The 115,343-nt window shown below is 44.8% G+C and carries 104 protein-coding genes, 1 tRNA gene and 1 pseudogene (1 of these 106 running past the window's edge); 43 read left to right on the forward strand and 63 right to left on the reverse strand.

What is annotated here, in order from left to right; genetic code table 11:
* Positions 1-408 precede the first annotated feature (408 nt).
* Positions 409-1,281, reverse strand: coding sequence for a Tim44 domain-containing protein (locus tag MTF70_RS17720; RefSeq protein ID WP_005384268.1), 873 nt, complete (start codon positions 1,279-1,281; stop codon positions 409-411).
* 392 nt (positions 1,282-1,673) lie between these two features.
* On the opposite strand from MTF70_RS17720, the gene MTF70_RS17725 reads away from it, so the two are divergent.
* The 3 genes from MTF70_RS17725 (at position 1,674) to MTF70_RS17735 (ending at position 5,196) form a co-directional block, all read left to right on the forward strand.
* Positions 1,674-2,264: a TetR-like C-terminal domain-containing protein gene (locus MTF70_RS17725; protein WP_005382308.1), complete on the forward strand. Its 591-nt coding sequence runs from the start codon at positions 1,674-1,676 to the stop codon at positions 2,262-2,264.
* A 13-nt stretch (positions 2,265-2,277) separates the two neighbouring features.
* The gene (locus MTF70_RS17730) at positions 2,278-4,152 is read left to right on the forward strand and encodes an MFS transporter (protein WP_025766947.1); all 1,875 of its coding nucleotides are present in this window, start codon (positions 2,278-2,280) and stop codon (positions 4,150-4,152) included.
* Positions 4,153-4,266: 114 nt separating this feature from the next.
* The gene (locus MTF70_RS17735) at positions 4,267-5,196 is read left to right on the forward strand and encodes a putative sulfate exporter family transporter (RefSeq protein WP_104975977.1); all 930 of its coding nucleotides are present in this window, start codon (positions 4,267-4,269) and stop codon (positions 5,194-5,196) included.
* Here MTF70_RS17735 and MTF70_RS17740 read toward each other — a convergent pair.
* From MTF70_RS17740 to MTF70_RS17770, 7 genes are all read right to left on the reverse strand, one after another.
* Complete coding sequence (locus MTF70_RS17740) at positions 5,193-5,381, reverse strand: hypothetical protein (protein WP_005382314.1); 189 nt, start codon at positions 5,379-5,381, stop codon at positions 5,193-5,195. The two genes, MTF70_RS17735 and MTF70_RS17740, sit on opposite strands and share 4 nt — an antisense overlap.
* 100 nt (positions 5,382-5,481) lie before the next feature.
* The gene (gene menE, locus MTF70_RS17745; RefSeq protein ID WP_205460874.1) at positions 5,482-6,909 is read right to left on the reverse strand and encodes an o-succinylbenzoate--CoA ligase; all 1,428 of its coding nucleotides are present in this window, start codon (positions 6,907-6,909) and stop codon (positions 5,482-5,484) included.
* Entirely contained in the window at positions 6,894-7,883 is a 990-nt protein-coding gene (menC, locus tag MTF70_RS17750; protein ID WP_064367948.1) for an o-succinylbenzoate synthase, read from the reverse strand. The genes menE and menC overlap by 16 nt, the downstream gene beginning before the upstream one ends.
* 125 nt (positions 7,884-8,008) lie before the next feature.
* Complete coding sequence (gene menB, locus MTF70_RS17755; protein WP_104975975.1) at positions 8,009-8,875, reverse strand: 1,4-dihydroxy-2-naphthoyl-CoA synthase; 867 nt, start codon at positions 8,873-8,875, stop codon at positions 8,009-8,011.
* On the reverse strand, positions 8,868-9,695 hold the full coding sequence (menH, locus tag MTF70_RS17760) for a 2-succinyl-6-hydroxy-2,4-cyclohexadiene-1-carboxylate synthase (RefSeq protein ID WP_042524030.1): 828 nt from the start codon (positions 9,693-9,695) through the stop codon (positions 8,868-8,870). Before menH ends, menB begins: the two co-directional genes overlap by 8 nt.
* A complete protein-coding gene (menD, locus tag MTF70_RS17765; RefSeq protein WP_053303261.1) occupies positions 9,682-11,400 on the reverse strand; it encodes a 2-succinyl-5-enolpyruvyl-6-hydroxy-3-cyclohexene-1-carboxylic-acid synthase in 1,719 nt (572 codons plus the stop codon). Before menD ends, menH begins: the two co-directional genes overlap by 14 nt.
* Complete coding sequence (locus tag MTF70_RS17770; RefSeq protein ID WP_053303262.1) at positions 11,397-12,704, reverse strand: isochorismate synthase; 1,308 nt, start codon at positions 12,702-12,704, stop codon at positions 11,397-11,399. Before MTF70_RS17770 ends, menD begins: the two co-directional genes overlap by 4 nt.
* Positions 12,705-12,921: 217 nt before the next feature.
* Between MTF70_RS17770 and MTF70_RS17775 the strand changes: the two genes are divergently transcribed.
* The 3 genes from MTF70_RS17775 to MTF70_RS17785 all read left to right on the forward strand — a co-directional run bounded on the left by MTF70_RS17775 (position 12,922) and on the right by MTF70_RS17785 (position 16,149).
* A complete protein-coding gene (locus MTF70_RS17775; protein ID WP_053303263.1) occupies positions 12,922-14,136 on the forward strand; it encodes a pyridoxal phosphate-dependent aminotransferase in 1,215 nt (404 codons plus the stop codon).
* A gap of 90 nt (positions 14,137-14,226) precedes the next feature.
* On the forward strand, positions 14,227-14,811 hold the full coding sequence (gene yfbR / locus MTF70_RS17780) for a 5'-deoxynucleotidase (protein WP_062730721.1): 585 nt from the start codon (positions 14,227-14,229) through the stop codon (positions 14,809-14,811).
* 15 nt (positions 14,812-14,826) lie between these two features.
* On the forward strand, positions 14,827-16,149 hold the full coding sequence (locus MTF70_RS17785) for an anti-phage deoxyguanosine triphosphatase (RefSeq protein WP_085569942.1): 1,323 nt from the start codon (positions 14,827-14,829) through the stop codon (positions 16,147-16,149).
* Between the two features lie 6 nt (positions 16,150-16,155).
* On the opposite strand, the gene MTF70_RS17790 is transcribed toward MTF70_RS17785, so the two are convergent.
* Complete coding sequence (locus MTF70_RS17790; RefSeq protein WP_025766956.1) at positions 16,156-16,770, reverse strand: DTW domain-containing protein; 615 nt, start codon at positions 16,768-16,770, stop codon at positions 16,156-16,158.
* A gap of 3 nt (positions 16,771-16,773) precedes the next feature.
* On the opposite strand from MTF70_RS17790, the gene rrtA reads away from it, so the two are divergent.
* Complete coding sequence (rrtA, locus tag MTF70_RS17795) at positions 16,774-17,325, forward strand: rhombosortase (RefSeq protein WP_005382331.1); 552 nt, start codon at positions 16,774-16,776, stop codon at positions 17,323-17,325.
* A 98-nt stretch (positions 17,326-17,423) separates the two neighbouring features.
* Here the strand turns inward: rrtA and MTF70_RS17800 are convergent, their stop codons facing one another.
* From MTF70_RS17800 to MTF70_RS17835, 8 genes and pseudogenes are all read right to left on the reverse strand, one after another.
* Entirely contained in the window at positions 17,424-17,708 is a 285-nt protein-coding gene (locus MTF70_RS17800; RefSeq protein WP_031777211.1) for a helix-hairpin-helix domain-containing protein, read from the reverse strand.
* 255 nt (positions 17,709-17,963) lie between these two features.
* Positions 17,964-19,823, reverse strand: coding sequence for a peptidylprolyl isomerase (ppiD, locus tag MTF70_RS17805; protein WP_005382334.1), 1,860 nt, complete (start codon positions 19,821-19,823; stop codon positions 17,964-17,966).
* A gap of 201 nt (positions 19,824-20,024) precedes the next feature.
* A complete protein-coding gene (locus tag MTF70_RS17810; protein WP_005382341.1) occupies positions 20,025-20,297 on the reverse strand; it encodes an HU family DNA-binding protein in 273 nt (90 codons plus the stop codon).
* Between the two features lie 191 nt (positions 20,298-20,488).
* Entirely contained in the window at positions 20,489-22,840 is a 2,352-nt protein-coding gene (gene lon, locus MTF70_RS17815) for an endopeptidase La (protein WP_205460873.1), read from the reverse strand.
* Positions 22,841-22,970: 130 nt separating this feature from the next.
* On the reverse strand, positions 22,971-24,251 hold the full coding sequence (clpX, locus tag MTF70_RS17820; protein WP_005382345.1) for an ATP-dependent protease ATP-binding subunit ClpX: 1,281 nt from the start codon (positions 24,249-24,251) through the stop codon (positions 22,971-22,973).
* Positions 24,252-24,321: 70 nt separating this feature from the next.
* Positions 24,322-24,948, reverse strand: a complete 627-nt coding sequence (gene clpP, locus MTF70_RS17825; RefSeq protein WP_005382347.1) for an ATP-dependent Clp endopeptidase proteolytic subunit ClpP — start codon at positions 24,946-24,948, stop codon at positions 24,322-24,324.
* A gap of 105 nt (positions 24,949-25,053) precedes the next feature.
* On the reverse strand, positions 25,054-26,361 hold the full coding sequence (gene tig / locus MTF70_RS17830) for a trigger factor (RefSeq protein WP_005382251.1): 1,308 nt from the start codon (positions 26,359-26,361) through the stop codon (positions 25,054-25,056).
* Between the two features lie 274 nt (positions 26,362-26,635).
* Positions 26,636-26,848, reverse strand: a pseudogene (locus MTF70_RS17835) (hypothetical protein).
* 39 nt (positions 26,849-26,887) lie between these two features.
* Here MTF70_RS17835 and MTF70_RS17840 point away from each other — a divergent pair.
* The 3 genes from MTF70_RS17840 to MTF70_RS17850 all read left to right on the forward strand — a co-directional run bounded on the left by MTF70_RS17840 (position 26,888) and on the right by MTF70_RS17850 (position 30,296).
* Complete coding sequence (locus tag MTF70_RS17840; RefSeq protein WP_025766957.1) at positions 26,888-28,693, forward strand: ATP-binding protein; 1,806 nt, start codon at positions 26,888-26,890, stop codon at positions 28,691-28,693.
* Positions 28,694-28,697: 4 nt separating this feature from the next.
* Positions 28,698-30,035 (forward strand): sigma-54 dependent transcriptional regulator, encoded by a 1,338-nt coding sequence (locus MTF70_RS17845; RefSeq protein WP_017819922.1) that lies wholly within the window; start codon positions 28,698-28,700, stop codon positions 30,033-30,035.
* 78 nt (positions 30,036-30,113) lie between these two features.
* Complete coding sequence (locus tag MTF70_RS17850) at positions 30,114-30,296, forward strand: hypothetical protein (protein WP_080276915.1); 183 nt, start codon at positions 30,114-30,116, stop codon at positions 30,294-30,296.
* A gap of 33 nt (positions 30,297-30,329) precedes the next feature.
* Here the strand turns inward: MTF70_RS17850 and MTF70_RS17855 are convergent, their stop codons facing one another.
* The 13 genes from MTF70_RS17855 to MTF70_RS17915 form a co-directional block, all read right to left on the reverse strand.
* Complete coding sequence (locus MTF70_RS17855) at positions 30,330-31,691, reverse strand: TRAP transporter large permease (RefSeq protein WP_005382255.1); 1,362 nt, start codon at positions 31,689-31,691, stop codon at positions 30,330-30,332.
* A 3-nt stretch (positions 31,692-31,694) separates the two neighbouring features.
* A complete protein-coding gene (locus MTF70_RS17860; protein ID WP_005384308.1) occupies positions 31,695-32,369 on the reverse strand; it encodes a TRAP transporter small permease in 675 nt (224 codons plus the stop codon).
* 70 nt (positions 32,370-32,439) lie between these two features.
* Positions 32,440-33,438 carry a TRAP transporter substrate-binding protein gene (locus MTF70_RS17865; protein WP_017634784.1) on the reverse strand — a complete coding sequence of 333 codons (999 nt, stop codon included), beginning with the start codon at positions 33,436-33,438 and terminating at the stop codon, positions 32,440-32,442.
* Between the two features lie 212 nt (positions 33,439-33,650).
* Positions 33,651-35,120 carry a protein adenylyltransferase SelO gene (locus MTF70_RS17870; RefSeq protein WP_171344883.1) on the reverse strand — a complete coding sequence of 490 codons (1,470 nt, stop codon included), beginning with the start codon at positions 35,118-35,120 and terminating at the stop codon, positions 33,651-33,653.
* Between the two features lie 176 nt (positions 35,121-35,296).
* Positions 35,297-36,109: a sugar transporter gene (locus MTF70_RS17875; RefSeq protein ID WP_205460871.1), complete on the reverse strand. Its 813-nt coding sequence runs from the start codon at positions 36,107-36,109 to the stop codon at positions 35,297-35,299.
* Between the two features lie 172 nt (positions 36,110-36,281).
* Complete coding sequence (locus tag MTF70_RS17880; protein WP_248394186.1) at positions 36,282-39,266, reverse strand: M6 family metalloprotease domain-containing protein; 2,985 nt, start codon at positions 39,264-39,266, stop codon at positions 36,282-36,284.
* Positions 39,267-39,626: 360 nt separating this feature from the next.
* Positions 39,627-40,994 carry a TrkH family potassium uptake protein gene (locus MTF70_RS17885; RefSeq protein ID WP_025766961.1) on the reverse strand — a complete coding sequence of 456 codons (1,368 nt, stop codon included), beginning with the start codon at positions 40,992-40,994 and terminating at the stop codon, positions 39,627-39,629.
* Positions 40,991-41,653 (reverse strand): TrkA family potassium uptake protein, encoded by a 663-nt coding sequence (locus MTF70_RS17890; protein WP_064353720.1) that lies wholly within the window; start codon positions 41,651-41,653, stop codon positions 40,991-40,993. The genes MTF70_RS17885 and MTF70_RS17890 overlap by 4 nt, the downstream gene beginning before the upstream one ends.
* A 250-nt stretch (positions 41,654-41,903) precedes the next feature.
* A complete protein-coding gene (locus MTF70_RS17895) occupies positions 41,904-43,112 on the reverse strand; it encodes a DEAD/DEAH box helicase (protein ID WP_205460869.1) in 1,209 nt (402 codons plus the stop codon).
* 99 nt (positions 43,113-43,211) lie between these two features.
* The gene (locus MTF70_RS17900) at positions 43,212-43,952 is read right to left on the reverse strand and encodes a transglycosylase SLT domain-containing protein (RefSeq protein ID WP_205460868.1); all 741 of its coding nucleotides are present in this window, start codon (positions 43,950-43,952) and stop codon (positions 43,212-43,214) included.
* A gap of 210 nt (positions 43,953-44,162) precedes the next feature.
* Positions 44,163-45,407: an NAD(P)/FAD-dependent oxidoreductase gene (locus MTF70_RS17905; protein ID WP_205460867.1), complete on the reverse strand. Its 1,245-nt coding sequence runs from the start codon at positions 45,405-45,407 to the stop codon at positions 44,163-44,165.
* A 7-nt stretch (positions 45,408-45,414) separates the two neighbouring features.
* A complete protein-coding gene (locus tag MTF70_RS17910; RefSeq protein ID WP_005388297.1) occupies positions 45,415-46,482 on the reverse strand; it encodes a class I SAM-dependent methyltransferase in 1,068 nt (355 codons plus the stop codon).
* A 27-nt stretch (positions 46,483-46,509) separates the two neighbouring features.
* Positions 46,510-46,908: a hypothetical protein gene (locus MTF70_RS17915; RefSeq protein WP_205460866.1), complete on the reverse strand. Its 399-nt coding sequence runs from the start codon at positions 46,906-46,908 to the stop codon at positions 46,510-46,512.
* Positions 46,909-46,984: 76 nt separating this feature from the next.
* Between MTF70_RS17915 and MTF70_RS17920 the strand changes: the two genes are divergently transcribed.
* Genes MTF70_RS17920 through MTF70_RS18000 form a run of 17 tightly spaced genes read left to right on the forward strand, consistent with a single transcriptional unit; the run spans position 46,985 to position 62,199 of the window.
* The gene (locus tag MTF70_RS17920; RefSeq protein WP_017819930.1) at positions 46,985-47,713 is read left to right on the forward strand and encodes a beta-ketoacyl synthase chain length factor; all 729 of its coding nucleotides are present in this window, start codon (positions 46,985-46,987) and stop codon (positions 47,711-47,713) included.
* Positions 47,710-48,477 (forward strand): lysophospholipid acyltransferase family protein, encoded by a 768-nt coding sequence (locus tag MTF70_RS17925; protein ID WP_005388305.1) that lies wholly within the window; start codon positions 47,710-47,712, stop codon positions 48,475-48,477. The genes MTF70_RS17920 and MTF70_RS17925 overlap by 4 nt, the downstream gene beginning before the upstream one ends.
* Before the next feature lie 13 nt (positions 48,478-48,490).
* On the forward strand, positions 48,491-48,751 hold the full coding sequence (locus MTF70_RS17930) for a phosphopantetheine-binding protein (protein WP_005382278.1): 261 nt from the start codon (positions 48,491-48,493) through the stop codon (positions 48,749-48,751).
* A gap of 15 nt (positions 48,752-48,766) precedes the next feature.
* Positions 48,767-49,024 (forward strand): acyl carrier protein, encoded by a 258-nt coding sequence (locus MTF70_RS17935; RefSeq protein WP_005382279.1) that lies wholly within the window; start codon positions 48,767-48,769, stop codon positions 49,022-49,024.
* The gene (locus MTF70_RS17940; protein WP_205460865.1) at positions 49,024-49,584 is read left to right on the forward strand and encodes a hypothetical protein; all 561 of its coding nucleotides are present in this window, start codon (positions 49,024-49,026) and stop codon (positions 49,582-49,584) included. The genes MTF70_RS17935 and MTF70_RS17940 overlap by 1 nt, the downstream gene beginning before the upstream one ends.
* Before the next feature lie 4 nt (positions 49,585-49,588).
* Complete coding sequence (locus tag MTF70_RS17945) at positions 49,589-50,989, forward strand: AMP-binding protein (protein ID WP_205460864.1); 1,401 nt, start codon at positions 49,589-49,591, stop codon at positions 50,987-50,989.
* A 10-nt stretch (positions 50,990-50,999) separates the two neighbouring features.
* Positions 51,000-51,368 (forward strand): 3-hydroxyacyl-ACP dehydratase, encoded by a 369-nt coding sequence (locus MTF70_RS17950; protein WP_205460863.1) that lies wholly within the window; start codon positions 51,000-51,002, stop codon positions 51,366-51,368.
* On the forward strand, positions 51,361-53,067 hold the full coding sequence (locus MTF70_RS17955; RefSeq protein ID WP_205460862.1) for a glycosyltransferase family 2 protein: 1,707 nt from the start codon (positions 51,361-51,363) through the stop codon (positions 53,065-53,067). Before MTF70_RS17950 ends, MTF70_RS17955 begins: the two co-directional genes overlap by 8 nt.
* Entirely contained in the window at positions 53,051-54,604 is a 1,554-nt protein-coding gene (locus MTF70_RS17960; protein ID WP_205460861.1) for an aromatic amino acid ammonia-lyase, read from the forward strand. The genes MTF70_RS17955 and MTF70_RS17960 overlap by 17 nt, the downstream gene beginning before the upstream one ends.
* Complete coding sequence (locus MTF70_RS17965) at positions 54,604-55,050, forward strand: acyl-CoA thioesterase (protein ID WP_005388315.1); 447 nt, start codon at positions 54,604-54,606, stop codon at positions 55,048-55,050. The genes MTF70_RS17960 and MTF70_RS17965 overlap by 1 nt, the downstream gene beginning before the upstream one ends.
* On the forward strand, positions 55,050-55,670 hold the full coding sequence (locus MTF70_RS17970) for an outer membrane lipoprotein carrier protein LolA (RefSeq protein WP_017634795.1): 621 nt from the start codon (positions 55,050-55,052) through the stop codon (positions 55,668-55,670). The genes MTF70_RS17965 and MTF70_RS17970 overlap by 1 nt, the downstream gene beginning before the upstream one ends.
* Positions 55,642-57,984 carry an MMPL family transporter gene (locus MTF70_RS17975; RefSeq protein ID WP_205460860.1) on the forward strand — a complete coding sequence of 781 codons (2,343 nt, stop codon included), beginning with the start codon at positions 55,642-55,644 and terminating at the stop codon, positions 57,982-57,984. The genes MTF70_RS17970 and MTF70_RS17975 overlap by 29 nt, the downstream gene beginning before the upstream one ends.
* Positions 57,981-58,592 (forward strand): DUF3261 domain-containing protein, encoded by a 612-nt coding sequence (locus tag MTF70_RS17980; protein ID WP_054575211.1) that lies wholly within the window; start codon positions 57,981-57,983, stop codon positions 58,590-58,592. The genes MTF70_RS17975 and MTF70_RS17980 overlap by 4 nt, the downstream gene beginning before the upstream one ends.
* A 20-nt stretch (positions 58,593-58,612) precedes the next feature.
* A complete protein-coding gene (locus tag MTF70_RS17985; RefSeq protein ID WP_005388320.1) occupies positions 58,613-59,800 on the forward strand; it encodes a beta-ketoacyl-[acyl-carrier-protein] synthase family protein in 1,188 nt (395 codons plus the stop codon).
* Positions 59,793-60,257, forward strand: coding sequence for a hotdog family protein (locus MTF70_RS17990; protein WP_005388322.1), 465 nt, complete (start codon positions 59,793-59,795; stop codon positions 60,255-60,257). Before MTF70_RS17985 ends, MTF70_RS17990 begins: the two co-directional genes overlap by 8 nt.
* Positions 60,254-60,979, forward strand: coding sequence for a 3-oxoacyl-ACP reductase FabG (gene fabG, locus MTF70_RS17995; RefSeq protein WP_005388326.1), 726 nt, complete (start codon positions 60,254-60,256; stop codon positions 60,977-60,979). Before MTF70_RS17990 ends, fabG begins: the two co-directional genes overlap by 4 nt.
* Entirely contained in the window at positions 60,976-62,199 is a 1,224-nt protein-coding gene (locus MTF70_RS18000) for a beta-ketoacyl-ACP synthase (protein ID WP_205460859.1), read from the forward strand. The genes fabG and MTF70_RS18000 overlap by 4 nt, the downstream gene beginning before the upstream one ends.
* A gap of 93 nt (positions 62,200-62,292) precedes the next feature.
* Here MTF70_RS18000 and MTF70_RS18005 read toward each other — a convergent pair whose 3' ends face one another.
* The gene (locus tag MTF70_RS18005) at positions 62,293-63,984 is read right to left on the reverse strand and encodes a class I SAM-dependent methyltransferase (protein WP_005382296.1); all 1,692 of its coding nucleotides are present in this window, start codon (positions 63,982-63,984) and stop codon (positions 62,293-62,295) included.
* A 163-nt stretch (positions 63,985-64,147) separates the two neighbouring features.
* Positions 64,148-64,224: transfer RNA gene (locus MTF70_RS18010), tRNA-Arg, on the reverse strand.
* 203 nt (positions 64,225-64,427) lie between these two features.
* On the opposite strand from MTF70_RS18010, the gene folD reads away from it, so the two are divergent.
* Positions 64,428-65,288, forward strand: coding sequence for a bifunctional methylenetetrahydrofolate dehydrogenase/methenyltetrahydrofolate cyclohydrolase FolD (gene folD, locus MTF70_RS18015; protein WP_005382297.1), 861 nt, complete (start codon positions 64,428-64,430; stop codon positions 65,286-65,288).
* A 68-nt stretch (positions 65,289-65,356) separates the two neighbouring features.
* Here folD and MTF70_RS18020 read toward each other — a convergent pair whose 3' ends face one another.
* The 4 genes from MTF70_RS18020 to MTF70_RS18035 form a co-directional block, all read right to left on the reverse strand.
* On the reverse strand, positions 65,357-66,556 hold the full coding sequence (locus MTF70_RS18020; RefSeq protein WP_005382298.1) for a NupC/NupG family nucleoside CNT transporter: 1,200 nt from the start codon (positions 66,554-66,556) through the stop codon (positions 65,357-65,359).
* A 257-nt stretch (positions 66,557-66,813) separates the two neighbouring features.
* Positions 66,814-67,758 carry a LysR family transcriptional regulator gene (locus tag MTF70_RS18025; RefSeq protein ID WP_017634801.1) on the reverse strand — a complete coding sequence of 315 codons (945 nt, stop codon included), beginning with the start codon at positions 67,756-67,758 and terminating at the stop codon, positions 66,814-66,816.
* A gap of 88 nt (positions 67,759-67,846) precedes the next feature.
* On the reverse strand, positions 67,847-68,818 hold the full coding sequence (locus MTF70_RS18030) for a lytic murein transglycosylase (protein WP_005388330.1): 972 nt from the start codon (positions 68,816-68,818) through the stop codon (positions 67,847-67,849).
* A gap of 48 nt (positions 68,819-68,866) precedes the next feature.
* Positions 68,867-69,148, reverse strand: coding sequence for a YcgL domain-containing protein (locus tag MTF70_RS18035; RefSeq protein ID WP_005382303.1), 282 nt, complete (start codon positions 69,146-69,148; stop codon positions 68,867-68,869).
* A 197-nt stretch (positions 69,149-69,345) separates the two neighbouring features.
* Here MTF70_RS18035 and minC point away from each other — a divergent pair, with 197 nt between their 5' ends.
* Genes minC through minE form a run of 3 tightly spaced genes read left to right on the forward strand, consistent with a single transcriptional unit; the run spans position 69,346 to position 71,104 of the window.
* Positions 69,346-70,008 (forward strand): septum site-determining protein MinC, encoded by a 663-nt coding sequence (gene minC, locus MTF70_RS18040; protein ID WP_005382304.1) that lies wholly within the window; start codon positions 69,346-69,348, stop codon positions 70,006-70,008.
* Positions 70,009-70,025: 17 nt separating this feature from the next.
* A complete protein-coding gene (minD, locus tag MTF70_RS18045; protein WP_005388331.1) occupies positions 70,026-70,838 on the forward strand; it encodes a septum site-determining protein MinD in 813 nt (270 codons plus the stop codon).
* 2 nt (positions 70,839-70,840) lie between these two features.
* Entirely contained in the window at positions 70,841-71,104 is a 264-nt protein-coding gene (gene minE, locus MTF70_RS18050) for a cell division topological specificity factor MinE (protein WP_005388332.1), read from the forward strand.
* A gap of 77 nt (positions 71,105-71,181) precedes the next feature.
* Here the strand turns inward: minE and rnd are convergent, their stop codons facing one another.
* The 7 genes from rnd to MTF70_RS18085 form a co-directional block, all read right to left on the reverse strand.
* On the reverse strand, positions 71,182-72,300 hold the full coding sequence (gene rnd / locus MTF70_RS18055) for a ribonuclease D (protein WP_031777213.1): 1,119 nt from the start codon (positions 72,298-72,300) through the stop codon (positions 71,182-71,184).
* Positions 72,301-72,378: 78 nt separating this feature from the next.
* Positions 72,379-74,070 (reverse strand): long-chain-fatty-acid--CoA ligase FadD, encoded by a 1,692-nt coding sequence (gene fadD / locus MTF70_RS18060; RefSeq protein ID WP_005382216.1) that lies wholly within the window; start codon positions 74,068-74,070, stop codon positions 72,379-72,381.
* A gap of 106 nt (positions 74,071-74,176) precedes the next feature.
* Positions 74,177-75,031: an alpha/beta hydrolase gene (locus tag MTF70_RS18065; protein ID WP_005382215.1), complete on the reverse strand. Its 855-nt coding sequence runs from the start codon at positions 75,029-75,031 to the stop codon at positions 74,177-74,179.
* A gap of 6 nt (positions 75,032-75,037) precedes the next feature.
* Positions 75,038-75,595: a Slp family lipoprotein gene (locus MTF70_RS18070; protein WP_205460858.1), complete on the reverse strand. Its 558-nt coding sequence runs from the start codon at positions 75,593-75,595 to the stop codon at positions 75,038-75,040.
* Positions 75,596-75,636: 41 nt separating this feature from the next.
* Entirely contained in the window at positions 75,637-75,942 is a 306-nt protein-coding gene (locus MTF70_RS18075; RefSeq protein WP_047102883.1) for a hypothetical protein, read from the reverse strand.
* A 60-nt stretch (positions 75,943-76,002) separates the two neighbouring features.
* On the reverse strand, positions 76,003-76,704 hold the full coding sequence (tsaB, locus tag MTF70_RS18080) for a tRNA (adenosine(37)-N6)-threonylcarbamoyltransferase complex dimerization subunit type 1 TsaB (RefSeq protein WP_017819943.1): 702 nt from the start codon (positions 76,702-76,704) through the stop codon (positions 76,003-76,005).
* Between the two features lie 29 nt (positions 76,705-76,733).
* On the reverse strand, positions 76,734-78,674 hold the full coding sequence (locus MTF70_RS18085; RefSeq protein WP_005382210.1) for an ATP-dependent DNA helicase: 1,941 nt from the start codon (positions 78,672-78,674) through the stop codon (positions 76,734-76,736).
* 218 nt (positions 78,675-78,892) lie between these two features.
* Between MTF70_RS18085 and purU the strand changes: the two genes are divergently transcribed.
* Positions 78,893-79,726 carry a formyltetrahydrofolate deformylase gene (gene purU / locus MTF70_RS18090; protein WP_005382206.1) on the forward strand — a complete coding sequence of 278 codons (834 nt, stop codon included), beginning with the start codon at positions 78,893-78,895 and terminating at the stop codon, positions 79,724-79,726.
* A 74-nt stretch (positions 79,727-79,800) separates the two neighbouring features.
* Here purU and MTF70_RS18095 read toward each other — a convergent pair whose 3' ends face one another.
* The gene (locus tag MTF70_RS18095) at positions 79,801-80,400 is read right to left on the reverse strand and encodes a VOC family protein (RefSeq protein ID WP_248394197.1); all 600 of its coding nucleotides are present in this window, start codon (positions 80,398-80,400) and stop codon (positions 79,801-79,803) included.
* A gap of 220 nt (positions 80,401-80,620) precedes the next feature.
* Here MTF70_RS18095 and argS point away from each other — a divergent pair, with 220 nt between their 5' ends.
* The 3 genes from argS to MTF70_RS18110 all read left to right on the forward strand — a co-directional run bounded on the left by argS (position 80,621) and on the right by MTF70_RS18110 (position 83,579).
* Positions 80,621-82,354 (forward strand): arginine--tRNA ligase, encoded by a 1,734-nt coding sequence (gene argS / locus MTF70_RS18100; RefSeq protein WP_248394199.1) that lies wholly within the window; start codon positions 80,621-80,623, stop codon positions 82,352-82,354.
* A gap of 124 nt (positions 82,355-82,478) precedes the next feature.
* On the forward strand, positions 82,479-82,907 hold the full coding sequence (locus MTF70_RS18105) for an HIT domain-containing protein (protein ID WP_005382194.1): 429 nt from the start codon (positions 82,479-82,481) through the stop codon (positions 82,905-82,907).
* 150 nt (positions 82,908-83,057) lie between these two features.
* Complete coding sequence (locus MTF70_RS18110; RefSeq protein WP_005382193.1) at positions 83,058-83,579, forward strand: YqhA family protein; 522 nt, start codon at positions 83,058-83,060, stop codon at positions 83,577-83,579.
* A gap of 108 nt (positions 83,580-83,687) precedes the next feature.
* Here MTF70_RS18110 and MTF70_RS18115 read toward each other — a convergent pair whose 3' ends face one another.
* The 5 genes from MTF70_RS18115 to znuA all read right to left on the reverse strand — a co-directional run bounded on the left by MTF70_RS18115 (position 83,688) and on the right by znuA (position 91,719).
* Positions 83,688-83,918, reverse strand: a complete 231-nt coding sequence (locus tag MTF70_RS18115) for a FeoC-like transcriptional regulator (protein WP_005382192.1) — start codon at positions 83,916-83,918, stop codon at positions 83,688-83,690.
* Positions 83,915-86,191 (reverse strand): Fe(2+) transporter permease subunit FeoB, encoded by a 2,277-nt coding sequence (gene feoB, locus MTF70_RS18120; RefSeq protein ID WP_025766981.1) that lies wholly within the window; start codon positions 86,189-86,191, stop codon positions 83,915-83,917. Before feoB ends, MTF70_RS18115 begins: the two co-directional genes overlap by 4 nt.
* Positions 86,191-86,418 carry a FeoA family protein gene (locus MTF70_RS18125; RefSeq protein ID WP_005382190.1) on the reverse strand — a complete coding sequence of 76 codons (228 nt, stop codon included), beginning with the start codon at positions 86,416-86,418 and terminating at the stop codon, positions 86,191-86,193. The genes feoB and MTF70_RS18125 overlap by 1 nt, the downstream gene beginning before the upstream one ends.
* Positions 86,419-87,251: 833 nt before the next feature.
* On the reverse strand, positions 87,252-90,629 hold the full coding sequence (locus MTF70_RS18130) for an AraC family transcriptional regulator (RefSeq protein WP_205460856.1): 3,378 nt from the start codon (positions 90,627-90,629) through the stop codon (positions 87,252-87,254).
* Between the two features lie 202 nt (positions 90,630-90,831).
* On the reverse strand, positions 90,832-91,719 hold the full coding sequence (gene znuA / locus MTF70_RS18135) for a zinc ABC transporter substrate-binding protein ZnuA (protein WP_033906913.1): 888 nt from the start codon (positions 91,717-91,719) through the stop codon (positions 90,832-90,834).
* A gap of 78 nt (positions 91,720-91,797) precedes the next feature.
* On the opposite strand from znuA, the gene znuC reads away from it, so the two are divergent.
* The gene (znuC, locus tag MTF70_RS18140) at positions 91,798-92,586 is read left to right on the forward strand and encodes a zinc ABC transporter ATP-binding protein ZnuC (RefSeq protein ID WP_005382185.1); all 789 of its coding nucleotides are present in this window, start codon (positions 91,798-91,800) and stop codon (positions 92,584-92,586) included.
* A complete protein-coding gene (gene znuB, locus MTF70_RS18145; RefSeq protein ID WP_005382183.1) occupies positions 92,579-93,364 on the forward strand; it encodes a zinc ABC transporter permease subunit ZnuB in 786 nt (261 codons plus the stop codon). Before znuC ends, znuB begins: the two co-directional genes overlap by 8 nt.
* 119 nt (positions 93,365-93,483) lie before the next feature.
* On the opposite strand, the gene sucD is transcribed toward znuB, so the two are convergent.
* The 8 genes from sucD to sdhC form a co-directional block, all read right to left on the reverse strand.
* The gene (gene sucD / locus MTF70_RS18150) at positions 93,484-94,356 is read right to left on the reverse strand and encodes a succinate--CoA ligase subunit alpha (RefSeq protein ID WP_005382181.1); all 873 of its coding nucleotides are present in this window, start codon (positions 94,354-94,356) and stop codon (positions 93,484-93,486) included.
* Positions 94,356-95,522 (reverse strand): ADP-forming succinate--CoA ligase subunit beta, encoded by a 1,167-nt coding sequence (gene sucC / locus MTF70_RS18155; RefSeq protein ID WP_005382179.1) that lies wholly within the window; start codon positions 95,520-95,522, stop codon positions 94,356-94,358. Before sucC ends, sucD begins: the two co-directional genes overlap by 1 nt.
* Before the next feature lie 213 nt (positions 95,523-95,735).
* Positions 95,736-96,944, reverse strand: a complete 1,209-nt coding sequence (gene odhB / locus MTF70_RS18160) for a 2-oxoglutarate dehydrogenase complex dihydrolipoyllysine-residue succinyltransferase (protein WP_005382177.1) — start codon at positions 96,942-96,944, stop codon at positions 95,736-95,738.
* Between the two features lie 28 nt (positions 96,945-96,972).
* Complete coding sequence (gene sucA, locus MTF70_RS18165; protein WP_248394201.1) at positions 96,973-99,798, reverse strand: 2-oxoglutarate dehydrogenase E1 component; 2,826 nt, start codon at positions 99,796-99,798, stop codon at positions 96,973-96,975.
* Positions 99,799-99,969: 171 nt separating this feature from the next.
* Complete coding sequence (locus tag MTF70_RS18170) at positions 99,970-100,680, reverse strand: succinate dehydrogenase iron-sulfur subunit (protein WP_005382174.1); 711 nt, start codon at positions 100,678-100,680, stop codon at positions 99,970-99,972.
* Positions 100,681-100,695: 15 nt separating this feature from the next.
* Positions 100,696-102,462: a succinate dehydrogenase flavoprotein subunit gene (sdhA, locus tag MTF70_RS18175; protein ID WP_005382172.1), complete on the reverse strand. Its 1,767-nt coding sequence runs from the start codon at positions 102,460-102,462 to the stop codon at positions 100,696-100,698.
* The gene (gene sdhD, locus MTF70_RS18180) at positions 102,463-102,807 is read right to left on the reverse strand and encodes a succinate dehydrogenase, hydrophobic membrane anchor protein (protein WP_005382169.1); all 345 of its coding nucleotides are present in this window, start codon (positions 102,805-102,807) and stop codon (positions 102,463-102,465) included. It abuts the gene before it with no gap.
* The gene (gene sdhC, locus MTF70_RS18185) at positions 102,801-103,193 is read right to left on the reverse strand and encodes a succinate dehydrogenase cytochrome b556 subunit (protein ID WP_017634811.1); all 393 of its coding nucleotides are present in this window, start codon (positions 103,191-103,193) and stop codon (positions 102,801-102,803) included. The genes sdhD and sdhC overlap by 7 nt, the downstream gene beginning before the upstream one ends.
* A 396-nt stretch (positions 103,194-103,589) precedes the next feature.
* Here sdhC and MTF70_RS18190 point away from each other — a divergent pair, with 396 nt between their 5' ends.
* Positions 103,590-104,879 (forward strand): citrate synthase, encoded by a 1,290-nt coding sequence (locus tag MTF70_RS18190; RefSeq protein WP_005382163.1) that lies wholly within the window; start codon positions 103,590-103,592, stop codon positions 104,877-104,879.
* A gap of 92 nt (positions 104,880-104,971) precedes the next feature.
* Here MTF70_RS18190 and MTF70_RS18195 read toward each other — a convergent pair whose 3' ends face one another.
* Positions 104,972-105,730: a Nif3-like dinuclear metal center hexameric protein gene (locus tag MTF70_RS18195; protein WP_025766984.1), complete on the reverse strand. Its 759-nt coding sequence runs from the start codon at positions 105,728-105,730 to the stop codon at positions 104,972-104,974.
* Between the two features lie 232 nt (positions 105,731-105,962).
* Here MTF70_RS18195 and MTF70_RS18200 point away from each other — a divergent pair, with 232 nt between their 5' ends.
* A complete protein-coding gene (locus MTF70_RS18200) occupies positions 105,963-106,736 on the forward strand; it encodes a DUF1853 family protein (protein ID WP_205460855.1) in 774 nt (257 codons plus the stop codon).
* A 61-nt stretch (positions 106,737-106,797) separates the two neighbouring features.
* On the opposite strand, the gene pgm is transcribed toward MTF70_RS18200, so the two are convergent.
* The gene (gene pgm / locus MTF70_RS18205; RefSeq protein ID WP_025766986.1) at positions 106,798-108,444 is read right to left on the reverse strand and encodes a phosphoglucomutase (alpha-D-glucose-1,6-bisphosphate-dependent); all 1,647 of its coding nucleotides are present in this window, start codon (positions 108,442-108,444) and stop codon (positions 106,798-106,800) included.
* 92 nt (positions 108,445-108,536) lie between these two features.
* The gene (gene seqA / locus MTF70_RS18210) at positions 108,537-109,079 is read right to left on the reverse strand and encodes a replication initiation negative regulator SeqA (RefSeq protein WP_005382149.1); all 543 of its coding nucleotides are present in this window, start codon (positions 109,077-109,079) and stop codon (positions 108,537-108,539) included.
* A gap of 92 nt (positions 109,080-109,171) precedes the next feature.
* On the opposite strand from seqA, the gene MTF70_RS18215 reads away from it, so the two are divergent.
* The 3 genes from MTF70_RS18215 to fldA all read left to right on the forward strand — a co-directional run bounded on the left by MTF70_RS18215 (position 109,172) and on the right by fldA (position 110,855).
* Complete coding sequence (locus MTF70_RS18215) at positions 109,172-109,939, forward strand: alpha/beta fold hydrolase (RefSeq protein ID WP_017819953.1); 768 nt, start codon at positions 109,172-109,174, stop codon at positions 109,937-109,939.
* Positions 109,940-110,051: 112 nt separating this feature from the next.
* Positions 110,052-110,273 (forward strand): DUF2788 domain-containing protein, encoded by a 222-nt coding sequence (locus MTF70_RS18220; RefSeq protein ID WP_005393038.1) that lies wholly within the window; start codon positions 110,052-110,054, stop codon positions 110,271-110,273.
* Between the two features lie 48 nt (positions 110,274-110,321).
* A complete protein-coding gene (gene fldA / locus MTF70_RS18225) occupies positions 110,322-110,855 on the forward strand; it encodes a flavodoxin FldA (protein ID WP_005382146.1) in 534 nt (177 codons plus the stop codon).
* Positions 110,856-110,907: 52 nt separating this feature from the next.
* Here the strand turns inward: fldA and MTF70_RS18230 are convergent, their stop codons facing one another.
* Positions 110,908-111,411, reverse strand: a complete 504-nt coding sequence (locus MTF70_RS18230; protein WP_005382144.1) for a DUF4442 domain-containing protein — start codon at positions 111,409-111,411, stop codon at positions 110,908-110,910.
* 200 nt (positions 111,412-111,611) lie between these two features.
* On the opposite strand from MTF70_RS18230, the gene fcrX reads away from it, so the two are divergent.
* Positions 111,612-112,061 (forward strand): ferric iron uptake transcriptional regulator FcrX, encoded by a 450-nt coding sequence (fcrX, locus tag MTF70_RS18235; RefSeq protein ID WP_005382141.1) that lies wholly within the window; start codon positions 111,612-111,614, stop codon positions 112,059-112,061.
* A 222-nt stretch (positions 112,062-112,283) separates the two neighbouring features.
* Here the strand turns inward: fcrX and glnS are convergent, their stop codons facing one another.
* A complete protein-coding gene (gene glnS, locus MTF70_RS18240; RefSeq protein WP_005382124.1) occupies positions 112,284-113,954 on the reverse strand; it encodes a glutamine--tRNA ligase in 1,671 nt (556 codons plus the stop codon).
* Positions 113,955-114,230: 276 nt separating this feature from the next.
* A protein-coding gene (gene nagE / locus MTF70_RS18245) for an N-acetylglucosamine-specific PTS transporter subunit IIBC (protein ID WP_005384985.1) crosses the window boundary here: on the reverse strand, positions 114,231-115,343 show its 3' portion. Its footprint extends 381 nt past the window's final position; the window shows 1,113 of its 1,494 coding nt (coding positions 382-1,494); its start codon lies off the right edge, out of view — the gene reads right to left on this strand; its stop codon occupies positions 114,231-114,233.

Here is a 115,343-nt window from a genome sequence, read left to right on the forward strand (position 1 = left end):
CTACAATCAAAAATTGCAACGCAGTTATCGAGTATTTTAACAAGCTAGAATGACCAGTTATTTACTACGATTGGTATAACCTATACTCAATCTCACTAAAGCAACCAACCCCATGTGAAACTCCACAAACAAAAGGCTGAGGAGCAGATCTTTACCCTACAAACAATGTACTAGCTATTTTGATTTTGTTAGTTCGTATGGCCTTAATATGAATGTTCAATATAAATAGGAAAACACTTTAGGACTTACTAGAAAAAGTGGGCTCGCAAAATTAGAGCAAAAGTTATCAAGCGGACTCAATTAGTGATGTTTGTATAAAAACACGTACAAGAAATATAAATGATAGATACAAAAAATCCCGCAGGGGATGCGGGATTTTTACTAGTGACTAAATTGGTTTAAAGGTGACTAGCCTTGAATGCCAACGATTAACCATGGCGCATTAGGCGCAGTCAAGTCACGCTCTAGGTGCCAGATATCTTCGATTTCTTCTTCAACACCTTCTACTGTGTCACGGTAACGACCGCTAAACTGCAGACTAAGCTGTGCTTTATTTGCATCGTAATCAGCACGGACGATCTCCGCATCAACGTACATTACGTCAGTATGCTGCTCACCGTCGAGCTTCGCGCGCTCTGCTTTTAGGTCTTCAAACAAGCTTGGAGAAACATATTCTTCAATAGTTTCTAACTGGTTGTGATTCCACGCACCTTGCAGGATTCGATAGTGTTCACGAGAACCATTAATGAACGCTGCTTGGTCAAAACCCGGTGGGTAGTTATGTGGTACGTCTGTTTGAGCGCCAAAACCACCAAAGCCACCATTATTTGTGTTTGGTTGTTGCTCAAAGTTTTGCATGTTTGGTTGCTCAAACTTAGATGCGTTGCCACCAAATGCAGGCTGTTGACGATGCTGGTTCATACTGCCCTGCTTCGCACCTAGCATACCACGCATTAGTTTAAAGATGACAAAGGCAATCAAACCAATAATTAGGATATCCATAAACTGGATACCTTCAAAAGCACCGCCAAAGAATGCAGCAAGTAGACCACCAGCAAGAAGTCCGCCTAGCAGACCACCCATAAGGCCTTTCTTACTTGAAGACTTTGTCGTCTGATCTTTGCCGACCGTATTGGTGTTTTGTTGCTGTTGTTTCGGTGCTGGTGCAGTTTTGTAGCTCTTACCGAAAGACTTACTGCCACCAAACTTCTTCGCTTCCGCGATAGGCGTTACAGCAACAGTAAACATCAATAAAGCAACAATAGAAAATAAACGTTTCATCGTTATCCTTAAAGTTAGCTATCTAAGATAGTGCCCCATTTTCAAGACGAAACAATCGTTGTTTCAAACAGTAGCACGCCAAAGATGATTTTTAAGTCATCATACTCTGTATACCGATTGATGAAAATAGCTTATAGAAGCTGACATGTATCAGAATATTGCCAAAAATGCAGACTGCTCACACTGCTTACAATTCAGCTGAAGGCGCTTGATCAATGTAAAAAAAGTATGGAATAAGTTCACTAATACTCCAGATTGTTTTACTTGAATTAGAATCAGTGACACAGCTCAGAATCCTACACCTTGAGGGCACTTGGACACATTGCCTTGTTGACGGTTAATAGGTAGCTGACTATCATATTGAACGATGTTCAATAAAGTAGTTTGAGAGTATGGCGCGCAGAAACGATCACACCCGAGAAGAGTTAGTGAATTTGACGTTAACAACGGTCAAAAACTTTTTAGATGAGAATTCTTACCACGAACTCAGTCTTCGTAAAATCGCTAACATGATTGGTTACGTGCCAAGCACATTGGTAAATGTTTTTGGTAATTATAATTTGTTGTTGCTTCATGTTGTCGCTCAAACTTTAGATGAGTTATCTCAAGAAGCACGCAAAGCGACTAATGACAGCAAAGACTCCCATCAAGCGCTTTTTGAACTCGCTTATTGCTACCACGATTTTGCTCAAAAACACCCATACCGTTGGCAGTTAGTGTTCGAACACAACATGAATGGAGCAGAACTTCCGGAATGGCATGCCAAACGTATCGATGGTATGACGGGAATGCTAGAGTCACTATTGGCTCAAATCGCACCACATCGTACTGAATCCGAAGTGATTCAAGCGAGTCGAGTCCTTTGGTCTGGCGTACATGGCATTACTTTACTCAGTGTTGATGATAAGTTTTTCTCTAGTGAGCCGATTGATGGCAAAGAATTGATCAGTAATCTTCTTTCTAACTACCTCACGAACTGGTAACAAAGGATTATCCATGTCATCCGACAGACAGCCGTCCTTACTTACGCAGAGAAAGTTCCTGCCCTATTTCATTACTCAGTTTTTTGGCGCTTTCAACGACAATATTTTTAAAAACGTTTTGCTGTTGTTTGTCGCATTCGCTGGCTCCAGTGCACTACCTATTTCGAGCAATTTGTTCATCAACCTTGCGGCAGGCTTGTTCATTCTACCGTTCTTTCTGTTCTCTGCTTCCGCTGGCGTATTAGCCGACAAATATGAAAAGTCATGGTTTATTCGTAAGGTTAAACTATTTGAAATAGCCATCATGCTCTTGGGTGCCATCGGATTCATAACCGAAAGTTATGGTGTGCTTTTATTGCTACTGTTTTTAATGGGCACACAGTCAGCATTTTTTGGCCCAGTTAAATATGCCCTTTTGCCTCAAAAGTTAAATGCTAAAGAGTTAGTGCCCGGCAACGCTCTTGTTGAAGCTGGTACCTTTATCGCCATCCTTATTGGCACCTTAGGCGCTGGGATTATAGCCTCTGCAGACAACGCAAAATACCTTGCCGCATTTTGTGTCGTGATCTTCGCATTGTTAGGCTACTTGTCGAGCCGCTCAATCCCCTTTGCTGCAGCCAGCGCGCCCAATCTCTCTTTTCGTTGGCAACCATACAAGCAAACCAAACACACGCTCTCTATCGCCAAATCCGATCGAGTTGTTTTTCAATGCATAATGGCAATAAGCTGGTTTTGGTTTTTAGGCGCCGCATATCTAACACAATTCCCGAATTTCACTAAGATTTACCTAAATGGCACCGAGAGTGCGGTGTCTTTCTTGCTCGCTCTATTTTCCATTGGTATCGCGCTAGGGTCGCTACTTTGCAATTGGATCTCAAACCATCGTATCGAAGTCGGTATTGTGCCAATTGGTGCCTTTGGCATTACGGTATTTGGGTACCTAATGGCCACTTCCATTCCCAATGATCTACCTGTTTTCCATAACTTTGTAGACTTCTTTAGATATGAGCCTTTTTGGCCATTATTTTTCTACCTATTGATGATTGGCGCTTCGGGCGGTTTGTTTATCGTGCCTCTTTACGCATTAATGCAGCATCGAGCAAAGGAAACCGAACGTGCTCAAGTCATCGCAGGGCTCAATATCTTTAACTCTCTGTTTATGGTCGGCAGCGCTGTCTTAGGTATTGTGTGCTTAAGTGTAATCAAGATGACAATTCCTCAGCTGTTTGCATTGTTAGCCATTTTAAATTTCTTAGTCGCAGCTTACATCTTTTTGCAAATTCCTATTTTTGTAGTTCGCTTTGTCATGTGGATGCTTACGCACACCATCTATCGAGTTAAGCATAAGAATCTACACAACCTACCCGAGCATGGTGGGGCATTAATTGTATGTAATCATGTAAGCTACATGGATGCATTGCTACTTAGTGCAGTATGCCCAAGGTTGATTCGTTTTGTGATGGAGGAAGATTACGCCAACCTACCTCCATTAAGGCGCTTTTTACGTCGAACTGGGGTAATTCCAATTTCAGCGAGTAACAGAAGCTCTATCAGACGTGCATTTAACGATGTGGAAGCCGCGCTAAGCGAAGGTCATATCGTCTGTATTTTCCCTGAAGGAAGATTAACTTCAGATGGTGAAATGAATGAATTCATGCGCGGTATTGATATCATTCTACGTCGTAGCCCAGTACCCGTCATACCTGTTGCACTTAAAGGCTTATGGGGAAGCTATTTCAGCCGCGCAAAAGGTCGCGCATGCTGTGGCTTACCGACTCGATTTTGGTCAAAGCTAGAAATAGAGGCAGGACAACCGGTGCCACCAAATGAAGCAACGGCAAAAACAATGTTCGATAAAGTGCATCAACTCAGAGGCGACTGGCGATAAATACACTTGAACACATGTTTAGGATAACTGAACATGTGTTCAAATCATTAAGACAAACTGACCACACCCAGTGCGATATACTCTCCCTTTCATTCACAACAGCGAATAAAAACCTTGAATAGAAACTACCTCCTGTTTGGATTGGCGTTACTTTTTTGTTTAACCCCCCTTGCCTCCTCTCCCATTGCTCTAGTTATCGGTGTTCTACTCGCAAGTTTTGGTTTTGTGCCTTCCGAGCTGCCCATCGCTTCTTTTACTAAAAAGCTGCTGTCTTATTCGATTATTGGCTTAGGCTTTGGCATCAACTTCGAGCAAGCGCTTGCAGTCACATCGGATGGTATCGGCCTGATCATCGCCACTATTACAGGCACACTGCTCATGGGCACTCTCATTGCCAGGGTAATTAAATTGGAGCGAGTAACCGCTTACTTAATCTCATCAGGTACTGCAATTTGTGGTGGTAGCGCAATTGCTGCTGTGGCACCGGCGATTAAAGCGAAAGACGAGCAGATTGGATTAGCACTGGCAACGGTATTTGTCCTGAACTCCATTGCACTCTTTGTGTTTCCTGTGATTGGACATGCTTTAGGGCTAGATCAACACACGTTTGGCACATGGGCTGCGATTGCCATTCATGACACATCTTCTGTTGTCGGGGCTGCCTCGGCCTATGGGGAAGAAGCGCTAACTACGGCAACAACATTGAAACTCGCGCGCGCTTTATGGATCATTCCTGTTGCTTTGATCAGTGCCGTCATCTTTTCAAGAGGCCAAAAAGAGAATGGAAAGAAAAAACTAGCTATCCCTTATTTCATTTTTTGGTACTGTGCAGCTATCGCGTTTAGCGACTTCTTTCCTCAATTTGAAATGGTCTATCACGGCATTTTCATTGGAGCAAAGCAAGCATTGGTTGTATGTCTGTTCTTGATAGGTTGCAGCATTTCAATTTCAAAACTAAAGTCTGCTGGAGCTAAGCCACTGTTGTTTGGTGTGACTCTGTGGGTGCTAATTTCGACCACTTCTCTAAGTTGGTTACTGTTTTAGATATTGGTGGTCTGCTTATCGCGTTGAGGGGACGGCATTTCCCGTTTACTATTTTTGTATATAACGACCAACGCAATAGCGATCAAAAATGCCGTTAGCTCTGCAAGAGAGCGGGCTAGCCCTTCACTACTTATCGCGATACCAATTTGTAGTGCTACTGCCGCAATTAAAACTAGCTTTGCCATCCTGAACCTTATGCATTTTATCTCCACGAAGAAGCATAATTATGATTCAGAGTTATAAGGATACGAAATTCTCTTTATGACTAATACATAGCAAAATTGACTAATGCTGAAGTGATGACAGCAGCCACTCTTTCACGGCCTTACGTGAAATTTTGATCCCACCTTCTAGTAGAGTTAGTGGCATTACATGGTATTCCACTGGCCATTTAAACTTCTCTAACTTTGATTGCAAGTGCTGGTCATACTCCGACTTGCTGCGCAATCCATTGGTCTGAATCACAGCTACTGGTCTATGACCAAACTCCGCGTCTTCGACTGGAACCACTATACTCTGCACTACACCATCAATTTGGTTCAAAGCGGCTTCAATCTCTTCACAATGGATATTCTCACCACCAGAGATAAACTGATTGTCGGCACGGCCGATTATCTTTAATTCATCACCTTGCCACTCGCCAAGATCTTTGCTGTCAAACCAGCCTTTCTCATCCAGAAATGGGGTAACATGTCCTTGATGGAAATACCCTGCCGCTAATGTCTTACCGCCAACAAAAATGCGTTGGTCAACTAATTTTATCTTACGGTGCTTCAATACATGTCCAGCATTACTGGTGCTGTCAATTCTCTTTGCGGTAACGGTAGAGGCCGCCTCCGTCATCCCATAACCTAACCACGTCTCAATGCCTTGCCCTGATGCTCGTAGTGCCAACTCATGATCAACGTGACTGCCGCCCAGTAGCACATATGTCAATGACAAATGTGCATCATCATCCAATAACCGTTTGAGCTGAGTCGCAACCAAAGAAGCGTGTGATACGCCCTGAACATCATCAACAAGTTTCCCTGAACCGACTTTTAGTGTTGCTCCGACATATAGCCAACGATAGACAATCGCTAATCCAGAGACGTGATACAGCGGAAGCGATAACAGCCAAGCATCTTGCTGAGTGAAAATGAACTCCTGCAACAAGCCCTCTGCAGACGCAAGATGCTGTCGATGTGTATGAACCACAGCTTTAGGCTCCCCTGTAGAGCCAGAAGTAAATACTACTGAAGCGAGCCGGTCATGATGATAGCTATCTTCAGTCAACGAATCACTCTCTTGCTGTGATACTACAGGCGATGAAAGCAATGTTGCCTTGAGTTTTTGTATATCATGTTCAGAAAAGGTCGAAGCGCACTCCTGAGAAAACCAGATAAACCGAGTTTGATCAGGCCTGTAAAGTGTAGCAAGCTTACCCTGCAACTTATCTAGTGGTTGTTCCATGGTCAGCGCAGCGAGCGCACCTAACTGTTTGGAGGCAAGATAAAACAACAGTGTTTCTACTTGGTTCTTGCCAACCAAAGTCAGCACATCCCCCCGAGTTACACCCAAGTCATTCAAATAGTGAGTGTATTGGTCAATACGCTTCGAGAGTTGTTGCCAGTTTAATACTTCTGTTGATGTCTTGAGTGCAATAGAAAAAGGGCTCGTTTGAGCCCAATATTTCCATGGTGCCTTCGCAATATTGTCTACGCAGAATGCCACACAATCTCCTGGTCTTTTAGAGGAAGAACGGGAAGTTCACACTTAGGCCAGCCCTGCTCTAGCTGAGCTTTGAGTAAGCCAATCGTATCCAAACCTGGAACTTCATCAGGCAGCTGCCATTGGGCAAAGCGCGCTAATTGAGTTAAACCGAGACTGGATTCAATGCTCGAGCTAATCACTGCTTTCATCCCCAGTGACTTCGCTTTCTCTATCAGTGTAATACAAAAATCCACTGAACCAATGAGTGTGGGTTTGATGATGATCGTTTTCACACCAGTTAGATCTTCAAGACGGAAATCTTCACGACGAACCGCATCTTGCAATGTTTCATCCCAAGCGATAGCAATACCAGTATTAATCGCAAAAGAGAGACTATCGCCAGGAGAGCGGCACGGCTCTTCTAGAAACGTGATTCGTTGACGCAGAGACGGAGCAATGTACTTAGCGAACTGCTGCGCTTTTTCTGGTGTCCAAGCGCGATTGGCATCGAGTCGAAGCGTTAATTGAGGGATTGATTCAAGAAAAAGGTTCACAAGCATGCCATCGCGAATTGGCTCATAAAGTCCAACTTTCACCTTAGCGACTTTCTCACCTTCCATTTCGTTCAGCTTTGGAATGAGCTCATCTGGGTCGCCAGTGCATAGTGGCGCTGTTTGGTATTTACCTTGTTGTGGTAAGCCACCAGCTAATTCAAGCTGTGCCATCGATAAACCAAACGCAACCGACGGGTACATCTTGGCATAATCCACATCCAACTCTGCTACCCAACGCTCCGCCTGTTCTTGTAGCTGAACACCCGCATCTTCGGTGCTCTCTAAGCTAAAACCAGGAAGAGGAGCGACTTCTCCAAGCCCTGTTTTACCATCTTCGGAAAGCGCAACAACATAACCAACACGTTCGGTTAGCTTGTTGTCACGTAGGATGACACCACTATCCATGGGCAAGCTATAACGATAAATTTTCGCTTCACGCATAATTCAAGTCCTATGTAATGCCGTATATTTGAGCGTTCTGACGAGCAATCCCACCAGCCTCCCAGAGGGCGAGGCGCTCAGGAAAAAAGGAACAGAGGAGCTAACACGCTCCTCATTTAGACGGATTATGGGTTGCGAGGGAATTTATCGAAGTCTGGGCGACGCTTCTCGTTAAAGGCATTACGACCTTCTTGGCCTTCATCAGTCATGTAGAACATCATCGTTGCGTTACCCGCTAGCTCTTGCAGACCCGCTTGACCATCACAATCTGCGTTTAATGCAGCTTTCAGGCAGCGCAATGCCATTGGGCTGTGCTGTAGTACTTCACGACACCAACGAACGGTTTCTTTCTCTAGATCCGCTAGTGGTACAACTGTGTTTACTAGGCCCATGTCTACCGCTTCTTGAGCATTGTAGAAACGACATAGGAACCAAATTTCGCGAGCTTTCTTTTGGCCTACGATACGAGCCATATAAGATGCGCCCCAACCGCCGTCAAATGAACCCACTTTAGGGCCTGTTTGACCAAATTGAGCGTTGTCAGCTGCAATTGTTAGATCACACATCATATGCAGTACATGACCACCGCCAACAGCCCAACCAGATACCGATGCGATCACTGGTTTTGGACAAGTACGAATATCGCGTTGGAAGTCCAATACGTTGAGGTGATGTGTGCCTTGGTCGTCTTTATAGCCGCCGTAGTCGCCACGGATCTTCTGGTCGCCGCCAGAACAGAATGCGTCTTCACCTAGACCTGTCAGAATGATCACGCCAACACCAGAGTCGTAACGCGCATCTGCCAACGCATCAATCATCTCTTTTACCGTTTGAGGACGAAACGCGTTACGCACTTGAGGACGCGCAATGGTGATTTTCGCGATACCATCTTCAGACTTATGGTAATGAATGTCCTCGTATTTCTCGCCGCAATCTTTCCATTGAACCGGAGCGTAAAGTTCTTCTTCAGAAATGCCTACTGTTTTAGCCATGGTGATTCCCATTGTTCTCGTTACTCTCACCAAAGTGAGACTGAATTATTTGCTTGGTATGTATCGCAAACTGTTTGGGCTGCTCTTGATGGACGTTATGACCAGCGCCTTCAACTTGTCGATACGCCAACCCGCTACGTTGTGCCAGTTGGCTAAATTTTTGGTCTTTCTCACCACACAAGTAATACACTGGTATGTTCTGCTTTTGCAGTGAGGGCAACAAATATGCCTGTTTGGCTAACGATGTCGCCATCAACATATTCGCCACCGCTGAGCCAAGATTATCACTTCGCTTCGCAATGAATGTTTGTCTTTGCTCATGGTTTAGTGAAGAAAACACCGCTTGTTGGTACCAATCGTTCAAAACACGTTCAAGTGGTTCAGTTTTGAAACGCATTGCCCAGCGAGCATCATTCTCTAATCTCACCTGTTTCTCTGACTCAGTTTGAAGCCCGAAGTTTCCCCCTTCAATAATCGCGCCTGCAATATTGAGCTCTGGAAAGCATTGATGGGCAATACCATGCATCGCAATGCGGCCGCCCATAGAGTATCCAATCAAAATAAGTGGTTGTTGTGAGGGAAATAATAAAGATAGTGTGGAACCAAGAAGTTTGCAGCAATCATTTAAATCGCAGCAAAAAATAGATTGGCTGCGTCCGTGACCAGGAAGGTCAACCGTAACACGCTCATATTCGGGTAATGCATTTAAACACGCGAGCCAATCGGCACCGCTACCGAGTAAGCCATGCAAAAACACCAAAGTGGGCAACGTTCTACTTTGGTGTTTTTCTAATACAGGGAAACGTTCAAAGTAAAGCATTCAGACTCTTATTAAATGCCTTGAGTGTCTCAGCTGCTTGGTTAGATGGGGTTTGAACCTCGACCAGCAACGTTCCTTGGCCGTGACATAAATGCTCTTTTACAGATGATTGGAATTGCTCCAGTGTAGAAACATGCAAATACGCCAAACCAAACTGCTTTGCCGCGTGTTCAAACTGATAACCATGAGGCATTTGATAATATGTCGTCCTGCGCTCTGGTGGTACTGGCAACATATCAAAAATCGCACCGCCGTCATTATTGGTAACAACAAGTACCGCCGGCAGTTTATTGTGAGAAAATAGCGCCAGAGAATTGAGATCATAAAGTGCTGCTGTGTCACCGATATACATCAGTAACGGATTACCTCTTGCCCGTTGCACGCCTGATGCTGCAGCAAACAAACCGTCAATCCCTGACGCGCCTCGATTAGTGAAAACCTCTACACCATCCAATTTTCCGTACATATCGACAAGCCGAACAAACAAGCTATTACCCAAGAAAACATCTACGTTCTTTGTGCGCTCGTTGATGTCTGCTGCCAACGCAATTTCGTCAATGGCAGACGCTGAATCAGATAGGAAGGCTTCTTCGATACGTTGATGAACTCGCTTAACGTCATTCGCTAACCTATCAGCCCACCCAGCAAATATTGACTTCTCAAAACTAATGCGAGAAACCCACGTTTTAGGAGGCTCAACCCAGTGCATTTGCGCCAGATGATTTTGGTTATTCCGGTCCATACAAGGTGAGACATACCAATACTGAACGTCTTTACTTTGTTGATTTTTCGATACTTGTTTATCAATCCATTGGTTCAAACGTTTGGAGATGATTCGGCTACCAAATTGGATAATAAGTTCACAAGATTCAAGCTCGTTTGCAAACTCGGGAAGTTGAAGCCATACATCGTAATACGCCCAATCCGAACTGAGGCCACTTTGCGGGTCTGCAAGTACTGGCCATCCCATCTTTTGTGCAAATGCCTGCGCCGAACGCGCTTGTTCAAGCGGTAAGCTGCCAATCACAACCAAGCCTTTTTTGTCCGAAAAAGGCGGGATGTTCGCCTGTGACAAATGGCTAAAACGCTGAGTATAAGTGCCGCTTCCTTTTCGCCATCCGGCGACCGAATCTAAGTAGGTTTGATAATCCGCTTTTGCGCCGTTGGAATACAAAGGCTCTGGAAATGCACAATTAATATGAACAGCACTACCCTGCAATTGCTGAGTAAACATCACTTCGTCAACAGAGGTCAGCAACCAGTTAAGCGACGTTGCTAAATTTGGGCTTGGTAAATTCAAACTGGCCGAAACATGATGTGAAAAAATACCCAATTGATTTATCGCTTGGTTTGCACCACAGCCGACAAGTTCTACTGGACGATCTGCTGTCAGCAGCACCAGTTTTTCACCAGTAAGTTTGGCTTCGGCAACCGACGGTAATAGGTTCGCCACTGCCGTACCAGAGGTAACGATAATTGCCACTGGCTCCTGAGTAGCTTTCGCTAAACCAAGAGCCATAAAGCCCAGTCCACGCTCATCAAAATGAGTATGAATGGAAAAGTCGGACTGTTCTGCCGCTTCTAAAGTTAAAGGAGTAGAACGAGATCCGGGAGCGATACAAACATGCTTAACGCCAAATCGCTGAAGCTCAATCAATATGGTTTCTGACCAAACTCGATTGAGCACCGCTTGGTCATGACTCATGATGCGACTCCCAATGGCGGATGATCAGAAATCAGCGTAAGTAACGTCGACATTTTCTTATCAAGTTCTGCCCACTCATGTTCTGCCACAGAACCAGGCACAATCCCTGCGCCCGCAAACAGTTGTACTTGATCACCGAGCACAAGCGCGCTTCTGATTGCGACACAAAACTCTGCTCGTTCATGGCTTATATAACCCATTGACCCCGCGTACCAGCCGCGTGCAAAGGGCTCATTATCAAGAATAAACTGCATGGACTCTTGTCGGGGTAAGCCAGCAACCGCCGCTGTTGGCTGAAGCGCCGATAACAACTGAACACCATTTATCCCCGCTCTTAGACTAGCGTGAATATTTCGCTTAAGGTGCTGCACTTTTCGTAGTCTGACCAAACTCGGTTCAGCTTCCACTTCAACCATTTCAGAATGCGGTAATAGACGATCAATGATGTCGTCCACCACATACTGGTTTTCGTTGAGGTTCTTTTGGTCTTGGGATAACCAATTCGCCAACTCCATATCTTGAGTGGCATTGTCTCCCCGACCAATCGTACCTGCTAACGCTTCGGTATGTAGCTCATGCCCTACGCGAGAATACAAACGTTCTGGCGTAGACCCCATAAAACTGTGCTTACTGTCTAAGCTCAGCATGAAATGGAAGCTATGATGGTTATTTAAGTAACTTGCTTTAAGTAGCTGTGCAGCACTTAATGTGTTATCAAGCTGCACGGTAGAGCGACGCGCTAAAACCACTTTCTTAAAATCATCATTCTCTATACCAGTCAGAACCTTATGAACTAACTCATTCCATTGAGGCTGACTTGGCGTGTGAACAATAGAGCGGATGTGAGACGAAATTGGAGCTAAGGCCGCGACCTCACAAACCAGTTTATTCAACCCAGCTAGAGTTCGCGCTTTGTCTTCTGAAATATTAACTGCGAGAGACCACTGTTGGTCAAAACGAATTAACTCAATTTGAGGCAAAAAGAAAAAAGAAGGCATACAGCGACGATTCTTCTCATGCTGTCCATCAAAAGAGCGCCCGCCCCAGACTCTTTGCCCTTCACCTAGAATGGTATAAGCAGGACCTGGCTCAACAAAAGCGTGCAATTGCCCTAGTGCAACGACCTCTTCACGTGTATCGCGGGACTGCCAATAAAACTTAGGGAAAAGTGGTTGTGCATCAAGCCAATCAATAAATGAGAAATTAGGTTTCTCGCTAAGGGGCTCGACCAGACGTGTTTGATTGCCTTCCGATTGCTGAACTCGCTCGATAATTCTCTTTACGGCTTGATGGAACTGTGACAAATCAACCTCGTTGTATGTGAGGATAAATGGTAACTGACGGCTACTCTAAGTTTAGACCCAAAGCAAATCAAGGTCGTATGCGATCTTTTGCGAAATCCTGTGATAGCAAGCGAGCAAAACTTAACCAGCAGACAGATTATTTACAGATATATATTCTAATAAAAAACAAATTATTGTATTTTAATAAAGAAATTAACGAATTTTTAGGAATTAAACAATGCAAAATATCGGGATGTCGTCAAAACTCGACAATGTCTGCTACGACATTAGGGGTCCTGTACTCAAACATGCTAAGCGCATGGAGGAAGAAGGGCATAAAATCCTAAAGCTAAACATTGGTAACCCTGCCCCATTTGGTTTTGACGCCCCTGATGAGATTTTAGTCGACGTGATTCGTAATCTGCCGACTTCTCAAGGCTATTGTGATTCCAAAGGTATTTACTCTGCTCGTAAAGCTGTGGTCCAACACTATCAGCGTAAAGGTATACGCTCGCTAGATGTCGAAGATGTGTATGTAGGTAACGGCGTGTCTGAGTTGATCGTAATGGCCATGCAAGCGCTATTAAACAATGGCGACGAAATGCTGATCCCAGCACCAGACTATCCGTTATGGACAGCTTCAGTTGCACTATCTGGTGGTAAGCCGGTTCATTATCTATGTGATGAAGAGGCTGACTGGTACCCAGACCTTGAAGACATCAAAAAGAAAATCACACCAAAGACACGTGGCATTGTTCTGATCAACCCGAACAACCCGACAGGTGCGGTATACAGCCGTGACTTCCTACTTGAAGTGATTGAGATAGCACGCAAGCACAAACTGATCATTTTCGCAGATGAGATCTACGACAAAGTGTTGTACGACGGTGCAACACATACCTCAGTCGCCACACTCACTGAAGACGTGCTAGTCATGACATTCAATGGCCTTTCAAAAGCCTACCGTGTTTGTGGTTTCCGTGGTGGCTGGATGTTCCTAACGGGGCCTAAACATCTGGCTCAAGGGTACGTGAATGGCTTGGAGCTGCTTTCATCAATGCGTTTATGTGCAAACGTACCAATGCAACATGCCATTCAAACCGCGTTAGGTGGATACCAGAGTATCAATGAACTGATTTTACCTGGCGGACGCTTATTAGAGCAGCGCAACCGAGCGTATGAATTGATCAATCAGATTCCTGGTGTTTCTTGTGTCAAACCTAAGGGTGCGATGTACCTCTTCCCGAAAATCGACACTAAAATGTACAACATCAAGAACGATCAGCAGATGGTTTTAGATTTCTTAAAACAAGAGAAGGTCTTACTGGTGCAAGGTTCCGGTTTTAACTGGCCAAAACCAGACCACTTCCGCATCGTGACACTACCGCACGTTGAAGATCTAGAAATCGCCATTGGACGTTTTGAAAGATTCCTATCAACCTACAGCCAGTAATGAATCACTGGTAGTAATTAGTGCTGATCTCTCATATGCTTAGAGGAACTCCTAGTGAGTTCCTTTTTTACACCAGAAACGGAGAAAGCCATGAAAGAAAGCCATTTTTTCGCCCACCTGGCTCGAATGAAGCTGATCCAACGCTGGCCTTTAATGCGGTCCGTCTCACCAGAAAACGTTTCAGAGCATAGCTTACAAGTTGCTTTTGTCGCTCATGCCCTTGCCCTCATTAAAAACAAAAAGTTCGGCGGCAACCTTAATCCAGAACGCATCGCTATTCTTGCCATGTACCATGACTCCAGCGAAGTATTAACGGGTGATCTTCCAACTCCAGTGAAGTATTACAATCCTGAAATTGCCAAAGAATATAAGAAGATAGAATCGGCAGCGGAACAAAAATTACTCTCCATGTTACCGGAAGAGTTCCAAGATGATTTTGCCCCCTATCTTCTTTCTCACTCTGCACACGAAGAGGACGCAAAAATCGTTAAGCAAGCCGATTCCATCTGTGCCTATTTAAAATGTCTTGAAGAACTAAGCGCCGGTAACCATGAGTTCGCTCTGGCAAAAAAACGCTTAGACGTCACTTTGCAAGAACGCAAAACGCCTGAAATGGATTACTTTCTCAATACCTTTGCCCCAAGTTTCGAATTATCGTTAGATGAAATCAGTTAGCTTACGGAGATAATCGTGTCGTTTGAATTACACCCGCAATGGCAAGAGCGCCATGATGATGAGCATAAAATCCGTCGAGACGACCATCGGAGCCCGTACCAACGAGACCGAGCACGCATTCTTCACTCGGCTGCATTTCGACGCCTACAAGCAAAAACCCAAGTACACGGCAATAGCTTGGAAGACTTTCACCGCAGTCGGTTAACACACTCCTTAGAAGCGTCGCAACTCGGGACCGGTATCGTCGCCCAGTTAAAGAAAAAACAACCAGAGTTCCGTGAACTATTACCATCAGACAGCTTAATTGATTCATTATGTTTGGCTCACGACATCGGGCATCCTCCATACGGTCATGGGGGAGAAGTCGCTCTAAACTACGTAATGCGCGAACATGGCGGCTTCGAGGGGAACGCCCAAACCTTTCGTATCGTCACTAAGTTAGAGCCTTATACCGAGCATTTCGGAATGAATTTATCACGCCGCACGCTGTTTGGTTTGATTAAGTACCCTGCCCTCATTAGTCAAACACGCTCCGTCAAGTTGCCTCAACCAGCCGAGCATCAACGTAAACTAAAAGCAAAAGATTGGAGCCCAGCTAAAGGCATTTATGATTGTGATAAAGACTTATTTGATTGGGTAATTGCACCGCTTTCTGACAACGACAAGGCATTGCTTAGTCTGATGCGTTCAACGCCAGAATCGGAGTTTGAGCACAGTAAAACGCGTTTTAAATCAATCGACTGCTCAATCATGGAGCTAGCAGATGATATCGCCTACGGTGTTCATGATTTAGAAGATGCAATCGTACTTGGTATGGTGACACGTCAGCAATGGCAAGAAGGCGCAGCAAGTCAATTAGCGGACTGTGGCGACCCGTGGTTTGAAGCTCATATCGATTCCATCGGACAGATGCTATTTAGCGGTAAGCACCATGAGCGGAAAGATGCTATCGGTGGTATGGTTAACGCGCTACTGACCAGCATTTCAATCAAAACGGTGGATGAGCCGTTTAATAACCCTTTACTGTCTTGGAATGCGTGTTTAGAACCACAGATGGCACGTGCACTTGACGTACTCAAGCACTTTGTCAGCACCTTCGTTATCCAAGTCCCGCAGGTCCAGATCGTTGAGTATAAGGGTCAGCAAATTATTATGGATATTTTTGAAGCGTTAACAGCAGACCCAGAGCGATTACTACCCGTTCATACAAGAGATCTGTGGTGTCAGGCGAAGAGCGAGAGCAATAAAATGAGGGTCATCGCCGATTATATTTCTGCAATGACCGATGGTCACGCGCAAAAGCTACACCGCCAACTTTTCTCTTCCATCGTTCTTTAGTAACACTCAACCTTTCAAGTAATTCTTTTCAAAAACGCCCGGAGGCATCTGGGCGATTTGGAATTCGATCATCTTTTCAAACGCACGCATCAGCGGTGTAAAGTCTCGCTCGGGTTCAAGCAAGCGAAGCGAATGATAACCAGCCTCGACTGTCGATAAGCTATTCTCAGAGGGCGCCTTACGAATGGTGTAGTGCCCTTGTAGTTGCTTAGGCAACTGCACGGTTGGGAGTGGATGTAAGTTGCTTGAGAGTTGCCACATTTTGTACGCTTTTTTCCACGTACCATCGAGCAAAATCAAACGTATTTTCTTAGATACACTATGACTCGCTTGAGTGATTTCAGAAATGCATCGTGACTCTTCTGATGGGTAAAGAACAAAATGTTGATATGACTCATCCGCTAATAAGTGATTTAAGGCATCATCACAAGAAAAGTCCTCTCCTATCAAACAAATACAGTTATCTAAACTCAAATTGAGAATCCGTGCCGTACCAAGCGGACGATGTTCTTCACTCGTGTGCTGAAGAATGATAAGTTCTACCTCGCTTGCCAGCGGTACAATCCATTGGCAAATACACGCTTTTTGCGATTTTCCACAACGAGAACAATAACGAGACATAGAGTGAACCTTTATACCTTGCTGAGTATTATCAGCGTGATCTGTTTGATACTTCAATTTGAACCAATGGCAAGCCTAACCGAGTGGCACAGCTACAATATACGCCATGGTGAATGGTGGCGAATCGTAACAGGAAATCTCACACATACCAACTTTGCGCACTTAGGAATGAACCTCGCCGGATTGTGGATCATTACTTTTATTTTTCGCCCAAGCACTCGTAACTTCCTTATCGTTTTTTCAATCTTATGTGCATGTGTTGGTGCGCTGAATTTGTTTACCAACATGTCGGTATACGTGGGTTTATCCGGCGTATTACACGGATTGTTTGGATTTTGGGCGCTCAGAGAAGTCTTTGAAAGCAGAAGAAGCAGTGTGTTGTTAGTTGGAGGACTAATCGCCAAAGTAGCATGGGAGCAGGTCTATGGCCCATCCAGCAGTACTGCTGAGCTTATCGGTGCAAACGTTGCTATTGATGCTCATATGTTTGGCGCACTCGGTGGGTTAGTAATGGCTTTACTGGAAAAAGGCCTTCGCCGTCGTTTATTCGGATAAAAAATCCCGAACCACGAAAGAGGGGCTGGTTCGGGAAAGCAGTAATAGGGAAACAGATATTGTTCTGAATTCAGACTCAATATCTGCAATACATCAAGCTACAGTAAAATGCGGTCTTCGTTTTTCTTAACTGTCGCTTCACCTATGCCTTTTACGCTCTTCAAATCTGCTGCCGTTTTAAAAGGGCCATGTTCCTCGCGGTAGTCCACTATACTCTGCGCTTTCTTCTCACCTATACCTTTCAACATGGTCGCAATTTCTTCAGCAGTGGCCGTGTTGATATTTACAGTAATTTCAATTCCTTCATATTTGTCAGTGGCTGAATCCGCAGCCATGCTAAAAGGTGCAAAAACAAATAAGCACAATGTCAAAATCCATTTCATATTGAACATACAATCTCCAAAATAGTAGGCTAAAAACAGTCGTCGAGAGCGAGTCACTATCAAGTTTGCAATGGAAAGCAATATGGTTATGCATTTAACAAACTGAGATGACCCGAAATTCACAACGGCCGCTATCACTTAAACGCGCACTAATTTAAGTAATGCCTATTGATGATTGAAGTTCATAAAGACAAAAATAAAACGGACCGCTTATGCGGTCCGTTTTATTCAACATACAAATTACACTAATTGTGCTTAGTTGCTCACAACAAAGTACTCAATGTCAGTATTTGCACGCAGTACGGCTAGTACAGATGATAAATCTTGCTGAGAAGATGCACGCTGCATTTGCATCGCAACTTGATCTTCTAACTCACTATCTAGCTCTGCGTTTACAGCATCAAGCTCGATGATAATGATGTTACCTTCAAGATCTTTAGACTGACCGTATACTGGTTTACCATCGACTGGTTTTGCCATCGCGAATACCGTTGTTGCTAACGGAGAACGACGATCTACTGTCTCTTGTTCACCAAAGGCAAGATTGTTTTCAGCAAGCACGTTCGTCTTACCTTCTTTCAATGCCGCAACGACTTGTGTTCCAAGTTCCATCGCTTCTTGCTCACCTTTAACACGAGATAGCTCTGCAACAACCTGATCTTTCACTTCTTCTAGTGGAAGAACTGTCTCGTCACGTGCATCTTCAACACGAACAACGATAATATGCTCAGGCGCAACTTCGATAGCTTCAGAGTTTAGGCCATCTTCTTTAACTTCAGGACTTAGGATAGCTTGCATTACCGCAGGGCTACGAAGCACTTCAGGTGCATCAACCTGAGAAATAAAGTCCGTTGTCTTCACTTCTTGGTTAACCGCTTGAGAAGCATCATACAATGAGTCTGGGTATTCAAACGCTACGCGCTCAAGCTCATTTTGCAACTCGTAGAATTGATCGATCGCTTGTTGGTCGACCATCTCTTGTTTGATTTCAGCAGCGACTTCTTCAAATGGCTTCGCCACAGAATCTTTTAGCTCTTCAAGCTTGATAATGTGATAGCCAAAGTCCGACTTTACTAGACCCGACGTATCGCCAGGATTCTTCAGTGCGAATGCCGCTTCTTCAAAAGCAGGGTCCATCACATCACGCTCAATCCAACCTAGGTCACCACCGTTTTCAGCGCTGCCAAAATCGTCAGATTTCTCTTGAGCAAGCGTCGCAAAATCTGCACCCGCGTTTAGCTCATCTAGGATAGCTTGCGCTTTTGCTTCATCGTCCCCTTCTACAAGAATGTGAGCGACACGTCGTTGCTCTTCTGAAGAGTATTTGTTTAAGTGCTCGTCGTAGTACTTTTTCACCTCAGCATCAGAAACATTAACTTGTTCCTTTAGCGCTTCAGCTGACAGTTCGATGTAAGAGACTTTAACCTGCTCTGGGCGTGTAAAGTTGTCTGGGTTTGCTTTGTAGTACTCTTGAATTTCTTCGTCGGTCAATTCAATATTTTTCGCAAACTCCGCTAAGTCGATCTGAATCGTGCGAATATCACGAGTTTGAGTGAACAGCTTGCCTTCTGCTTGTACTTCACCCGGCAGAATAAATTCACTGTTTTGTAGCGCATTCAGCAGTTGCTCACGAACCAATTCACGACGCATGTACTCAGCAAAAGAGTCTGGCGAAAAGCCTGCACGACGCAAAGAAGCTTGATAGATCTCTTGATCAAACTGACCATTAGATTGGAACTGAGGCATGTCTAGAATCATGCTACGCACTTGAGTGTCGCTGATTCGCAGACCCAAAGCTTCAGCTTGTTGGTCAAGCAACACGTCATTGATCATTCGATCTAAAACGGATTTGCGGAAAGATTCAACATATGCAGGGTCAGCCAGCATTTGAGAGAAGTAGTCACCCAACTGAGCTTGCATACGGTTACGCTCATTTTGGTATGCCATCTCGAACTCACCACGAGGAATCTCAGTGTTACCGACTTTCGCTGCAGAGTTGTTGCTACCACCAACGATGTAGCTACCTACACCTGCAAATACGAAAGACAGGATGATAAGTCCAAGGATAATTTTGACCGCGATGCTATTCACGCCTTCGCGTAGTCGATCCATCATAATTTAACTGCTCTCCACAATTGAAGCCTACTGCTTCTATCTAATAGAAATAATGGCGCAATAATATCAGAAAAAGAAATGCGCATCAGTATGATGCGCATAATTTAAGAAAGTTCGGCTCGAAGTTTGTAAATTTTTGTTCGAAACTTATTGTTTGAGCAAAAGTTAAGCAAATGGCCGGTTACAGAAATAACGCCGTGATTAGTTACAAGCGTCTTTCAGTGCTTTACCAGCTTTGAAAGCTGGTACTTTTGCTTCTGCGATTTGGATTTCTTCACCAGTTTTTGGGTTACGACCAGTACGTGCAGCACGAGTACGAACGCTGAATGTACCAAAGCCAACTAGAGCGACTTGATCACCAGATTGAAGAGTTCCGCTTACTGCTTCGATGAATGCATCTAGAGCACGACCCGCTGACGCTTTAGAAATATCTGCATTTTCTGCGATTTGTTCTACTAACTGAGTTTTATTCACTGTAATTTCCCCTTTGTGTCATCTGTGATTATTTTTGTGATGACTTTCGTTCCATTGTTAAGAAAATATGCTCCACCCCTTATTCATCAAGGGCTGGCAGCTATCGAAACTAACTTAGCGCCCAAAAAAAACGCTGACAAGCCTTTTTGGGCTTATCAGCGTAAACTTTTACTTATTTTTGCTGCACATCACTATTTTTGAGACTCAAACTCAACGCCCGTCGGGTCTCGCTCTAGTGCGACTTTCAGTACTTCATCAATCCACTGTACAGGGATAACTTCCAGATCCGCGATAACATTATCAGGAATCTCTTCCAAATCACGCTCGTTATCTTTTGGAATTAGCACTGTCTTAATGCCACCACGGTGTGCCGCAAGTAACTTCTCTTTTAGGCCGCCGATAGGTAGAACCTCACCACGCAGTGTGATTTCACCCGTCATCGCTACTTCTGCTTTCACAGGGTTGCCTGTTAGAGAAGAAACCAATGCTGTACACATTGCTGTACCCGCACTTGGGCCATCTTTTGGTGTCGCGCCTTCCGGGACGTGTACGTGAATATCTTTCTTCTCGTAGAAGTCAGTATTGATACCTAGCTTTTCTGCACGAGAGCGAACCACTGTCATTGCTGCTTGGATAGACTCTTGCATCACATCACCAAGAGAACCCGTTTGTGTCAGCTTACCTTTACCTGGCATTGATTGAGTTTCAATCGTTAATAGATCGCCACCCACTTCGGTCCAAGCTAGGCCAGTTACTTGACCAATTCGGTTACTTTCATCCACTTTACCGTAATCGAAACGTTGAACACCTAAGTACTCTTTTAGGTTGTCCATCGTTACCGTTACTGACTTGATGTCCTTATCCAGCAAGATGTTCTTCACCGCTTTACGGCAGATCTTAGAAATCTCACGCTCTAAGTTACGGACACCCGCTTCACGCGTGTAGTAACGAATGATGCCAATAATCGCAGAATCTTCAATGACTATCTCATCCGCTTTCAAGCCATTACGCTTCACTTGTTTATCAACAAGGTGACGTTTTGCAATGTTCAGCTTCTCGTCTTCGGTGTAACCAGATAAACGAATAACTTCCATACGGTCTAACAATGGACCCGGGATGTTCATCGAGTTCGATGTCGCAACAAACATAACGTCAGAGAGATCGTAATCCACTTCTAGGTAGTGATCGTTGAACGAGTTATTCTGTTCAGGATCAAGTACTTCTAGTAGAGCCGATGCCGGATCACCACGCATATCGGAAGACATTTTGTCGATTTCGTCCAATAAGAACAGCGGGTTCTTCACACCAACCTTCGACATCTTCTGGATCAATTTGCCTGGTAATGAGCCGATATAAGTACGACGATGACCACGAATTTCCGCTTCATCACGCACACCACCCAACGCCATACGAACATACTTACGGCCTGTAGCTGAAGCAATTGAACGACCAAGAGACGTTTTACCTACACCAGGAGGACCAACAAGACAAAGGATAGGACCTTTTAGCTTGTTGATACGGTTTTGAACCGCTAGGTATTCAAGGATACGTTCTTTGACGCGTTCTAGACCGTAGTGATCTTCATTAAGAACCTCTTCTGCTTTCGCTAAGTTTTTCTTAACTTTTGAGCGCTTAGCCCAAGGAACGCTGACCATCCAATCGATGTAGCTACGAACCACTGTTGCTTCAGCAGACATTGGAGACATCATCTTAAGCTTTTGCAGCTCTTGCTCTGTCTTTTCACGTGCTTCTTGAGGCATTTTTGATTCGTCAATCTTCTTCTGTAGCGTTTCGAACTCGTCTGGTGCGTCTTCCATCTCACCAAGTTCTTTCTGAATCGCTTTCATTTGCTCATTCAGATAGTACTCACGCTGAGATTTTTCCATTTGCTTTTTAACGCGACCACGAATTCGTTTTTCAACTTGCAGCAAGTCGATCTCTGATTCCATCTGGCCCATCAGGAATTCCAGACGCTCAGTGACATCAACAATTTCAAGCACTTGCTGCTTATCCACCAACTTTAACGGCATATGAGCCGCAATGGTATCCGCTAAGCGTGCAGCTTCGTCGATACCATTAAGTGACGTTAGCACTTCTGGTGGAATCTTCTTGTTTAGCTTAATGAACCCTTCAAACTGATTAATCGCGCTGCGCACAATCACTTCTTGCTCACGCTCATCCAATTCTGGCGTAGCAACAAATTCAGCTTCCGCTAGGAAGAAGTCACTCTCTTTAAAGTGATTGATTTTTGCTCGCTGCTGGCCTTCGACCAATACTTTTACTGTGCCATCCGGAAGCTTCAAGAGCTGGAGAATGGTGGCTACCGTACCTACGTCAAATAGGTCGTCAACCGTAGGCTCGTCAGTATCCGCTTGCTTTTGTGCCACAAGAAGAACTTGTTTGTTGGTTTCCATCGCCGTTTCTAGACAGCTAATCGATTTCTCACGACCAACAAACAATGGAATAACCATGTGTGGGTAGACCACTACGTCACGTAGAGGTAGTACCGGGATCTCGATACGCTCGGAACGTTCCAAGTTCATATAATTCTCTCTTCCGCTTTCACGTTTAACGTATTACTTAAGGCAGTATATGGGGGCTAATTGTTTGGATTCAATAAGAGAAATAAAAAAAGGAGGTAATTACTTACCTCCTTTTTCATTATGGCTGAATTTACTCTGCTCCAGCTGCCTGATTGTCTGCGTTACTGTAAATAAGCAGTGGCTCTGACTCGCCATTAATGACGGACTCATCAATCACGACTTTACTAACGTCTGTTGCAGATGGTAATTCGTACATAGTTTCAAGTAGCACGCCTTCAAGAATCGAGCGTAAGCCACGAGCACCTGTTTTACGCTCCATTGCTTTTTTCGCGATAGCGCGCAGCGCATCTTCACGGAATTCAAGTTCGGCGTTTTCTAGCTCAAACAATGCTGCATATTGCTTGGTCAGTGCGTTCTTCGGTTCACATAGGATCTGAATCAACGCTTCTTCATCAAGCTCAGTCAGTGTTGTTGTTACAGGTAGACGACCAATGAATTCTGGAATGAGGCCGTACTTCACTAAGTCTTCAGGTTCAACTTGAGTAAATAGCTCACCAACTGTCTTCGATTCATTCTTCGAACGAACTTCAGCACCAAAGCCAATACCTGTACCTGTTGCAACACGCTGCTCAATCACTTTGTCTAAGCCAGCAAAAGCACCACCACAGATGAACAGAATCTTAGATGTGTCCACTTGTAGGAATTCTTGCTGAGGATGCTTACGACCACCTTGAGGTGGAACCGATGCAACCGTACCTTCGATAAGTTTTAGTAGCGCCTGCTGAACACCTTCACCAGATACGTCACGCGTAATAGATGGGTTTTCAGCTTTGCGTGAAATCTTATCAATTTCATCAATGTAAACGATGCCGCGTTCCGCTTTAGCTACATCGTAATCACATTTTTGCAGAAGCTTTTGGATGATGTTTTCAACGTCTTCACCTACGTAACCGGCTTCGGTTAGTGTCGTCGCGTCTGCCATTGTAAATGGCACATCCAAGAATCGAGCTAATGTCTCCGCAAGTAGTGTTTTACCACTACCTGTAGGACCAATTAGAAGGATGTTACTCTTACCAAGCTCCACACCTTCGCTCGTTGTATCACCATTGCGTAAACGCTTGTAGTGGTTATATACCGCAACTGCGAGCACTTTTTTCGCGTAATCTTGCCCGATCACATAGTCATCAAGGTGTTCACGGATCTGTTTTGGCGTTGGTAACGCTTCAGATTCTTTCTTAGGGAGAACATCCTTGATTTCTTCGCGAATAATATCGTTACATAAGTCGACACACTCGTCGCAAATGTACACTGACGGACCTGCGATTAGCTTGCGAACTTCGTGCTGACTTTTGCCGCAGAAAGAACAGTACAGCAATTTACCGCTGCCACTTTCTTTGCTTTTATCTGTCATTCGCTAACCTCTTAGCCTTTACTCTTCATGAATGAGTGTATATCAATTTTTGCCAAAATGCGCTGGCTAATTACTCGCCACGGTGGCTTAACACTGCATCCACGATACCGTATTCCACAGCCTGCTCTGATGACATGAAGTTATCACGATCAGTATCGCGCTCAATGACTTCAAGAGGTTGGCCTGTATGTTCTGCTAACAACTTGTTTAGCTTCTGTTTAATCGTCAGGATTTCCTGAGCATGGATTTGGATATCAGAAGCTTGACCCTGGAAACCACCCAATGGTTGGTGGATCATTACACGAGAGTTAGGCAGTACGTAACGCTTACCTGGCGCACCACCTGCAAGCAGGAAGGCACCCATTGAACATGCTTGACCCATACACACAGTGCTGACATTTGGCTTAATGAACTGCATGGTATCGTAAATAGACATACCAGCTGTTACGCTGCCGCCTGGCGAGTTGATGTATAGGAAAATATCTTTATCTGGATTTTCAGATTCTAGGAAAAGTAGCTGAGCCACGACAAGGTTTGCCATGTGGTCTTCCACTTGACCCGTTAAAAAAATCACGCGCTCTTTCAGCAGACGTGAGTAGATGTCGTAAGAGCGTTCGCCTCGGGAAGTTTGTTCAACCACCATTGGTACTAGCGCGTCCATAATTGGCGACATTGCATTTTTTTCTTGGTAGCTCATATTCTTATGTCCCTAAAATAAATGGCCCGGATGATGACTATCATACGGACCATTGTTAGCAGAATAGTTAACGTTAAGTCAACCTTCTACGCAAGATATTGCTTATTAAGCAGCAGGTTGTTGTTGGTTAAGTAGCTCGTTGAAGCCTACTTCTTTCTCAGAAACCTGTGCTTTAGCGATGATCGCGTCGATTGCTTGCTCTTCTAGAGCTACGTTGCGCATGTTGTTCATCATTTCTTCGTTTTGCTCGTAGTAAGCAATAACTTCTGATGGATCTTCGTATGCAGTAGCCATTTCTTCGATTAGAGCTTTAACTTTCTCATCGTCCGCTTTTAGCTCTTCAGATTTGATTACTTCACCTAGTAGAAGACCAACAACTACGCGACGTTTAGCTTGTTCTTCGAACAGTTCACGTGGAAGCTGAGCAGCAGCTTCTGGGTTACCACCGAAGCGTTGTGCAGCTTGTTGACGTAGAACTTGGATTTCTTGCTCGATAAGCGCTGATGGTACGTTGATGTCGTTTTGCTCAACTAGACCGTCAATCGCTTGCTCTTTGATGCGGTTCTTAACAGCTTGCTTAAGTTCGCGTTCCATGTTCTTACGAACTTCAGCTTTAAGTGCTTCAACACCACCTTCAACAACACCGAACTTAGCAACGAACTCGTCGTTTAGTTCTGGAAGTTCACGAGCTTCAACTTTGTTCACTTTGATTGCGAACTTAGCTGCTTTACCTTTTAGGTTTTCAGCGTGGTAATCTTCTGGGAAAGTCACGTCGATGTCGAATTCCATACCAGCAGTTTTACCTGCGATACCGTCTTCGAAACCAGGGATCATGCGACCAGCACCCATTTCTAGAGGGAAGTTCTCAGCTTTACCGCCTTCGAACTCTTCACCGTCGATAGAACCAACGAAGTCGATGCTTACGCGTTTGCCATCTTCAGCTGCTTCTTCAACTTCAACCCAAGTTGCTTGTTGCTTACGTAGAGTATCGATCATCTCTTCTACGTCTGCATCTTTAACTTCTGTTAGTGGTTTTTCAACAGTGATGCTCTCTAGGCCTTTAAGCTCAACTTCTGGGTAAACTTCAAAAGTTGCAGTGAAAACTAGGTCTGAACCTTCTTTGTTCTCTACAGGAGCGAAAGTTGGAGCGCCAGCTGGGTTGATTTTCTCTTTAACGATAGCTTCGATGAAGTGGCGTTGCATTACTTCACCAAGAACGTCTTGACGTACTGCTTTTCCGTACATCTTAGCAACCATTTTTAGAGGCACTTTACCCTTACGGAAACCATCGAAACGACGGTTTTTAGCGATGTTGCGTAGTTCAGCTGTTACAGCGTCTTCGATGTTTGCAGCTGGAACAGTAATGTTTAGACGGCGCTCTAGGCCCTCTAGCGTTTCAACAGTAACTTGCATTATATATAAACCTCTAAAGTGGCTCGGTTTTCCGAGCGTATGAGCGAAACTCAGAGGAGCTTACGCTTCATCCTTGTGTAGTGTTCTGTCCGAACACCTAATTTAAAATCGAGTATCGATACTGGTTGTCAGTACCGGACTAATCAGTGATATCTTCGATAAAATAACCAAAGGTATCTCCTATTAGCCTCAGGACAGAATTTTTAGACGCGACATTCTAGCGATCTGTCGCAACCCTGTCGAGCCAATAGCCACTATGTGGACATTGTCTGCGCTAAATTCTCGAATGCTGACCCATTTTTTCTTCAAAAATGCGATTCAGACACCGTCTAAGCATCGCCAGCATATCTAGAATGGGGACAATAGCGACTTTTTCAAGAGAATCGACCGGTTTTTTTATCGAAAAGCCTAAAAAGAGATCTTGCTCTTGTTTTACTCCACAGAGTTGAAAACTAAATCCCTAATCCTTCCTACAAACTATTAACATTTTCTTACGTGACCAAAGGAAGTTGTAAGGAGTGTAAGGATGTCGCAAAAAAAACGGATTCTGCTGACATTTTTTGCTTTCTATTTCCTGTCCGCAATTATCGGTGGCCATTGGGTTTGGCAGACCAGTTATCAATCTCTACTTGATAAACACCAATCACAGCTGGAGCAGTTTTCTGGCCATATAAAAAATAAACTCGATAAGTACGCCCATATCCCAAATCTTCTCGCTAAAGATGATCCTCTTTATCAAGCGCTTCTGCACCCCAACAACAGTGCGCAACTGGAAATCACTAATCGGTATTTAGAATCCGTTAATGGCGTGATTGAAGCAGCGGATACGTACTTAATCGATCAATGGGGTACAACGATCGCGGCCAGCAACTGGCGTAAAGAGCGCTCCTTTATCGGTCGAAATTTTGCATTTCGACCTTATTTCAAACAAGCCATTGTAGGTAAACGAAGCCAATACTACGCACTGGGCTCAACATCTGGTAAACGTGGCTACTACTATTCTTATCCCATCGTATACGCTGGCGGTGTACTTGGTGTCGTCGTGGTGAAGATGGACCTAAGTAAGATAGAGGACAACTGGCAGCAACCTAACAGTGTTTTTGTCGCCAGCGACCCATACGGAATTGTTTTCATGAGTAGCCGAAGTGAATGGCTACTCAAAAGCTTACAACCACTGACAAAAAAAGAGAAAAAGCAAGTTTGGGCAAGCCAACAATATCTTGATGCGCCAATTGAAACGCTTGGATTAGTAGGTAGTTTGGACGAGGTGCATTCTGAGCTTAAACAGGGTTACCCATACAATAAAGGAACCTTGGTGGTCTCTTCGCTGCCCCTTCCCGGACTCAAACTGACAATTCGTGTGCTGTCTCCTAAACAGTCGATCGTTTGGTTCACCATGGGTTACATCTTTGTACTCACTCTAGCATTCATGGTTTTGTTTTTAATTGGTCAGCTTATCTATCACCGTCAACAGCGTCACTTGCAAATTGAACGAATTCAACAAGAAGCCAATCAAAAGTTGGAATATCAAGTCATGGCACGGACTGCCGAGTTGCAAGCTGAGATCGCACAGCGTATCGATACCGAGCAAACTTTACGCGTTACTCAAGATGAATTGGTGCAAGCAGCGAAACTCGCGGTGTTAGGACAAATGTCAGCCAGTATCAGCCATGAACTGAATAATCCACTTGCGGCAATTCGTAGCTTTGCGGAGAACGGCAAGCTGTTTCTAAAAAAAGAAAAATATGAGCGAGTGGAAGATAATCTCACTCGCATTTCTGCTCTCACTGACCGTATGGCAAATATCAGTCAGCAACTTCGCTCTTTCGCCAAAAAAACCAGTGGTGACGAGTTGGCTCAATCTCGATTGTTCCCTGTGATTGCCTCTGTAAAAGAACTGATGAAGCCCGCATTTAAATCAGGGCGCGTCACGTTAGAAACAAATTTGCCAAAGCATGATGTTGAAGTGCAGATCAATATTATTCAACTGGAGCAAGTGTTGGTCAATTTACTGACTAATGCGATAGAAGCACTCAAAGAACAACAAGACAAACAGGTAGAATTATCTGTAGAACACGATGAGCACACTGATTTGGTTTGGATTCATGTTGATGATAATGGCCCAGGGCTTGGCTCTTTCTCACTTTCTGATTTATGTGAACCGTTTCTAACTACTAAACTGAACGGTTTAGGTTTGGGTCTCTCTATCTCGCAACAAATCTTAGCCAGTATGAATGGAAAATTATGTGCCCATAATCGAGAACAAGGCGGCGCTCGATTCTCATTGTGTTTACCTATCACTTCTTACAACACTGAACCATCAAAAGGATAAGATCATGTGTCAGGTGTTTTTTATTGATGATGAGGCCGATCTCAGACTCGCTATAGAACAGACCTTTGAACTGGCGGATATCGACGCCAAGTTTTTTGTGGATGCAGAATCGGCTTTAATAGCGATGCAGCAAGGAGAAGAAGCTGGCGTCGTGGTCACTGATATCTGTTTGCCGGGCATTTCTGGTATGGATATGCTGACAACTTTGACTCAACGCGATGCAAACTTACCCGTCATCATGATCACGGGACACGGTGATATTTCCATGGCTGTGCAAGCCCTTCATCAAGGCGCTTACGACTTTATTGAGAAACCTTTTGCGCCAGAACATTTGGTTGAAACGGTTAAGCGGGCGATTGAGAAGCGCAAACTAACCAATGAAAATGAAAAACTGCGCCTGTCACTTAAAGCCAGTAAAACCCTTGGTCCACGAGTTATTGGTGAAACCTCTAGCATCCAAATATTACGAGAGACCATCACCCAAATCGCCGATACCGACGCCGATATTTTATTGTTTGGTGAGACCGGTACAGGGAAAGAGTTAATCGCTCGCTCTTTACATGAGCAAAGCTCTCGCCGGAACCAAAACTTTGTCGCCGTAAATTGTGGAGCGGTTCCAGAGAACTTAATTGAGAGTGAACTCTACGGCCATGAAAAAGGCGCATTCACTGGCGCCGAAAGCCGTCGTATCGGTAAATTTGAGTTTGCACAAGGCGGCACACTTTTCTTGGATGAGATCGAGTCGATGCCTATCCAAGCCCAAATTCGTTTATTGAGGGTATTACAAGAGCGCGTGATTGAGCGTGTCGGTTCCAATGAATTATTGCCTTTAGATATTCGAGTGATTGCCGCAACAAAGGTCGATTTAAAACACGCAGCTGAAGAAGGTACTTTCCGTCAGGACCTCTATTATCGGCTCAATGTCGTGACCTTGGATCTCCCGCCACTACGCGAACGAAAAGAAGACATTCCCGCCCTCTTTCACCACTTTCTGTTGGTAGCAGCTTCACGTTATGGCAAAAGCTCACCTAGTTTGTCACCCCAAGATCTAGCGCAACTGATGAGCCATGACTGGCCTGGTAATGTTCGAGAACTCAGAAATGCTGCAGAACGTTTTGTACTATTGGGTAAGTTAATTCAGTTGGGAGAGTCGAACCCAGTTGCTAAGTCTTCCTCAAGCCTTGCAGAGCAAGTGGCGGAGTTTGAGAGAGCAGCCATTGAAGGCGCTTTATTAGAAAACAACGGTAGTATTAAACAGACAATGTGCCAATTAAATGTGCCAAGAAAAACCCTTTACGACAAGATGCAGCGTTACCAAATAAATAAAGACCTTTACAAATAAAACACGTTCAGATAATTGGCATTATATTCAACTTGAATCATAATTTTTAACAACAGGTTTATCATGGTTGTTACAGATATGAACGAAAAAGTGAGAATACCGATTGTTACAGATACCGTGCTCGTAGACGGTTGCTATCAAGAAGAGAGAAGACTCGGTGAAGAGCGTCGTAAAAATAAAAAGAGGTGGCGACACTATGAACGTCGAATTAATTCAGACCCGCGCAAAACTTGTTACAAATCAATAGATGAAGAGGTGTGAATTCTCACACCTCTTTCTACTTTCTGGCTTCCATTACTTGGTAATGATCTCCGGCCCCATCAAGGTAGTAGGCAACCAAGTCGATACCCATGGTACATATGTGACGATAATTAGGAATAAGAACATCACTCCAACCCAAGGTAATGCTGCCTTCACTACGTTCATCATCGACATTTTGGCAACACCAGCGGTCACAAATAAGTTAAGACCCACGGGCGGCGTTATCATTCCTATCTCCATATTCACCACCATCATTATGCCCAAATGAATTGGGTCTATGCCTAATGCAATCGCAATTGGGAACACGAGCGGCGCAACAATGATCAACAAGCCTGATGGCTCCATGAACTGACCACCAATCAACAACAAGACGTTCACCACAATCAAGAAAGTGATGGGTCCGAGACCAGCCGAGAGCATCGACTCGGTGATCATTTGCGGGATGCGTTCTTCCGTTAAAACATGCTTCAAAATTAAGGCATTAGCAATGATGAACAGCAGCATGATGGTGAGTTTGCCCGCTTCATACAGGGTGTGTTTCGTGTCTTTATGAACAAAGGTTTGGAAGATTTTAACGAGCGCAGGTTTAGTGTTTTTCTTGTCTGCAAATGGCCCCATGTCTTTGTATACAAAGTTAGCAATAAAGAATGAGTACACAGCAGCAACCGCAGCGGCTTCTGTCGGCGTAAAGATACCGCCATAGATACCACCAAGAATGATGACGACCAACAACAAGCCCCAGCTTGCATCCTTGGCGGCATCAAAGGTTTCTTTCCAACCGACAAAAGGCTGTTTTGGAAGGTTCTTGATTCTCGCGGCAATGTAAATCGCGATCATCAACATGACACCCGCCAGCAAACCGGGAATCACACCACCAAGGAACATACGTCCAACTGACACATCTGTTGCGGCTGCATACACCACCATCACAATCGAAGGTGGGATCAAAATCCCTAGCGTACCTGCGTTACAAATTACCCCAGAGGCAAACTCTTTTGAGTAACCGTTTTTGATCATACCTGCGATAACAATACTACCTATGGCAACAACCGTTGCAGGTGAGGAACCTGACAACGCGGCAAACATCATACACGCGACAACCGAAGCCATCGCCAAACCGCCGCGGAACCAGCCTACAATGGCAATGGCGAAACGAATGATCCGCTTTGCTACGCCACCCGTCGACATAAAGCTTGAAGCCAATATAAAGAATGGAATAGCCAATAGCGTGTAGTGGCCCGCGAATGCATTAAACAGCGTTTGAGCAACTGACGCTAAAGAGGCATCCGAATGCATTAAAAGAAAAAGAACACTGGAAAGGCCCAGCGAAATAGCAATTGGCACGCCAACCAGCATAAAGCCAATTACCATCAAAAATAGAAATAAGATATCCATGGCTTATTGCTCCTTGTTTTTAGCGTCTTGCGAGGCCTTTGGAGCCATTACGTCTTCAGCGTCACTCATCTCAGCTTTAAGAGATTCGAGCTCTTCCTCCGCTTCATGTCCTGCAATCAAGCGATCGAGCTTACCAGTAGCGATTTGCCACGTGACTTGAACAAATCTAAACGTTAGTAGCGCCATTCCAAGTGGCAAAGCGAAGTAAGGAATAAAACGTGGCAGCTTTTCATAACGCTCTCCCTCATTTAACCAGTCGGCCATGAACTGGAGTATTTCAGGCATCGGAATATCGTCCGTTTCATACCACGCTCGGTCAGTAGCGAACGGATACCAGTAGTTCCAAGCGCCAATTAACAGCAAAATAGAGAAGGCTAAGCAACACATTGCAGCAAAAAGCGCCAGGGCTTTTCGTTTACCTTCCGGAACGATGTTAATAATGACATCGACACCAATGTGAAAGTGTTTTTTCACACCATAAGATGCGCCAACCAACACCATCCATGCGAACATGAAAACGGTGAGCTCAAGCGCCCAAAGAATATTGTCGTTAAAGACATAACGAAAGATGACATTGGCAAAGGTCAGCAAGGTCATGGCACCCAAGAAGAAAGCAATCAAAGTCTCTTCAATGGCATCGGTGATTCGTCCAGCCTTGGCAAAAAAAGTCTGTTCCATAATTACATCACGTCGTCTGTAGGGGGAAAGAGCCCCCTCAGTTTGAGAGGGCTAAATGTGCTAGGGGTTATTATTTTTGGTTAGACGCCAAAGCGGCTTCGATTAGGTCAGAACCAATGTCTTTTTCGAACTTCTTCCATACTGGTTGAAGTGCAGTGACCCATTCTTGGCGCTGTTCTGGCGTTAGAGTACGAACCACACCACCGGCTTCGATGATATTGTTCTTATTCGCAAGGTTTACTTTGGTTGACTCAGCATTACGCTGCGCAGTTACCTCTTGAATAATGGTGTTTAACTGCTCGCGCTGATCATCTGGTAAGTTTTTCCAGAAGTCGTTTGACGTCACAACTAAGTAATCCAGAATTCCGTGGTTCGTTTCCGTAATGCCATCTTGAACTTCGAAGAATTTTTTGCCGTAAATGTTTGACCAAGTATTTTCTTGACCATCAATAACCTTAGTTTGCAAGCCGCCGTAAACTTCTTTGAACGACATTTTTTGTGGGTTAGCACCTAGCTGCTCAAACTGAGCAACGAGTACATCAGACGCTTGAACACGGAACTTAAGTCCTTCAGCATCAGTTGGAGAAATGAGCGGCTTGTTGGCTGACATTTGCTTCATGCCGTTATGCCAAAACGCAATGCCTTGTAGGCCACGACGTTTCATTGAGTTTTTCAGCTTTTCACCCGCTTCCGAGTTTTGGAAACGGTCAACCGCGTCGACATCATCGAACAAGAAAGGGAGATCGAAAAGGCGGTACTTCTTGGTGAATTTCTCAAACTTAGAAAGAGAAGGAGCAGCGAGTTGAACATCACCATTCAGTAGCGCTTCCAACACTTTGTCATCATCATAAAGTGTTGAGTTAGGAAACACCTGCATACAGACTTTACCGTTCATCTCTTCGTTGACGCGCTTTTCAAGTAACGAAGCCGCGATGCCTTTAGGGTGTTTGTCCGCATTCGTTACATGGCTAAACTTGATGACCGTTTCACCCGGGTCACAATTTGCGGCAGCATTAAAACTGGTAACAGCAAGTGCAGAGACAGATAGTAGAGTTAGAGGCTTAAACATTATTATTCTCCTTGTTGAATCACATCCCATCCCGTCCATGAGTAACTAGGTGCTAGGCGATGGGTACGGATGTTCAACAAAGAGCAATTAATGGACCATGTTAAAATTTATATGTATTTCAATAAACTAACATAGCCCATTAACATGAATCCGAAGTGTAACGAGTGAATTCCACCCAAGAAAAAGATACAAATGGGTGGAAAATGACCCATTTATGAAGAACAGCTTATCTCCATTTTCTTCCCCCATTCCGGTGGCAATTTCGCGTAATCATCAAACTCGGGTTGATCATCAAATGGGCGTTTTAACAGTTCGGCCAATCGGTGTAATTCGCTAAAGTCCCCTTCTTCCGCTTTATCAATCGCCAACTGAGCCAAGTAGTTACGCAAGATGTATTTGGGATTGGCTTGACGCATCTGTTTGCAACGCTGTTCGGTTGAAATCAGGCCCCCTAGTTCATCAACCTCTAGCTCACACCGAGCTAAGTACAGATCAAGCCAAGCTCGCGCAGCTTCTCGGTCGAGAAATAAATCGATTACGGCTTGGGAAGGCGCATTATCAAGGTTTGAAAGTGTTCTGAAGAAGCGAGTGTAGTCCGTTTTGTTCTGGTGAAGAAGCTCAAACATAGCTTCAAACAAACGCCCGTCTTCCGCTATCTTGGTTTTTAAGCCCAACTTCTCACGCATGAGGCGGCTGAACTGCTGGCTTAAATGAACTTCAAATTGACTCAACGACGATTCTAAATCTTCTCGTTCAACGAGTGGCGATAGCGCATGCGCCAGTGCTGACAGGTTCCAAAGCGCAATTCTAGGCTGTTGATCAAATGCGTAACGACCCTGGTAGTCTGAATGATTACAAATGTATCCCGGCTCATAATCATCAAGAAAGCCAAACGGACCATAATCAAAAGTTTGCCCAAGAATTGACATGTTATCGGTATTCATCACACCATGCGCAAAACCAAAAGCTTGCCAATATGCGATCATCTCGGCTGTTTTAGTCACGATGGCGTCAAACATCGCGGCATATGGTTTCTCCGCCGATGCACAATCAGCAAAGTGCCACTCAATCACCTTATCCGCCAACAGCTTCTGCTCTGCTAACTGGTTGGTGTAAAAGAAATGCTCAAAGTGACCGAATCGAACATGGGTTTCAGCCATTCGAAGTAACAAAGCGCCCGATTCCGTTTTTTCTCGATAAACAGGTGTATCACTGACCATCATACCGAGAGCACGTGTCGTGGGAACCCCAAGGCCCGCCATGGCTTCACTGCACAAGTACTCACGGATAGTTGAGCGTAATACCGCTCGCCCATCTCCCATTCGCGAGTAAGGCGTTAGCCCTGCACCTTTGAGGTGAAGATCAAACCAAGTACCATCCTGATGCTCAATTTCTGCCAACAGTAATCCACGTCCATCGCCCAAATCTGGGTTGTAAACGCCAAACTGATGGCCTGCATATTTCATCGCAAGAGGACGAAATTGTTCGAATTCACTTAGCCCAGAAAAAACCGCCAATAACTCATCGTTTTGCTCTGCTGGTAAACCAAACTGCTGTGCAAACTCACCATTCCAAGCGACCCAGCGAGTGTTGTCCAAGGGTTGTGGCTCGACCAACGTATAGAACGCTGACGGTAATTGACTAAAGCGATGGGTGAAATTGACCCGTTGCCAAATGGACATGTAGGGTTCCTTAATAAAAAGAAGTACTGTTGTGAGTATACGTGTGAATGTCCCTGTCATTCAGCCATGAAATGGGCATGGGTATTTTGCGTGAATAACGCGAAGGCGGCAGGAAGGTATCAACCTGCCGCAGACCGTCTCCTAAACGGAGGTAGCATGTAAAAACGATCAAAGGGTTAAGCGGAAAATTCTTCACCCGTTTTTGGTGGCTGTGATGTCGTATCAAAACGAGCGCGTTCGATATCCACTACCGTTTTATAGCTCAACGATAACAATGCCAGCTGGTACGCGCCAAAAATACCATAGGCCACACCGACGAGGCTCAACATAAAGAGATTCGTAAAGTGGCTAAAGATCAGCTGACTGAGCAAGCCCGCACCCAATGGAATTAGTCCCATCAAAATGAATACTTGTTTGTTGTATGGTCTGCTCTGGTTCCACGAACGACGCAAACTGCGCGGCTGATGATCCATTGCAGTCGCTGGCAACACAAATGACCATCGCGCCATTACCCAATAGCCAGGAATGCTTGCAATCGTTGTGATAATAGCCATAGCAACAAAGTCAGCTTCACCACTTTCTGCAATGTAGATAAACGACAACACAAAGATCGGGATACCAATAACGAGCATCATCATCAGTCCAAACAGTATCCACCAGCCTATGAAACGGAATTCTCGAGCTGACAAACGAAATACATCCAACGCAGAGTGCATGTAATCACCGACTAAATAAATTCGATGCATACGCACAGCCGCCATAGCGGCAACAAGTGGGTACAAAATAATTGTGACGAAATAAAACCCTGCGACATTGCCTTCTTGAACGTTCGCTTGATCTTGCCCCGTCATTTCAGGATACATAAAAGCAAAAATTGAGTGCACGATAATCAACGGAATACAAGCAATAACAATTGCGAGTAGATTCCTTCTGACCATCACTGCCGCTTCTCGGCATATTTCCGAAACAGAAAAGCCCTCGGTAGACATATAACATCCTTAGTTCATAAAAATCGGCCCCTAGGGTAACCGCAGAGTAGAAAAATCGCTTTAAAAATAATGAGAAACACATCTCATAAGACAATGAGAACGAAACCAAAATAGATCAGATAAAAAATAAGCCACTCAATGTGAGTGGCTTATACCGCAATTCAATACCGTTTTAGACCCGACGTCGCCAGCCTAATGTTGCAAGCAACATCAAAGCCCAATAAGAAACACTGCCGCTACCTTCAGAGTTCTTGAATGTCGTTGTCTTCAAAGAAGCAACAACCGTCACGATAACTTCCCCCGTAGCAGTGGCACCATGACCATCTGAAACCGTATATTGCAGCTTGATGCCGTCAGTAGGGCTATCCGGTGCTTGAAAACGGATTTTACCATTCTCTACACTCGCACTTCCCACACCCGTTACGTTCTGTACGCTTTCTACAACCAGTTTATCGCCGTTCACATCCGAATCATTGCTCGCTGCATCAATCAGAATACTTTCACCAACGGCAACGGTCGCCGTATCTGGAAGCGTAAGTGGCGCTGCGTTTTTCATGGTTAAATCGACGGTAGCACTGGACGTTTCATTACTAGGATCAGTCACGGTTAAACGGAATGTCAGAACCTCACCCGCTTTTGCACCTTGAGGCACCGTAAAGCTTGTGCTAACACTGGTTGCATTGCCAAGAGAAACTGAAGTGCCAGCCAACTGCTCCCATTTATAACTCAACACATCACCATCAGCATCCGTACTATTTAACGCAGACAACGTGACTCGCTGCCCAACCGTCATGTCTTTATTATCAACATCAATCACGGCCACTGGCGCTTCGTTGCTGCCAAGCACTTCCACCTGCACATTCACGATTGAAGATGAGTACGCACCATCAACCGACAACAAACGATATTGGAAAGTGTCCAGACCAACGAAGTTAGCTTCAGGTTGGTACTGGTTGCCAGAGATGGTGCCGTGCTCAGGCTTCTGCACAATGTCCACATTGAACTGATACCCTACCGCCATGAAATCATTGTCCATCAGGTTCAGTTTGATTGGCGTATTTTTATTGGTTTGTAACGAATCAGATTTCGCTTCAACCAAGTTGCTCGCATCCACATTTAATAATGCTGCAAACGGAATATAAGAGAACCCGGCTTTTTCTAGACCAAACGTGCCAATCTCACTGTAATCACCAGTCCACATTACAGGTAGGGAGGCTTTTTCAGTTTTTAGCAAGCGGCCGAAGTCAAAGTTTGCATCAAATTGACCGCCTTCCAATTCAACGACCAATAAGTGCTGACCCGCACTCAATTGGCTTGATTGGGGGAATAAAATTCGAGATGACTTTTGGAAGTTACCTTGTTGTAAAAGCTCAGCGTTGTTTTGATTCAATATTAATCGATAGCCAATGTTTCCAGAAAATGGGAATCGCCAAACTCGATAAGTCATGTCACTTTGAGCGCTATCTCTTTGCGCGTAAAGTTGAAGGCCATCAAGCTCTGTATCACTATTCAAGTCCAGTGACACCGCCAGAGTGTTACTCCCACTCGCGTACACATAACCTTGATGAAGAGAGTTCAGCCATGCTGATTTATTTGGTTCGTTTGTATGCTCAAGAGAAAAGCTACCACCGTTGGTGTTGCTGGCAATGTTGGAAATACGAACCCCAGTATCAAACCCTGTGATCGTTCTCAGACCCGGGGTCGATGTATCTGAAATGACATTGCCACCATTAGGGTATAAATCGTCAGCGTCACTCCTACCATCATTTTCTAACTCATTCAGACCATCAGCCTGCATGATTTGAACCTGCATCGCGCCAACATCATTAAAGCGGTTCTGGACATTAACCGACGTCGCTAGAATACCTTCAGCCGCCAATGCTCGGTCGTAACCGCTAAAGGTGCGATTTTCCAAGTAAATACGTGGACCAAACTCTTTCAAGTACGGGTCGAGATACACCAGCTTGACATCGTCGTTGTTCACAGAAATAGGCGCTGGACTTTCATGAGTTACCGTTGGTACAACAAAACCAGCAGCGTGTTTGCTCCATGCACTCATGTTCACCGGAGTGTCGCCAGCGTATGAATCTCCCGGTTTCTGCGCCCATGAACCGCCACCCATCACGCCCCAAGAGCCGATCGAGGCATCACTGTTCCTTGCGTACAAATCCGGTAAGCCAAGCATTAAGTGGCCAAGCTCGTGTACGATCACGCCCAAGGTCGCTTGATGATCAACTTGATAGTCAGCGAACACACAATAGTCTGTGATCTTTTTACCATCTAGTGTGACATCATCGTGAGAGAATTTGTGCGGCCAAATAGTAGGACGGTTGAGAACCCCTGTTGAACGATCGCCCCCCGCAAAAATAAACATGACAGAGAGTTCTGACGGTTCTACGGTACCATTTTGATTGCTGTCGTAGGCCGAAAGATTAAAGTATGGATCCAGTTTTTGATAAGCCTCGGTGAAAACCGCATTCAACTTGGCGGTGCATGTCTTATCAGTCGAACTAGAGTGACAGTTAGGGTGGCTTTGTGCCACAGTCACATCTATCACACCGTCATTGGCGGTGCCGTAACTCTCAAGTGCAGGAACAACTTTGAATTTACCTTGAGAGTTTTTATCAAAGTAATCCACAACGCTTTGACCATTGGTATTAAATACGCGTTGCTCAAAATCATGCACCATTGCTTGGTCATCAAACGAAACTTGCACAACCAATAGGGGCTGCTGCTTCACCGTTGAACTGCTCATCGCCTGGTAACCTTGCGCCGAACGCAGTAGGTTTTTTCGTGCCATCGGTTCAATGGTTTTTAGAGAAGATAATTGCGGTTTAACTTGTAAATCCGAGCGAAACCTCGCCGACTCAGGTGGCTCACTCGACTGCGTTTTCACCACACCTGTCGAGATCAATATTGGCGTGTCTGACTCGCGCTGAATCTGCGCGAAAAACCAAACGCCGTCTTCCTGAAGTAAGGCATTGCCCTGCTTATCTTCAAACCAGTGGAAATCTGCCGTTCCACGTAGAATTGCCTCACTGGAGCTACCATCGCTCAACGCAATAGTATGCCAAACCGGTGATGGCGGAGTAGTTGCCATGCTCTTCCCTGCAAGAAGCGCAGTTAACATAGCCATGGCGAGTGTGTTGAATTTCAAAGTACGACTCCATCTTTTCGATTCGTTAATTAATACCAAGCACAACAAACACAAAGTAACCCTATGGGCATAGAGTAAAGCTGAGTGACTATTGACGAAGGCTGGTATCAATTCGCTCAGATAACACGACGTAGTTTGGTGTCACACTACAAAAGCGTCGGATTCCAAAACGCTGTTATGAGCGTAGCTTCTGAGAATATAAATTGAGTGAATGAATAGTATCGAAACGAAAGGAAGAAGAAATGAACTTCTACGAATTTGTAGGTAAAATTGGGCAACATTCCACATATTCTATAAATGTACGAGCACTGCTATTAATCAATGCTCGTAATGGTCGCGCAGCCATTGTTTAACGCTATATTAACCTGTAAGAACGGCGTCTTCTGGGTATTTGACCAAGGTAGGTTCAGGACGTGCCAACATGTAGGCAAGCGTGAGCGGCCCAATACGACCAATGATCATCACCACGATCATAATGTATTTACCTGGTTCAGAAAGTTCCGCAGTCAAACCGGCGGTGAGCCCCACTGTGGCAAATGCGGAAATGGTTTCAAACATAACTTTATCAAAGCTGGCCTTCTCGGTAAGCATCAATAAAAACATTGCGCTTGTCAGGATGGCTCCGCTCACAACGATAATTGCCAATGACTTAGTCACAGTTTGCCAATTTATGGTTCGCTTAAACATAACCACATGTTTCTTTTGGCGTAAAAAGGTCCACGTAGCCATAAACGCAACAGCAAATGTGGAAACTTTAATACCGCCCCCCGTTGAGGTGGAACCCGCTCCAATTAACATCAGAACAATCATGACCAGTAAGGCCGGCTGGGTAAACAACGCCAAGTCAACACTATTAAACCCTGCCGTTCGCGCACTCGCAGATTGAAAGAATGCCGCCAACCATTGCCCTGTTGCAGGTAAAGACGCCATTGTGTTTGGGTTGCTTCGCTCAAGTAACCAAAACATCATCGTTCCGACTAAGAGCAATATCGGTGTCGCAATCAGCATGATTTTGGTGTGAAGATGCAAAAAGTGGAAACCTTTGCGCCAGTTTAGCCAGATGTCACCCACAACAGTAAAACCAAGCCCGCCAAAAATGAATAGCCCCGCCAGTGTAAAGATAACCAACGGATCATTCACAAAGCTCATCATACTGTCAGAAAACAGCGCGAACCCAGCGTTGTTAAATGCAGAAATTGCATGAAACAAGGCGTAAAACATACCAGTCTGCCAGCCCATTTCAGGGACCCAGCGGATAGAGAGAAAAATAAACCCGACCGTTTCTGCAACAAGCGCGAAAACAACAATCCGCTTTACTAGTCGGTTTAGATTGACTTGCCGATCTTGCCCTAATGCTTCTTTCGCCAGCGCTTGTTGACGCAAACTCAAACGCACGCCGAACATATAGAGTAAGACCGCCGACAAAGTCATCTGCCCCAACCCACCGATTTGCATTAAAAACATCAGCAAGATTTTACCCGCAAGCGTAAAGTGTTGCCCAGTATCGACAACACCAAGCCCTGTCACACTAATAGCGGACGTTGCGGTAAACAAAGCATCCGTTATCGACAGGCCCGTAACAGAAAATACTGGCAAGGTTAGCAATACCGCAGAAGGCAGTAAAACACCGAGAAAACTGAGCAATATAATTCGCGGTTCATTGCCTTTCGCTTTCTCTTGTTTACCATCTGGTGCGTAAAAAACACCTTTCTGATGAAAATACGTCATAGCGATTTTAATTTATTTGCGAGCGCATCTTGAGGGCCGACCACAATAATTAGGTCACCAATTTCTAGTGCGGTATTAAGGTCAGGTGCCTTGGTAATTTCTGGGCCCCGTTTAAACCCTAGCACTTGCACGCCATCGACTTTGCACAGAGCCAAATCACTTAGTGTCTTACCCATCCAACGAGAGCCAATCACAAACTCCGTCATAGCTAAGCCACTGCCTAATGGGTGGAACTCAAGAACCCGTTTATCGAGCATTTTACGCGCGACACGTATCCCCATGTCACGCTCAGGCATGATAATGTGGTCTGCGCCAATTTTTTGCAGAACACGAGCTTGGAAGCGGTCGTTGGCTTTAACCCATACTGACTTTACTCCCGCCTCTTTAGCAATCAATGTCGCAAGAATACTGGCATTGACATCCGCTCCGATGGCAATCATCACCATGTCGTAATCATCAAGTTTGAGCTCAGCAACCGTCTCTTCGTGAGTACAGTTAGCCACAACCGCCTGACTAACAAAACTGGCGGCTTCTTTAACTCTGTCTTCGTTGATGTCAACGGCTAAAACTTGAGCGCCTGAATCTTGTAACTCTTTACACACTGCCAAACCAAATCGGCCAAGACCAATAACGGCGAATTGCTTATCACCTGTTTTCATTTGTGCCCCATCTTATGCATTCATTAGCAAGCAAAAAAGTTTGCGCCCATTCCTTACCTTGTGCAAACCTGCGGACAGATAATTGACAAAAGCTTAACGCACCTTGATTCACTTTACGTGTTAAGCGTATGATACTGATTAACTTTTTTCCTCATTACCGAATAGAAACCGTCGCGATGGCTACATAATTGGATGCCTTAAAACGCAAAAAGCCGCAAGAATGCGGCTTTTAGATCATGGGATAAACTGGCTATTTTGATTCGCGCTTATCGTGCGGTTTACGTTTATTCTTAGGCACGTAATTTAAAATTGAAATTGGTACTGGCTTTCTTGGCGCAAAACCTTCAATTTCCACTCGCTCTAGCAAGTGCCCTAAACGACTTTCAATCATGCAGAGGTTCTTAAAGTCGTCTTTTGAAACCAGTGATATCGCCTCACCTTTCGCGCCGGCACGACCTGTACGACCAATACGATGTACATACTCATCCGCTGGGTAAGGTAAATCGTAGTTGATGACAACTGGCAGATTATCAATATCAATACCGCGCGCAGCAACGCCGGTTGCGACTAAGTACTGGATTTCACCCGCTTTAAACTTTTCTATTAATTCCTGGCGAACACGCTGATTACGGCCACTGTGGAATGCTTCTGCCACAATGCCACGTTTCTCAAGTTGGCTTACCAGTTTGGCTGCGCCGTGTTTAGTTTCAATAAATACCAGTACTTGCGACCAGTCATTTTCTTTAAGCAAGTGACTTAACAGCGACGACTTCATGTCTTTATCGACGGTCGTGATCCACTGTTTAATATTTGATTTTGAGGCACTGTGCTTTGCAATCGTGATCTCTTCAGGAGCAATAATCGCATTTTTCGCCAAGTCACGAACAGGGTTAGATAACGTCGCTGAGAACAGCAAACTTTGCACATGTTCTGGCATACAGTCGACGATTTTGTCGATCGCATCGATGAATCCCATATCCAACATTTTGTCGGCTTCATCAAGCACTAGCATTTCCACTTCATCAAAGTGAATCGCGCGTTGACCGTACAGATCAATCAAGCGCCCAGGCGTGCTTACCACAATATCGACACCCTCGATCAAGGCTTGTTTTTGTGGTGCATAATCCACACCACCAAACATCGCCATTGAGCGTAATGGTAAGTTTTTACCATAAGCTTCAATACTTTGATGAACCTGAAGCGCAAGTTCGCGTGTTGGCGTTAGGATAATCGCACGAGCGCGTTTTTTACGTTGCGTTTCGCCTCGACTAAGCTTTTCTAAGATTGGCAGAACAAAACTGGCCGTTTTACCTGTGCCCGTTTGCGCTGCTGCAATTAAATTGCGGCCACGCAATACGATTGGAATGGCTTTTTGTTGGATAGAAGTGGGTTTTTCATAACCTAGCGCTTTTACTGCATCAGCAATCGATGCGCTTAAACCAAGCTTAGAAAATGGCATAGAAAGGTCTCAACAGAGGAAATGGGCGCGTAGTGTATCAGAATCCCCGTGAAGTAACAGAAGGATTCATGCGCGAAAAACTAGGAACATGACACAATCTTAGCCCATGAAATTGGGCTGCAAACCTTTTTCTAATTTTTTCCTCACTTTGTAGGAAACATCATTAAGCGTGATTTTCCCCGTTTTGTGGCGGTCGATACCTGCATTCTGTCGATAGGCAATTGAGCCTTGTCTGAACAAAACGAAAGACGGCGGTTTACCAATCGCAGCAGGGTAGAGAATGGCCATGTAAGCATCTTCTAAGCTATTAATTTTATTTCGATAGGGCCAATAGTACGCTTTCACATAGTCAAGTTGTTCAAGCGCGCTCATTCTCGCAAGAGTCTTTGTGTTCACTCCTAATGACTCTGCGGTAGAGGGCATAAATTGAATTAACCCTGTAGCCCCGCTTCCGGAACCATTTTTGATGCTTGGACTGAAAGTTTCAGCAGTTTCAAATGCCATGCACGCCATAAGATGATTAGGATTGATCTTTAGCTCTTTACTAATACGGATGACTTTAGATTTGAACTCTGGAGAAACTTTACCTCCCCACGCTACCGCGTTCTCGGGATCTGCAATCGAAGAGACCGTTGATGCGTCATGTTCTTCGACAATTTTAGAAAGTAGAGGAAGCGTTTGGCGTAGTCGTTGGCTCGAACTCACCAAGCGAATTGATTTGGTAAGAAACTTGTCTTTTTTTTGGTGTAGTTTTTGGAACTTTACTAACTTATACAGTTGCTTATAAACCGTTTTCACAACGAAGCCGGATGTAGGGAACACTCCCAGAATGTAATCCATTTCCTACAAATTTAATATAAATATCAGCAACAGGAATTCTAGATGTGATCAATGTCACCATAAAAATTCTCAAATTCGATACACACCGATGTAAGTGGTCAATGTGTCTCCAACACGCTAGAAGTAAAAGTAAAGAGGCATTAAAAAGGTCTTACTAATTTTTTGGTAAGACCTAGGTTTACTGATTCTCGGATAAGCGAATGTATATTCTTACAGTTCAGCTTCCCGAACCAGTTCTGCAAGCGTCGACAAACGCTGCTCACTTTGTTTTACGTAAGGATTATTCGTATCCCAAGCATATCCAGCCAAAATCGCACTAATCATCTGTTTAATACGTGGGTTCGGGTTTTGATAGAAAATCACATCTTGCAACGTGCCGTTGTACCAGCCTTCCACATAAGTGCGGAATGTGTTCACTCCCACCATTAAGCGTTGCGAGTACTCTTCTTGCCAATCAACCTTTTCACCATTCAGCTGACGAACCACGCAGTCCGCTGCAAACTCTGCCGATTTCATGGCGATAGTGACACCCGATGAAAATACAGGATCAAGAAACTCACCAGCATTACCAAGCAACGCGTAGTGCTCTGTCGCTAAACGTTTGACGTTAGCAGAATAGCCACCCAACTCGCCTGCTGGATTCGGGTAATTCGCATTTCGCAATAAAGCAGCCAAACCCGGCTCTTCATTGGCTAACTGCTGCAACGCTGCAATCTTATCTTCTGGGTATTGTTCGAAAAATTCTGGCTCACCCACCACACCAAACGAACAAGTACCATTAGAGAATGGGATTAGCCAGTACCATACGTCGTGATTTTCAGGATGAACTGAAATTAAAATTTTGTTGCGATCGTATTCCGGCTCTTGGGGAGAGATATGATCTTCGATATGGGTAAAGATCGCTTTTCTAGGCGGAAGACAAGAAGGTTCTTCTAGCTCCAACAAGCGTGGCAAAACACGCCCAAAGCCACTTGCATCCAACACAAAATCTGCTTCGATTTGATAAGCCTTCTTATTTGAGTCGAGCACTTCTAATCGAGACTTTTTCCCTTCAAACACTAGATTGAGCAGTTCATGCTGATAGCGAATCTCTACGCCTTGCTCTTCAGCGCTATCTGCCAATACTTTATCAAAGCTGGCACGTTGAACCTGAAACGTCGTGCCCGGTCCTGGCGTGTATTTGTTTGTAAAGTCGAACTGGGTGTATACGCCATTACGACGAAATGCAGCACCATCTTTATACTGGAAGCCAAACTGCTTTACTGCATTGGTCATTCCTGCTTGTTCAACAACTTCCATACATGCAGGGAGTAGGCTTTCTCCTATGGAAAAACGTGGAAAAGTCGCTTTTTCTAAGACAACAACATCTATGCCACGCGATTTTAATAACGCAGAAACGGTTGAACCTGATGGCCCCGCTCCTACGACAACAACTTGCTTGAGCTCTGTTTTCATTCTGAATTTAGTTTGCTTGTAGTTTTAATAAGGTATGACCAAGGCCAATATTGTCGGTTCTTTCAACGACAGATAAACCTGCCGCTTCGACAATTTCTAAGAAATCATCACTGCGATAAAAGCGACTATTACCGTTAGCTAAACAGGTAAAATAAAGAGAAGTGGCATTAAGACTATAGGAAGCTCCCGCGTATTTTTGAGCATCCCAAAACAGCTCCAATACGTAAATAGTATCTCCCTTCGTTAACTGGGCTTTAACTTTTTTAAGGATATTGAGGATCTCAATTGGGGAAAAGCAATCCAAGAACTGGCTCATCCACCATACGTCAGCGTGTCCAGGCAATGTTTGTGCTTTATCCAGCATGTTTGCAGGGTATGGACGTACACGCTCGACGAACTGGTTTTCTGAAACATTCTTCATCGCTACTTCTAATTGCTGTGGTAAATCAACAATCGTCACTTGAACGTCAGGGTCATGTTTACAACACTGAATCGCCCATTTTCCCGTATTTCCGCCAATATCCACAAGATGCTTTGGCTTGCTTGCAAATACTTCTTTAAGCAGAAGTGGGAACGAGCGATCCGAATAGAAATGATCGAACTTAAACCAGCTCTGTTTGGCTTGTTCTGGTAACGTCGATAGACCTTGATAAATGGTCTCCCAATTGCCCAACTCTTTCAAACCAGACGGTTTACCTTCTTGAATTGCTTCCGTCAAATGCATCATCGCGGCGTAACAAACATCTGCCGTAAAATCCATGTTTGCATTCGTCATACCATCATGAAGAAGGTAAAAACCAAGGTTTGCAAGCGAATAGTTAGGTCGTTCCCATAAAACAATATGCGCACTAATCGCCATATCCAACAGTACTTTAACACCATATTCTGATACTCCCGTTTTCTCGGCAATATCTGTGGCACTCATGCCTTGAGCGCCAGCGCTGTCTAAAGCGGCTAAAATACCTAAATCTCGAAGCGTTTTGGCGGTCTGGAACACGATTGGTGCAAAAGATAACTTCTGAGCTTCTGTCTTCGCTTCAAAAGCATTAAAAGGGTCATTATTTTGATTTAACACGGAAAAACCTAACTGCAATTAATAGTTTTATTGTTGAGAGTGATTGCCCAACAATGCAATAGCTCGCTGAATATCAACATTCAAGTTGTTTACCCAACGATTGTAATTGCGGTGGATTTTGCCATCACTTGCTTTGAGATTTACTGAGTTGAGATAAATAATTGAGTAATATTTATTATTGTATGGGATTTTTACTTCTGCAGAGTGGTTACGAACGTGGATTTTTGCAATAAGAACACCAGGGCTTACTTCTTCGATCGTCCAGCCTCGGTTAGTTGCTGATTGCACTATGGCCATTTTTACTTGTTTATTTTGAAGATCATAAGCAACTGGAGTATCCTCCACATTCATTACAGGTTGTACTCGTCCACAACCAACAAGAAGCAAAGTTAATAATAACGAGACATACAGCTTAAAACGCGACATGATAATTTCCTTTTTATTGTGAATTTGGGTCAACCCCAATTTGTATCGAGCTGTAAAATAAACAATTTAACCCAATATGCCAAACTCGAAGATCAACATTTCGTTCAATATTGATGCGTGGACAGCGAATTCATTCGGTTTATCCGAATCCAATGAATGGAAACAATGGGCAACAGAGATAAAATGGCCAGAAGATGGCAAAATCAATGTTGCAAATATTCCTGCGATGATGCGCAGAAGAATGAGCCCACTCAGTAAACTGGCGGTACAAACTGCAATCGAAATGCTTAATCAACATCAAGTTGATTACCTTGTATTTTCAAGCCGTCATGGTGAACTGCATCGCAGCGTCGCACTAGTTGAAGATATAATTAATGGAGAAGAGGCGTCTCCGATGGCTTTTTCTCAATCGGTGCACAATACCGCCGCAGGGCTTGCCACTATCGCAACTAAACAACCCATTCCCCTAACTTCTATCGCTGCGGCAGAAAACACATTCCAAAGCGCAATATTAGAAGCATGGCTGTTTTTGTCCGACAATCCTGACAAAAAAGTACTGCTTGTTGATTTTGATGAGCCTATGCCTGACTCTTATTTAGAATATGAAAACCAACAATACCAAGGGTTTGGACTTGGCTTAATACTTTCTCATGGAGACAAGTTCGCGATACAAAGCTCCATAAACGCAGAACGTTCCGGTCATCCTCTTCCTCAAGGTTTAGTATTTTTGCAACAATACTTGTTAGATAAAAGCCAGTGGACTATTTTCGCTCCGCAACAAGCTTGGGAATGGCACAAAAAATGACTCGCTTAAATCAGTATTGGCGTGTGCTAGCAACAGGATTTTGTTTTTCAGTATTTGGGTTAGGTGGTTTAGTACTGAGTTTCATTGTTATTCCGACCATTCGTATTTTTGTTTCAGACCAAACGGAACGCGAATATAAAGTTCAGGGTGCGATTCGATATTCATTCAACACATTTTGTAAATTGATGAAGCTAAGTGGCGCAATCGATTATCAAATTATTGGTGCCGATATTCTTCAACAAGATCGTAATTGTTTAATTGTTGCCAACCACCCTAGTTTAATCGATTACGTTCTCATTGCTTCACAATTAAATCGCTGCGACTGTTTAGTAAAATCGGCAATATGGTCGAATCCTTTTATGAAGCACATCGTAAAAGCAGCCGGATATATTCCCAATGAAGCACCGGATGATTTATTAGCACTTTGTGATGAACGATTTAACAAAGGCAACGTGTTGCTTATATTTCCTGAAGGAACAAGAACAACACCAGGTGTAGAGCCGAAATTACAACGCGGTGCAGCACAAATTGCGGTAAGAACAGAACGAGATTTAAGAGTTGTCCATATTACGGTAACGCCAAGTTTCCTCACAAAAGAGAAAAAATGGTATCAAGTACCGGCAACAAAGCCCTTTTTCAGGGTTGAAGTTAAGGATAAAGTTGAGATTACCCCCTTTATAAAGCAAACTACGTCGCCGACAATAGCGGCGCGACGCTTACAACAGCACCTAGCTGAAAACATTTTTCCAGAAAACTTTTATTAATAAGCAGGTCCCAGTGGAACAGTTACACAACGACATTAAGCAACTTATTATTGATGCTTTAAACCTTGAAGATTTAACCGTAGATGATATTGAAACGGATGCACCACTTTTTGGTGATGGACTTGGCTTAGATTCTATCGACGCGCTTGAGCTTGGACTCGCAATAAAAAAACAATACAACATCGTTATTGATGCCGACGACTCAAATACGCGCGAACACTTTGCGTCTGTAGCAAATCTAGCGAAATACGTTTCTTCTCAAACTAATGAATAAGTTGTAGGTATATTCATGACTGATGTAAATAAAGATCAAGTATTTGAACAAGTTAAAGATGCGCTTGTTGAGCTGTTCGAAATTGACGCAGCCGACATTCAATCAGATGCGCACTTATACCAAGATCTCGATCTTGATAGCATTGACGCCGTTGATTTGGTCGTACACCTACAGAATGTCACTGGCAAAAAAATCAAGCCAGCAGAGTTTAGTGCAGTAAGAACCGTTGACGATGTGGTTAACGCTGTCACTGAGTTATTGAAGGAAAGTTAATGCGCCAATTGCTGACTGGTCTGTCTGCAATTGTACTGTTTGCCTACCCCTTCGCCGTCTATTTCGGTATAGATAAATTTGGCTTGAACTTAGTTGGGGGCTTGTTAATTGCTGCGTTACTTTTGCGTGTTTTCGTCGCAAATAAGACCCCACTAAAAGAGTTTAAATTCTTGGCGCTCGCTACGGGCGCTGTTGGCATTGTTCTAATTACACTTGGCATGGTGTTTAAACAACACGGGTGGCTTCAGTTTTACCCTGTCGTTGTCAATTTATGTATGCTGTGTGTATTTGGACTGAGCTTAAAACAGCCGCAATCGATCATAGAGAGGCTTGCTCGCTTGCAAGAACCCGACCTTCCGGCTAGTGGCGTGGCTTACACTCGCAAAGTGACGGTGGTTTGGTGCGCCTTTTTTACGCTCAACGCTGCCGTTGCACTCTATACCTGTTTCCTACCAGTAAAAATATGGACGCTTTATAACGGCCTCATCAGCTACTTACTTGCTGGTGGCTTGTTCGCTGGAGAATGGATCGTGCGTCAATTTGTTCGAAAGGAACACTAATCGTATGAATACAACGTATTCGAGCTTTACCTCCCTTGCGACCTTGTTCATCGCAGAGAGGTCTGAGCAATCCCCAGTCTCTTACGATCGCGACACGGTTATCACGTGGGGTGATTTCCAGCAGCACGTCGCAACACTTGCTCAGCAGTTAGAAACCCAACCAACGCAAAACATTGCGTTGTGTTTTGGCAACAGCTACCTGTTTGCCGTTGGCTTTTTTGCTTGTTGTTATACAGGAAAATCCATTGTATTACCTGGTAATTACCAACTAGAAGCACTCAAAGAGCTCAGTGAGCACTACGATTTGTTGCTGCATGATGCTGATGTCTCGGTTCCAGAATTGGTGAGCTCGCTTTTGATCGAAGCTCAATCATTGCTAGAAACCACCGTGATTAACGAGCCAGAGGCCAAACAACCTTATTTTTGGCGTGAATTAAACCTGGCGGAAATACCGGTAACGCTATTCACTTCGGGTTCAAGCGGCACACCAAAAGCCATTGCAAAAACGCTGAAACAGCTCGATATCGAAGTTTCTATTCTAGGTAACCTATGGGGCGACACAGTTGCCAACACACGCGTTGAAAGCACCGTTTCTCATCAACACATTTACGGCTTGCTGTTCCGCGTATTGTGGCCTTTGTGCTCTGCACGTCCATTTTCAGCACACAACCTTGAGTTCCCAGAGCAAATTGTCCATCACGCCGATGCTGACACCACGCTAGTAAGCAGCCCTGCGTTACTAAAACGACTCAGTGAAGAGCATAATCCGGTTGTGATTCGGTGCGTATTTTCTTCTGGTGGTCCCTTGCCAAACCAAGCCGCGCAGCACAGCCAGTTGTTGTTTGGGTCACTTCCTATTGAGGTTTTTGGCAGCACAGAAACCGGCGGCATTGCTTACCGTCAGCAGCACGAAGCCAGTACTCCCTGGACGTTATTCCCTGGTGTTGAAGCCGAGCTTAACCATGAAAATTGTTTAAAGCTCCGCTCGCCACACATTGATGAAAACACTTGGTACCAAACTGCGGATGAATGCTATTTCCATGATAGTATTTCTTTTGAATTGCGTGGACGCACTGACCGAATCGTCAAAGTCGAAGAAAAGCGTATTTCCCTTGTCGAAGTGGAAAAACGTTTAGAGCAATTGCCGTGGATTCAAGAAAGCGTGGTGATCCCAATGGAAGAATCTGGTCGCCTCACGTTAGTCTCGATCATCGTACTTAACGATCAAGGCAGCGATGTGCTTAATGAACTTGGTAAAGGCAAATTTTGGCTTGAGCTTCGCAAGGCACTGCGCAATTGGCTAGAACCGATCGCTATCCCGAGAAAATTCCGAGTGGTCGACGAAATTCCATTGAACAGCCAAGGCAAACGCCAAGTTGCTGAAATTGAAAAACTATTCCAATAAAGCTAGTAACATGGATAAAAGAAAACCAACTTTTCAGAATATTGAAGTGAGTGACCATACCGCGGAGCTGTCGCTGCGAGTGGATGCTGACATCTTAGATTTCCAAGGTCATTTCAATCACTTCCCTCTTTTACCCGGCGTCACTCAAATTGATTGGGCGCTGTTCTACGCCGTTCAATATTTGAATACTCCCAAGGTATTTAAAGGAATGGAAGTCATCAAATTTCAAGAGCCGATTCTGCCAAACGCCGACGTTTGCCTCTCACTCTCTTGGGACAATGAGCGTGAGAAATTGACCTTTAAGTACACATCGAAAAACGGTGAAACCTTGGTGACTCACTCGTCAGGAAAAATGAAACTGGGTGAGTCACGTGAGTGATTATCGCCCCTGCTTTTTAATTCCTTGCTACAACCACGGCAGCACAATTGCAGACGTGGTTGCGTCGTTATCCTCTTTCGCTTTGCCAGTGCTGGTCGTGGACGACGGCAGCAATGAAGACACCAAACAAGCGCTTTCTGCTTTGAGTGAACAAGGGCTGATAAAACTGATTAGTTTGAGCGAAAACCAAGGCAAAGGTGGCGCGGTGATGGCAGGCCTACATCAAGCTCACCAACTTGGTTTTACGCACACCATTCAAATCGACGCAGATGGTCAGCACGACCTAGAAGCATTGCCGAAATTGCTCAGCGCCAGCGAAACAAAACCAGATAACCTGATTTCGGGCCAACCGATATACGACGAGAGCGTACCTAAAGCCCGTCTGTATGGTCGCTACGCTACGCACATTTGGGTGTGGATAGAAACCTTGTCACTGTCTATCAAAGACAGCATGTGTGGTTTTCGCGCCTACCCAGTGGCGAAAACGGTCGCCGTGTTGAACAAGTACAACATCGGCAAACGCATGGATTTTGATATCGAAATTCTGGTGCGAATGTACTGGGAAGGCGTCGATATTGATTTTGTTCCAACGCGCGTGATCTACCCTGAAGGTGGCATTTCCCACTTCGACGCATTGTGGGATAACGTCAAGATAAGCTGGATGCACACTCGCCTATTTTTTGGCATGTTGCCGCGCATTCCTTCGCTACTCGCCAGAAAGCACAGTCACACAGACGACAGCAATGCCCACTGGTCGAAACGAAAAGAACAAGGCACGATTTTAGGCATCAAAACCTTGCTCGCGGTTTACCGCTTGTTCGGTAGAAAAGCGTTCGACCTGATTTTAAAGCTAGTCATGCGCTACTACCACTTCACGGGTAAATCTGCCCGTGAAGCGTCTGAGGTTTACCTGAACAACTTACAGCACTACGCAGCGCAGCAGAACATCGCACTGCCAAAGCAGTTGGACAGCTATCATCATCTGCTTTCCTTTGGGCGTACCATGCTCGACAAACTGGCAGCATGGCAAGGTGACTTTAACGTCGACAACCTAACCATTCACGGCCAGCATCATTTCGAAGAGATGGCGCAGAAAAAACAAGGCGTGCTCATTTTAGGCTCGCATCTTGGCAATATCGAACTCTGCCGCGCGCTTGGTCGTCGACACTCTCATGTCAAAATCAACGCCTTGGTATTTACCCAACACGCTGAACAATTTAATGCGGTAATGAAGGCGGTAAACCCAAACTCGGAACTGAATTTGATTCAAGTCAGCTCAATGGGACCAGACACCGCGATTCTGCTTCAACAAAAAATCGAGCAAGGCGAATGGGTGGTGATCGTTGGCGATCGCACTTCTACCAGCAAAGAAAATCGTGTCGTTTGGGCAGATTTTCTTGGTAAACCAGCGCCATTTCCGCAAGGCCCATTCATGCTGGCCTCGGTATTAAAAGCGCCGGTTTATCTACTCTTCGGCCTACGCGACGATGAAGCAAACACTCCGCATTTTAATGTGTACTTTGAACACTTTAGTGACCAAATCACGCTACCGCGCAAGGAGCGTCAGCAGGCACTAGAACACGTTGTTCAACAGTACGCACACAGATTAGAACACCACACACTGCAAGCGCCGTTACAGTGGTACAACTTTTTTAACTTCTGGACTTTAAGTAATCAGCCACATGACAAACAACAATAATCACAACATCACTTTTGGTGCCCAATCTTTAACCATCGAAGATGTCGTTGCCATTGCTCAAGGTGCAAAGGCAAACATGAACACCTCGCCAGAATTTACCGCGAAAATTGATCGTGGCGTGGCGTTTCTGGAACGGTTACTGAAAGAAGAAGGCGTTATTTACGGCGTGACCACGGGTTACGGCGATTCATGTACTGTGGCGATTCCACCCGCTCTTGTGGATGAACTTCCGTTGCACCTTACACGCTTCCATGGTTGTGGCTTAGGTCAAATCCTTTCTCATGAGCAAGCTCGCGCGGTGTTGGCAACACGTTTATGTTCATTGTCGCAAGGCGTATCTGGCGTGTCTCACGATCTGTTAAACCAAATCGTTACGCTTATCAATCACGACATTGCGCCGCGTATTCCACAAGAAGGCTCGGTGGGCGCAAGCGGCGATTTAACGCCTCTTTCTTACCTAGCGGCGACCTTGATTGGCGAGCGTGAAGTGCTTTACAAAAGCGATGTGCGACCAACACAAGAAGTGTTCGCAGAGCTGGGCATTGAGCCAATTTGCCTAAAACCAAAAGAAGGTTTGGCGTTAATGAACGGTACATCCGTGATGACGGCCCTCGCCTGTCTTGCCTACAAACGTGCAGAATACCTAGCGCAGCTTTGCACCAAGATTACCGCAATGGTCTCTGTAGGTATGCAAGGTAACGATTTCCACTTTGATGAAGCGTTGTTTGCGGTAAAACCTCACCCTGGTCAACAGCAAGTTGCAGCTTGGCTGCGTGATGATCTCAATGCTGAGCGTCCGCCACGCAATAGCGACCGACTGCAAGATCGTTACTCGCTGCGTTGTGCGCCACACGTAATTGGCATGGTGCAAGACTCACTGCCTTGGCTACGTCAATTGATTGAGAATGAACTAAATAGTGCCAACGACAATCCAATTATCGATGGCGACAACGAGCGCGTTCTCCACGGCGGTCACTTCTACGGTGGTCATATCGCAATGGCGATGGATACGTTGAAAGTGAACATTGCCAACTTAGCTGATTTGCTGGATCGTCAGATGGCGCAATTGATGGATTACAAGTTCAATAACGGCCTGCCGTTTAACTTAACCGGTGCAGAAGGCGAGCGTAAACCGATCAACCACGGCTTTAAAGCGGTTCAGATTGGTATCTCAGCTTGGACGGCAGAAGCGTTGAAAAACACCATGCCAGCAAGCGTTTTTTCTCGCTCAACCGAATGTCACAACCAAGACAAAGTGAGCATGGGCACCATCGCAGCTCGTGATTGCTTACGCGTACTTGAGTTAACAGAGCAAGTTGCTGCGGCTTCACTCCTAGCAAGCGTTCAAGCGGTTGAGATTCGTCGCCGTCATAACGAATTGGACGAACACCACATGAGTCAGAGTTTGCGAGTAATTCGTGACGCCGTACTGAGCGAGTTTGAATTTGTGATTGAAGATCGCCCATTGGAACAAGATTTGCGTCATTTCATTGAACGCATTCAGCAACGTCATTGGCCACTCTACGCGGAGGTATAATGCAAGAGCAGGTTCTCTACCCATTAGAAGCGGAGGTGACAATGGTCACCTCATTCCAAGATGCTGACCCGATGGGCGTGATTTATCACGGCAACTTCTTTCGGTATTTTGAAGAAGCGCGTCGTGTGCTGATGGAGAAGATTCAATACAGCTATCGCGATATGCAAGACTCTGGGTACATGTGGCCGATCATCGATACGCGCGTTAAATACGTGAAGGCGATTCCGTTTAATCACACCATTCGTATTACCGCGCAACTCACTGAGTGGGAAAACCGCTTGCGTGTGGATTACGTGATTTACGACGCCGAAACGAATCAACGTATGTGCAAAGCGCATACAACGCAAGTCGCCGTATCCATTGAAAAGCAAGAGATGTGCTTTGTTTCTCCAGCAGTCTTTTTAGATAAAGTAGAGCAATGGCACAACCATGGGAGCCTGAACTAATGCAAAAGTGGTTACTCTCTTTTTTGTTGATATTTTCTGTTCCAGCACTGGCCACACCGACAGCAAACGTAACGGATTTGGCATCGCTTCAACAGCAGTTGTCTCAGCATGAAATCGTACGCGGAGATTTTACGCAGCAGCGTCATCTGGAAATGTTTAGTCAACCTTTAACCTCTAAAGGTCAGTTCACACTGAGCAAAACACATGGCTTGTTGTGGCAACAAACTGAACCTTTCGCAGTCAATTTGGTATTGACGGAAAACAAACTTCGTCAGACTTTTGCCGACCAAGCTCCGAAAACGATTTCTGCTGAAGAAAACCCAATGGCGTTCTACTTTAGCCATGTGTTTTTATCCGTGTTCCACGGGGATACTTCTGCACTGCAAGAACAATTCACACTCGATTTTTCAGTTGAGAACAATCAATGGCAGCTCGTTTTAGTGCCAAAACAGTCGCCATTAAATGCGGTGTTTCAATCCATCACTCTTTCCGGTAAAACGCACATTGATCGCCTAACCCTACAAGAGCTGCGTGGCGATAAGACCGAAATCACGTTTACGAACCAGACCTCTCTACCTCAGGAACTCACGGATGCCGAAGACGCTCAATTCCGTTTCTAAACTCAGTCTTGGCACTCATACCTTTGCTCTGGTTTGGCTCAATCTCGTTGTTTTAGCGGGCGCGTTGCTACTCAAACAATGGGTTTGGAGCGCAGAATCTCCGATTGAGACCAACATTTTAAAACTGTTGCCGAAGAACCAACAAAACCCAGTGGCTGAGCAAGCCTTTGAGTCGGTCTCGGCAAGTATGAGCGACAAAGTCATTTTCGTGATCACAGCGCCGGACAAAAATGCCCTTTTTGCAGCGGCCACTGAATTTGATAAGGGGTTACGACAAAGTAATCATTTTCGCGATGTGGTGGGAAAAATCTCACCTCAAGAGCAGCAAGCTTGGGCGAGTTACTACTTTAAGCACCGTTTCCAATTGCTGACGCCTGAACAACGAGAGCGTTTAAGCAAAAATCCAGAACAGCAAGTGCAGCATGTGATTCAGTCTCTGTACAACCCGTTTTCTGGAGTGACTGGGCAAGAGTTACAAAATGATCCTTTCTTGCTATTTCGTGATTATTTAAGCCAAGTTACCCAGCAATCGTCCTCTTTCCGATTGGATAACGGCTATCTGTCCGTCGAAAAAGACGGTGCTCAATACTTGCTTATTACTGCTGAGCTAAAAGACTCGCCTTATAGCCTAACTGGGCAGCTTGCCGTCCCTGACATTCAAGCGCTAGAGCAAAGCGTCGCGCAGAAATATGGCGCTAAAGTGGCACATACTGGCGTTCTATTTTACGCCGACTTTGGTACGCAAAGTGCCAAATCGGAGATCAGTACCATCGGTGTGTTCTCTCTGCTCGGTATCATTGCATTGCTCGTGTTGGTCTTTCGTAGTGTGATGCCACTGTCTCTGGCACTGCTTTCCATCACCATTGGTTTGCTCGTTGCTTTGTCCGTTACGACGTGGATTTTTGGAAAAGTCCATCTGTTCAGTTTAGTGTTTGGCGCAAGTTTAATCGGCGTGTCTATCGACTACGCATTCCACTACCTAACCGAACGTCTTGCGGCGGGAAATGAATGGGATAGCGAGCAAGGATTAAAGCATATTTTCATAGCTATCACACTTGGCTTAATCACCAGTTTGATCGGCTATTTGGGCATGTTAGTGGCACCGTTTCCAGGTTTGCAGCAGCTTGCGCTGTTTTCATCCCTTGGTCTGATTGCTGCTTACATCACCGTGGTGGCTTGGTATCCGATACTGGCTCGTAACCCATCGCGATCCATTTCGAACTTACCAGGACAATCACTGTTGGCGAAATGGTTAACGCTTTGGAATCAACCTCGAATTAAAGTCGGATTACCGATGTTATGTGTGGTTGCGAGTGGCTTTTTCTTGCTGCAATTGAACTACGATGACGACATTCGTCTGCTGCAAACGATGCCGAAAGATCTCAAGCAGCAAGAAACCTTGATTACGACGCTCAGTGGCATGCAATCTTCGCAGCAAATGTTGGTCGTTACCGCCGACGATGACGAAAGCCTAATGAAAAAGCTGGAGTCTTTGACACCAACTTTAGAAGCGTGGAAAGCGGAAAGCACCATCGAAAGCTACCAGAGCCTGAGCCGCTACTTGAGCTCAGTGGAACGTCAGCAACAAGACTATCAATTGATTCGCGATCTTTACGCGACACAATCCAGCCCACTTACTTCCGGGTTGGGCTTAAGTAAAAAGCCCAAAATGGACGCCGACTTTATCCCTGTTACGGTTGAACAGTACTTGCAAAACCCGGTATCAGCGCCTGTACGTTTTCTTCATTTGGGTAAAATTAAAGAAAAATCGGCAACGGTTGTGGTGTTAAACCAATTGCAAGACTCCGCTGTTGTTAAGGCATTTGCCAAATCACAGTCTGATGTTGTTTACCTAAACAAAGCTGAAGAAATATCCGCCCTATTTGGTGAATACCGAATCAAAATCATGGAGCTATTGGCAGCCGCCAGTGCTGTGATCTTTCTGGTATTAATCAAGCGGTACGGTCTGCAACACAGTTGGCGAGTTTTACTGCCATCATTGATTGCTTGCGCCTGCGGTCTTGCAACTGCTGTCGCGATGGGAACAACATTAAACCTGTTCAACTTGCTTGGCTTGGTGCTCATTCTTGGTATCGGGATCGATTACACTCTGTTCTTTGCCGAGAAAGCCCGCAGTGTGAGCACACTATTAGCGATCACCCTTTCGGCAATGACCACTGTGTTGTCATTTGGGTTGCTGTCACTCAGCCAAACTCACGCGATTCACAGTTTCGGCATTACGGTGTTAAGTGGTATTTTTGTCGCTTGGCTGCTCTCTCCGATTGCAATTAAAACAGAGGAAACGACGTCATGATTTTCAATCACGCCTTTCGCTGCGCGACGTTATTCGCACTGAGCCTGTTTTTAAGTGCATGCAGCTTGGTCCCTCACCAATCGACGCCTCAGGTCGACATTGCCGAGCACACCCAAGTTAGCTTACCCACTCCCGCAAGCTTGGGCTATCAGTTGTCTGCCAGTCAGTTAATTACGGCTTCTTGGGCAATAGATGGTAAAACCACATCTGAGCAACTTCCGGTACAACTGCAAGTGACCAACAACGAAGTGGTGCTGGCAGGCTTCTCATCCTGGGGGACAAGAGTACTCTCACTGTCTTACGATGGAGAACAAATTCAAACCGAAGTGCTCAATGGTTTACAAGGTTCGCTACCGCAGCCAGAACAGGTATTATTTAACCTGATGATCACGCTCTGGCCGAGTTCCGCTTGGGAAGGATCGTTAAATGAGGTAAGGTGGCGAATTATTGATAAAAATAATTCTCGCGCCATCTTTGATAGCGACGGTGAAAAGATCATTGAGATTCAATACAGCTCTTCTAACAAGTTAGAGGGTAAGATTGATTTTCATCACCTCAAACATCAGTTTTCAATTTCTATTCAAACACTGCAACATCAGATTAACTAAGAACAATTTAGAATAACAATATGCCTATTCGCTCTTCTCAACCTTTGTATATTCAGGCCTGTGGCTTTCACTCTGCCATGGGACAAGATGACGCGCTCATCCACCAGTGTTTATCGGGAGCGAAGCCATCCAACATGGTGGTTGACCAAGATATTTTAAATTCAGGCCGCCAAACAGTAATCGGTCGAATTGCACAGACGTTACCGCAATTACCGACCGCACTCAGCCAGTTTGATACGAGAAACAACCGCCTCGCACTTTCGGCTTTGCTGCAAATCGAAGGCGACGTGCGTGACGCCATGGCTAAATATGGTCGTGACCGTATCGCAGTCGTGATCGGCACCAGCACATCTGGCATTTCAGATGGCGAAATCGCATTTGGTGAAAAGCTGGCAAAGGGTAATTTTCCTGCCGACTACCATTACACCAAACAAGAGCTTGGCAACTGCAGCGATTTTATTGCCGCCTACTTTGATTTGAGCGGCCCACATTACTCAGTTTCAACCGCCTGTTCTTCTAGTGGCCGTGTCTTTTTAACCGCACAACGCCTGATTCGCTCTGGCATTGTTGATGCGGTTATTGTGGGTGGTGTGGATACCATTTGTCGCCTCACACTAAACGGCTTTAACGGTTTAGAAGCTCTATCCGATACCCTTTGTAAGCCGTTTGACCAACATCGCAACGGCATCAATATCGGTGAAGCCGCAGCATTAATGTTGCTAAGCAAAACACCTGCGCCCGTTGCTCTTCTCGGAGCTGGCGACAGCTCAGACGCACACCATATTTCCGCACCACATCCAGAAGGGTTAGGCGCAGAAGAAGCGATGAGAAAAGCGTTGGCCAATGCAGGACTTACAGTGCAAGACATTGGTTACATCAACGCGCATGGCACAGCAACGCCGTTAAACGATGCGATGGAAAGCAAAGCCATTCATCGCTGCTTTGGAGACTCCGTTCCCGTAAGCTCGACAAAGCCACTTACCGGACACACATTAGGCGCAGCAAGTGCAACGGAAGCCGCGATCGCTTGGCATATTCTCAAGTACAACCTTGATTTGCCAATACAACACTGCGAAACCAAAGCAGACGATATCCATATATCGTTAGTTGAGACGCCAACCAAACTGGGTAACAAAGCGATTCTCAGCAACTCTTTTGCTTTTGGTGGCAATAATATTAGTCTTATTTTTGGTTACGCTCATGACTAAACTTCCTCCCATCGAACAACTTTTGCCACACGACAAACCAATGATCTTGGTTGATCGTGCTTTGGATGTTCAACAAGATACGATTCACTGCCAGGTTGATATCGCAGAACACAACCCGTTCTTCGACTCGACCTCTCAAACCGTGCCAGCTTACGTTGGCATTGAGTTTATGGCGCAATCTGTCGCGGCGTGGTCTGGTTACCACGCATTAATGAAAGAACAAGCGCCACCGATTGGCTTTTTGCTTGGTAGCCGTCGATACACGTCTGAATGCGATACGTTTTCTCGCGGACAGGTGCTCGATGTGTATGCTGAAAAAGTTATGGAAGATAACGGTATGGCGGTTTTTTCAGCCCGTATTGAGCTACAAGGAACTGTTGTAGCGACTTGCCAATTGAACGTTTACGTTCCATCAGAAGAAAAATTACAAGAAATGAAAATCAGGAGTCAACAATGACCCGACAAGTCCTCGTTACAGGTGCCAGCAAAGGCATCGGTAAAGCCATTGCCGTTCAATTAGCCAAAGATGGTTTCCAAGTCATTGTCCATTACATGGGCGATCAACAAGGCGCGCAAGACACCCTAAACACCATCGAACAGCATGGTGGTAGCGGTCGTCTTATCCAATTCGACATCAGTGACCGTGCAGATTGTCGTGAGAAGCTAGAAGCCGATATCGCCGAACACGGCGCTTACTATGGCGTCGTAAACAACGCTGGCATCACAAAAGATACCGCTTTCCCTGCGATGACCGAAGAAGAATGGGATGGTGTGATTCATACCAACTTAGATAGCTTCTACAACGTTCTTCACCCTTGTGTTATGCCAATGGTGCAAAAGCGCAAAGGCGGCCGAATTGTTACGCTTGCATCAGTCTCTGGCCTAATGGGGAATCGTGGTCAAACTAACTACAGCGCAGCGAAAGCGGGCGTAATTGGTGCAACAAAATCACTCGCGCTTGAACTGGCAAAACGCAAAATCACCGTCAACTGCGTTGCTCCAGGGCTTATCGACACAGGCATGGTAGACGAACACGTGAAAGAACACGCGATGCCGCAAATTCCTCTGCGCCGCATGGGAGAGCCAGAAGAAGTTGCTGGTTTAGTCAGTTACCTTATGTCTGACATCGCAGGCTATGTAACTCGCCAAGTCATTTCGGTAAACGGAGGCCTAGTATGAGCCGTCGAGTTGTTGTAACCGGAATGTCGGGCGTGACTGCGTTTGGTAACGATTGGCAATCTGTCGAACCAAAACTGCGTGACTGCCAGAACGCGACGCAATACATGCCTTCTTACGAACAGTATGAAGGTTTGAATACCAAGCTCGCGGCACCCATTTTAGATTTTGAACTGCCAAAGCACTACAAGCGCAAACAAGTACGCGGCATGGGGCGTGTTTCCAAATTAGCGACCGTCGCAACAGAAAACGCACTGAGCCAAGCAGGTTTGATTGGTAACGGCGTACTCACCAATGGTCAAACGGGTATCGCATACGGCTCATCAACAGGCAGTACTGACGCAATCGGCGCATTTGGTGTCATGCTGAATGAGAAAACCACTAAAGCGATCACCGCAACGACTTACGTGCAGATGATGCCGCATACTACGGCAGTGAACGTTGGTCTATTTTTCGGTTTGAAAGGCCGAGTGATCCCAACCAGCAGTGCATGTACTTCTGGCAGCCAAGCAATCGGCTATGCCTACGAAGCGATCAAACACGGCTACCAAACGGTGATGGTTGCTGGTGGCGCTGAAGAATTGTGCCCAACGGAATCTGCTGTCTTCGATACCCTTTTTGCCACCAGTCTGAAGAATGAAGACCCGAAAAGCACACCAAGACCTTATGACTCCGATCGCGATGGTTTGGTGATTGGTGAAGGTGCGGGAACGCTGGTTCTGGAAGAGTACGAACACGCCGTCGCTCGTGGCGCGAAAATCTATGCAGAAATCATCGGTTTTGCCAGCAACTGCGATGCCGCACACGTCACTCAACCACAGATGGAAACCATGCAAATCTGTATGGAAATGGCTTTGCAAAACGCGGGCATTCCTGCTGAGAAGATCGACTATGTATCTGCTCACGGCACTGCCACCGACCGCGGCGATATTGCGGAAAGCAACGCAACAGCGAATGCTCTGGGCAAAGTGCCAATCAGTTCACTCAAGAGCTACTTTGGCCACACACTAGGCGCCTGTGGCGCGATTGAAGCGTGGCTAGGTTTAGAAATGATGCACACAGGTTGGTTTAACCCAACGCTCAACCTAGAAAACCTCGACGAGCAATGTGGCGATTTAGACTACATCGCCGGACAAGGTCGAGAGCTGGACGTGAAATATTTGATGAGTAACAACTTCGCCTTTGGCGGCATCAACACCTCCATCATCTTTAAAAAGATGTAATGCCCTTAATAAATGCAAAAGCGCTGGTTAACCAGCGCTTTTTTGTTGGTGGCTATCAGGTTCATATATCACGCTGTAACGGCAAACAAGACATTACCATTCCGCGATACAAAGGCGACTTTTAACACCACGAATTTGTAATCCCATCGCTTCAAAGACATGCTCAAAATCTTGACAAGATGCAGGCACATTAGGTAGCGACAATGAAGCCTCGGTAAAAAACGTCCGACTCAAATTATCCGTCTCTCCCCAAGCTAACTGCCACCAATCCAAAATTCGCGGCTTGGATGCGTTTAATCGATAGCTAGCAGGAATACGATCACGCTTGTTTAGGTTTTCAACCTTAGATGTTGGTAGTAAGTTCCACTTATCATTGTTGGGCCAATAAGCAAATGGCAAACAGTGATCAACGTGATACTCATTTCGTAATTTGCTTCCACTCCATACACTGACAATGTCGCAATGGCTGAGCTTCAACTGTTCAATTCTCTTTCGCACGACTCGCGTATCATGGTCTTTATCAATCCAGACCAAACAATCATGATACGTTTGCAGTGGAATACCCCGCTCTTGATTAGACCGAAATCGTTGCATTTCCATAATCCATTGGTTGACCACCAGCGGCTCAATCCAAGAGTTATACAATCGAAAACAATCCCAAAGGCTTTCATCCAACACAAACAGCCCATAACCTTCGAGGAACTCGCTATCCACAACAATTGAACGTTTTGGCTTCTTAGCTGAACGAATCATTTCAAAGTAAGGGTTTGATTTATCACCTTGATAGGTAAAAGTGACGGGACCATCTTTTATGGTTTTTAAGCTGTCTTTTATCGCTTTATCAAGCGCCACTGCATCTTCACCAAAAAATGTCGTGCCTATAGCAAGATCATCAGGACTTAAATGGGAAAGTCTGCCCCAGCCATCGGGCTTTATAAAACCTAGCCCTTTAGACGAGTTCGAGCTTTGCTGGATGTTCTCTTTATCGATTAAACGCTTAAATTGACGAATCCAATATAAGCCAACTAATCCTAATGGGATTGCAACTTTACCTTCGCTGCGATCAACCACTGCACCAGAATGAGCGTCTGCAATACGTAGTAAAGTACGTAGTAGTGCGAGCTTATAGGTAGCCGATTTGGAATCATTGACGATAATGTGGCGAACCTTATTCAGATCACCGGAACCATCATCAGGCAAAGACATCACTACAGTTTGCCAAGATACACCCGTTCGCTTTAACTGATCGTCATCGAGAGATACGTTTCTCACCATTAAAGCGCTATTCTTTGCAAACTTTTCGAGCTCTTCAACCGATACGGGATAAGCTTTACGACCGTCAGAAAAGTCACCGTGACGAAGGCTAATCACCAATCGACCATTAGGCGCTAACAAATTTGCAAGTTTGCGAAATGCACGTTCACGGTGCGTAGGCGCAAGATGCATCCATACCGCACTGACAAGAATTAAATCGAAGCGAAAGCCAAGATTAATGGTTTTCTCAAGCTTAGGTAATGCATCTTCAAGCCAAGTAACGGAATCGCCACAGTAAGACTTACCAAGCCTTAGAAGTGCTTGAGCAGGCTCAATCGCAACAACTTCACACCCATGCTCAGCCATCCATTTCGCGTCTCGACCAGAGCCCGCGCCAACATCTAACACACGATCTCCAGCCTGGGGCCAGAAGACTCTCCAACTCGCGTGGACATCCTCAAACTGGATCGATGTGTATTGCTTCGCGAAAGAGTCGGCGTGTCGGTCATAAAAGTTAGAAGTGGCAGGCATAAAGGTTAACGAAAGGTAATTAATATGCGTCCATATTAATTGCTAGAAATTGCAATGGCTAGAATGCCATTCAAAAGTTGTAGATAGAGTGGCAATTACAGCCAAAAACCTAAAAACGACAAAGCCCCGACAACTCAAAGAGTTATCGAGGCTTTTGAATAAATGGCACGCCCTATTGGATTCGAACCAATGACCACATCCTTAGAAGGGACGTGCTCTATCCAGCTGAGCTAAGGGCGCGCTACAGGGACAGGATTATACGAGTTCAAACGGGTAAATCAACGGGTTTTCATAACATTCTGATCTGAATGCCTAAAAAAAGTCCATTAAAACGCTTAATGTTCAAAAACACCACAAAGCAAACGTTTGCGTATGGATGTTGATAAGAAATTCTGCGACAATGCGCCGCAGATAATCTGCCTTCTTAATTTATAAGGAAAGTCATGACTGCTCAAAATATAGACGGAACTCTCATTTCCCAAACTGTTCGATCCGAAGTGGCTGCACGTGTTAAAGCACGTGTTGAAGCTGGGCTACGTGCTCCTGGTTTAGCAGTGGTTCTAGTTGGTGAAGATCCTGCTTCTCAGGTTTATGTCGGTAGCAAACGCCGCGCATGTGAAGAAGTTGGGTTTGTTTCTAAGTCTTTTGACCTTCCTGCGTCTAGCTCAGAAGAAGAGTTACTAGCTCTGATTGATGAATTAAACAACGATGATGAAATTGACGGCATTCTAGTGCAATTACCCCTTCCTGCGGGCATAGACACAACACATGTTTTAGAGCGCATTCACCCAGAGAAGGACGTGGATGGCTTCCATCCTTACAACGTTGGTCGTCTTGCGCAGCGTATTCCAAAGCTTCGCTCTTGCACGCCAAAGGGCATAATTACCCTACTCGACCGTTACAACATTGAGCTACGTGGTAAACATGCGGTTGTGGTTGGTGCATCAAACATTGTTGGTCGTCCAATGACACTTGAGCTGCTGCTTGCGGGCTGCACAACAACAACATGTCACCGTTTTACCAAAGACCTAGAGAGTCATGTGCGTCAAGCTGACGTTGTCGTGGTTGCGGTTGGTAAGCCTAACTTCATCCCTGGTGAGTGGATTAAAAAAGGCGCAGTGGTGGTCGATGTCGGTATTAACCGTCTTGACTCAGGCAAACTAGTTGGCGACGTGGAGTACGACAAAGCACGTGAAAGTGCGAGCTTTATTACTCCTGTTCCTGGTGGCGTTGGCCCAATGACCGTCGCAAGTTTAATTGAGAACACGATGCTCGCTTGCGAACAGTTCCACACAGACAAATAACGTAAAACTTCAGATACGAAAAAGGCTCCGCAAGGAGCCTTTTTGCTAATTGTTGATATCTATTTCAATTACAGACTTAAAATCACGCCCGCAATCGAAGCGCTCATTAAGTTCGCCATGACACCAGCGATAATCGCACGGAAACCATGCTTAGAAACAAATGCACGCTTTTCTGGTACCAATGAGCCCAACCCACCAATCAGCATCGCCATGCTTGAGATGTTTGCAAAGCCACACAAAGCAAACGTCACGATTGCTTGTGAGTGTTCACTAAGTTGAGACTTCACTTCTGCAAGCTGGATGAAAGCGACGAACTCATTCACCACAATCTTGTTACCAATCAGCGAGCCTGCTGTGGTTGCTTCTTGCCATGGTATACCCAACAACCAAGCGACTGGCGCAAACACAAAACCTAGGATGAGCTCAAAACTTAATGGTGTCCCAATAAGATCACCTATCCAGCCTAACATGCCGTTTAGCATTGCAATGACACTAATAAACGCCAGTAACGTACCACCGACCGATACAGCAATGCGTACACCCGCCATGGCACCATCGGCTAATGCTTCTACTACGTTGGTTGCACGTGGAATTTCAACTTGGCTAATGTCGATATCTGCTGCTTTATCCGTATCTTCTGGCATTAAAATTTTTGCCATCAACAAGCCGGCAGGTGCTGACATAAATGCAGCAGCAATAAGATAGTTGAGGTCGACACCCAGTGATGCGTAACCAACCAACGTTCCGCCAGCAACTGACGCTAAACCACCTGTCATAACTGCAAAGAACTGCGAGTCAGTCATGTGTTTTAGGTAAGGCTTTACCATTAATGGTGCTTCAATGGTGCCAACAAAGATATTCGCCGTAGCAGACAAAGACTCAGCACGACCGATACCCAGCAGCTTTTGAATACCACCACCGATAAAGTTAATGATTTTTGGCATCACACCAATGTGATAAAGACCTGAGATAAGAGAGGAGAAGAAAACGATGATACCCAGAACATTGATCGCAAAGGTGAAGCCCCCTGTCGCCAAATTACCGAATAAAAACGCAATGCCCTCTTGACCATAGTTGATCAAATTCGACACAACACTGCTCACTGAATTCAGCGCATCTCGTCCTGCTGGTACATATAAAACCAACAACGCAAACAGTACCTGCAAAGCAAACGCAAACGACACCGTTCTCAGCTTTATATTTTTTCTATTTGTAGAAAGTAGCCATGCTAGGAATAGTATGGCTACGATACCAATAATTGAGTTCATAAAATGAATCCGACAGAAGGGGGATATGGAAGGCACCGGATTGTATAGCGGACTCAAAATGCTGCAAGTTGAGGATGTTAACAGTGTGAAAAGTTTAAGCGACCAATAACTGACCAACAAAATAACCAATTGAATTTATTGAAGATAAACGTTTGCTTATCTTAATTATTTCCATATGGAAAATATGTTTCTGATTCAGGAAAAATTTTTGTGAAGTGAATCACCTTATGTGTCGTTCTACAACGTCATTGATCCTGTTATTTAGGAATAGAGATGTAAGGCGCCAAACGTTGGTCCCAATGACAAGGGTTGCCGATCTTCTGTTTGATAAAGTTAATCACTGCGGATATTTTTTTTGGCATATGCTGGCGGCTTGGGTATACCGCATAAAACGGCATCGACTGGCTGGCTTTCCAATCAGGTAACAGCTGTATTAACTTACCCGTTCTGAACTCATCACCCAGCAAGTAAGTGGCAAGGTAGGCAATACCCCAACCTGCAATAGCCGCATCCCGAACGGCTTCTGCCAGATCCACTGAATAGTTACCCGAGACTTTTACGTTCAATTCTTGCTGATCTTTGGTAAACGCCCACCCCGTATAGTCACGCTCCCAGCTTCTGTATATGAGGCAGTTGTGAGCAGATAGGTCATCCGGTTCTGTTGGCGTGTCATGTTTCAATAAGTAATCTGGCGATGCCGCAACAACAAACTGGCAATCCGTCAAACGCTGCGCAATGTAACCTTCAGGCAAATGCTCGTTGTTGGTTACCCATAAATCGAGCCCTTCGGCTAACATATCGACCTTATAGTCAAACAGATGTACTTCCACTTGAAGTTGAGGATACAGTTCGCGTAACTCTTGAATCGCTGGAATAATGTGTAAGGTACCAAATGATTGCGACAACCCAAGACGTACCAAACCTGCCACTTCATCCCGCTGGGTTTCCATCTCTAATGTGGCGCTGCTCACCGCTTGTACCACTTGCTCACAGTGATGAAAAAAGGTTTTCCCTGCCTCAGTCGGCGTAAAGCTTCGCGTAGTGCGTTGAACAAGCTTGATACCAAGAGACGCTTCTAACTGACTTAACTGTTTACTCACATGAGACACCGACACGCCTAAGCTCTTTGCAGCAGCTGTGAAGCTTTTGTGTTTAAGAAGAGCGGAGAAAATCACCATTTGTGCGGCACGTTCAGATAACACGCTTTACCTCGATTTGGTTATAGAAAAAACAAAGGGCTCCGAAGAGCCCTTGTATTGAAGACTGGATGCCAAATTGTTTGATGGCAGATCAGTATTTAATGCGGTCAGCCAAGTGACTCACAGCAAGTGCGAAGTAGTAAGAGCGGTTCCACTTCATCAATACGTTGTAGTTATTGTAAACCAGATACGTACGACCATTCTCGTCGTCCGGCATGATCAACCATGCTTTGATGTCTTCATCCAGTTTTGGCAACGGGCTACCGTCATATTTTGTGATACCTAATTGGCTCCACTCTTGAAGGTATTTGCCTTTTTCAGCCGTGCGCCCTTCTAGACTGCGATCAATATTTTTAGGAACCTTAACTTGGCGACCCCAAGTATATTTATCATCCCAACCAGACTTGCTCAAATAGTTAGCGGTTGATGCAAACACGTCCGCTTCAGATTGCCATATGTCTTTTTTACCATCCCCGTTGCCGTCAGCAGCAAAACGAAGGAAAGAGCTTGGCATAAACTGGCATTGACCCATCGCACCAGCCCATGAGCCTTTAAAGTTCTCTAGCTCAATATGGCCTTGATCGAGGATCTGCAGTGCCGACATAGTCTCTTTACGGAAAAACTCTTCACGACGGCCTTCAAATGCCATTGTGGATAGTGCATCAATCACTTTAAAGTTGCCGGTAAACTTACCAAAGTTACTTTCAACTCCCCAAAGTGCCACAATAAAGCGCGGGTGGACACCGTACTCATCGCCTATACGCTTTAGCTCGGTGTAATGCTCTTTGTAGAGTTGTCTGGCTTGCTTCACCTTCCATTCAGGCACCGCGCGAGGAATGTACTCATCCAATGTCAGTTTCTTTTCTGGTTGGTTTCGGTCCGCTTTTACTGCTCGGGGCTTGTACTCAACATTAGCAAAAGCAGCACTAATGACCTGCTCTGAGATACCTTTATCACGAGCTTCAGCACGCAGCTTATTCAAGTATTCATCAAAACCCTCGCTACTTGCAAAAGCCGAGGTACACATACCAACGCTAAGCATGGTAGCCAGTATCTTTTTCATATTGCCCTCCTTGAGCAAGGCAGAAATCCCAGATGAAAAACGATGATGTTATTCGCCTTTCTGCTGGGCTTTTTGTTCTTTGTACTTTTCTAATAGGTTCTCCGGCGGCGGTGGAACCTGAAGAAAGAAGCCATCATTTTGTAATGAAGCCTTCACTTTTTCGATATCAACTTGTGCCAATTTACGGCCATCAAGTTTAATCGTCATGACAGCGATAGGCTTACCGAACATCTGCATTAAGGTGTCAGGAACCTGTGAAAAATCATCCTTTTTCGGAATATAGAGATAAGTACCTTCTTTTTTCGAGCTTTTATAAATAGAACAAAGCATGACACGCCTTTTATGCTGATTTAGCCGCGTTGAGTGCGGATTAGGTTGAAAACGTCAAATTCTCGCAAACTTAATAGCAAATTTGAGATTAATTCACCTATTTGCCCACGAGAGAACTTGCTGCGTCAAAGGATGAAATATAACATGACATACCTAGTTTAAGGCAACGCTCTTTCAATAAAGGCAAGAAGTCCACGATGACCCATTCACCAGACCTTAAAGGTAGCAGTTTTACATTGTCAGTTTTACACCTTTCTGACAATGAGATCGCAAAGACTGTCGAATTTTTGCAAGAAAAAGTTTCTCAAGCACCTTCTTTTTTTGCATCCGCGCCTTTGGTAATCAATATAGCAAAAGTACAAGGCGACATTGATTTCCCTAAGCTTAAACAAGGCATCTCAGATGCCGGTTTTATTCCGGTCGGTGTAACGGGCTGTAAAGACAAGCGTGTACAAAACCTTGCTTCCGAAGCTGGCTTCGCCATTATGTCGGCGAGCAAATCGCCAAGCCAAGCACCTGCCAAAATGGCACCAACGAAAGTAGTTCGTACGCCTGTCCGCTCAGGACAACAGATCTACGCAAAAGATGGTGATTTGGTGGTGCTAGCGCACGTAAGTGCAGGTGCTGAAGTCATTGCTGACGGCTCTATTCATATCCATGGCACACTTCGAGGTCGTGCGATTGCAGGAGCAAGTGGTCAGCAGGAAGCGCGTATTATTTGCCACGATTTACAAGCAGAACTGGTATCCATTGCGGGTGACTACTGGTTAAGCGATCAAATTGAAAGCGAGTACTGGCAAAAGAAAGTAATGATCAGTAAAGCCGATGAATCATTACATTTAGAAGTTCTCGCGATTTAATCTAAAAAGGAAAAAAAATGGCACGCATTATTGTAGTAACGTCTGGTAAAGGTGGCGTTGGTAAAACCACTTCAAGCGCAGCCATCGCCTCTGGTCTAGCTCTTAAGGGAAAAAAGACAGCGGTGATCGATTTTGACATCGGTTTGCGTAACCTCGATCTAATCATGGGCTGTGAGCGCCGCGTCGTGTATGACTTTGTAAACGTCATTAACGGCGAAGCGACATTAAACCAAGCGCTGATCAAAGATAAGCGCACGGACAACCTATTTATTCTTCCTGCTTCTCAAACTCGTGATAAAGACGCACTGACAAAAGATGGTGTTCAGCGCGTATTCGGTGAACTTGATGAAATGGGCTTTGATTTTATTATTTGTGATTCACCAGCAGGTATCGAGCAAGGCGCGTTAATGGCCTTGTACTATGCCGATGAAGCCATTGTCACAACGAACCCAGAAGTCTCTTCTGTACGTGACTCTGACCGCATTCTCGGTATTTTAGATTCTAAGTCGCTGCGTGCAGAACAAGGGCTAGAGCCAGTAAAACAGCATCTGTTACTGACTCGCTACAACCCATCTCGCGTCACTCAAGGCGAAATGCTAAGCGTTGAAGACGTAGAGGAGATCTTACATATTCCACTACTGGGCGTGATTCCAGAAAGCCAAGCCGTGCTTAACGCGTCAAACAAAGGTGTGCCAGTCACTTTTGACGATAACACCGATGCGGGTATGGCTTATTCTGACACCGTTGATCGCTTATTAGGCAATCAGGTTGAATTTCGTTTCCTTACTGAGGAGAAGAAAGGACTCTTTAAACGACTCTTTGGAGGCTAGACATGTCATTATTAGAATTTTTCCGTCCACAGAAGAAAACTTCTGCGAATCTAGCTAAAGAGCGTTTGCAAATCATTGTCGCAGAGCGCCGCAGCCAAAATGATCCTGCGCCGTCTTACTTGCCTCAATTAAAAGAAGACATCTTGAAGGTGATCAGCAAGTACGTGGCAATTGATCCAAATATGGTTGACTTAACATTTGAGCACAAAGACGACGATATCTCAGTTCTTGAGCTGAATGTGAAGCTACCAGACGAAGAAAAGTAATCAGTTTCTCTCGCAAGACGAATGCTCTAATTAGAACGAAAAAGGTTGGCATCGAGGCCAACCTTTTTCATCTTTCATTACTTTAATGCTTTGTTCATCTTGTCGCCGAGTAAATCCAAACGCCACCCTTGCATCAAATCAGGCAATACTTCTGGGTCACGATCTTTTTTCCAAACCCAACTGATCAACTGATTGATCTGCTTTTTAGAGGCAAGGAACTCCGTGGCTAAACCTGACTTCTGCGAAGCCGATTTCACCAAGTCTTTCATATTTTTGAAGACCTGCTTGTAACCCGGATAGTCCATTAAACGCTCAATTTTCGCAGGATACTCTTCAGAAGGTGTTTGCTTCGCTTGTTTAACAATCGCGGCAATCTTCGCGCCATGGCGGTTAATCGCTCGGATATCAATATCTTCTGCTTCCATCTTCTTAAAGTTCGTTAAACCAAGACGAGCGACCGTTAATAGATCACCTTCTTTGAAGATAAAGTTCAGCGCTAAATCTCGTTTGATTGCTTCACGATAACGCCACGTCGCCAATGGCTTTAAAATCGCCAGCTCAGAAGGTTTTAATTGCCAAGCGCCCTTAATATCAAGGTAGGCATTCTCTTCATTGGTTACGCGAATACGTTTCGAAACGAGTAAATCACTTTCTTGCTGTACAGCTTCCCACCAACCTGCTTGCGTCACCTTATCGAACAGCTTTTCGTATAACGGTAACAAGTAATGAACATCTGCGGCAGCATAATCTAATTGCTTTTGTGTCAGTGGACGAGCCATCCAGTCGGTACGTGATTCACTTTTGTCGAGCTCTACGCCTAAATATTCTTCCACCAGCGATGCGAAGCCTGTCGATAGGCCGTGACCGAGAAAAGCGGCCATCAGCTGCGTATCCACCATAGGGAATGGTGTACAACCAAAAGCGTTTTGGAAAACTTCTAAATCTTCACCACATGCGTGCAGCACTTTTAGCACAGAAGTATCTTTTAATAGCGCTACAAACGGCGTCATATCCGTTAATTCAGTCGGATCAATCAGCGAGAGGCGATTACCATCGAAAAGCTGAATCAGACCTAACTGCGGGTAGAAAGTGCGAATACGAACGAATTCGGTATCCAGCATCACTACGTCTGCCTCTCGGGCATGAGTGCAAACCTCTTCTAGGTCTTTGTTTTTAGTAATAATTTGATAGTTCACATACTTCTCGCTATAAAAATGCCAGCAAAACGCTGGCATTCTATCATTTTTTAAATCTCTCGACTCGACGAAATCGGCTTATGCGCTTTTCTTCGCAAGTTCAGCGTCATTCTCTTCGCGTAAAACACGACGCAAGATCTTACCGACATTGGTTTTAGGTAAGTCTTCGCGGAACTCAACCAACTTCGGAACTTTGTAGCCAGTTAAGTGTTCTCGACAATGCGCGATCACTTCGTCTTTGGTCAAGCTCGGATCGCGTTTCACGACATAAATCTTCACTAATTCACCAGACACTTCATGCGGCTGACCAATAGCAGCAACTTCAAGTACTTTGCCGTGAAGTGCTACAACGTCTTCGATTTCGTTCGGGTAAACATTAAAGCCTGATACTAAGATCATGTCTTTCTTACGGTCAACGATATGCAGGAAGCCTTCGTCATCGAACTTAACGATGTCGCCGGTTGATAGCCAGCCGTCTTCGTTAATCGTATCTTTCGTTGCTTCAGGTCGTTGCCAGTAACCTTGCATAACCTGAGGACCACGAACTTGAAGTTCGCCAGTTTCAGTATTCGCAAGAGCGTTACCTTCTTCGTCCACGATACGAACTTCTGTTGATGGTACCGGCAGACCAATAGAGCCATTGTATTCAACAAGATCATGCGGATATGCCGCCACCAACGGAGAACACTCTGTTAGACCGTAACCTTCGAGCAAATAGCAACCCGTGGTCTTTTGCCATCTTTCTGCCACTGAGCGCTGCACTGCCATGCCGCCGCCAACGGCTAAACGTAGATTACTGAAATCCAACTCGTGGAAATCTTCATTATTGACCAATGCATTAAATAAGGTATTCACGCCCGTAATCGCAGTAAACGGATGCTTTTGTAGCTCTTTCACGAACCCTGGAATATCTCTAGGGTTGGTAATAAGTAAGTTACGACCACCCATTTCAACAAACAGCAGACAGTTTACGGTAAGAGCAAATACGTGATACAGCGGTAATGCTGTCACGACTAATTCACGCCCCGGAGATAAAACCGGTCCGTACGCGCCTTTTGCCTGTAGAACGTTCGCAATCATGTTGCGGTGAGTCAGAATCGCGCCTTTCGCGACACCTGTCGTCCCCCCCGTATATTGCAGGAATGCAATGTCATCCCCAGACATAAACGGTTTAACGTATTGTAGACGACGACCTTTACGTAGAGCCTGACGCATTGAGATTGCACCAGGTAAATCGTACTTAGGCACCATGCCCTTAACGTACTTCACGACAAAATCGACAATCGTACCTTTCGCTCGTGGCAGCATTTGACCAAGACTGGTTAACACTACGTGTTTGACTGGTGTTTTATCGACGATTTGTTCTAGCGTGTTCGCAAAGTTAGACACAATCACAATCGTCGTCGCACCTGAGTCATTCAATTGGTGTTCAAGTTCACGAGGAGTGTAAAGTGGGTTAACGTTTACGGCGATACAACCTGCACGCAAAATACCAAACAACGCCACTGGGTATTGCAGTAGGTTTGGCATCATCAGAGCGACGCGGTCACCCTTTTGCAGTTTTAACTCGTTTTGCAGATACGCTGCGAATGCGCGACTACGCTCTTCCAATTTACGGAAGGTCATAACCGAGCCCATGTTCATGAATGCTGGTTGGTCTGCATATTTTTGTACAGACTGTTCAAACATTTCTACCAAAGACTCATATTGCTCTGGATTAATGGTTTCAGGTACGTCACTTGGATAACGTGAAAGCCATGGTTTATCCACGATGTTACTCCTCGTTTATAACTGGCTAAAAAATAGCGTCCTTTTTATTTTGAAAGCTATTACAGCACAGCGAACGTGCTTGAGCACGCAACTCTCAAACACTTGTTTAAATTTTGTTAACTACACCAAGAATTCGCGTTGCGACCTCGAGTATTTGCTCTAAATGACAGTGATGACCACCCTTGACAGACACCACTTGCGGTGGGTTCTCTCCCCAATCAGCTTGGTTAGATGGTAAATTCTGAAATCCTTGATCGCCTAATACAATCAAATGAGGACAACGTATTTGGCTGGTAATCGAGTTAGCATGCGCTTGCGCCATTCGGTAAAGCGACGCACATTTTAACTTGGCGTCATGCCGCCAATACCATTTATCTCCTCGCTGCTCTGTTCCACGCTCGACTATCGGTAGAAGCTGCTCAGCGGTTAATTGGTTGGCTTGCATGCGTAATTTTAACGCCAGATCGAAGGAGGCAATGGCTCGCTCTGGCTTGTTTTGCTGTCTTATTCGACTTAAAACGCCATCGCGAAGACGAGGCAAACTGTTAGTAGGATCCTCATGAAGAGGTCCTGCTCCCTCAATTTGCACAAGAGCTTCGACCTGCTCTGGAAACGCTGCACTATAGCAACTTGCGATTAAAGCACCAAGTGAATGCCCTACTAATATCAGTCTGTTTGGTGATAATTCGTCCAAAAACTGATACAAATCGGCAATATAGTCGTGAAAGGGGTAATAATTATCGTGAGATTTATGACTCGATAAACCGTGACCAAAATGATCGATGGCGAGGAGGTGTAAGTGAGGATTAAGTTGATTCAACTGCTCCATGAGCGCTTTAAAGCTGCCCGCATTATCTAACCACCCATGAAGAAAAACGACTGACAAGTCAGCCGTTTTCTCGTTCCCTATCTCAAGGGCTGCCATTTTGCCGGCAGGAAGCTCGAATTGACGCTCATGCATCGCAGATTATTTGACCTGTTTTATCACTTTACCGTCTTGTGGGAAATCGTTACGCCACATGCGGCAGTTAATCGAGTAACATGGGTAAAAGTAGGTTGGCGAGTCATACATGCGTACACGTTCTTCAATTTTCCATAAACGGTACCCTTCCCCCTTAATTACCGGGAAGATGTAACCGTGCTCACCGATCTTTCCTTCTTCTTCCCCTGTTCCTTTGCCTACAACCGTCACCAAACGGCCTTCACTAAAGGCGACAGGCTCTAAATAGCCATCAAAATAGGCGACAAAACGCCCCGTAGGCTCTTCATCAATATCAGGTTTACCAGACTTACTGATTGGAAGGTTTACAATCTCTAGACGCGTTTTATCTTTAAAGTTATCCACTTTAGCGATGATTCCACCAAGGCGAACATCTTCACTCACTTGCCCCTGAGACTCAGCAAAAGCTTTATAGTCTGTAACGACCAATTCTGTGCTTGCAGTTAGCTCCTCTGGCAACGAGCTACACGCAGACAAACCAACCGTAGCAAATAATGCGAGAAAAAACCGTCCAAAAACCTTCATAAACCACCTTTCAATATTAGTAACCCCAAGCTGGGGAGATCTCACACGTAAATATCGACACCAAGTAATTGAGCCAGTTCCTCTTTTTTAGCTCGATTCATGACATCCATGTACTGCTCCATTGCTTTACGTGCGCCCCCTTCAGGAAGGTCATATTGCACTTGAGCTCGGTGAATTTGGGACTCATCCACGTGTTTTATGGAGTGCGCCACGGCGTTAGCAACCTTTGAAGGCTGACCTACAGGCTGCTTTGTTTGTGATTTATTTACCTGCTTCTTTTGACTGGCTTTATTAGTGCGATTTGCACCGGGAATCAAAGAAGGAGGCAAGCCATTAATCGACGCCATAGCACTCCATAAAAATACAGGGCAAACGCCCTGCTTTTTGTCAGGTTAATGAAAAACGGACTATTCGCGACCAGGAAGTTTTTTCCATGTCACATTATCACGTAAATAAACAGGGCTCGAATCTTCGACCGGCACGGTATTACCCTTTTTAAATTCTTGTTCAGCAAGAATCACGATGTCTTGTGAATCAGGGTACAGAACGTCACTATGCGTCAAATTAAACGGTAGGTCTGCTAATACTTCTTGGTAAGCATCCCAACCAGTACCTGCTGTCGTCCACGTTTTGTCGTCTGCTTGTGCTTCTTCAACGAGACGTGCTGGTGGAATTACGCACTCTGCATCCATCTCTGCCCACTCACCGTTTGCTTGGCGAGTGTAACGTGCCCAGTAAACTTCACCCATACGTGCGTCAATAGCCACAGCGACATCGGTCACACCATGTAAGCGATAGCTACCTTGAGCCATTGCAGCCAGCGTTGAAACGCCGATCATAGGTAAGTCAGCACCGAACGCCAAACCTTGTGCGATACCAATACCGATACGAACGCCAGTAAAGCTACCTGGACCACGTCCAAACGCTAACGCATCCAGCTCTTGTAGAGTCAGGCCAGCTTCTTTGAGTACTTCATCAACCATTGGCAGTACTTTTTTGGTGTGATCGCGTGGTGCAACCGCGCTACGTGAAATCACTTGATCATTAGCCAACAACGCAACTGAACAGTTTTCAGTCGCTGTATCGATAGCAAGAATTTTTGCGCTCATTTAACTCTCTACAACTCTCATTTATTGGGTTATGCCTCAGCACTTGCGTCTGTGACAGATTGTTCTGCTTTCAGGAATGCTTTGATTCCATCTAAGTCTCGCGTCCTTGGGATAGGTGGTAGACTTCCGAGGAAAATACCACCATAGTCTCGCGTGACGAGGCGATTATCACAAATGATCAACGCACCGTGATCCTTCTGATCTCGAATTAATCGCCCGACTCCCTGCTTTAACGTAATCACTGCATCCGGGATTTGTACTTCAGCAAATGGTTCACCGCCACGTAATCGACAATCCTCGATACGGGCTTTGAGTAACGGATCGTCAGGGGCGGTAAACGGTAATTTGTCGATAATAACACAGCTCAGCGCATCACCTCTAACATCAATCCCTTCCCAGAAAGCGCCCGTCGCCACGAGTAAAGCGTTACCCAGTTCCATAAACTCCGCCAAGGTTTTCTGCTTACTCATCTCCCCTTGCATTAACACAGGCAGCTCAAGTACTTCTCGGAACTTCTCACCTAGTTCACGCATCATGCTGTGCGAGGTACATAAAAAGAAGCAGCGACCATCATTTTCTTCAATCACCGGAGCAAGCATTCGGACTAACTTATCCGCTAAGCCGTTACTGTTTGGCTCTGGCAAATACCTTGGCACACAAAGGCGCGCTTGTTTTTGATAATCAAAGGGGGACGGCAGAGAAAATTGCTTTGTAGGCTTGAGGCCAAGGCGCTCAGTAAAGTGCTTGAAGTCGCCCGATACGGCTAGGGTTGCTGACGTGAAAATCCACGCGCCTTGTTTAATCTCTATTTGCTCATGGAACTTGTCCGCGACAGAAAGAGGCGTAATGTGCAGAGCGAAATGACGAGGCGAGGTATCGTACCAGTATGAGTAACCGGTAATATCGACATCACAGACGCGGTCGATGCGGCCTTTGATCAAATTGGCTCGTTCAAAAGCGGTATCCAGTAATTGACTGCGCCCTAAAGCTATTTTGAGTACATCAATCGCCAATTCGAGGCTGTCAGTTAAGCGCAATAATTCTCGCTTAATAGAACCTGATTGCAACGCCTCACGCCAGTTGCCACGAAAGCCTGGCTCACCCAATACAATCCGCATGTCCATTGCGCTTTGCATGAGTTTGTCGCCCACTTTTTGCAATTGACGCATATCTTTGGCTTCGGTGCGGTAGGCTATTTCAATGTCTTTGGCAAGATCGTGAATTTGGCGGCTTGAAACTGACTGGCCGAAATATTCGCTCGCAATATCTGGCAACTGATGAGCTTCATCAAAAATAAACACATCGGCTTCTGGAATCAGTTCACCAAATCCTGTTTCTTTAATCGCTAAATCAGCAAGAAACAAGTGATGGTTCACTACAACAATGTCGGAATCCATGGCTCGCTTACGCGCTTTCAATACAAAGCAATCAGTGTAGCTCGGACATTCTTTACCTAAACAGTTATCATTGGTTGAGGTGATGGTCGGAATGATCATGCTGTCTTCTGGCAGATCATCACAATCCCCAAGGTCACCTGTTTTGGTTTCTGATGACCAAGCACGCACTTTAACCAGTTGAGTTAATAACGTCGGGTCAGATTCATTAGTGTGGCTTTCGACCATTTGGCGGCTCAAACGATCCAAACACAGATAATTAGAACGCCCTTTTAATAACGCCACTTGACCATAAAAACCAAGCGCATTGACCATGAGCGGTAAGTCCCGATGGTACAACTGCTCTTGCAAGTTTTTCGAGCCTGTACTGATAATCACTTTTTTACCGCTCAACAGCGCAGGGACTAGGTAGGCGAAGGTCTTACCGGTACCGGTTCCTGCCTCCACCACCAACTGGGTTTGATCTTTGATCGCACTGCTGACGGCTTCCGCCATATCGATTTGTGGCTGACGAGCTTGAAAGCCAGGAATGGCCTTACCTAACGCGCCATCAGAGGAAAAAGTTTTTGCGATCATGCTTGGTATTGAGTTTGAAAAATTATCGAGAGTATATCAGAGGAATAGGAGTGACATCAGCCCACAATCTGACCAGCTTGCGGCGACACGCGGATATTTTGTTGAAACCAACGTAAGAATAGATTATTTATGGTGAAACATGGCAGTACAGTTACACCCGCCAGGGAATAATAACAAATTCGTACGCTAAAATATTAATGCATGGAAGTACCTGATTTATGGAAAAGAAAACACTGTTGACCCACTGTTCTGACGCCCCGGGTCTCATCTCGAAAATTACTAATATCTGTTACAAGCACCAACTCAACATCGTTCACAATAACGAATTTGTTGATAATACCAGTGGCCACTTTTTCATGAGAACGGAGCTAGAGGGATACTTCAACGATCAAACGTTTCTTGCCGACTTGGACCAAGCTCTCCCGCAAGGTGCTAAGCGTAAATTGGTTGGCTCTCGCCGTAAGCGCATCGTCATTCTCGTCACAAAAGAAGCGCATTGTTTAGGCGATATTCTGATGAAAACCTACGATGGAAGCCTAGATGTTGAGATCGCCGCTGTGGTGGGGAATTACGACAAACTGCAAACTCTCACTGAGCGCTTCGACATTCCTTACCACCACGTGACCCATGAAAACCTTAGCCGTGAAGAACACGAGCAGAAGATGCTAGAAGTGATCGATCAATACGATGCTGACTTTTTGGTGCTAGCTAAATACATGCGCGTATTGACGCCGACGTTTGTTGAGAAATACCACCACAAAATCATTAATATTCATCACAGCTTCTTACCTGCTTTTATTGGCGCGAAGCCATATCAACAAGCTTACGATCGCGGTGTGAAAATCATCGGTGCAACAGCACACTTCGTGACTAATGATTTAGATGAAGGGCCGATCATCAAGCAAGACGTAATTCCTGTCGACCATACATTCAATGCCCAAGATATGGCGCAAGCAGGTCGCGATGTAGAGAAGAACGTATTGAGCAAGGCTCTGAATAAAGTGATCAATGACCATGTCTTTGTCTACGGCAACAAGACGGTTATTCTTTAAGTTCATCGCATTTGAAAAAAGAAAGGGTTGCTCATTTGGCAACCCTTTCTTCTTTCTAGTTGTTAAGATCTTACTTATTCAGCCTGCTCAGACTCCACAATACGCTTAAGTGAATGTGGGTGCAGCTTGATACAAATGCCTTGATACTTAAACGCCACGGTTGGGTTGTTCAAGCGTTCGCCTTCCCCTTTCGGACTCGATAGTTTGATCTTCACACCTAGATCTTCCAACTCGTCAAAACGCGCGCCAAACGCTGGGTAAGTGTGTTTCAAATCAGCAAGAAACTCATCTGCAGTATCGGCATGAGATGGAATCACGAACTCCACATGCTCCCAACTTTCGCTTGGGTAGATTTTGCCTTCCGCAGGGTATGGCAGCTCCAGACACTCTATCTTCCAGCCACGGCTTTCTAACGCTTTGTCGAATTCAATAACAATAATCGGGCGACCGTTGATTTTCGCTTGTGAAATCACCTTACCGTATTGATTCCATGCTTCATGCGCAGCTTTCGCTGTTTCAGTATCATTAATACGCAGCGCAATATGATCAGCTTGAGCAAAGCTCAGATCCAGTTTTAACAGGAATGCAAGCTCTTCAATCTTAGCCATAAATGCATCCAGATCTTGGATCATCAATTCAGGCGCTAGGCGTTTTTCAACTAGTTGAGTCGTCATTGTGGCTCTCTTATGGGGCGATTTATCTCATTACTCTGAGCGCAATAGTAAACGCAAACTAAGCCACATTTCCATTCAATCGAAAAAGTATAAATTTCCCCAATTCCTCTCTGTATGAAAAGCAATAAAGTTGTTATCATTAGCCCCATTTTTGTGAACTCCAACAGAACTCGGCACTTACTTCGCCGAGTTCTTCGTCCTTGAATTGAAGGAAACGCGTGTGAATATCCAAGCACTTATTAATGACAAAGTATCTCAGGCTCTAGAAGCCGCTGGCGCACCTGCAGGTAGTCCTGCGGCAGTACGCCAATCAGCAAAGCCACAATTTGGTGACTACCAAGCAAACGGCGTAATGGGCGTTGCTAAAAAACTGGGTACTAACCCACGAGAATTTGCACAGAAAGTACTGGATGTTCTAGACCTAGACGGTATTGCGAGCAAGACAGAAATCGCAGGTCCTGGTTTCATCAACATTTTCCTAAGCGAAGAGTTCCTAGCAAAACAAGCGGAAGCAGCATTGGCTGACTCACGTCTTGGCGTTGCGGCAGACGAAGCTCAAACTATCGTTGCTGACTACTCTGCACCAAACGTTGCTAAAGAAATGCACGTTGGTCACCTACGTTCAACCATCATCGGTGATGCAGTAGTACGTACTCTTGAGTTCCTAGGTCACAAAGTGATCCGTGCGAACCACATCGGTGACTGGGGTACTCAGTTCGGTATGCTTATCGCAAACCTTGAGCGTGTACAACAAGAGTCTGGCGAAGTTTCTATGGAACTGGCTGACCTTGAAGGCTTCTACCGTGAGTCTAAGAAACTGTACGACGAAGACGAAGAATTCGCAGTGAAAGCACGTAACTACGTTGTGAAACTGCAAAGCGGCGACGAGTTCTGCGCAGAAATGTGGAAGAAGCTGGTTGACGTAACCATGATCCAAAACCAACGTAACTACGATCGTCTAAACGTATCTCTATCTCGTGATGACGTAATGGGCGAGAGCATGTACAACGACATGCTACCTAAGATCGTAGCAGACCTTAAAGCACAAGGTCTTGCGGTTGAAGATGACGGCGCGCAAGTTGTGTTCCTTGAAGAATTCAAGAACAAAGACGGCGAAGCGATGGGCGTTATCGTTCAGAAACGCGACGGCGGCTTCCTATACACAACAACGGACATCGCATGTGCGAAATACCGTTACGAAGAACTAGGCGCGGACCGCGTACTTTACTTCATCGACTCTCGTCAGCACCAACACCTAATGCAAGCTTGGACTATCGTTCGTAAAGCGGGTTACGTACCAGAGTCAGTATCTCTTGAACACCACGCGTTCGGTATGATGCTAGGTAAAGATGGTAAGCCATTCAAGACTCGTGCAGGCGGTACGGTTCGTCTTGCTGATCTTCTTGATGAAGCAGAAGTTCGTGCAGCACAGCTGATCGAATCTAAAAACCCTGAACTAGATGCGGAAGAAAAAGAGAAGATCTCTAAAACAGTTGCAATGGCAGCGGTTAAATACTCTGACTTATCTAAACACCGTACGACTGACTACGTGTTCGATTGGGACAACATGTTAGCGTTTGAAGGTAACACAGCACCATACATGCAATATGCATACACTCGCGTAGCTTCTATTTTCGCTAAAGCTGGTGTTGCTATGGACGCTCTCCAAGGTGACATCAAAATCACTGATGAGAAAGAGAAAGCACTTATTGCTAAACTTATGCAGTTCGAAGAAGCGGTTCAATCTGTCGCTCGCGAAGGCCAACCACACATCATGTGTAGCTACCTATTCGAACTAGCAGGTCAGTTCTCTAGCTTCTACGAAGCATGCCCTATCCTAGTTGCTGAAGACGAAGCAGTGAAACAAAGCCGCCTGAAACTAGCAGCGCTAACAGCGAAGACCATCAAGCAAGGTCTGTCTCTACTAGGTATTGATACTCTAGAGCGTATGTAATCCGCTTTTACGTAGGTAGCTTAAGTAGCACAAGCTAAATGATGACAAAGGTTGACGTGAAAGCGTCAACCTTTTGTTTTATCTGGCGTATACTGATGTCATTCAATTCAAATCGGACAACATAATGAGTTTTGAACTGCACCCTCAACTGGCAAAAGACACCACCGTTATCGGCCACTTCCCACTGTGTGTGGCGCTTCTGCATAAAGATAACGCCGTGCCATGGGTTATCTTGGTCCCTAAACGTGCAAACCTAAAAGAGCTTCACCACTTGCCAATGCAAGAACAGCAACAGTTTTTGCTAGAGTCTCAAGCGGTAAGCCAAGCACTGGAAGCAACATTCCGTCCAGACAAGCTAAACCTTGGTGCGCTAGGTAATATGGTGCCACAGCTGCACATTCACCATATTGCTCGCTTCAAAGATGACGTAGCATGGCCGGGACCGGTTTGGGGTAACACCAAAGGTGAATTCCGTACAGAAGAAGAGCAAAACGAATTGCTTGGTCGCATTAAAAATGTGCTGTCACTGAGTTCTATTTTCCAAAAAGCATAAGCACTGCTAGCGAAAATAATTCGCCTTTGAATACGGCTGAAATAGACAGAGAAAGATTAATACGTATTTGTAACAATCTTTCTCATTTTTCTGGGATTATCACTAAAATAAAACTTGTTTAGACTACCAGCTCAGTTAGAGAGGGTCATCATGAAACAAGTCTTCAACACATTCCGATACGTCAGCTGGATCGCCATTATCTGTTCTATGGCTGCTTCATTCTTGCTTTTTCTTATGGGTGCAGCAAAAACCTATTCGGCATTTGCGGTCTTCATTCTCAATCAAACACCTCCAGAAGCACTCGCACATTTAGATAAAGCAGACATCGCGATCGCTTATTTGATCAAGTCACTGGATACGTTTCTTGTCGCACTAGTTTTGTTCATCTTTGCTCACGGCATCTACACACTATTTATTTCCAACAAAGCTAAAGCGAAAACACAAGAGCAGTCGGTTTTGCATTGGATCAGAACCCCAAACATCGGCCATCTAAAAAACATTTTGGCTGAAGTCATCATCGTGATCTTGTTTGTGAAGTTCTTAGAGCTCGTGCTGATTAACTTCGACAGCTTAGATTGGACGATCTTAACATTACCTATTTCGATTTTAGTTTTAAGTCTTGGTTTAAAGTTCCTAGAGTTAGGCGCGACTAAACACTCTGAAGAACATTAATTTCGCTGTATTCACAAACAATAACCAGCAAAATAAAAGCCGCATCATTGCTGATGCGGCTTTGTCGTTTTTACGTGATAATTTTTAGGTGACTAATTTTGATAGTCGCTACATGGTGACTGTCAGAGACAAACCATCTTGTTTAGTCACTGAGTAGCGAACACGAGTCACGTCATGAGCTTTATTAGTGTCGACTAGGCGGCTAATTTTGCCCTTCTTAATCCACACGTTTAACATCGCGTCGGCGCCATCTTCACTCATCCCAAACTGTTTAGCCAGATCTGACTGGGAGACGGTTCCTTTGTCTGCAATGTATTGATAAAGCTCTTTTAAAATCATGCTACTTGCGCCTCTAATGCACCGTTTTGTTTCTTACCAACTTGTTTGAACACACGGTATGTGCCAAAGAAGATAGCTACGATCACAGCCATCCAAATACCACTTGTTACTGGGCTATCTGCGAAATGCGTCAATTGGTTGTAGAACGTCGCACATAGGTAAGCCAAGCCCATTGTCCAAACCGCGATAAAGCGTGCGAACTTATGACCAAACTCACGTACGTAAGCACCCATCGCCGCCACACAAGGAGTGTACAGTAGGATAAAGATTAGGTAAGCAAATGCGGCATTACCAGAAGCAAACTGCGATTTGATGTTACCGAAGATAGAAGCATCGACTTCTTGCTCTTCTGCAACGGCATTTGAGTCAGTTAAGTCACCCACTTCAATACCTAGTGGATCTGAGTAGCTCAAACCGGCTAGGTTTTCAGGGATACTCATTACTGCCTCTTCTAGGCTGCCCATTAGATCAAATTCTGCGTCTTCACCGTCGCTTGGCGTAGTGTATAGACTGTTCAGCGTACCAACTACCGCCTCTTTTGCGAAGATACCAGTAATGATACCTACGGTCGCTGGCCAGTTGTCTTCTTGAACACCGATTGGTGAGAATACTGGAGTCACAACTTGCGCTGCTTTAGAAAGCACAGAGTTTTCGCTGTCTTCGTTACCAAAACTGCCATCAGTCCCCAATGAGTTGAAGAAACTCAGAATAGCAACAACGATAACGATGGTTTTACCTGCACCAAGTACAAAGCGCTTTAGCTTTTGCCAAGTTTTGATCACCACGTTTTGTAGCGTCGGAAGCTCGTAATCTGGCATTTCCATCAATAGGCTATCGCTGCTACCTGGATAAAGCGTGTGCTTAAGGAAAAGACCTGTGAAGATCGCTGCCACAATACCAAGTAGGTAAAGTGCGAATACAATGTTCTGGCCAGAACCTGGGAAGAATGCCGCAGCGAATAGCGCGTATACAGGCAGACGAGCACCACATGACATAAATGGTGCCATAGAGGCAGCCAGTTTACGCTCACGTTCTTGGTCTAGAGTACGAGTTGCCATGATTGACGGTACGTTACAGCCAAAACCAAGAACCAACGGTACAAATGCTTTGCCCGGTAGACCGATCTTCTGCATCACTTTATCTAGTACGAATGCTGCGCGAGCCATGTAACCTGAGCTCTCAAGTACCGCTAGGAACAGGTACAAACACGCGATAACCGGAATGAAGGTTGCAACCGTCTGGATACCACCACCGATACCATCAGCAAGAACCGTCACTAACCACACAGGCAAATGACCGTCTAACAAGTGGTGACCACCATCAACCAACAATGCGCCCACACCAATGTCAAAAAAGTCGATAAATGCACTACCGATGTTAATCGAGAACATAAACATCAGGTACATAACAACAAAGAAGAAAGGAATTCCAATCCACTTGTTCAAAATAAACTGGTCGAGTCTTTCAGTCACACTACGACTTAACTTGCCTTCGCTTCGGCGAACTTTTTTACACTGTTCATGCAGATGCGTGTACTTAGTATCCGCGACATGCAAATCGATATCCAAATCTAACGTCGTAATGACTTCCAATACTTTGCTTCTATCAATATCAGAAAGACTATTGAGCACCATTGTGTCTTTTTCAAGCGCACGAATCGCTAGTGCACGATGAGCGACGGTTTGGTCGTTAAAAAGTGCGGAAACCGTTTGAATTGCCGACTCCATCTTCTCACCGTAATGCAAAGACAATTCCTTAAGTGGCACTCCTTGAACGATGGATTTATGGAGCTTTTCTTTAAACTCTGCCACTTGAGTTTTATCGGTTGCAGATAAACAGACAACCGGACAACCTAACGTTTTCTCAAGCTCTGCAACGTTAATCATCTGACGTTCACGCTTTAGCGCATCCATCTTGTTGAGGACAACAATCATAGGGCGACCAAGTTCGCGAAGTTGCAGCGTCATATATAAGCTGCGCTCTAAACTTGTAGCATCCACCACGTTAATAATGAGATCAGCAGGATGAGTTAGGACCGCACGCGATGCGATGGATTCATCAATACTATTACTATCATTACCACTGTCTAATGAGTAAATACCCGGAAGGTCAGTGAGCAAAAACTCATCCCCAGCATGCTTGAATTGTCCCGTTTTCTTTTCAACCGTGACGCCTGCCCAGTTACCAACTTGCTGTTTTGCGCCAGTTAAACCATTAAATAGCGTCGTTTTACCACTATTAGGGTTACCTACGGTTAGCACTTGATATTGCATTACACTCGCTCCACTTCAATTTTCTGAGCAATTGTTTCTCGCAATGCGACAGACACACCACGGACTTCGACTTGTAAAGGATCGCCCATTGGCGCACGTCGAATCACTTTGACTTCTGTATTGGGAAGCAGCCCCATTACCATGAGTTTCTTTCTGATATCTGATGAAAGACCATCTAACAACCGAATCGTCACCGTATCGCCAGGATTAATCTCTGATAACTTCATAGTGGCCCTTAAGAGTATTGCTAATGAGAAATATTATTATTTAATAAGTTTAGGTTGCCAATATTACTCCCCTATACCCCTTCAATCCTTGTGTGAAATCAAAGATTCCGTAAATGTTTTCACGCTTTCAAACGTTAACTTCGTAAATTTCCTCTCGTTATTTACGTCAAAATTAACAATTAAAAATGACACCTAACGAAACAAAAATGTCACAAACCAAGACAGAAAACAAAAAATTCAAATTAAAACAATGGGTTAAGTAAAAAGCCAAACGTTGTCGCTTTTCTCATATAAACATGGCGTTATTTTTATAAGAAAAATAAGTAACCTCTCGTATAGTTACTCCATCGAGAGGGCAACCTCTCTAATAAATTCCAGAGGTGGCATGGCAACATGTCACTCCGGCAGCAAGCGAAGGTGTCCTTGACACCCGTGGTATAGTCCCCCCGGCTATACCACGATATTTTTTTTCACCTCTTTCAAAACTTCTTTACCTTATTCATCTTTTCAACACAGTTTTCGTTTTCACGAATGTCGCACACCATCATTCACCCAAATGAACAACGCTCTTTTGATACAGCAATACAACTGTCATTTATTTGTTGCAACTATCAATAAATCATTCTCTTGAAGCCATTTATGCTTATTGCTATGAACATCGCGACTAACAGATAGAACGTGATCGTGCTTACGTGTTGAGAATGGATTTGTAGGCTAGATGTGATGAAGAAACAATGAAACTCACTGCGTTAGCAACTACAGCAATAATAGAGCACTGTATGCAGCTCCCCAGCATCTTAACTATTAACTAGGGAGCGTATAATGAAGGTTTTCTAGTTAATTTCTTGGCTTTCTTGAGTCAAAGCAAACTTGGATGGGGGCAAACCAAAATGCAGCTTAAACTTTTGGCTAAAGTAAGATGGATCATTAAAGCCAGAGTTAAAGGCGACTTCACTGATTTTCTCACCCGCCAATAACTTTTCACACGCCGTTTCCAAACGAACCTCTGTGACATAGTCTTTTAACGTTCTTGACGAGGCAGATTTAAAACGTCTCTGCAAAGAGCGTTCAGACATATACAGCATTTTAGCGGCTGACGCAGTGCCAAATTCAGGATCATGGTAATGCTCTGCCACTAATTGATAGACTTTTTGCAACCACTCTTTCTCTGGTGTGACTTGATCTTCTGCAATAGTTACAGGATTGAGTTCTTGCTGCGGTTCATCCAGATAACTCCTTTCCTTCGCAGATGGCCATGTAATCTCGACTTTGTTTTGAGCATCAGAAGAGAAGACAGCCAAATAACCACCACTCGTTGTCACTAGTTGGGCAAGGTGGTCAATACTCAACTCAGAGTGATTTAAGTTAGATGGAAGCCCAGTCGCGACTTTATTAGGTAATTGCGTCCCGTAATCAAGAAAGCTCAATGACACAATATCATGCCCCTTTTCTAGCATAATTCTAACCGTTTGACCTCGGAAAGAGCGCTTGATGATATTGGCAAAAATGCTATTGAAAATAACATCAAGATTAAAACTTTCCAGAGCAACCCGGCTCTGCTTGCTCTCATCTTCTAGCTCTACCAAAATACCCGCTTTTGCAAAGTCATCTTGCCATACATCAACCACTGACTGAGTTATCTGACTCAAGTCGTAGTTCTGACTCCCACCACTTACATCACTTGGAACGCTTTTGAGTTCATTTAACTGCCAATTCGTTTTAGCCAAATGATCCTCTGTCGCAGTGTCCAGAGGCATAGGTAGTTTCGCCACAATAAAGTCGACGCTTGATTTTATGGATAGAGCTACATGGTCTACGAGTAGGTTTCTAACTTGAATCTGTTTACGTAATTGCTGGTTGCTCGTAAGCAACACTCTACTTTGATGTCTTAACTGATTCGTTTTGAGAGTCACTTGAGCTGCTAGATCACGGTTAGCCTGTACAACGTAGCGAGAGCGCCAGAAAACAAGTAATGCGACGACCGCAATACTAGCTACGACAAAGCCTAAAATAGCAAATCGCGATAGATACCAAGGATGAAGGACGATAAAGTGAGATTCTAAACCAACGACTCCAGCGGCAACTTGAGACGCATTACTGACCTGCAAGTGATATTCACCGGAACTAAGGTGCTCGAGTGTCAGTTGGCCCCCCTCTAACGTTTGCCATGGGTCATCGTTGTTCAATCGATAGTACAAATTTTGACTGTCTGGTTTTGGCATCACACCGAATAAAAAACTCAGCGAAGATCCATATGGCAGTGTGAGCCCATTCAGATCGGCACTACCAACTTGCAGAACTTCATTTTCAAGCACAACTTGGCTAACAATAAACTTAGACTCTGGGGGATTAGATACAAGCAGCTTGGATGCTTCTGCTTTTACGAGTCCGTACTTCGACCCCAGAACAAGCTCTCGCTCACCAATTTCTGTCTGCTGTATAACGCTACAAATACCAGGGAGGAACTCATTGTTCATTAAGCCTGATGACGATGAGTAATGTTTCACTAACTCACCCGAAAGGTGGTAATAGCTTAAACCGACAGAGGAAGCTAACCATATACCTTGCCTGTCTCTGATCAAGCAAGCAGGTCTGGCGTTGGGCTCACTCATTTCAACAACACGTTTTTCATCGCTTCGTGTATCAGTTTTAAACACACCATAAGATGAAGCAAACCACTGGCTGCCATCAACCGCCGTGGTCATGTCTAATGATTCACCAAACTTTTCTGAAAAACGGATAAACTGGATGTTGTCATTACTGTATTGGTATACGCCATGATCGGTGCCTATTAATAGGGCATCTTCAGTATCATATAGGCGCGTAACCTTAGCAGGCAAATACTGACTTACTAGCCACTCACTTCCAAAGTTTCGTACGCTTTGTGCAGCAGTATCAACATTGTAAAGATGGTATCCGCTTGATACCCAAAGACGGTCATCACCATCAACGGTCACATGCTCTACGGCATGTCCGGCCATAACCTGTAAATAAGGAAATGTAATCTTGTTGAGACCATTTAGCTCAAATATTTCCAGCCCTTTTGAGGTTGCAAGCCAAAGCATGCCGTTTTGAAACGCAAATTCATTGATCTGCGACTCCAACTCTAAGACTTGGTTAATCCCACTCTTTCCTGAACGATAAATCTTTCGGTCATCAGCAAACCAAAGCGCACCATCAGGACCTTCAATAGTTTGCCGAATTCGTCCTGATAGGGTGTGTGAGTCATAACTACTAAAGGTCACTCGTTCAAATTTTTTACTAAATAGCGAGTAATAACGAATACCTTGGTTAGTCGCAATCCACATCCCTCCCATATTGTCGCTCAACAACGAATAAATCTTCGTGTTATCTAACTCTAACTCAAGAAAACTTGCAGGCGCGACTTCGGTGACCTCACCTGAAAAAAATGAGTACAAATAAAGGCCATGCTCTGTCCCCACCCAATACTCTTTATTTGTCTCTGCGAATGTCAAAACATGTGAGTCGCCAATTCTAATCACTTCTTTATCAGGCTGGTAAATGTTGAAAATTAAAGCGCCACGCAATGTACCTATCAAAATTTCTCTTCGCGTGTGTGAATAATAGACTTTCTCAATGTAGCTTTGACCTGAGGCAGCGACATGGTCAAACTTATCACCTTCAGAAAGATAGAAGCCGGAAGTCGTTGCTAGTGCCCACTTCGTTTCAACTAGCACCGCATCATTAATGTAAACGTAGCTATTATTACTATGTTGATAGAGCTGCAATAGAGAGAAAGAGTTTAACTCGCTAGTGTCGATATTGTAGGTATAGAAATGCGAGCCATCACTCACCCAAATATAGTTCTTTGAAGACCCTATTTTTCTTATTTGTGAGCCTGGATTTAAACTAAAGACTAAACGTCGTTCCTGATTTGGATAAGTTCGATAGACCTCATTTTCAATAAAGGTCCAAAAAGCACCTTTATGATAAGCCAACTGCTTAGCCGACGTTTGTAGGAAGCTACCTGATTTAGGCAATATAGTTTGACCATCGTAAAACAGGACTCTCCCGTGTACGTCATGAATCCACAAACCGCCCTTTTCACCCAAGAACAACTTTTTAGCCGCGATAAAAGTACCCTTTGCCTGAGTTGGCAAAGGGTAAAAGATTGCATTTGCATTATGAAGCGCAAATGCTTGGTAGGATAAGACGAAGCCCAACAGAGCAAGGGCTAATTGGCGTAGCAAGACGAAAACCTTTTGTATCAATTTGTGCTCTGAAAGTGACCGTTCATCGTTTGTAAAACATGGATTGATACGGTTATTTTGAGCTGATAATTATTGGTAATGATATCTCAATTACTTTCTGAGAAAAGGCTCGCCTTACCAAAGGTTGTAATTCTTACTACTGGATCACGTTAAAAAGACTACTCCTACATTACGACAGCACTTAATCTGACTTTTTGTTCAAGCATTGCTCAAAACTATTCGCCATATTGTTGAGAAAAGTAAAGTAACTGCCAGGTTTTGCTTCAATTGTACTCCCTAACGGGTCAAGCTCGCCTTTAGCGACATCACTGCCTCTCATTACGCTCTGAACGACAGCCGGGGTAAACTGAGGTTCAGAAAATACACAAGCCACATCTCCACCACTTAGCTTTTGACGAATTTGAATTAAGGTCTTCGCTCCTGGCTTGCGTTCTGGGCTCACAGTAAAATGCCCCATTTGATTTAGTTCATAACGATCTTCGAAATAACCGTAAGCATCATGGAATACAAAGTAACCTTTGTTTTTTACTGGTGCCAGCTTCTGCTTTATCTGTTGGTCAGTGTCTTTTAGCTCGAGTTCAAACTTTTTGAGGTTCGCTTGATATTGAGCTGCATTTTCCGGATCAAGTGATACAAGTTGATTCACAACAGCCTTGGCCACTTGTTGTGCTTGGCTTACACCTAGCCAAAAGTGCGGATCATGTGAGCCATGATCGTGCCCATCATGGTCATGGTTGTGCTCACTATCAAATTCACGCAATTCTAGATTTGGAATTTGACTAATAGTCAAAGTATTCGATCTATCCGAAACAACTTTCTCTAGAAACGGTTCAAGATCATGTCCGTACCAGATAACCAAATCAGCCGAAGCGACCTTTTTAACATCCGATGGACGCAAAGCATAGTCATGGGGTGATGTGTTAGACTGCAATAGCACGTCTGGTGAAGTTACTCCTTGAGTAAGCTCTGTTACTAACAACTGAATAGGTTTGATACTCGTCAGTACCGTTACCGCCTGTGCTGGCAGTGTTAACATTGCTGAGGCAGCAAGAATTAATGCTCTTTTCATAGTTTTACTTGGGATATGGCGTGGAAAGTGAGATAATGTTACATTATAACATTATTGATTTGCAAATGAGTTTCATTCATGTCTTCCTTAGTCCATCTTGAGCAGTTATGCGTCGAGTTCGATGGCCGCAGAGTTCTCGATAACATTAGTATGGAATTAGAAAAGGGCAAAATAACTACCCTAATTGGTCCCAATGGAGCGGGAAAATCAACGTTAGTCAAAGTTATCTTAGGTCTTCAAAAGCCGACTAGCGGCAAGTTGAACCGACAAAGAAAACTGAAAATTGGTTACGTTCCTCAAAAGTTGAAGCTCAATGACTCCCTTCCATTGAATGTAACCCGCTTCCTAAATTTAGCAGGAAAATACAGTAAGCAGGAGTGCATTGATGCATTAAGGCTTGTTGGCGCTGAACATTTACTTAATAGTAATATGCATCGCTTATCCGGTGGTGAAAACCAACGAGTGTTACTGGCGCGCGCTCTGCTTCAGCGTCCTCAGCTGTTGGTATTAGACGAACCAGCTCAGGGTGTGGATATCCAAGGTCAAATCGATCTCTATGACTTAATTGAGAGCATTCGTCACCGCTTTGATTGTGGCGTATTTATGGTGTCGCATGACTTACATTTAGTGATGGCGAAAACGGACGATGTTATTTGTCTGCATCACCATGTTTGCTGCTCAGGTTCACCTGCCACTATTACTCAGCACCCTTCTTACATCGCACTATTTGGCAATGCAGCGAGAGAATCTCTCGCGTTTTATCATCACGACCATGAGCACCATCATCACGATTTATCCGGAACGCCTGTAAGCGGTGATGCGACATCATGCTCCCACCATAAACACGGACATCACCATCATGATTGAGTTTCTCCTACCTTCTATTCTTGCTGGTATTGGTATCGCGATCATTGCCGGTCCACTTGGGTCATTTGTCGTTTGGCGTAAAATGGCTTACTTCGGAGATACCCTAGCTCATGCATCGTTAATGGGCCTAGCGCTGGGCTTCTTGCTCAACGTAAACCTCTACCTTGCCCTACTCGTCTGCTGTTTAGCTCTGGCCGTTTTGCTTGTCACTCTGCAAAAGCAACAACTTGTGGCTACAGACACGTTGTTAGGTATATTGGCACACAGTGCACTCTCTATCGGTTTAGTATCGGTTAGCTTTTTGGAAAACGTGCGCGTCGATTTAATGAGCTACCTATTTGGGGACTTACTTGCCGTCTCTCCACAAGATCTGATGTTTATTTACGCAGGTGTTGTTGCGGTGAGTGCGTGTTTGTACGTCTTCTGGCGCCCACTGCTTTCTAGCACTGTTAGTGAAGAACTTGCCGCTGTTGAGGGCGTGAATACAGACTTAGTTCGATTGGTGTTAATGCTAATGGTGGGTGTAGTAATCGCAGTAGGTATGAAGTTCGTTGGCGCGTTGATCATGACTTCGCTCCTAATTATCCCAGCAGCAACAGCACGTAAAGTCTCTTCATCACCAGAGCAAATGGCATTGTTCGCATCTATTATTGGCTCAGTGGCAGTACTGATGGGGCTTAGCCTATCATGGCACTTCGATACACCGGCCGGCCCTTCTGTAGTGATCAGCGCAACATCCTTATTTATGCTGAGCCAGCTGATTAAAAGCAAAGCATAATCGCATTGAGCATTAAACGCGAAAGACCTTGCTAACAACAAACATAAACCCACGGAAACGGAAAAAGAAAAGCCTGCGAAGTCGCAGGCTTTTTAATACTTATTAAGTAGTGTGGTCGATTACCAACCCGTCACTTCACGTAGACCTTGGCCGATCTCTGCTAGAGATTTCACAGTTTTAACGCCAGCCGCTTCTAGTGCAGCGAATTTGTCTTCAGCAGTACCTTTACCACCAGAGATAATCGCACCAGCATGACCCATACGCTTACCAGGAGGCGCAGTCACACCAGCAATGTAAGAAACCACTGGCTTCGTTACATTTTCTTTAATGTATGCTGCTGCTTCTTCTTCTGCAGTACCACCGATCTCACCAATCATAACGATCGCTTCTGTCTCAGGGTCTTCTTGGAACAGTTTTAGGATATCAATGAAGTTTGAACCCGGGATTGGGTCACCACCGATACCAACACAAGTAGACTGGCCGAAACCTTCGTCAGTGGTTTGCTTAACTGCTTCGTAAGTTAGAGTACCGCTACGAGATACAATACCTACTTTGCCTTTCTTGTGGATGTGACCAGGCATGATACCGATCTTACACTCATCAGGAGTGATAACGCCCGGACAGTTAGGACCAATCATGCGAACGCCAGTTTCTTCTAGCTTCACTTTCACGTCGATCATATCTGTAGTAGGGATACCTTCAGTAATCGTTACGATTAGCTCGATACCCGCGTCAATCGCTTCTAGGATTGCATCTTTACAGAAAGGTGCTGGTACGTAGATGACTGTCGCTGTTGCACCAGTCGCTTCTACTGCTTCACGAACTGTGTTGAATACAGGAAGACCTAGGTGAGTTTGGCCACCTTTACCTGGAGACACACCGCCAACCATTTGCGTACCGTATGCGATAGCTTGCTCTGAGTGGAAAGTACCTTGACCACCAGTGAACCCCTGACAGATTACTTTAGTGTCTTTGTTAATTAATACAGACATTATTTAGCCTCCGCAGCAGCAACAACTTTCTGAGCAGCATCAGTTAGCGACTCAGCAGCAATGATATCAACATCAGAATTAGCAAGAACTTCGCGACCTAGGTCAGCGTTAGTACCTTCAAGACGAACAACAACAGGTACGCTTACGCCTACCTCTTTAACCGCACCGATAATACCTTCTGCGATCATGTCACAACGTACAATACCACCGAAGATGTTAACAAGTACCGCTTTCACATTGTCATCAGATAGGATGATCTTGAATGCTTCAGCAACACGCTCTTTCGTCGCGCCGCCACCTACATCTAAGAAGTTAGCTGGTTTGCCGCCGTGTAGGTTTACGATATCCATCGTACCCATTGCTAGGCCTGCACCGTTAACCATACAGCCAACGTTACCGTCTAGTGCTACGTAGTTCAGCTCCCACTGAGCTGCGTGTGCTTCACGCTCATCTTCTTGTGAAGGATCGTGCATTTCACGAAGCTTAGGCTGACGGTACAGTGCGTTTGAGTCGATGTTGATCTTACCGTCAAGACATAGCAAGTTGCCTTCACCAGTAATCACAAGTGGGTTGATCTCTAGCAGAGCAAGATCGTACTGAGAAAACATAGTGCCAAGACCCATAAAGATCTTAACGAATTGTTTGATTTGGTCGCCTTCAAGACCAAGTTTGAACGCTAGCTCACGACCTTGGTAAGCTTGTGGACCTACTAGTGGGTCAATTGCTGCTTTGTGGATGAGTTCCGGCGTTTCTTCCGCAACTTTTTCAATTTCCACACCACCTTCGGTAGAAGCCATGAAAACGATCTTACGGCTAGCACGGTCAACTACCGCACCTAGGTATAGTTCATTCGCAATATTTGAAGCTTCTTCAACAAGGATTTTTGTTACTGGCTGACCATTTGCGTCTGTTTGGTAAGTTACTAGGTTTTTACCTAACCACTTCTGTGCAAACTCTTTAACGCCTTCTTTTGTATCGTGTAGCTCTACGCCACCCGCTTTACCACGGCCACCAGCGTGAACCTGACATTTAACTACTTTCTTGGCTGTACTAATACGGCCTGCGGCTTCAAAAGCTTCTTGTGGTGTATCACACGCGTAGCCTTCTGGCACAGGCAAACCGAATTCTGCAAACAGCTGTTTGGCTTGGTATTCATGCAAATTCATTTCGATATTCCGTTTGTTTTTCCCTTAAGGGATTTATTATTTCCATAACGCTGCAGTCTTGGCTGCTTGTACGTCTGTAGGGTCTTCTCAAATCAATCCTTTATCATGAGTTCTCATACTGAAGGATTCAAATGAAGGCCAAACGTTGAGCTAGTCTAGCCATTGAAATTTTTAACGTCTAGCTACCTACGATAACTAGACGTTTTAGCGATATTAAACGTCTAATAGGAGACGTGCTGGGTCCTCTAGTAACTCTTTAATCGTTACTAGGAAACCAACTGATTCACGACCGTCAATTAGGCGGTGATCGTAAGATAACGCTAGGTACATCATCGGCAAGATTTCAACTTTGCCATCCACTGCCATCGGACGCTCTTGGATCTTATGCATACCAAGAATCGCTGATTGAGGTGGGTTGATGATTGGTGTAGACATTAGTGAACCGAACACACCACCGTTTGTGATAGTGAAGTTACCGCCCATTAGCTCGTCTACCGTTAGCTTGCCATCACGACCTTTGATAGCCAGTTCTTTGATGCCTTTTTCAACATCAGCGAAACCAAGCTTGTCACAGTCTTTTAGGACAGGTGTAACTAGACCACGTGGCGTTGATACCGCCATGCTAATGTCGAAGTAGTTGTGGTAAACAATGTCATCGCCATCAATCGAAGCATTTACTTCTGGGTAACGCTTAAGCGCTTCTGTCACTGCTTTCACGTAGAAAGACATGAAGCCCAAACGAATACCGTGACGCTCTTCGAACTGATCTTTGTACTGCTTACGAAGGTCCATGATTGGTTTCATGTTCACTTCGTTAAACGTCGTTAGCATTGCCGTGTTGTTCTTCGCTTCTAGCAAACGGTTAGCAACTGTCTTACGAAGGCGAGTCATTGGAACACGTTTCTGACTGCGAGCCGCTGCCGGCACGTCAACCACTGCTGGCGAGTCTTCTTTTGACGCAGATTTAGCGTTCGCAAGATGCGCTTCAATATCTTCGCGCGTAATACGACCACCAACACCAGTGCCTTTCACTTGGCTTGCTTCTAAGCCATGTTCAGCCAATAAACGGCGCACTGCTGGGCTTAGTGCGTCATTACTTTCTTCGCTAAGCGCAGCTTTGTGACGCTTATCAGGAGATGCTTCAGTACCTTCTGTTTTGTCTGCAGTTGGTTCACCTGCAACTGCGCCTGGCTTCAATTTAGCAATGATTTGTTTAGAAAGTACTGTCGCACCTTCTGCTTCAACAATAGCTTCTAAAACGCCAGCTTCCGGAGCTGGAACTTCTAGCACAACTTTGTCTGTTTCGATGTCAACCAAAACCTCGTCACGCTCTACTGCGTCGCCCGGTTGTTTGTGCCATGTCGCTACGGTTGCATCAGCAACTGATTCAGGTAAATCTGGAACCAGAATTTCAATTGTCATATCTGTTTCTTCCTTTAACTTCTAGTTCTTAATTCGAAGTTTTTGAGTTCACGTTCAGAGCGTCTTCAACCAACGCTTTTTGTTGTTTCAAGTGCACCGACATGTAGCCAACTGCTGGCGAAGCAGAAGCTGGGCGACCTGCGTATTTAAGATTTGCACCTGCAGGAATAGCGGCACGGAAGTTATGTTGGCTACAGTACCAAGCACCTTGGTTCTGAGGTTCTTCCTGACACCACACGAAGTCTTCAACGTTAGTGTATTGAGCAATTGCTGTTTGTACTTCTTCCATTGGGAATGGGTAAAGCTGTTCAATACGCACGATAGCAACATCGTCTTGCTCGTTGTTACGGCGCTGCTCTAGTAGGTCAAAGTAAACCTTACCAGCACAGAACACGACACGTTTCACTTTGCTTGGTTCTAAATCACCTACTTCTGGAATTGCAGATTGGAATGTACCATCCGCCAAGTCTTCAATCGTTGAAGTACATAGAGGGTGGCGCAGCAAAGATTTCGGTGACATAACAATGAGAGGTCGACGCATTGGGCGTACAACCTGACGACGAATCATGTGGTACACCTGAGCCGGTGTTGAAGGAACCACAACCTGCATATTTTGCTCAGCACAAAGCTGAAGGTAACGCTCTAAACGTGCAGATGAGTGCTCAGGACCTTGACCTTCATAACCATGAGGTAGAAGCATAGTAAGACCGCACAAACGCGCCCACTTTTGCTCGCCTGACGAGATAAACTGGTCGATAACAACTTGTGCACCGTTGGCAAAATCACCAAACTGTGCTTCCCAGATAGTTAAACCACCTGGTTCGGCTGTTGCGTAACCGTATTCAAACGCCAACACAGCTTCTTCTGACAATACTGAGTCAAAGACTTGGAATGGCCCTTGGTTGTCATGAATATTCGCTAATGGAATGTAAGTGCTTGCATCGGTTTGGTTATGAAGAACCGAGTGACGGTGGAAGAAAGTACCACGCCCCGAGTCCTGACCAGAAAGACGAATACGCTTGCCATCGTCAACCAATGTAGCATACGCCAATGTTTCAGCCATACCCCAGTCAATAGCTTTTTCACCGGTCATCATTGCTAGACGATCGTTGTATAGCTTATTAACACGGCTTTGCAGTTTATGGCTTTCTGGGTACTGACACAGACGATTGCCTAGCTCAATAAGGCGTGTCTTGTCGTATTTTGAATCCCACTCCATATCCCATTCGTGCCCTAAGTAAGGGGACCAGTCTACAGAGTGCAACGCCATTGGACGCCATTCTTTAACAACCACTTCACCGCGATCTAATGCATCGCGATACTCATTGACTAACTGAGTCGCCGTCTCGATATCTGACTCATTTTTGTCGATCAGAACATCTGCATACAATTTGCGTGGTGTAGGATGCTTTTTGATTTTCTGGTACATCAAAGGCTGAGTCGCATTTGGCTCATCCGCCTCATTGTGGCCGTGGCGACGGTAACATACAAGATCGATCACGACATCGCGCTTGAACTCGTTACGGTAATCCAATGCAATGCGAGTAACAAAAGCAACTGCTTCTGGGTCATCTGCATTTACATGGAAAATTGGCGCCTGCACCATCTTCGCGATATCGGTACAGTACATCGTAGAACGCGTGTCACGAGGATTAGACGTCGTAAAGCCTACTTGGTTGTTGATGACGATACGTACCGTACCACCAACTTGGAACCCACGAGCAAGAGACATGTTGAACGTTTCGGCAACCACACCCTGACCAGCGATTGCAGAATCACCGTGGATGGTGATAGGAAGCACTTTGCTACCTTGATTATCACCCAAGCGATCTTGACGTGCTCGAACTGAGCCCATGACTACTGGGTTTACGATTTCTAGGTGCGACGGGTTAAATGCAAGTGCTAAGTGAACATCACCGCCAGGAGTCGCAAAATCAGCAGAGAAACCTTGGTGATATTTCACATCACCCGTACCCCAAGTTTCGTCGTGTTTACCGGCGAACTCATCAAACAGGTCTTGAGGTTTCTTACCAAGTACGTTCACCAGCATGTTCAAACGACCGCGGTGAGCCATACCGATAACCACTTCACGCATTCCACTTGTACCCGCATGACGGATCAACTCTTTCGTCATCGGAATCAGCGCATCACCACCTTCTAAAGAGAAACGTTTTGCACCTGGGAATTTCGCCCCGAGGTAACGCTCCAAACCTTCAGCGGCTGTTAGCTCTTCTAGGAATGTGCGCTTCTCATCTTTGTTGAATGATGGCTGGCCTACGACAGACTCAAGGCGTTGCTGAATCCAACGCTTTTGCTCTGTGTCAGTCATGTGCATGTATTCAGCACCGATGGAACCGCAATAAGTTTTGTTGAGGGCTTCATAGATATCTTTCAACTTCATGGTTTCTTGCCCAACAGCAAAAGAACCTACGTTGAAAGTTTCTTCGAAGTCATCTTCGGTAAGATTATGAAAAGCAGGGTCTAACTCCGCCACTGTTGGGCGTTGCCATAGACCTAGTGGGTCTAATTCTGCAGCTTCATGCCCGCGGAAACGGTATGCGTTGATTAGCTGTAGAACTTTTACTTGTTTTGCATCGACATCTGGGTCACTAACTTGGACATTGTAATGCTTTGTTTCTCTAGCGAGTCGTCGGAAGTAGTCACGGACACGTGAATGTGGTTGTTCTGCCACTTCTTCTGATGGCTTAGGCAAGCCTTCAAAAACACGTTTCCACTCCTCACTTACCAGATCGGGATCACTTAGATACAGTTCGTAGAGGTCCTCTACATACGTTGCATTGGCGCCAGCCAAGTGTGAAGACTCGAGCCATGCCTTCATCACGCCGTTGTGCATATTTTCCCTTAACCAGTAGTTTTCACGTTTGCTTCGGTCTTTGCCGAGCTATAAGAGCCGACTAAAAATACGGTCGGCAATTTTTGTATTCTTTACTCGAATATTACTGAAGCAGTGAAGCGGTCATATCGGGTGATCCGCAACACTGCGACATTCCTAAGAGCGAGTAAATTAAACCGAACGATTAACCAACATCGACTTAATGTGACCGATGGCTTTCGTCGGATTTAATCCCTTAGGACAAACACTTACACAATTCATGATGCCATGGCAACGAAAAACGCTAAATGCATCATCAAGATCAGACAAACGTTCATCTGTTGCCGTATCGCGGCTATCAATTAGCCAACGGTACGCTGCGAGAAGACCAGCTGGGCCGATGAATTTATCAGGGTTCCACCAGAATGATGGGCAAGACGTTGTACAACATGCACACATGATACATTCGTACAATCCATCTAAATGCGCACGATCATCAGGCGATTGTAGGTTCTCACGTGATGGTGGTAATGCACCATCATCAATCAAGAATGGTTTAACTTTCGCATAGTTATCATAGAACTGCGTCATGTCAACGATAAGATCGCGCACGACAGGTAACCCTGGTAGTGGACGAATAACTATCTTATCGCCTTGTAGAGCAGATAACGGTGTGATACACGCTAGGCCGTTTTTACCATTCATATTCAAACCATCAGAACCACATACCCCTTCACGGCATGAGCGACGGAACGCGATGCTTGGATCTTGCTCTTTTAGCAGAATCAATGCATCAAGCACCATCATGTCTGAGCCTTCGTCTACCTCAAGGGTATACTCTTTCATGTAAGGCTTGGTATCCACATCCGGATTGTAACGGTATAAAGAGAAGTTTAATTTCATAGTCGTATCCTCCCTTTAGTATGTACGTACTTTCGGCGGGAAAGCTTCACGATGCGTTGGCGTCATGTTCACATCACGCTTAGTCATCGCTTCTGTTTCCGGATTGTAGATAGAGTGGCATAGCCAGTTCTCATCATCACGCTCAGGGAAATCGAAACGAGCATGTGCGCCACGACTCTCTGTACGGTAGTTTGCTGCAACGGCAGTTGAAAACGCGGTTTCCATCAGGTTATCAAGTTCTAGACACTCAATACGCTGCGTGTTGAACTCTGAAGACTTGTCCGCTAGATGCGCATCTTTCAAACGTTCGCGAATCACTTTCAACTCTTCTAGACCGGTTGCCATCGCATCGCCTTCACGGAATACCGAGAAGCTGTTTTGCATGCATGCTTGTAGGTCTTTACGAATCTGAACTGGATCTTCACCACCAGTGCTGTTTTCCCAACGCATAGTACGCGCTAGAGACGCTTCAATATCAGATTCTGTTGCAGGACGAGCTTCTGCTTGCGCTGCTAGCGTTTCGCCAAGGTGCAAGCCAGTAGCACGACCAAATACGACCAAGTCTAGTAATGAGTTGCCGCCCAGACGGTTAGCACCGTGTACCGATACAGAAGCAATCTCACCACATGCGTAAAGGCCTTGTACTTCCATCTCGCTACCGTCGGCCTTCTGCTTAATTGCTTGGCCAGAGACTTGAGTAGGTACACCACCCATCATGTAGTGACAAGTTGGAATTACTGGAATTGGCTCTTTCACTGGGTCAACGTGTGCAAATGTACGAGACAGTTCACAGATACCTGGTAGACGTGATTCAAGTACTTCTTTACCAAGGTGATCAAGTTTCAACTTGATATGTGGACCCCAAGGACCATCACAGCCGCGGCCTTCACGAATTTCAATCATCATTGAACGAGCAACCACGTCACGACCAGCAAGGTCTTTCGCGTTTGGTGCGTAGCGCTCCATGAAGCGTTCACCATCTTTATTTAGAAGGTAACCACCTTCACCACGACAACCTTCCGTCACTAGAACACCCGCGCCAGCAATACCTGTTGGGTGGAACTGCCACATTTCCATGTCTTGCATTGGAACGCCTGCGCGAAGTGCCATACCAACGCCATCACCCGTGTTGATGTGCGCGTTAGTGGTCGATGCGTAAATACGACCTGCACCACCTGTAGCTAGAATGGTTGCTTTCGATTTGAAGTAACAGATTTCACCCGTTTCCATACAAATCGCAGTACAACCCATGATTGCGCCGTCTTGGTTTTTCACAAGATCCAAAGCGTACCACTCCGAGAAGATGGTTGTTTTGTGTTTTACGTTTTGCTGGTAAAGCGTGTGAAGAAGTGCGTGACCAGTACGGTCTGCAGCAGCGGCTGTACGAGCAGCCTGCTCACCACCAAACTCTTTAGATTGGCCACCGAATGGACGTTGGTATATGGTACCGTTATCAAAACGAGAGAATGGAAGACCCATTTTTTCAAGCTCGATAACTGACTCAGGACCATTTTTACACATGTATTCAATCGCGTTCTGGTCACCGATGTAGTCGGAACCTTTAACGGTATCGTACATGTGCCATTGCCAATCGTCTTTGTGCGAGTTACCCAGAGCAACGGTAATGCCGCCCTGTGCAGACACAGTATGAGAACGTGTTGGAAATACTTTTGACAACAAAGCACATGATAGGCCTTGCTCTGAAATTTGTAGTGCAGCGCGCATACCTGCACCACCAGCGCCGATTACTACGGCATCAAACTCACGAACTGGAATAGACACTTACGCACCCCACAGAATAAATAGACCAGAGAAGACATAGCCGAATAGCACGGCAATAACACCAAGTTGTAGTGCGCCACGTAGTTTCGCGCACTTAATGTAATCAGTTAATACTTGCCACAAACCAACCCAAGCGTGAATCAGGATCGAGACAAGTGCCAACATGGTGAATACTTTAGTGAAGGTACCACCAAAGAATTGGGTCCAAGATGCGTAAGAGATATCTGAAAATGCACAGAAGCTAATCAGATAAATCGTGTATAGCGTCATAATGATTGCAGTTGCACGAATTAGTAGGAAATCGTGTACACCATTACGACCAAATGAAGATACGTGTTTTACCATACCAAGATCCCCGCCAATAATGATAATACTGCTGTTGCACCAAACGCGACTTTAGCGCTCATCGTGCCTGAATCTAGTTCTTCAAAGTGACCTAGATCCATCAATAAGTGACGGATACCACCTGCGATGTGGTAGGCAAGTGCAGTAAGAATTCCCCACAGGATGAATTTTACGAAGAAGCTATCGACGATGTCAGCGGCTTCCATAAAACCCATTGGGGATGACAGAGAAATGGATAGTAACCACAGTAATATACCCACCGCAACAAACGTAATTACCCCAGACACACGGTGTAGGATGGATGCGATTGCTGTGATAGGAAAGTGGATGGTCTGTAAATCTAAATTAACAGGTCTTGACTTTCTTTCTTTCACGGGCTTGCTCACTCAGCTCCATTGAGCATTTATTGTTATAACCAATTTCAGCTTCCAAACGTACAAAAGTTAACATCTATTTAACAAATATCGCGAGTAACCACTCAGATAATTGTAAACAAGTTGTTAACAAACGGAATCCAGCAACAAACCTCACTCTTTGTTTCTAGCCCCGAATTTATAAGGATTTAACTAAAATTTTCTTTGCCAATATACGGCGAGCAACATTCTAATACAATTGGTGTAACAAATTATGCTACATAGAACAGATTTTTAACGATTTTCATGAGAAAAATCATAACAAGTGCACACAAAGATGGAGAAAAATTGACTTTAAGCTTTAACAACAGTACAAAAATGGCACATAAACATCCTGGACGGATTAAATAATAAACAAAGGAGATTGTTATGGCGGATAAGAAAGCGACCCTTCATGTTGAAGGTCAAGCGCCAATCGAACTGCCAATTATGGACGGTACGCTAGGTACACCTGTAATTGACGTTCGTAAGCTGGGAGCCAATGGTTACTTTACTTTTGACCCAGGTTTTCTTGCCACTGCATCTTGTGAATCATCAATCACGTACATCGATGGCGGCAAAGGTATTCTTTTGCACCGCGGTTTCCCGATTGATCAATTAGCCAATAACGCAGATTACTTAGAAGTATGTTACATCCTTCTTTATGGTGAAGCCCCTACCCGAGAACAATACGAGCAATTCAAAACGACCGTTACTCGTCACACAATGGTACACGAGCAAATCGCAAGCTTTTTCCATGGCTTCCGACGCGATGCTCATCCAATGGCGGTAATGTGTGGTGTAGTTGGAGCACTTGCAGCCTTCTATCACGACTCTCTTGACATTAACAACGACGAACACCGCGAAATTGCAGCGTACCGTCTGCTGTCAAAAATGCCAACACTGGCGGCGATGTGTTACAAATACTCTATCGGTCAGCCATTTATTTACCCTCGTAACGACCTTAGCTACGCAGAGAACTTCTTGCATATGATGTTCGCAAACCCTTGCGAAGAGTATGAAGTAAATCCTGTGGTTGCCCGTGCGATGGATAAGATTTTCACTCTACACGCGGATCACGAACAGAATGCGTCGACATCAACTGTTCGCCTAGCTGGCTCTTCTGGTGCGAACCCATTTGCATGTATTGCCGCTGGTATTGCATCCCTTTGGGGGCCTGCTCACGGTGGCGCAAACGAAGCCTGCTTGAGAATGCTAGAAGAGATTGGCAGCGTCGATAACATCCCTGAATATGTAGACCGCGCGAAAGACAAAGATGACCCATTCCGCTTAATGGGCTTTGGTCACCGCGTTTACAAGAACTACGACCCACGTGCGACAGTAATGCGCGAAACGTGTCATGAAGTTCTCAAAGAGCTAAACATTCAAGACCCTCTGCTAGACGTTGCAATGGAACTTGAGCGCATTGCACTTTCTGATGAGTACTTCGTGTCTAAGAAGCTGTACCCGAACGTAGACTTCTACTCAGGTATCATTCTTAAAGCGATTGGTATTCCAGTTTCTATGTTTACGGTTATCTTCGCGATTTCTCGTACCATCGGCTGGATTGCTCACTGGAACGAAATGCACAGCGATCCACTGAACCGCATCGGTCGTCCTCGTCAGCTATACACTGGCGAAACACAACGTGAGTTTTCTCCACTTCACGAACGTGAATGATCTTTTAGTACGAAGATAGACAAACAAAAGGGTTGAGATTTTCGTCTCAACCCTTTTTTCTTTTTTGCGTTTAACGTTATTAATGGAGAACGCTAAACCGGATTATCAATATCGATAAACTCCACATGTAGGCCATATTCATCCGCTAGCCATTTGCCTAAGGCCTGAACACCATAACGCTCAGTAGCATGATGACCTGCAGCAAAGTAATGAATGTCCATTTCACGAGCAGTATAAGTGGTGCGCTCTGAAATTTCTCCAGAGATAAATGCATCCAGCCCGTGCTGTACAGCAAGTTCAATGAAATCCTGCCCTCCACCAGTACACCAGCCGACTGTCTCAATCATCTTATCAGTATTCTCTGGAGCGATATGCAGAGGCTCTCTTTCAAGAACTTGGTTGATCTTACTCGCAAATTCAACACCAGACATCGGCTTTTTCAAGCGCCCAAACATAGCAACTGACTGAGGGTGCCCTTCAAGCCCACCTTCTACTTCGATTTCAAGTAAGCGAGCTAATTCAGCGTTGTTGCCTAGCTCTGGATGAATATCTAGAGGAAGGTGATAACCATATAAGTTGATATCATTTTTGATCAGGCTACGAATTCGTTTACCTTTCATGCCACGAATTGGCTCAGGCTCACCTTTCCAAAAATAGCCATGATGAACAAGCAATGCGTCTGCATTAAGCTCAATCGCTTTATCGATTAAGGCTTGAGAGGCGGTTACGCCAGTGATAATACGCTTTACGGCTGGCGTCCCTTCTACTTGTAACCCGTTTGGTGCGTAATCTTTAATTAACTGCGGTGACAGTTTGTCATTAAGAATCTGTTCTAGCTTTAAGTTATTCATTATTACTTCCAATTTCTAGCGCATGTAAACCTAAATAACCTCTCGATGAAATCAGACCGAGAGTGTGCAACCTAGTTGATACAACAACGTTTTGACATCTGGCACCTTGATATCATTTAGGTATTTAAAGTGTATCTCGAACCCTAATATCGATGCTAGCCACCCTACCCTCAAAAGCAAATTTAGTTACAATAACAAAGCTTGTCGCCTCACCATACATTTAGGGATACGGATGAACCAACTGCAACGCTTTTACCAATGGATCGCCACTTCACCTCCTCTTTTCAAGTTACGCCCTCCGTTTGCAACCTTAGAGGATCTTACGGTAACGCCTTTAAAGAACACTGAGCAATACAATGGTAATCCAAGATTGGGCTTTTTATATCAGCACTTATGCACTGCAGTTCTCTCTAGTTCAGAACGATATCAGGTTATCGCTGAAGAGGTTCAGTTAAACGACATCGAAGGTAAGACCATTGGTGCTATAGATTTGGTGTTGCGGAATACAGAATCAAATCAAATAGAACACTGGGAAGTGGCGATTAAGTTTTATCTTCTTTATAACGGCGTTTGGTATGGCCCGAATGCTCACGACCAGTTACATGCGAAATTGGATAGAATGCTCACGCATCAACTGAAAATGAGCGATCGCCCGGAATTTCAAAAAATAATTCCTTTAAACGACTCTCCAGAAGAGCGCCTAATGATGCAAGGACGACTCTATATTAATCCGTTTACTCCAGAGCCAACTCCTAGCGAGTGCTTGGGTTATGAACTAAATCCAAGTCAGATTAGTGGTTACTGGTGCTACCAGAGCCAATGGGAGTTAATCGGTAAGCCACTTTATCATTTACACAAACCATGCTGGGCGATTGGTATGGACGATTTATCTCGACCCATTGAAAAGCCTTCAGACCGATTTGTACATGCACAAACGGAGGACGGTCAATTCTGGTTTGTGGTACCAGATTCATGGCCCGGAGATAAAGCGGTTCGGGGCACTTAAACATGAAAGGGTTGATGTTTTCACATCAACCCTTTGCTAGATACATTGACCATTGGATGTTTTACAAACCAGCGGCTGCAAACACTTGATTAACGATCTCTTGTGCTTCAGCTTCGATTTGTTTCAGATGTTCTTCACCTTTGAAGCTTTCACAGTAAATCTTGTAGATGTCCTCTGTGCCTGATGGACGAGCAGCGAACCAACCGTTAGCTGTCGTTACTTTAAGGCCGCCAATCGCAGCACCATTGCCTGGTGCATGCGTTAGACGAGCAGTGATAGCATCACCTGCTAGAGTTTCAGCCGCAACCATTTCTGGTGACAACTTCTTCAATACGTCTTTTTGTGGGCCATTTGCTACAGCTTGAATACGGTTGTACTTCGACTCACCGTGCTTCGCCGCTAGCTCTTCATAGTAATCTTGAGGGTTCTTACCCGTTACCGCAGTGATCTCTGCTGCTAGAAGGCATAGCAAGATGCCATCTTTGTCTGTTGACCAAGGCGTGCCATCTTTACGAAGGAAAGACGCACCAGCACTTTCTTCGCCGCCGAAACCAAACTTACCAGTGTACAGACCGTCTACAAACCATTTGAAACCAACAGGCACTTCACATAGCTCACGACCTAGATCCGCAACAACACGATCAATCAGCGCACTTGAAACTAGTGTTTTACCAACAGCGACGTCTTTACCCCACGCGTCACGATGACGGTACAAGTAGTCAATACAAACGGCTAAGAAGTGGTTCGGGTTCATCAAACCTTTTGGCGTAACGATACCGTGACGGTCGTAGTCAGGATCGTTACCAAATGCTAAATCGTATTCGTCTTTCAGTGCCAATAGACCCGCCATTGCGTAAGGAGAAGAACAGTCCATACGCACAACGCCGTCTTTATCTAGCGACATGAATTGGAAAGAAGGATCGATCGATTCACTTACTAGCGTTAGGTCTAGGTTGTATGCCTGACCAATTTGACGCCAGTAATCGATACCGCTGCCACCCAATGGATCTACACCAATCTTCAGGTTCGCTTTTTGGATTGCTTCCATATCGATAACGTTCACCAGGTCATCAATGTATGGCTTCACCAAGTCCATCTCTACAAACAGATCCGATGCTTTTGCTTCTGCTAGTGGTAGGCGTTTAACACCTTGTAAACCTTCAGCAATCAATTCGTTCGCACGATCTTCGATAGCTTGAGTCAACTCAGCTTCTGCAGGACCACCATGTGTCGGATTGTATTTGATTCCGCCGTCTTGTGGTGGGTTATGTGATGGGGTAATAACGATACCGTCTGCTTTTTCATCGTGTTTGATGTTGTAAGTCAGAATCGCGTGTGAAATACCCGGTGTTGGCGTGTAACCGTTGTCTTGCTGGACAATCACTTTCACACCATTTGCAATCAATACTTCAATCACACTTGAAAAAGCAGGCTCAGATAGCGCATGCGTGTCTTTACCCACAAACAACGGGCCAGTTGTGCCTTGCTCAGCACGAACTTCTGCTACCGCTTGAGCGATCGCTAAAATGTGGTTTTCGTTAAAAGTGTGCTTGTCTGCAGTACCGCGGTGGCCAGAAGTACCAAATTGAACTTTGTGTTCTGCGTTTGCCGCGTCTGGTTGAAGTAAGAAGTAGTTAGCAACGAGTGCTGGGATATTGTGAAGATCTTCCTGCTGCGCTTTTTGCCCAGCACGAGGGTGCATAGCCATGTTTGACATCCTTTCTTTCAATACAAATAAAATTAAAAAAGCCTCATAATATCCGCTCACTGCGACGCATTATGAGGCTTCTATCAGGTTTCTTAGATTGAACCTGTTACTTTTTCTATTAAGTCAGGTTGGAACCCCATGTGTGCCATCACTTGTTCAACCATCTGTCTTTTACGACTTGTATTGTTATTCGTGATAACCCAAAACGGTGTGCCAGGAATGGCTTTTGGCTTGGTCGTATTACCGTTTGCTAGCAAGGTTTCTTCATTATCTGCAAAGTACACGCGTTTGCGTCCTTTTACATTCGTAGCCTGGGCGAAACCTTCTGGATTCAATTTATGTAAGGTCGATAATACCAACATAAAGCGATCAATCGCTTTTTTTAGACCGGCAAACTCATCAGAAATAAGCAGCGAACGCATTTCTTTCACTACATCAACAGATTCCGTTTTACCCGCATCTTTACTTACTACAATCCCTTGTGGCTTCTCTACTACAGGCGCGGCTTTAGCTTCCTGCAACTGACCATCAAGGTTTAAAAGGCGTCGCAAAATATCCGAGGCGCTTTCACCGATATGCTTAGTTTGACTAGCTATATAACGGTATAGATCCTCATCAACCTCAATTGTTTTCATTCGCTTTTCACATTCTCAATGTTTAAACTCTGGGGGATTATAACGAGATCCACGCGGATACTCCACGTTAAACCCATCACGAATAAGATAAAATGTCAGCATTACTCAACTATAAGCAGGAAGGCCAAGGCCAAACAGTTGTTTTGATTCACGGATTGTTTGGTAGTTTAAGTAATCTGGGTCTACTCGCCCGCGATCTTATTAAAGATCACACGGTGATCAGTATTGATCTGAGAAATCACGGCCTCTCTTTCCACTCCGAAGTCCATAACTATACCGATATGGCAAAAGATGTGGCTCAGCTCCTTCAGCACTTAAACGTTGAGCCATCTATTGTTATTGGTCACTCCATGGGCGGAAAAGTCGCGATGGCTCTTGTGGACATTGCTCCAAATGTAGTCAAGCAGTTAGTCGTTCTCGACATGGCGCCTGTAGCCTACACTACGAACCGTCACGATAATGTTTTTAACGGCTTACATGCTGTTATTAATGAAAAACCAGCAAATCGACAGCAAGCCATGGATATCCTAGCTCAACATATTGAACTCGATGGTGTAAGACAATTTCTCTCTAAATCACTGTACAAAAATGGCGATAAGATGGATTGGCGGTTTAACGTACCGAGCCTTTTTGAGAATTATGACCAAATTATTGGCTGGCAAGAAATCACACCAACAGATATCCCAACTTTATTTATCAAAGGCGGCGACTCTGACTACTTAATGCCAGAACATCAGCCGGCAGTGAAGCGACAATTTAACCATGCTAAAGCACACATTATCGCTGGCACTGGTCACTGGTTACACGCCGAGAAACCGACAGAAGTAATGAGAGTCATTCGAAAATACATTTCGAGTTAACAAATTCGAAAAGCAACACTAGATTATTGAAATAACCCTTCTTGTAGTGCATTAACTTTACCGTTTAACAGTGGTATAGTGCGCCCAAGATTTTTCGGCATGAAGGGCTAAAATGCTTTACGACTATATGGATATGCTCGAGTCTATTGGGCTCGATCTTCTTTTTGCTGCTATCTTTTTTTTCATCGGGATGGCGATAAAAGATGTGCTAAAGCAAGGCAATGTACCTGTTTTTGGTCGTCGTATTGTGTGGTTAGTCCTTTTCCTAGGCTGTGCTGGCTTTATTGCAAAAGGTGTAATTCAGCTAACTTGGGAAGGCTCAGGGTTAGGTTAAACCCTTAGTAGCATCGCCAATAACAAACAATGTAAAGGTATAGACTCTATGGCAAGTGTAGGTATCTTCTTCGGTAGCGACACAGGTAATACTGAAGCCGTTGCAAAGATGATTCAAAAGCAACTAGGTAAACATCTAGTTCACGTTCAAGACATCGCGAAAAGCAGCAAAGAAGACATTGATAACTTCGATCTTCTTCTTCTAGGTATCCCAACTTGGTACTACGGCGAAGCACAATGTGATTGGGATGACTTCTTCCCTGAACTTGAGCAAATCGACTTCTCTACTAAGCTAGTGGCTATCTTTGGCTGTGGCGACCAAGAAGACTACGCAGAATACTTCTGTGACGCGATGGGCACAGTCCGTGATATCGTTGAATCTAAAGGCGGCACAATTCTTGGCCATACCTCGACAGAAGGCTACGAATTTGAAGCGTCTAAAGCACTTGTTGAAGGTGACGAAAGCCAATTCGTAGGTCTATGTATTGATGAAGACCGCCAACCAGAATTGACTGACGAGCGTGTTGAAAGCTGGGTTAAACAGATCTATGAAGAGATGTGTTTAGCTGAGCTAGAAGGCTAATCAAATTGAATGATGCAAAGACCTCCACTTGGAGGTCTTTTTGTATGTATTGTCACACAGCATCGGTAAGTACTTCCTCTTCGCGATACTGAGGTTTCTTTCTTACATAAAGCTTGCGTTGAACCTCTGAAACCACATTCCCCTGTTTATCTTTTACATGAGTAATAAACTCAGGAAAGCACTTTTCTCCATTCCGTGTCATTTGATAAATGTTTTCCAGCATCCCTTCAGTGACCTCAAATTCTGCAAACAAATCACTTTGCCCCGGCTTAATAAAGTTAATGCTTGCCTCTTTATCCCACACATAATATTCCTCTCGTAGAATCCCCATCAGCATCAACGAGTAAATAGGATCAGTTAAAGAGAAAATACTGCCGCCATATTGGGTGCGATTGGCATTTTTATTCCACCAGCGAAGCTTTAAACGTACCTTTACAGTACGGAAGTCTTGAGAAATATGTAAGATTTTAATACCCGCCCCCCAAAAAGGAGGCCAAATATTGAGTGCGAACTTTACAATTCCTGGTTTGTATATCTTCGCTAGTCGCCTATTCATCGCTATCCCTGCCCTCTCCAAGCTTAATGTTACACAATTGTAACTGGTCAGAGCTGTAATATAATGGACCTGTTTCTAATTTACAAAAAGATTCTATTAACCCTTTGAAGTTCGTGGTTTAATGTTCCGAACGCTTATCCTATAATGGTAGGAAGATTGAATTCTGTTAAATCGCTGCAGATGATCCAACGGGAAAGTATATGTCAGATAATAATCAGGCGCTGAAGGATGCGGGTTTAAAAGTAACCCTTCCGAGGCTAAAAATTCTAGAAGTACTTCAGCAGCCAGACTGCCAGCACATCAGTGCTGAAGATTTGTACAAAAAGTTGATTGATCTAGGTGAAGAAATTGGCCTAGCAACTGTTTACCGAGTTCTAAACCAGTTCGACGATGCTGGTATTGTAACTCGTCACCACTTTGAAGGTGGAAAGTCAGTCTTCGAATTATCGACTCAACATCACCACGACCACCTAGTGTGCCTAGACTGTGGTGAGGTAATTGAATTTTCTGACGATCTTATTGAAGAACGTCAAAAAGAGATTGCAGCTAAGTACAATGTCACACTAACAAACCACAGCTTATACTTGTACGGCAAGTGTAGCGATGGTGGTTGTAAAGACAATCCAGATGCACACAAACCGAAAAAATAAGGGTTTGTTAATTTAAAAAGTAAACGTCAGCACATGCTGGCGTTTTTTGTTTCTAGAAGTCAGTACCTTAGACGTCAGTACTTTGGTTACAGAACAAAAGCTACTAAACACCCATCTTTTTTCTCCACAGTTTTGCACATCTATATAGCACTCTGTGGGATTAGGTATAAAAAATGCCAGCGTTTGCTGGCATTTTTTCATCGTTCTCAGCATTAATTGAGATTATTGATTCTCAATTTTTGCCCAGGTATCACGTAGACCAACCGTGCGATTGAATACTAGATTATCTGCTGAAGAGTCTTTCGAGTCTGCACAGAAGTAACCCATACGTTCAAACTGGTAACCTTTTTCTGCTTCTGCAGAAGCTAGGCTAGGCTCGACGAAGCCATTGATCACAACTAATGATTCAGGGTTGATAGTAGAAGCAAAATCTTCCGCTGCGCCTGGGTTTGGCACCGTAAATAAACGATCGTACAGACGAATTTCCGCTGGAAGAGCTTTATCAGCTGACACCCAATGAATAACGCCTTTCACTTTACGACCATCTGCTGGGTTTTTACCTAGCGTATCTGCATCGTAAGAACAGAAGATCGTTGTGATGTTGCCTTCGGCATCTTTTTCAACGCGCTCAGCTTTGATCACGTAAGCACCACGTAAACGAACTTCTTTACCTAGCACTAAACGCTTGTACTTTTTGTTCGCTTCTTCACGGAAGTCTTCACGCTCAATCCACAATTCACGCGTGAATGGCACTTCACGCACGCCCATTTCAGGTTTATTTGGGTGGTTGGCAACTGTCAAGTTTTCTACTGCGCCTGCTTCAAAGTTTTCGATAACAACTTTAACAGGATCCAGTACAGCCATTGCACGCGGAGCGTTCTCGTTTAGGTCATCACGAATACAAGATTCTAATGAACTAAACTCGATCATATTTTCTTGCTTCGTTACACCAATACGCTTACAAAACTCACGAATAGATGCAGGTGTGAAGCCACGACGACGCAGACCTGAGACAGTCGGCATACGTGGATCATCCCAACCATTAACCAGTTTTTCAGTAACTAGCTGGTTAAGCTTACGCTTAGACATCACTGTGTATTCAAGGTTTAAACGACTGAACTCGTATTGATGTGGACGGCTTTCGATCGTGATGTTGTCTAGAACCCAATCGTACAGACGACGGTTATCCATGAATTCAAGCGTACAAATAGAGTGCGTAATGCCTTCTAATGCATCAGAAATACAGTGCGTAAAGTCGTACATTGGGTAAATGCACCACTTATCACCAGTTTGGTGGTGCGTAGCAAAACGCACACGGTATAAAACTGGATCGCGCATGACCATGAATGAAGAACCCATGTCGATTTTAGCACGAAGACACGCTTTACCTTCTTCAAATTCACCAGCGCGCATTTTTTCAAACAACGCCAAGTTCTCTTCAACAGAACGGTCACGGTATGGACTTGGTTTACCTGGCGCCTTTAGTGTGCCGCGGTATTCACGAATTTGCTCTGGACTTAGCTCATCTACGTACGCTAAGCCTTTGTTAATCAATTCAATTGCATATTCGTAAAGCTTATCGAAGTAGTTTGATGAGTAACATACTTCACCACTCCACTCAAAGCCCAACCAGTTTACATCTTTCTTGATAGACTCAACGTATTCGATGTCTTCTTTTTCAGGGTTTGTATCGTCGAAACGCAGATTACATTGACCCTGGTAGTCCTGAGCAATACCGAAGTTCAAACAGATAGACTTAGCATGACCGATATGCAGGTAGCCATTTGGCTCCGGCGGGAATCGAGTATGCACGCTAGTGTGTTTACCATCCGCTAGATCTTTATCAATGATCTGGCGAATAAAGTTTGATGGACGAGCATCAGCTTCACTCATCTATAGCACCTCAAAAATATTAGTATTGTCAGAGAAAACGGAACCCTGTATCCAAGTATGGTTTCACAGAGTACATTGTTCCTAATGATCCACAATTCTAAGCAATTAGACAACAAGAACTCGCTCTAAAACGACAATATTTATTGAGTTGGCGTGAAAGCAAAGCAGATTCAAAGGGCCTAAACGAAAAAAGGCCTCCTGCGGAGGCCTTTTGCGATGTTGTAGTATCAATTGTTTGCAATACCAATAACAAACAATCGCACCACTATTAAACAGTTAAGCTGGTAACTGAACACCACTTAAGTCTTCATCTTTAGATACATTCTTCATCTCACCAGCAACAATCTCTGCTAGTGGACCAAGGATAACTTGTAGGTTGTTTGTACCTAGCTTCACAACTCCCATAGCTCCAAGATCTTTCAGAGTTTTCTCATTGATAACGCTCATATCTTTCACAGAAAGGCGCAAACGAGTAATACAGGCATCGATAGAACTTAGGTTGTCATGACCGCCAAGTGCTTTCAAGTACTGACGAGCAAGCTCTGAAGAATTGCTTGATCCAGCCACGTTAGATGAAGCTTCTTCATCATCTTCACGTCCCGGTGTTTTAAGGCCAAACTTAACAATCACGGTACGGAACACGAAGTAGTAAACCGCAAAGAAACCAAGACCTTGTACAATGAGCATGTACCAGTTTACCGCTAGCGGGTTACGAGTCGACAATACTAAGTCGACTAAACCAGCAGAGAAACCGAAACCTGCAATCCACTGCATTGATGCCGCGATATAAACTGATAGACCAGTCAGCGCTGCGTGAAGAACGTACAGTCCTGGAGCAAGGAACATGAATGCAAATTCAAGTGGTTCTGTTACACCTGTAAAGAATGAAGCAAACGCAGCCGCAATCATGATAGATGCCACTTTCTCTTTATTCTTTGATTTCGCAGTATGGTACATCGCTAGAGCAGCGCCTGGTAAACCAAACATCATGATTGGGAAGAAGCCCGCTTGGTACATCCCTGTAACACCTACCGTTGCCGTGCCTTCAGCTAATGATTTCGCACCGCCAAGGAAGTTTGGAATGTCATTAATACCAGCAACATCAAACCAGAACACTGAGTTTAGTGCATGGTGCAGACCAACAGGAATTAGAAGACGGTTGAAGAATGCATAAACACCTGCACCTGCTTCACCCATACCTTGAATGCTTTCTCCAAAACTGACCAGACCGCCGTAAACTGATGGCCAAACGTACATCAGGATGAACGCAATAACGATACCAGCAAAAGACGTTAGGATAGGTACAAGACGCTTACCAGAGAAAAACGCCAGTGCTTTGTGCAGCTCTACGTGAGAAAAACGGTTGTACAACTCAGCAGAAACAATACC

The organism is Vibrio sp. 2CM40D (assembly GCF_023161825.1).
Taxonomy (GTDB): Bacteria; Pseudomonadota; Gammaproteobacteria; order Enterobacterales; family Vibrionaceae; genus Vibrio; species Vibrio alginolyticus.

Excerpts from the sequence above, each read along its gene's own strand:
- MTF70_RS18195 (WP_025766984.1), bottom strand. The coding sequence starts at position 105,730 with ATGAATAACTTAAAGCTAGAACAGATTCTTAATGACAAACTGTCACCG.
- MTF70_RS17960 (WP_205460861.1), top strand. The coding sequence starts at position 53,051 with ATGACAAACAACAATAATCACAACATCACTTTTGGTGCCCAATCTTTA.
- MTF70_RS18170 (WP_005382174.1), bottom strand. The coding sequence starts at position 100,680 with ATGAAATTAAACTTCTCTTTATACCGTTACAATCCGGATGTGGATACC.
- MTF70_RS17775 (WP_053303263.1), top strand. The coding sequence starts at position 12,922 with ATGCAAAATATCGGGATGTCGTCAAAACTCGACAATGTCTGCTACGAC.
- MTF70_RS18230 (WP_005382144.1), bottom strand. The coding sequence starts at position 111,411 with ATGAATAGGCGACTAGCGAAGATATACAAACCAGGAATTGTAAAGTTC.
- MTF70_RS17730 (WP_025766947.1), top strand. The coding sequence starts at position 2,278 with ATGTCATCCGACAGACAGCCGTCCTTACTTACGCAGAGAAAGTTCCTG.
- MTF70_RS17860 (WP_005384308.1), bottom strand. The coding sequence starts at position 32,369 with ATGGAACAGACTTTTTTTGCCAAGGCTGGACGAATCACCGATGCCATT.
- MTF70_RS17935 (WP_005382279.1), top strand. The coding sequence starts at position 48,767 with ATGACTGATGTAAATAAAGATCAAGTATTTGAACAAGTTAAAGATGCG.
- tig (WP_005382251.1), bottom strand. The coding sequence starts at position 26,361 with ATGCAAGTTACTGTTGAAACGCTAGAGGGCCTAGAGCGCCGTCTAAAC.
- MTF70_RS17865 (WP_017634784.1), bottom strand. The coding sequence starts at position 33,438 with ATGTTTAAGCCTCTAACTCTACTATCTGTCTCTGCACTTGCTGTTACC.
- seqA (WP_005382149.1), bottom strand. The coding sequence starts at position 109,079 with ATGAAAACAATTGAGGTTGATGAGGATCTATACCGTTATATAGCTAGT.
- MTF70_RS17800 (WP_031777211.1), bottom strand. The coding sequence starts at position 17,708 with ATGAAATGGATTTTGACATTGTGCTTATTTGTTTTTGCACCTTTTAGC.
- MTF70_RS17790 (WP_025766956.1), bottom strand. The coding sequence starts at position 16,770 with ATGTCTCGTTATTGTTCTCGTTGTGGAAAATCGCAAAAAGCGTGTATT.
- MTF70_RS17850 (WP_080276915.1), top strand. The coding sequence starts at position 30,114 with ATGAACGAAAAAGTGAGAATACCGATTGTTACAGATACCGTGCTCGTA.
- clpX (WP_005382345.1), bottom strand. The coding sequence starts at position 24,251 with ATGACAGATAAAAGCAAAGAAAGTGGCAGCGGTAAATTGCTGTACTGT.
- MTF70_RS18125 (WP_005382190.1), bottom strand. The coding sequence starts at position 86,418 with ATGAAGTTATCAGAGATTAATCCTGGCGATACGGTGACGATTCGGTTG.
- menC (WP_064367948.1), bottom strand. The coding sequence starts at position 7,883 with ATGCGTGAAGCGAAAATTTATCGTTATAGCTTGCCCATGGATAGTGGT.
- MTF70_RS17980 (WP_054575211.1), top strand. The coding sequence starts at position 57,981 with ATGATTTTCAATCACGCCTTTCGCTGCGCGACGTTATTCGCACTGAGC.
- MTF70_RS17845 (WP_017819922.1), top strand. The coding sequence starts at position 28,698 with ATGTGTCAGGTGTTTTTTATTGATGATGAGGCCGATCTCAGACTCGCT.
- MTF70_RS17985 (WP_005388320.1), top strand. The coding sequence starts at position 58,613 with ATGCCTATTCGCTCTTCTCAACCTTTGTATATTCAGGCCTGTGGCTTT.
- minC (WP_005382304.1), top strand. The coding sequence starts at position 69,346 with ATGACCCATTCACCAGACCTTAAAGGTAGCAGTTTTACATTGTCAGTT.
- MTF70_RS17895 (WP_205460869.1), bottom strand. The coding sequence starts at position 43,112 with ATGCCATTTTCTAAGCTTGGTTTAAGCGCATCGATTGCTGATGCAGTA.
- MTF70_RS17855 (WP_005382255.1), bottom strand. The coding sequence starts at position 31,691 with ATGGATATCTTATTTCTATTTTTGATGGTAATTGGCTTTATGCTGGTT.
- MTF70_RS17890 (WP_064353720.1), bottom strand. The coding sequence starts at position 41,653 with ATGAAAACAGGTGATAAGCAATTCGCCGTTATTGGTCTTGGCCGATTT.
- MTF70_RS18200 (WP_205460855.1), top strand. The coding sequence starts at position 105,963 with ATGAACCAACTGCAACGCTTTTACCAATGGATCGCCACTTCACCTCCT.
- MTF70_RS17940 (WP_205460865.1), top strand. The coding sequence starts at position 49,024 with ATGCGCCAATTGCTGACTGGTCTGTCTGCAATTGTACTGTTTGCCTAC.
- minE (WP_005388332.1), top strand. The coding sequence starts at position 70,841 with ATGTCATTATTAGAATTTTTCCGTCCACAGAAGAAAACTTCTGCGAAT.
- MTF70_RS18065 (WP_005382215.1), bottom strand. The coding sequence starts at position 75,031 with ATGCATGAGCGTCAATTCGAGCTTCCTGCCGGCAAAATGGCAGCCCTT.
- MTF70_RS18070 (WP_205460858.1), bottom strand. The coding sequence starts at position 75,595 with ATGAAGGTTTTTGGACGGTTTTTTCTCGCATTATTTGCTACGGTTGGT.
- ppiD (WP_005382334.1), bottom strand. The coding sequence starts at position 19,823 with ATGATGGATCGACTACGCGAAGGCGTGAATAGCATCGCGGTCAAAATT.
- pgm (WP_025766986.1), bottom strand. The coding sequence starts at position 108,444 with ATGGCTATGCACCCTCGTGCTGGGCAAAAAGCGCAGCAGGAAGATCTT.
- menD (WP_053303261.1), bottom strand. The coding sequence starts at position 11,400 with ATGAGTCATGACCAAGCGGTGCTCAATCGAGTTTGGTCAGAAACCATA.
- znuA (WP_033906913.1), bottom strand. The coding sequence starts at position 91,719 with ATGAAAAGAGCATTAATTCTTGCTGCCTCAGCAATGTTAACACTGCCA.
- purU (WP_005382206.1), top strand. The coding sequence starts at position 78,893 with ATGGAAAAGAAAACACTGTTGACCCACTGTTCTGACGCCCCGGGTCTC.
- MTF70_RS17885 (WP_025766961.1), bottom strand. The coding sequence starts at position 40,994 with ATGACGTATTTTCATCAGAAAGGTGTTTTTTACGCACCAGATGGTAAA.
- minD (WP_005388331.1), top strand. The coding sequence starts at position 70,026 with ATGGCACGCATTATTGTAGTAACGTCTGGTAAAGGTGGCGTTGGTAAA.
- znuC (WP_005382185.1), top strand. The coding sequence starts at position 91,798 with ATGTCTTCCTTAGTCCATCTTGAGCAGTTATGCGTCGAGTTCGATGGC.
- fcrX (WP_005382141.1), top strand. The coding sequence starts at position 111,612 with ATGTCAGATAATAATCAGGCGCTGAAGGATGCGGGTTTAAAAGTAACC.
- MTF70_RS18190 (WP_005382163.1), top strand. The coding sequence starts at position 103,590 with ATGGCGGATAAGAAAGCGACCCTTCATGTTGAAGGTCAAGCGCCAATC.
- MTF70_RS17920 (WP_017819930.1), top strand. The coding sequence starts at position 46,985 with ATGCCAAACTCGAAGATCAACATTTCGTTCAATATTGATGCGTGGACA.
- feoB (WP_025766981.1), bottom strand. The coding sequence starts at position 86,191 with ATGCAATATCAAGTGCTAACCGTAGGTAACCCTAATAGTGGTAAAACG.
- sucC (WP_005382179.1), bottom strand. The coding sequence starts at position 95,522 with ATGAATTTGCATGAATACCAAGCCAAACAGCTGTTTGCAGAATTCGGT.
- MTF70_RS17900 (WP_205460868.1), bottom strand. The coding sequence starts at position 43,952 with ATGGATTACATTCTGGGAGTGTTCCCTACATCCGGCTTCGTTGTGAAA.
- fldA (WP_005382146.1), top strand. The coding sequence starts at position 110,322 with ATGGCAAGTGTAGGTATCTTCTTCGGTAGCGACACAGGTAATACTGAA.
- MTF70_RS17990 (WP_005388322.1), top strand. The coding sequence starts at position 59,793 with ATGACTAAACTTCCTCCCATCGAACAACTTTTGCCACACGACAAACCA.
- MTF70_RS18075 (WP_047102883.1), bottom strand. The coding sequence starts at position 75,942 with ATGGCGTCGATTAATGGCTTGCCTCCTTCTTTGATTCCCGGTGCAAAT.
- MTF70_RS17950 (WP_205460863.1), top strand. The coding sequence starts at position 51,000 with ATGGATAAAAGAAAACCAACTTTTCAGAATATTGAAGTGAGTGACCAT.
- lon (WP_205460873.1), bottom strand. The coding sequence starts at position 22,840 with ATGAACTTGGAACGTTCCGAGCGTATCGAGATCCCGGTACTACCTCTA.
- MTF70_RS18095 (WP_248394197.1), bottom strand. The coding sequence starts at position 80,400 with ATGACGACTCAACTAGTTGAAAAACGCCTAGCGCCTGAATTGATGATC.
- MTF70_RS18105 (WP_005382194.1), top strand. The coding sequence starts at position 82,479 with ATGAGTTTTGAACTGCACCCTCAACTGGCAAAAGACACCACCGTTATC.
- MTF70_RS17875 (WP_205460871.1), bottom strand. The coding sequence starts at position 36,109 with ATGTCTACCGAGGGCTTTTCTGTTTCGGAAATATGCCGAGAAGCGGCA.
- MTF70_RS17965 (WP_005388315.1), top strand. The coding sequence starts at position 54,604 with ATGCAAGAGCAGGTTCTCTACCCATTAGAAGCGGAGGTGACAATGGTC.
- clpP (WP_005382347.1), bottom strand. The coding sequence starts at position 24,948 with ATGAGCTACCAAGAAAAAAATGCAATGTCGCCAATTATGGACGCGCTA.
- MTF70_RS17915 (WP_205460866.1), bottom strand. The coding sequence starts at position 46,908 with ATGTCGCGTTTTAAGCTGTATGTCTCGTTATTATTAACTTTGCTTCTT.
- menB (WP_104975975.1), bottom strand. The coding sequence starts at position 8,875 with ATGGCTAAAACAGTAGGCATTTCTGAAGAAGAACTTTACGCTCCGGTT.
- MTF70_RS17840 (WP_025766957.1), top strand. The coding sequence starts at position 26,888 with ATGTCGCAAAAAAAACGGATTCTGCTGACATTTTTTGCTTTCTATTTC.
- MTF70_RS18220 (WP_005393038.1), top strand. The coding sequence starts at position 110,052 with ATGCTTTACGACTATATGGATATGCTCGAGTCTATTGGGCTCGATCTT.
- MTF70_RS17945 (WP_205460864.1), top strand. The coding sequence starts at position 49,589 with ATGAATACAACGTATTCGAGCTTTACCTCCCTTGCGACCTTGTTCATC.
- MTF70_RS17975 (WP_205460860.1), top strand. The coding sequence starts at position 55,642 with ATGCCGAAGACGCTCAATTCCGTTTCTAAACTCAGTCTTGGCACTCAT.
- MTF70_RS17870 (WP_171344883.1), bottom strand. The coding sequence starts at position 35,120 with ATGTCCATTTGGCAACGGGTCAATTTCACCCATCGCTTTAGTCAATTA.
- MTF70_RS18115 (WP_005382192.1), bottom strand. The coding sequence starts at position 83,918 with ATGATTTTAAAAGAGCTTTATCAATACATTGCAGACAAAGGAACCGTC.
- MTF70_RS18000 (WP_205460859.1), top strand. The coding sequence starts at position 60,976 with ATGAGCCGTCGAGTTGTTGTAACCGGAATGTCGGGCGTGACTGCGTTT.
- sucA (WP_248394201.1), bottom strand. The coding sequence starts at position 99,798 with ATGCACAACGGCGTGATGAAGGCATGGCTCGAGTCTTCACACTTGGCT.
- odhB (WP_005382177.1), bottom strand. The coding sequence starts at position 96,944 with ATGACAATTGAAATTCTGGTTCCAGATTTACCTGAATCAGTTGCTGAT.
- MTF70_RS17905 (WP_205460867.1), bottom strand. The coding sequence starts at position 45,407 with ATGAAAACAGAGCTCAAGCAAGTTGTTGTCGTAGGAGCGGGGCCATCA.
- MTF70_RS18030 (WP_005388330.1), bottom strand. The coding sequence starts at position 68,818 with ATGAAAAAGATACTGGCTACCATGCTTAGCGTTGGTATGTGTACCTCG.
- folD (WP_005382297.1), top strand. The coding sequence starts at position 64,428 with ATGACTGCTCAAAATATAGACGGAACTCTCATTTCCCAAACTGTTCGA.
- MTF70_RS17970 (WP_017634795.1), top strand. The coding sequence starts at position 55,050 with ATGCAAAAGTGGTTACTCTCTTTTTTGTTGATATTTTCTGTTCCAGCA.
- MTF70_RS17725 (WP_005382308.1), top strand. The coding sequence starts at position 1,674 with ATGGCGCGCAGAAACGATCACACCCGAGAAGAGTTAGTGAATTTGACG.
- znuB (WP_005382183.1), top strand. The coding sequence starts at position 92,579 with ATGATTGAGTTTCTCCTACCTTCTATTCTTGCTGGTATTGGTATCGCG.
- fabG (WP_005388326.1), top strand. The coding sequence starts at position 60,254 with ATGACCCGACAAGTCCTCGTTACAGGTGCCAGCAAAGGCATCGGTAAA.
- glnS (WP_005382124.1), bottom strand. The coding sequence starts at position 113,954 with ATGAGTGAAGCTGATGCTCGTCCATCAAACTTTATTCGCCAGATCATT.
- MTF70_RS18035 (WP_005382303.1), bottom strand. The coding sequence starts at position 69,148 with ATGCTTTGTTCTATTTATAAAAGCTCGAAAAAAGAAGGTACTTATCTC.
- sdhD (WP_005382169.1), bottom strand. The coding sequence starts at position 102,807 with ATGGTAAAACACGTATCTTCATTTGGTCGTAATGGTGTACACGATTTC.
- MTF70_RS18020 (WP_005382298.1), bottom strand. The coding sequence starts at position 66,556 with ATGAACTCAATTATTGGTATCGTAGCCATACTATTCCTAGCATGGCTA.
- MTF70_RS17925 (WP_005388305.1), top strand. The coding sequence starts at position 47,710 with ATGACTCGCTTAAATCAGTATTGGCGTGTGCTAGCAACAGGATTTTGT.
- MTF70_RS18110 (WP_005382193.1), top strand. The coding sequence starts at position 83,058 with ATGAAACAAGTCTTCAACACATTCCGATACGTCAGCTGGATCGCCATT.
- MTF70_RS17720 (WP_005384268.1), bottom strand. The coding sequence starts at position 1,281 with ATGAAACGTTTATTTTCTATTGTTGCTTTATTGATGTTTACTGTTGCT.
- MTF70_RS18005 (WP_005382296.1), bottom strand. The coding sequence starts at position 63,984 with ATGCCTGCCACTTCTAACTTTTATGACCGACACGCCGACTCTTTCGCG.
- tsaB (WP_017819943.1), bottom strand. The coding sequence starts at position 76,704 with ATGAGCGCAAAAATTCTTGCTATCGATACAGCGACTGAAAACTGTTCA.
- MTF70_RS17740 (WP_005382314.1), bottom strand. The coding sequence starts at position 5,381 with ATGGCAAAGCTAGTTTTAATTGCGGCAGTAGCACTACAAATTGGTATC.
- sucD (WP_005382181.1), bottom strand. The coding sequence starts at position 94,356 with ATGTCTGTATTAATTAACAAAGACACTAAAGTAATCTGTCAGGGGTTC.
- menH (WP_042524030.1), bottom strand. The coding sequence starts at position 9,695 with ATGCTTTACTTTGAACGTTTCCCTGTATTAGAAAAACACCAAAGTAGA.
- MTF70_RS18085 (WP_005382210.1), bottom strand. The coding sequence starts at position 78,674 with ATGATCGCAAAAACTTTTTCCTCTGATGGCGCGTTAGGTAAGGCCATT.
- MTF70_RS18215 (WP_017819953.1), top strand. The coding sequence starts at position 109,172 with ATGTCAGCATTACTCAACTATAAGCAGGAAGGCCAAGGCCAAACAGTT.
- yfbR (WP_062730721.1), top strand. The coding sequence starts at position 14,227 with ATGAAAGAAAGCCATTTTTTCGCCCACCTGGCTCGAATGAAGCTGATC.